The organism is Tritonibacter aquimaris (genome assembly GCF_009617595.1).
GTDB classification, from domain to species: Bacteria; Pseudomonadota; Alphaproteobacteria; order Rhodobacterales; family Rhodobacteraceae; genus Epibacterium; species Epibacterium aquimaris.
Window position 1 is genome coordinate 281977 of the sequence record NZ_WIXK01000004.1, and the last position, 114019, is coordinate 395995.

General features: G+C 56.0%; 105 protein-coding genes and 3 tRNA genes (2 of these 108 running past the window's edge). 48 read left to right on the plus strand and 60 right to left on the minus strand.

Annotated features, from left to right (window positions below):
• The 5 genes from GG681_RS09675 to GG681_RS09695 form a co-directional block, all read right to left on the minus strand.
• Positions 1-101: the 5' end (the start) of a tellurite resistance TerB family protein gene (locus tag GG681_RS09675; RefSeq protein WP_153547535.1), read on the minus strand. The gene continues 358 nt to the left of window position 1, outside the view; the window shows 101 of its 459 coding nt (coding positions 1-101); it begins with the start codon at positions 99-101; its stop codon lies off the left edge, out of view.
• On the minus strand, positions 98-559 hold the full coding sequence (locus tag GG681_RS09680; protein WP_153547798.1) for a tellurite resistance TerB family protein: 462 nt from the start codon (positions 557-559) through the stop codon (positions 98-100). The genes GG681_RS09675 and GG681_RS09680 overlap by 4 nt, the downstream gene beginning before the upstream one ends.
• 24 nt (positions 560-583) lie before the next feature.
• Positions 584-877, minus strand: coding sequence for a DUF1330 domain-containing protein (locus GG681_RS09685; protein ID WP_153547537.1), 294 nt, complete (start codon positions 875-877; stop codon positions 584-586).
• Between the two features lie 145 nt (positions 878-1022).
• Positions 1023-4124 (minus strand): valine--tRNA ligase, encoded by a 3102-nt coding sequence (locus GG681_RS09690; RefSeq protein ID WP_153547539.1) that lies wholly within the window; start codon positions 4122-4124, stop codon positions 1023-1025.
• Positions 4125-4608: 484 nt separating this feature from the next.
• Entirely contained in the window at positions 4609-5046 is a 438-nt protein-coding gene (locus tag GG681_RS09695) for an Lrp/AsnC family transcriptional regulator (RefSeq protein WP_153547542.1), read from the minus strand.
• Positions 5047-5151: 105 nt separating this feature from the next.
• On the opposite strand from GG681_RS09695, the gene GG681_RS09700 reads away from it, so the two are divergent.
• The 3 genes from GG681_RS09700 (at position 5152) to GG681_RS09710 (ending at position 8511) form a co-directional block, all read left to right on the plus strand.
• Positions 5152-6339 (plus strand): type III PLP-dependent enzyme, encoded by a 1188-nt coding sequence (locus GG681_RS09700; protein ID WP_153547544.1) that lies wholly within the window; start codon positions 5152-5154, stop codon positions 6337-6339.
• A 204-nt stretch (positions 6340-6543) separates the two neighbouring features.
• Positions 6544-7620, plus strand: coding sequence for a DUF2235 domain-containing protein (locus GG681_RS09705; protein WP_153547546.1), 1077 nt, complete (start codon positions 6544-6546; stop codon positions 7618-7620).
• Between the two features lie 54 nt (positions 7621-7674).
• Positions 7675-8511 (plus strand): isocitrate lyase/PEP mutase family protein, encoded by an 837-nt coding sequence (locus GG681_RS09710; RefSeq protein ID WP_153547547.1) that lies wholly within the window; start codon positions 7675-7677, stop codon positions 8509-8511.
• 4 nt (positions 8512-8515) lie between these two features.
• Here the strand turns inward: GG681_RS09710 and GG681_RS09715 are convergent, their stop codons facing one another.
• On the minus strand, positions 8516-9052 hold the full coding sequence (locus tag GG681_RS09715) for a hypothetical protein (RefSeq protein WP_153547549.1): 537 nt from the start codon (positions 9050-9052) through the stop codon (positions 8516-8518).
• Positions 9053-9201: 149 nt separating this feature from the next.
• Entirely contained in the window at positions 9202-10071 is an 870-nt protein-coding gene (metF, locus tag GG681_RS09720; RefSeq protein WP_153547550.1) for a methylenetetrahydrofolate reductase [NAD(P)H], read from the minus strand.
• Between the two features lie 273 nt (positions 10072-10344).
• On the opposite strand from metF, the gene GG681_RS09725 reads away from it, so the two are divergent.
• Together GG681_RS09725 and GG681_RS09730 are read left to right on the plus strand one after the other, a co-directional pair.
• Positions 10345-11247 (plus strand): LysR family transcriptional regulator, encoded by a 903-nt coding sequence (locus GG681_RS09725; protein ID WP_153547552.1) that lies wholly within the window; start codon positions 10345-10347, stop codon positions 11245-11247.
• 108 nt (positions 11248-11355) lie between these two features.
• Positions 11356-12141 carry an inositol monophosphatase family protein gene (locus GG681_RS09730; RefSeq protein WP_153547554.1) on the plus strand — a complete coding sequence of 262 codons (786 nt, stop codon included), beginning with the start codon at positions 11356-11358 and terminating at the stop codon, positions 12139-12141.
• A gap of 127 nt (positions 12142-12268) precedes the next feature.
• Here GG681_RS09730 and GG681_RS09735 read toward each other — a convergent pair whose 3' ends face one another.
• Positions 12269-13021 (minus strand): rhomboid family intramembrane serine protease, encoded by a 753-nt coding sequence (locus GG681_RS09735; RefSeq protein WP_194287171.1) that lies wholly within the window; start codon positions 13019-13021, stop codon positions 12269-12271.
• A gap of 89 nt (positions 13022-13110) precedes the next feature.
• Positions 13111-16518, minus strand: coding sequence for a bifunctional proline dehydrogenase/L-glutamate gamma-semialdehyde dehydrogenase PutA (putA, locus tag GG681_RS09740; RefSeq protein WP_153547558.1), 3408 nt, complete (start codon positions 16516-16518; stop codon positions 13111-13113).
• Between the two features lie 120 nt (positions 16519-16638).
• Here putA and GG681_RS09745 point away from each other — a divergent pair, with 120 nt between their 5' ends.
• The 3 genes from GG681_RS09745 (at position 16639) to GG681_RS09755 (ending at position 17900) form a co-directional block, all read left to right on the plus strand.
• Complete coding sequence (locus GG681_RS09745; RefSeq protein WP_153547560.1) at positions 16639-17109, plus strand: Lrp/AsnC family transcriptional regulator; 471 nt, start codon at positions 16639-16641, stop codon at positions 17107-17109.
• Positions 17110-17162: 53 nt separating this feature from the next.
• Positions 17163-17714, plus strand: coding sequence for a tetratricopeptide repeat protein (locus GG681_RS09750; RefSeq protein ID WP_153547562.1), 552 nt, complete (start codon positions 17163-17165; stop codon positions 17712-17714).
• A gap of 101 nt (positions 17715-17815) precedes the next feature.
• Positions 17816-17900: transfer RNA gene (locus GG681_RS09755), tRNA-Leu, on the plus strand.
• A gap of 132 nt (positions 17901-18032) precedes the next feature.
• Here the strand turns inward: GG681_RS09755 and GG681_RS09760 are convergent.
• Positions 18033-20270, minus strand: a complete 2238-nt coding sequence (locus GG681_RS09760; RefSeq protein ID WP_235899840.1) for a methyl-accepting chemotaxis protein — start codon at positions 20268-20270, stop codon at positions 18033-18035.
• Between the two features lie 32 nt (positions 20271-20302).
• The gene (locus GG681_RS09765) at positions 20303-20725 is read right to left on the minus strand and encodes a hypothetical protein (RefSeq protein WP_153547566.1); all 423 of its coding nucleotides are present in this window, start codon (positions 20723-20725) and stop codon (positions 20303-20305) included.
• Between the two features lie 267 nt (positions 20726-20992).
• On the opposite strand from GG681_RS09765, the gene GG681_RS09770 reads away from it, so the two are divergent.
• The 3 genes from GG681_RS09770 to GG681_RS09780 all read left to right on the plus strand — a co-directional run bounded on the left by GG681_RS09770 (position 20993) and on the right by GG681_RS09780 (position 21737).
• Positions 20993-21069, plus strand: a tRNA-Asp gene (locus GG681_RS09770).
• A 54-nt stretch (positions 21070-21123) separates the two neighbouring features.
• A tRNA-Asp gene (locus GG681_RS09775) sits at positions 21124-21200 on the plus strand.
• Between the two features lie 150 nt (positions 21201-21350).
• Positions 21351-21737, plus strand: coding sequence for an acyl-CoA thioesterase (locus tag GG681_RS09780; RefSeq protein WP_153547568.1), 387 nt, complete (start codon positions 21351-21353; stop codon positions 21735-21737).
• A gap of 48 nt (positions 21738-21785) precedes the next feature.
• Here GG681_RS09780 and GG681_RS09785 read toward each other — a convergent pair whose 3' ends face one another.
• Entirely contained in the window at positions 21786-23177 is a 1392-nt protein-coding gene (locus GG681_RS09785; protein WP_153547570.1) for a dipeptidase, read from the minus strand.
• A 317-nt stretch (positions 23178-23494) separates the two neighbouring features.
• Between GG681_RS09785 and hemA the strand changes: the two genes are divergently transcribed.
• Together hemA and GG681_RS09795 are read left to right on the plus strand one after the other, a co-directional pair.
• Positions 23495-24730 (plus strand): 5-aminolevulinate synthase, encoded by a 1236-nt coding sequence (gene hemA, locus GG681_RS09790; RefSeq protein WP_153547572.1) that lies wholly within the window; start codon positions 23495-23497, stop codon positions 24728-24730.
• 129 nt (positions 24731-24859) lie between these two features.
• A complete protein-coding gene (locus GG681_RS09795; RefSeq protein ID WP_153547574.1) occupies positions 24860-26065 on the plus strand; it encodes a helix-turn-helix domain-containing protein in 1206 nt (401 codons plus the stop codon).
• A gap of 73 nt (positions 26066-26138) precedes the next feature.
• Here the strand turns inward: GG681_RS09795 and GG681_RS09800 are convergent, their stop codons facing one another.
• Positions 26139-26903, minus strand: a complete 765-nt coding sequence (locus tag GG681_RS09800) for a DsbA family protein (RefSeq protein ID WP_153547576.1) — start codon at positions 26901-26903, stop codon at positions 26139-26141.
• Positions 26900-28255, minus strand: coding sequence for a M48 family metalloprotease (locus GG681_RS09805; protein WP_153547579.1), 1356 nt, complete (start codon positions 28253-28255; stop codon positions 26900-26902). The genes GG681_RS09800 and GG681_RS09805 overlap by 4 nt, the downstream gene beginning before the upstream one ends.
• Positions 28256-28277: 22 nt before the next feature.
• Here GG681_RS09805 and GG681_RS09810 point away from each other — a divergent pair, with 22 nt between their 5' ends.
• The 3 genes from GG681_RS09810 (at position 28278) to GG681_RS09820 (ending at position 33371) form a co-directional block, all read left to right on the plus strand.
• The gene (locus tag GG681_RS09810) at positions 28278-29423 is read left to right on the plus strand and encodes a pyridoxal phosphate-dependent aminotransferase (RefSeq protein ID WP_153547581.1); all 1146 of its coding nucleotides are present in this window, start codon (positions 28278-28280) and stop codon (positions 29421-29423) included.
• Positions 29424-29479: 56 nt separating this feature from the next.
• A complete protein-coding gene (locus tag GG681_RS09815; RefSeq protein WP_153547583.1) occupies positions 29480-30709 on the plus strand; it encodes an N-acetylmuramoyl-L-alanine amidase in 1230 nt (409 codons plus the stop codon).
• A 157-nt stretch (positions 30710-30866) separates the two neighbouring features.
• Complete coding sequence (locus GG681_RS09820; RefSeq protein ID WP_328593329.1) at positions 30867-33371, plus strand: penicillin-binding protein 1A; 2505 nt, start codon at positions 30867-30869, stop codon at positions 33369-33371.
• Here the strand turns inward: GG681_RS09820 and GG681_RS09825 are convergent.
• A complete protein-coding gene (locus GG681_RS09825) occupies positions 33272-35335 on the minus strand; it encodes a Hint domain-containing protein (RefSeq protein ID WP_153547584.1) in 2064 nt (687 codons plus the stop codon). The two genes, GG681_RS09820 and GG681_RS09825, sit on opposite strands and share 100 nt — an antisense overlap.
• A gap of 188 nt (positions 35336-35523) precedes the next feature.
• On the opposite strand from GG681_RS09825, the gene prfB reads away from it, so the two are divergent.
• On the plus strand, positions 35524-36651 hold the full coding sequence (prfB, locus tag GG681_RS09830) for a peptide chain release factor 2 (protein WP_153547802.1): 1128 nt from the start codon (positions 35524-35526) through the stop codon (positions 36649-36651).
• A 14-nt stretch (positions 36652-36665) separates the two neighbouring features.
• Here prfB and GG681_RS09835 read toward each other — a convergent pair whose 3' ends face one another.
• On the minus strand, positions 36666-37466 hold the full coding sequence (locus tag GG681_RS09835) for a helix-turn-helix domain-containing protein (protein ID WP_153547586.1): 801 nt from the start codon (positions 37464-37466) through the stop codon (positions 36666-36668).
• 240 nt (positions 37467-37706) lie between these two features.
• Between GG681_RS09835 and GG681_RS09840 the strand changes: the two genes are divergently transcribed.
• Positions 37707-38132: a hypothetical protein gene (locus GG681_RS09840; protein ID WP_153547588.1), complete on the plus strand. Its 426-nt coding sequence runs from the start codon at positions 37707-37709 to the stop codon at positions 38130-38132.
• Between the two features lie 79 nt (positions 38133-38211).
• Here the strand turns inward: GG681_RS09840 and ilvN are convergent, their stop codons facing one another.
• Together ilvN and GG681_RS09850 are read right to left on the minus strand one after the other, a co-directional pair.
• A complete protein-coding gene (ilvN, locus tag GG681_RS09845; RefSeq protein ID WP_153547590.1) occupies positions 38212-38775 on the minus strand; it encodes an acetolactate synthase small subunit in 564 nt (187 codons plus the stop codon).
• A 63-nt stretch (positions 38776-38838) separates the two neighbouring features.
• The gene (locus GG681_RS09850) at positions 38839-40590 is read right to left on the minus strand and encodes an acetolactate synthase 3 large subunit (RefSeq protein ID WP_153547592.1); all 1752 of its coding nucleotides are present in this window, start codon (positions 40588-40590) and stop codon (positions 38839-38841) included.
• A 397-nt stretch (positions 40591-40987) separates the two neighbouring features.
• On the opposite strand from GG681_RS09850, the gene GG681_RS09855 reads away from it, so the two are divergent.
• Positions 40988-41353: a bleomycin resistance protein gene (locus GG681_RS09855; RefSeq protein ID WP_235899842.1), complete on the plus strand. Its 366-nt coding sequence runs from the start codon at positions 40988-40990 to the stop codon at positions 41351-41353.
• Here GG681_RS09855 and GG681_RS09860 read toward each other — a convergent pair.
• A complete protein-coding gene (locus tag GG681_RS09860; RefSeq protein WP_153547596.1) occupies positions 41350-41994 on the minus strand; it encodes a response regulator transcription factor in 645 nt (214 codons plus the stop codon). The two genes, GG681_RS09855 and GG681_RS09860, sit on opposite strands and share 4 nt — an antisense overlap.
• Before the next feature lie 51 nt (positions 41995-42045).
• Positions 42046-43500, minus strand: coding sequence for a cache domain-containing protein (locus tag GG681_RS09865; protein WP_153547598.1), 1455 nt, complete (start codon positions 43498-43500; stop codon positions 42046-42048).
• 242 nt (positions 43501-43742) lie between these two features.
• Between GG681_RS09865 and GG681_RS09870 the strand changes: the two genes are divergently transcribed.
• The 3 genes from GG681_RS09870 (at position 43743) to GG681_RS09880 (ending at position 48240) form a co-directional block, all read left to right on the plus strand.
• Positions 43743-44828: a TRAP transporter substrate-binding protein gene (locus GG681_RS09870; RefSeq protein WP_153547600.1), complete on the plus strand. Its 1086-nt coding sequence runs from the start codon at positions 43743-43745 to the stop codon at positions 44826-44828.
• A gap of 104 nt (positions 44829-44932) precedes the next feature.
• Positions 44933-45868 carry a TRAP transporter small permease subunit gene (locus tag GG681_RS09875; RefSeq protein ID WP_153547602.1) on the plus strand — a complete coding sequence of 312 codons (936 nt, stop codon included), beginning with the start codon at positions 44933-44935 and terminating at the stop codon, positions 45866-45868.
• Between the two features lie 17 nt (positions 45869-45885).
• Positions 45886-48240, plus strand: coding sequence for a TRAP transporter large permease (locus GG681_RS09880; protein WP_153547604.1), 2355 nt, complete (start codon positions 45886-45888; stop codon positions 48238-48240).
• 50 nt (positions 48241-48290) lie between these two features.
• Here GG681_RS09880 and GG681_RS09885 read toward each other — a convergent pair whose 3' ends face one another.
• From GG681_RS09885 to GG681_RS09905, 5 genes are all read right to left on the minus strand, one after another.
• A complete protein-coding gene (locus GG681_RS09885) occupies positions 48291-48689 on the minus strand; it encodes a VOC family protein (protein WP_328593330.1) in 399 nt (132 codons plus the stop codon).
• Complete coding sequence (locus GG681_RS09890) at positions 48686-49501, minus strand: arginyltransferase (RefSeq protein WP_153547609.1); 816 nt, start codon at positions 49499-49501, stop codon at positions 48686-48688. The genes GG681_RS09885 and GG681_RS09890 overlap by 4 nt, the downstream gene beginning before the upstream one ends.
• Positions 49502-49603: 102 nt before the next feature.
• Positions 49604-50035, minus strand: a complete 432-nt coding sequence (locus GG681_RS09895; protein ID WP_153547611.1) for an RDD family protein — start codon at positions 50033-50035, stop codon at positions 49604-49606.
• Positions 50036-50103: 68 nt separating this feature from the next.
• On the minus strand, positions 50104-50541 hold the full coding sequence (locus tag GG681_RS09900; protein ID WP_153547613.1) for a DUF2852 domain-containing protein: 438 nt from the start codon (positions 50539-50541) through the stop codon (positions 50104-50106).
• 181 nt (positions 50542-50722) lie between these two features.
• On the minus strand, positions 50723-51526 hold the full coding sequence (locus tag GG681_RS09905) for an alpha/beta fold hydrolase (protein ID WP_235899844.1): 804 nt from the start codon (positions 51524-51526) through the stop codon (positions 50723-50725).
• A gap of 57 nt (positions 51527-51583) precedes the next feature.
• Here GG681_RS09905 and GG681_RS09910 point away from each other — a divergent pair, with 57 nt between their 5' ends.
• Positions 51584-51949: a hypothetical protein gene (locus GG681_RS09910; RefSeq protein WP_153547615.1), complete on the plus strand. Its 366-nt coding sequence runs from the start codon at positions 51584-51586 to the stop codon at positions 51947-51949.
• A 136-nt stretch (positions 51950-52085) separates the two neighbouring features.
• Here the strand turns inward: GG681_RS09910 and GG681_RS09915 are convergent, their stop codons facing one another.
• Together GG681_RS09915 and glyA are read right to left on the minus strand one after the other, a co-directional pair.
• On the minus strand, positions 52086-52961 hold the full coding sequence (locus GG681_RS09915) for a DUF817 domain-containing protein (protein ID WP_235899847.1): 876 nt from the start codon (positions 52959-52961) through the stop codon (positions 52086-52088).
• Positions 52962-53058: 97 nt separating this feature from the next.
• Complete coding sequence (gene glyA / locus GG681_RS09920; RefSeq protein ID WP_153547616.1) at positions 53059-54351, minus strand: serine hydroxymethyltransferase; 1293 nt, start codon at positions 54349-54351, stop codon at positions 53059-53061.
• A 188-nt stretch (positions 54352-54539) separates the two neighbouring features.
• Between glyA and GG681_RS09925 the strand changes: the two genes are divergently transcribed.
• The 4 genes from GG681_RS09925 to GG681_RS09940 all read left to right on the plus strand — a co-directional run bounded on the left by GG681_RS09925 (position 54540) and on the right by GG681_RS09940 (position 58716).
• On the plus strand, positions 54540-55295 hold the full coding sequence (locus tag GG681_RS09925) for an NAD kinase (protein WP_328593331.1): 756 nt from the start codon (positions 54540-54542) through the stop codon (positions 55293-55295).
• Positions 55296-55589: 294 nt separating this feature from the next.
• The gene (locus GG681_RS09930; RefSeq protein ID WP_214645140.1) at positions 55590-56555 is read left to right on the plus strand and encodes an ABC transporter substrate-binding protein; all 966 of its coding nucleotides are present in this window, start codon (positions 55590-55592) and stop codon (positions 56553-56555) included.
• Positions 56556-56625: 70 nt separating this feature from the next.
• The gene (locus GG681_RS09935) at positions 56626-57654 is read left to right on the plus strand and encodes an ABC transporter permease (RefSeq protein ID WP_153547618.1); all 1029 of its coding nucleotides are present in this window, start codon (positions 56626-56628) and stop codon (positions 57652-57654) included.
• Positions 57655-57666: 12 nt separating this feature from the next.
• Positions 57667-58716 (plus strand): betaine/proline/choline family ABC transporter ATP-binding protein, encoded by a 1050-nt coding sequence (locus GG681_RS09940; protein ID WP_153547619.1) that lies wholly within the window; start codon positions 57667-57669, stop codon positions 58714-58716.
• A 160-nt stretch (positions 58717-58876) separates the two neighbouring features.
• Here GG681_RS09940 and prpE read toward each other — a convergent pair whose 3' ends face one another.
• A complete protein-coding gene (prpE, locus tag GG681_RS09945; protein ID WP_153547622.1) occupies positions 58877-60769 on the minus strand; it encodes a propionate-CoA ligase PrpE in 1893 nt (630 codons plus the stop codon).
• Positions 60770-61094: 325 nt separating this feature from the next.
• Complete coding sequence (locus tag GG681_RS09950; RefSeq protein ID WP_153547624.1) at positions 61095-63365, minus strand: NADP-dependent malic enzyme; 2271 nt, start codon at positions 63363-63365, stop codon at positions 61095-61097.
• A gap of 241 nt (positions 63366-63606) precedes the next feature.
• Here GG681_RS09950 and GG681_RS09955 point away from each other — a divergent pair, with 241 nt between their 5' ends.
• The 5 genes from GG681_RS09955 to GG681_RS09975 all read left to right on the plus strand — a co-directional run bounded on the left by GG681_RS09955 (position 63607) and on the right by GG681_RS09975 (position 68631).
• Positions 63607-63999 (plus strand): cytidine deaminase, encoded by a 393-nt coding sequence (locus GG681_RS09955; RefSeq protein WP_153547625.1) that lies wholly within the window; start codon positions 63607-63609, stop codon positions 63997-63999.
• 5 nt (positions 64000-64004) lie between these two features.
• On the plus strand, positions 64005-65306 hold the full coding sequence (locus GG681_RS09960; protein WP_153547627.1) for a thymidine phosphorylase: 1302 nt from the start codon (positions 64005-64007) through the stop codon (positions 65304-65306).
• Between the two features lie 5 nt (positions 65307-65311).
• The gene (locus tag GG681_RS09965) at positions 65312-66523 is read left to right on the plus strand and encodes a phosphopentomutase (RefSeq protein ID WP_153547629.1); all 1212 of its coding nucleotides are present in this window, start codon (positions 65312-65314) and stop codon (positions 66521-66523) included.
• A gap of 62 nt (positions 66524-66585) precedes the next feature.
• Positions 66586-67218 (plus strand): uracil phosphoribosyltransferase, encoded by a 633-nt coding sequence (gene upp, locus GG681_RS09970; protein ID WP_153547631.1) that lies wholly within the window; start codon positions 66586-66588, stop codon positions 67216-67218.
• Between the two features lie 123 nt (positions 67219-67341).
• A complete protein-coding gene (locus GG681_RS09975) occupies positions 67342-68631 on the plus strand; it encodes an SPOR domain-containing protein (RefSeq protein ID WP_153547633.1) in 1290 nt (429 codons plus the stop codon).
• Positions 68632-68668: 37 nt separating this feature from the next.
• Here the strand turns inward: GG681_RS09975 and GG681_RS09980 are convergent, their stop codons facing one another.
• Complete coding sequence (locus tag GG681_RS09980) at positions 68669-69685, minus strand: hypothetical protein (protein ID WP_153547635.1); 1017 nt, start codon at positions 69683-69685, stop codon at positions 68669-68671.
• A gap of 130 nt (positions 69686-69815) precedes the next feature.
• Between GG681_RS09980 and GG681_RS09985 the strand changes: the two genes are divergently transcribed.
• Both GG681_RS09985 and GG681_RS09990 read left to right on the plus strand, forming a co-directional pair.
• Complete coding sequence (locus tag GG681_RS09985; protein WP_153547637.1) at positions 69816-70484, plus strand: sulfotransferase family 2 domain-containing protein; 669 nt, start codon at positions 69816-69818, stop codon at positions 70482-70484.
• A gap of 59 nt (positions 70485-70543) precedes the next feature.
• A complete protein-coding gene (locus GG681_RS09990; RefSeq protein WP_153547639.1) occupies positions 70544-71230 on the plus strand; it encodes a Hint domain-containing protein in 687 nt (228 codons plus the stop codon).
• Between the two features lie 142 nt (positions 71231-71372).
• On the opposite strand, the gene GG681_RS09995 is transcribed toward GG681_RS09990, so the two are convergent.
• The 8 genes from GG681_RS09995 to GG681_RS10030 form a co-directional block, all read right to left on the minus strand.
• Positions 71373-73571 carry a 3-hydroxyacyl-CoA dehydrogenase NAD-binding domain-containing protein gene (locus GG681_RS09995; RefSeq protein ID WP_153547642.1) on the minus strand — a complete coding sequence of 733 codons (2199 nt, stop codon included), beginning with the start codon at positions 73569-73571 and terminating at the stop codon, positions 71373-71375.
• Positions 73568-74053 carry a cupin domain-containing protein gene (locus tag GG681_RS10000; RefSeq protein WP_153547644.1) on the minus strand — a complete coding sequence of 162 codons (486 nt, stop codon included), beginning with the start codon at positions 74051-74053 and terminating at the stop codon, positions 73568-73570. The genes GG681_RS09995 and GG681_RS10000 overlap by 4 nt, the downstream gene beginning before the upstream one ends.
• The gene (locus tag GG681_RS10005) at positions 74053-75264 is read right to left on the minus strand and encodes an acetyl-CoA C-acetyltransferase (RefSeq protein ID WP_153547646.1); all 1212 of its coding nucleotides are present in this window, start codon (positions 75262-75264) and stop codon (positions 74053-74055) included. The genes GG681_RS10000 and GG681_RS10005 overlap by 1 nt, the downstream gene beginning before the upstream one ends.
• Before the next feature lie 10 nt (positions 75265-75274).
• A complete protein-coding gene (locus GG681_RS10010) occupies positions 75275-75907 on the minus strand; it encodes a glutathione S-transferase family protein (protein WP_153547648.1) in 633 nt (210 codons plus the stop codon).
• Between the two features lie 286 nt (positions 75908-76193).
• The gene (locus GG681_RS10015; protein ID WP_153547650.1) at positions 76194-76406 is read right to left on the minus strand and encodes a hypothetical protein; all 213 of its coding nucleotides are present in this window, start codon (positions 76404-76406) and stop codon (positions 76194-76196) included.
• Between the two features lie 45 nt (positions 76407-76451).
• Positions 76452-78233 (minus strand): acyl-CoA dehydrogenase C-terminal domain-containing protein, encoded by a 1782-nt coding sequence (locus tag GG681_RS10020; protein ID WP_153547651.1) that lies wholly within the window; start codon positions 78231-78233, stop codon positions 76452-76454.
• 27 nt (positions 78234-78260) lie between these two features.
• A complete protein-coding gene (locus GG681_RS10025; protein WP_153547653.1) occupies positions 78261-78656 on the minus strand; it encodes a MerR family transcriptional regulator in 396 nt (131 codons plus the stop codon).
• A 192-nt stretch (positions 78657-78848) separates the two neighbouring features.
• On the minus strand, positions 78849-79220 hold the full coding sequence (locus tag GG681_RS10030; RefSeq protein ID WP_153547655.1) for a MerR family transcriptional regulator: 372 nt from the start codon (positions 79218-79220) through the stop codon (positions 78849-78851).
• 110 nt (positions 79221-79330) lie between these two features.
• On the opposite strand from GG681_RS10030, the gene GG681_RS10035 reads away from it, so the two are divergent.
• Together GG681_RS10035 and GG681_RS10040 are read left to right on the plus strand one after the other, a co-directional pair.
• Positions 79331-79753, plus strand: a complete 423-nt coding sequence (locus GG681_RS10035) for a PaaI family thioesterase (RefSeq protein WP_153547657.1) — start codon at positions 79331-79333, stop codon at positions 79751-79753.
• Positions 79750-80262, plus strand: a complete 513-nt coding sequence (locus GG681_RS10040) for a PaaI family thioesterase (RefSeq protein WP_153547659.1) — start codon at positions 79750-79752, stop codon at positions 80260-80262. The genes GG681_RS10035 and GG681_RS10040 overlap by 4 nt, the downstream gene beginning before the upstream one ends.
• A gap of 16 nt (positions 80263-80278) precedes the next feature.
• On the opposite strand, the gene arsC is transcribed toward GG681_RS10040, so the two are convergent.
• Genes arsC through GG681_RS10055 form a run of 3 tightly spaced genes read right to left on the minus strand, consistent with a single transcriptional unit; the run spans position 80279 to position 82027 of the window.
• Positions 80279-80623: an arsenate reductase (glutaredoxin) gene (gene arsC, locus GG681_RS10045; protein ID WP_328593332.1), complete on the minus strand. Its 345-nt coding sequence runs from the start codon at positions 80621-80623 to the stop codon at positions 80279-80281.
• Positions 80620-81678 carry a quinone-dependent dihydroorotate dehydrogenase gene (locus tag GG681_RS10050; protein WP_153547662.1) on the minus strand — a complete coding sequence of 353 codons (1059 nt, stop codon included), beginning with the start codon at positions 81676-81678 and terminating at the stop codon, positions 80620-80622. Before GG681_RS10050 ends, arsC begins: the two co-directional genes overlap by 4 nt.
• Before the next feature lie 10 nt (positions 81679-81688).
• Complete coding sequence (locus GG681_RS10055) at positions 81689-82027, minus strand: DUF952 domain-containing protein (RefSeq protein WP_153547664.1); 339 nt, start codon at positions 82025-82027, stop codon at positions 81689-81691.
• Positions 82028-82212: 185 nt separating this feature from the next.
• Here GG681_RS10055 and GG681_RS10060 point away from each other — a divergent pair, with 185 nt between their 5' ends.
• The 3 genes from GG681_RS10060 (at position 82213) to GG681_RS10070 (ending at position 84917) form a co-directional block, all read left to right on the plus strand.
• Entirely contained in the window at positions 82213-83796 is a 1584-nt protein-coding gene (locus GG681_RS10060) for a bifunctional metallophosphatase/5'-nucleotidase (RefSeq protein ID WP_153547666.1), read from the plus strand.
• An 85-nt stretch (positions 83797-83881) separates the two neighbouring features.
• Positions 83882-84190 carry a DnaJ family domain-containing protein gene (locus GG681_RS10065; protein ID WP_153547668.1) on the plus strand — a complete coding sequence of 103 codons (309 nt, stop codon included), beginning with the start codon at positions 83882-83884 and terminating at the stop codon, positions 84188-84190.
• Positions 84191-84194: 4 nt separating this feature from the next.
• Positions 84195-84917, plus strand: a complete 723-nt coding sequence (locus tag GG681_RS10070) for an SOS response-associated peptidase (RefSeq protein ID WP_153547670.1) — start codon at positions 84195-84197, stop codon at positions 84915-84917.
• A gap of 5 nt (positions 84918-84922) precedes the next feature.
• Here GG681_RS10070 and GG681_RS10075 read toward each other — a convergent pair whose 3' ends face one another.
• Positions 84923-85417, minus strand: coding sequence for a MarR family winged helix-turn-helix transcriptional regulator (locus GG681_RS10075; RefSeq protein ID WP_153547672.1), 495 nt, complete (start codon positions 85415-85417; stop codon positions 84923-84925).
• Positions 85418-85595: 178 nt separating this feature from the next.
• On the opposite strand from GG681_RS10075, the gene mnmH reads away from it, so the two are divergent.
• Entirely contained in the window at positions 85596-86636 is a 1041-nt protein-coding gene (gene mnmH / locus GG681_RS10080) for a tRNA 2-selenouridine(34) synthase MnmH (protein ID WP_235899851.1), read from the plus strand.
• Here mnmH and selD read toward each other — a convergent pair.
• The 7 genes from selD to GG681_RS10115 are packed head-to-tail and all read right to left on the minus strand — an operon-like array spanning position 86620 to position 94657.
• Positions 86620-88770, minus strand: coding sequence for a selenide, water dikinase SelD (gene selD, locus GG681_RS10085; protein WP_153547676.1), 2151 nt, complete (start codon positions 88768-88770; stop codon positions 86620-86622). The two genes, mnmH and selD, sit on opposite strands and share 17 nt — an antisense overlap.
• Before the next feature lie 27 nt (positions 88771-88797).
• Positions 88798-89166: a Na+/H+ antiporter subunit G gene (locus tag GG681_RS10090; protein WP_153547678.1), complete on the minus strand. Its 369-nt coding sequence runs from the start codon at positions 89164-89166 to the stop codon at positions 88798-88800.
• Between the two features lie 10 nt (positions 89167-89176).
• Complete coding sequence (locus tag GG681_RS10095; protein ID WP_153547680.1) at positions 89177-89446, minus strand: K+/H+ antiporter subunit F; 270 nt, start codon at positions 89444-89446, stop codon at positions 89177-89179.
• A complete protein-coding gene (locus GG681_RS10100) occupies positions 89443-89940 on the minus strand; it encodes a Na+/H+ antiporter subunit E (RefSeq protein WP_153547682.1) in 498 nt (165 codons plus the stop codon). Before GG681_RS10100 ends, GG681_RS10095 begins: the two co-directional genes overlap by 4 nt.
• Complete coding sequence (locus GG681_RS10105; RefSeq protein WP_153547684.1) at positions 89937-91451, minus strand: monovalent cation/H+ antiporter subunit D; 1515 nt, start codon at positions 91449-91451, stop codon at positions 89937-89939. Before GG681_RS10105 ends, GG681_RS10100 begins: the two co-directional genes overlap by 4 nt.
• Positions 91448-91798: a Na+/H+ antiporter subunit C gene (locus tag GG681_RS10110; protein WP_153547686.1), complete on the minus strand. Its 351-nt coding sequence runs from the start codon at positions 91796-91798 to the stop codon at positions 91448-91450. Before GG681_RS10110 ends, GG681_RS10105 begins: the two co-directional genes overlap by 4 nt.
• Positions 91799-91801: 3 nt before the next feature.
• Positions 91802-94657, minus strand: coding sequence for a monovalent cation/H+ antiporter subunit A (locus tag GG681_RS10115; RefSeq protein ID WP_328593333.1), 2856 nt, complete (start codon positions 94655-94657; stop codon positions 91802-91804).
• 380 nt (positions 94658-95037) lie between these two features.
• On the opposite strand from GG681_RS10115, the gene GG681_RS10120 reads away from it, so the two are divergent.
• Both GG681_RS10120 and GG681_RS10125 read left to right on the plus strand, forming a co-directional pair.
• Positions 95038-95490: a rhodanese-like domain-containing protein gene (locus GG681_RS10120; protein ID WP_328593334.1), complete on the plus strand. Its 453-nt coding sequence runs from the start codon at positions 95038-95040 to the stop codon at positions 95488-95490.
• Entirely contained in the window at positions 95442-96305 is an 864-nt protein-coding gene (locus GG681_RS10125; RefSeq protein WP_235899853.1) for an alpha/beta hydrolase family esterase, read from the plus strand. Before GG681_RS10120 ends, GG681_RS10125 begins: the two co-directional genes overlap by 49 nt.
• Positions 96306-96318: 13 nt before the next feature.
• On the opposite strand, the gene mdoH is transcribed toward GG681_RS10125, so the two are convergent.
• The 7 genes from mdoH to GG681_RS10160 all read right to left on the minus strand — a co-directional run bounded on the left by mdoH (position 96319) and on the right by GG681_RS10160 (position 105991).
• Positions 96319-98184, minus strand: a complete 1866-nt coding sequence (mdoH, locus tag GG681_RS10130) for a glucans biosynthesis glucosyltransferase MdoH (protein ID WP_153547687.1) — start codon at positions 98182-98184, stop codon at positions 96319-96321.
• Complete coding sequence (locus GG681_RS10135; RefSeq protein ID WP_153547689.1) at positions 98181-99710, minus strand: glucan biosynthesis protein; 1530 nt, start codon at positions 99708-99710, stop codon at positions 98181-98183. Before GG681_RS10135 ends, mdoH begins: the two co-directional genes overlap by 4 nt.
• Positions 99707-100969 carry an OpgC family protein gene (locus GG681_RS10140; protein ID WP_153547691.1) on the minus strand — a complete coding sequence of 421 codons (1263 nt, stop codon included), beginning with the start codon at positions 100967-100969 and terminating at the stop codon, positions 99707-99709. Before GG681_RS10140 ends, GG681_RS10135 begins: the two co-directional genes overlap by 4 nt.
• A gap of 28 nt (positions 100970-100997) precedes the next feature.
• Complete coding sequence (locus GG681_RS10145; RefSeq protein WP_153547693.1) at positions 100998-102362, minus strand: tetratricopeptide repeat protein; 1365 nt, start codon at positions 102360-102362, stop codon at positions 100998-101000.
• Between the two features lie 252 nt (positions 102363-102614).
• Positions 102615-103817 (minus strand): CaiB/BaiF CoA transferase family protein, encoded by a 1203-nt coding sequence (locus GG681_RS10150; protein ID WP_235899855.1) that lies wholly within the window; start codon positions 103815-103817, stop codon positions 102615-102617.
• Positions 103804-105417 carry a thiamine pyrophosphate-binding protein gene (locus GG681_RS10155; protein ID WP_153547697.1) on the minus strand — a complete coding sequence of 538 codons (1614 nt, stop codon included), beginning with the start codon at positions 105415-105417 and terminating at the stop codon, positions 103804-103806. The genes GG681_RS10150 and GG681_RS10155 overlap by 14 nt, the downstream gene beginning before the upstream one ends.
• Positions 105418-105514: 97 nt before the next feature.
• The gene (locus tag GG681_RS10160) at positions 105515-105991 is read right to left on the minus strand and encodes a DUF302 domain-containing protein (RefSeq protein WP_153547699.1); all 477 of its coding nucleotides are present in this window, start codon (positions 105989-105991) and stop codon (positions 105515-105517) included.
• 505 nt (positions 105992-106496) lie between these two features.
• Between GG681_RS10160 and GG681_RS10165 the strand changes: the two genes are divergently transcribed.
• The 3 genes from GG681_RS10165 to GG681_RS10175 all read left to right on the plus strand — a co-directional run bounded on the left by GG681_RS10165 (position 106497) and on the right by GG681_RS10175 (position 109261).
• Positions 106497-107129 (plus strand): ATP-dependent Clp protease proteolytic subunit, encoded by a 633-nt coding sequence (locus GG681_RS10165; RefSeq protein WP_153547701.1) that lies wholly within the window; start codon positions 106497-106499, stop codon positions 107127-107129.
• Positions 107130-107284: 155 nt separating this feature from the next.
• Positions 107285-108553, plus strand: coding sequence for an ATP-dependent Clp protease ATP-binding subunit ClpX (gene clpX, locus GG681_RS10170; RefSeq protein WP_153547703.1), 1269 nt, complete (start codon positions 107285-107287; stop codon positions 108551-108553).
• 342 nt (positions 108554-108895) lie between these two features.
• On the plus strand, positions 108896-109261 hold the full coding sequence (locus GG681_RS10175) for a RidA family protein (RefSeq protein ID WP_153547705.1): 366 nt from the start codon (positions 108896-108898) through the stop codon (positions 109259-109261).
• Here GG681_RS10175 and GG681_RS10180 read toward each other — a convergent pair.
• Positions 109235-109978, minus strand: coding sequence for a DUF4760 domain-containing protein (locus tag GG681_RS10180; protein ID WP_153547707.1), 744 nt, complete (start codon positions 109976-109978; stop codon positions 109235-109237). The genes GG681_RS10175 and GG681_RS10180 overlap by 27 nt on opposite strands.
• Positions 109979-110323: 345 nt before the next feature.
• Between GG681_RS10180 and GG681_RS10185 the strand changes: the two genes are divergently transcribed.
• From GG681_RS10185 to GG681_RS10195, 3 genes are read left to right on the plus strand one after another with little or no spacing between them, the layout of a single operon-like run.
• Positions 110324-110710 carry an NADH:ubiquinone oxidoreductase subunit NDUFA12 gene (locus GG681_RS10185; protein WP_153547708.1) on the plus strand — a complete coding sequence of 129 codons (387 nt, stop codon included), beginning with the start codon at positions 110324-110326 and terminating at the stop codon, positions 110708-110710.
• 8 nt (positions 110711-110718) lie between these two features.
• Entirely contained in the window at positions 110719-111168 is a 450-nt protein-coding gene (gene mlaD / locus GG681_RS10190; protein ID WP_153547710.1) for an outer membrane lipid asymmetry maintenance protein MlaD, read from the plus strand.
• Positions 111165-111536, plus strand: a complete 372-nt coding sequence (locus GG681_RS10195; protein ID WP_408057662.1) for a DUF2155 domain-containing protein — start codon at positions 111165-111167, stop codon at positions 111534-111536. Before mlaD ends, GG681_RS10195 begins: the two co-directional genes overlap by 4 nt.
• Here GG681_RS10195 and aat read toward each other — a convergent pair.
• The 3 genes from aat to accB form a co-directional block, all read right to left on the minus strand.
• Complete coding sequence (gene aat, locus GG681_RS10200; RefSeq protein WP_153547712.1) at positions 111500-112132, minus strand: leucyl/phenylalanyl-tRNA--protein transferase; 633 nt, start codon at positions 112130-112132, stop codon at positions 111500-111502. The genes GG681_RS10195 and aat overlap by 37 nt on opposite strands.
• Positions 112133-112196: 64 nt before the next feature.
• Positions 112197-113546 (minus strand): acetyl-CoA carboxylase biotin carboxylase subunit, encoded by a 1350-nt coding sequence (accC, locus tag GG681_RS10205; RefSeq protein ID WP_153547714.1) that lies wholly within the window; start codon positions 113544-113546, stop codon positions 112197-112199.
• A 9-nt stretch (positions 113547-113555) separates the two neighbouring features.
• Positions 113556-114019, minus strand: the 3' portion of a protein-coding gene (gene accB, locus GG681_RS10210) for an acetyl-CoA carboxylase biotin carboxyl carrier protein (RefSeq protein WP_153547716.1). The gene runs 34 nt beyond the window's last position; only the last 464 of its 498 coding nucleotides appear in the window; its start codon lies off the right edge, out of view — the gene reads right to left on this strand; the stop codon is at positions 113556-113558.

A 114019-nucleotide genomic window follows, 5' to 3' on the forward strand; every position in this document is an offset into this window, starting at 1 on the left:
ATGCGCACCATCAGCGCGGTCAGCGCCATACGGGCATCTTTGTCCTCAAGCGGGGTGGGTGCTGGATCCAGAAGCATGTTCAAAAGCGCGCGGAATGTCATTGCAGATGCTCCTCGGGAAACAGTTTTGCACGGGCCTTGGCACGGGCGCGGGTATTGTCTTTGACCGACAGCCCCATGGCGAGGCAGGCGTCTTCAACAATCTCAATCTCGCCTTCGCGCTCAATTCCATCCGCCATCACCACTTCCCACAGCGCCTCAAGCGCAGAGAGCCGTTCCTCAAGCCCGGTGGTTTCGCGGATCAAACGCCCAAAAGTATCGGTGTCCGGCGCGGCGGCGTGGAGTTTTTCGCAGGTGGCGCGCACTTTGGCCGCCTCAAGCGCGTTGTGTTGATAAAGCCGGGCCAGAATACGGTCGATCAGGCTGATCTCTTCAACCTGATAGGCGCGGTCGCTTTGCGCCACCCGCACCAAAAGCGCCCCCAGTGCCAGCTCTGCATCGGGATCGGGCAGATCGGCAGAGGTGTTTGGGCGAAAGGCCTGAAACAGTTTCTTCAACATTGGCATAGGTAGAACACCCTCGGTTTAGCCATCATAGCCTTCGATGATTTCCATGTCGCCCGTAGAGACCGGATCGCGCAGTGCCTTGGCCTCTTGGTAGCTGAGCGAGTCATAGCAGGCTTTGGCGGTGTCATAGTCGTTGAATTCAATCACTACCGTGCGGCTGCGCAGGCTGCCTTCGCGCACCTCTTTTGGGCCACCGCGCACCAGAAAACGCGCGCCATATTCCGCAAAAGGGGCCGCATTGGCATCAATATAGGATTTGTAGCGCTCGGTGTCATCGACGTCGACATGTGCCACCCAATAGCCTTTTGGCATGTGGTTTCCTCCTCTTTTCATGCAGGCTGGCCCAGATCGGTGTCAAAGGCAATGATAAGAATAGGTTAAACTTTCCCCGCAGATAAATCCGTCGGTGGAAAAATAAAAAACGCCCGCCTCACGAAGAGGCAGGCGTTTGGTTTTATCAGGCGATCTCAGAAATCCGCGCAAGCGCCTCTGAGATTTTGGCCTCTTCTTCTTCGCGTGCGGCGAGGTTTTCGCGCGCTTCTGCCACCACTTCCGCCGGGGCGGATTCTGCGAACTTCGGGTTTTTCAGACGGCCGCGCAGACCGCCCAGTTCCTTGGCGAGTTTGCCGAGGTTCTTTTCAAGGCGGGCTTTTTCCTTAGCCACATCGATGATTTCCGCCAGCGGCAGACCAAAGCTTGCGCCCGGCGCGGCAATGGCGATGCAGCCTTTGGGGGCTTCATCAACCGCCGTTAGGCTGTCGATACGGGCAAAGCGTTTGATCAGCGCCTCGTTGCGATCCCAGTATTGCTGACCCTGCGCATCGATCTGGGTCACCACCATTGGCACCTTGGCACCGGCTGGTACGTTCACTTCAGCACGGGCAGAACGCACGTTGTCGATCACTGCAATCACCCAGTTCATCTCTGCCTCGGCCTCGGGATCAACCAGATCAGCGGCGGTGTAGCTGGGCCATTCCGCGTGCGCCAGCATCTGCGCTGCCTCACCGCTCTCATAGCCGCGGCCCTCAGTGACGTTCCAGATTTCCTCGGTCACAAACGGCATGATCGGGTGCATCAGGATCAACGACTGGTCAATCGCCCAGGCATAGACCGCCTGAGTTTCATCCTTGGCCGCCTGATCGTCACCGTGGAAGATCGGTTTGGTGAATTCCAGATAACGCGCGCAGAAGGTGTTCCAGAAGAACGCGTAAATCCCATTGGCCGCGTCATTAAACCGGAACGCGTCAAAGCTTGTGTCCACCTCTTCGCGCAGTTTGGCAACTTCGCCGATAATCCAGCGATTGAGCGGCAGGGTGGCTTTGGGTGGCTCGGCCCCGCGTTCGGCGCTGAAGGCATCAATGACGTTGTCGCCGTATGAGGACGCCTGCCACAGTTTGGTGACAAAGTTGCGGTAGCCCTCGATCCGCTTCATGTCGAGCTTCAGGACCCCACCAAGGGAAGCCATCGCCGCATTGGTAAAGCGCAGCGCGTCGGCGCCGTATTCGTCAATGATTTCCAGTGGGTCCACAACGTTGCCGGTGGATTTCGACATCTTCTTGCCCTTGGCGTCGCGCACCAGGCCATGCAGGTAGACGGTGTCAAACGGGATCTCATCCACGACCGCCAGCTGCATCATCATCATCCGCGCGACCCAGAAGAACAGGATGTCTTGGCCCGTTACAAGCGTGGAGGTCGGGAAGTATTTCGAGGTTTCTTCGCCCCATTCCGGCCAGCCCAGCGTGCCAATCGGCCAGAGGCCGGAGGAGAACCAAGTGTCCAGCACATCGGGGTCGCGCCAAAGGAAATAGGCTTCACCTTCTTCGTGGTCGGTTTCCATAGAGCGTTTGGCTGCGTCATTTGCATCCAGTGCTTCACCGGCCACAACTACGGGCGTTCTAGCTTCCGCATAATAAGCTTTCGCGAGTTCAGCGGCCTCTTGGTACGATGAGGCACAGAACGCCTTGCCTTCGTAACTGAACTTTTCATGCGAGAAAGAGCCGTCCTCTGCAAGAACGCTTTCAAAAGATGCGCCATACCAAACCGGGATCTGGTGTCCCCACCAGAGTTGGCGTGAAATACACCAGGGCTCGATGTTCTCCAGCCAGTGATAATAGACCTTCTCGCCGCTTTCCGGCAGGATTTTGGTGCGGCCATCGCGCACCGCATCGAGCGCCGGGCCAACAACCTTTTCGGCGTCCACAAACCACTGGTCGGTCAGCATCGGCTCAATCACAACCTTGGAGCGGTCGCCAAAGGGTTGCATGATCGGCTTGTTCTCGACCATTGGCACGGTCTCGGTGAGGGTGGTCTCTTCGCCGTCGTCGCCTTTGACGGTCTTGGTGATGGTTTGCATCACCGAAAGACCCTCAGACGTGATCTCATCCACCACAGCTTTGCGCGCCTCAAACCGATCCAGACCACGCAGGTGGTCGGGCACCAGGTTGATCGCGTCGATCTCACCTTCGGTAAATTCCGCGCCTTTGGCATGGGCTTGCGCCTTGGCGGCTTCTTCCGCGTAAGGCGCGCCATCGGCGCGCATCGCGCCTTTGGTGTCCATCAGGCGATACATCGGGATGCCGCCACGTTTGGCCACTTGATAGTCGTTGAAATCATGCGCGCCGGTGATTTTCACCGCACCGGAGCCAAAATCCATATCCGGGTATTCGTCAGTAATGATCGGGATCAGGCGGCGGTGTTCCTTGGGGCCAACCGGGATTTCAACCAGTTTGCCAACGATCGGCGCATAGCGTTCATCATCCGGGTGCACCGCAACCGCGCCGTCGCCCAGCATGGTTTCAGGCCGGGTGGTGGCGATGGAGATATAGTCGCGCTCTTCGGTGAGCGTCACGTTGCCGTCTTCGTCTTTTTCGACGTAGGTGTAAGTTGCGCCACCTGCCAGCGGGTATTTGAAGTGCCACATGTGGCCCGGAGTTTCGATGTTTTCAACCTCAAGATCCGAGATCGCGGTTTCAAAATGCGGGTCCCAGTTCACCAGACGTTTGCCTCGATAAATCAAACCCTTGTTGTACATTTCAACAAAGACCTTGATCACCGCGTCGTGGAAGTTCGGCGAATTCTCATGCCCTGTGCGGGTATCACCCTGCGCACCGGCCATGGTAAAGGCGGTGCGGTCAAAATCGCAGGACGCGCCCAGTCGTTTCAGCTGGCCAATGATGGTGCCGCCGGATTGCTCTTTCCAGGCCCAGACTTTTTTCAGGAATTCTTCGCGACCAAGTTCGGCGCGGCTTGGCTGTTGGTTTTTCGCAAGCTCACGCTCCACCACCATTTGCGTCGCGATACCTGCGTGGTCGGTGCCGGGCTGCCACAGGGTGTCAAAGCCCTGCATGCGTTTCCAGCGGATGAGAATATCCTGCAACGTGTTGTTGAACGCGTGGCCCATGTGCAAAACGCCGGTGACATTGGGCGGCGGGATCATGATGCAATATGTCGATGCTTCGGGCTTGGCGTTTGCGCCCGCCTTGAAACAGCCCGCTTGTTCCCAGGCCTCGAACAGGCGGCCTTCTGATTGGGCCGCGTTGAATGCTTTTTCCATCGCCATGCGTCTATCCTGCGTTTTTGTCTTGCGCCTAAAGCGCTGATTTGGTCCTGCGCCGTGGCGCATGTGGTTGCTACGTCCCATATCGAAAAGGGGCGTTGAGGAAAAGGTGGGATTACAACAGCAAGGCCGCTCGTGCGCCCGGCAGGCTGCGCCTAGCGCTTCTGGTCCTGTCCGGGCGGCTTTGAGAGTGGTCTTGAGGAAACTGTGCCAGCTCTTGGTTAATGGTCTGATAATGGGGCGTACGCTGTGCAACGGGGGAGAGATAAAGAGAGCGTCCATTCAATTCGTTTAGTACTTTTTCGGTAACTATAGTGCCGTCCTCGAGCAGCGGCCCCAGCAAAACTTCCGCAGTTGCGGTTTGCGCGAAGAATAGCGCTACAATAAATGGCCGAAGAATACGCAATTTGTCAGTGTCCTACTGGGGCAATAAATGTGCGACTAGTTCGCCATCGGTAGCGGATTGCAAGCGGTTCGCTCCAACGCTTCACGCCCCCATCCGATCTAGTTTAGTAGCCAGATGAATGAGGCTTTCCGATGATCGCACGCCGCGCGCGCCTGCGATGTGATCGATGGTGTTGTCGAGCTCTTCTGTGGTTTGTGCTTCGACCTGCGCCAAAAGATCAAACCGGCCCGAGGTGGTGTGCACCACCTGAACCCCCGCAAGGCTGCGCAGCCGGTCAAGCACGCCGGGGGCGGCGCGGGGTTCAACCGAGATCAGCACGGTGGCCTGTAACGGCGCGCGCATCAACGGTGACACACGCAGGGTATAGCCCGCAATTGCGCCCGATGCTTCCAGACGTTCCAGCCGCGCCTGTACCGTGGTGCGGGCCAGATCGAGCTGGCGGGCGAGTTCGGCCACCGATTGGCGGGCATTGTCGCGCAAGAGCGCCATCAATTGCTGATCAGTTGCGTCAATTTGCATTGTAACCCTGTCAATAAGACGAATCTTATCGTCACTATAGTCGATATGACGCGTGAAAACGATGGGCAGAGCGGGGATCCTGATAAAAAGAGGATGAGGACCAAGATGCAGAATATCCCCCCCCTATGGCGCGATCCCGAAACCTATCTGGCGCGGGTGGCCCCGGATCAGCCGGTGCTGTTTTTCTCTCCTGCGGTGCTGCATGCCACTGCGCATCGGTTTCTGGATGGCTTTGATGGGCTGGTGACCTATGCGGTGAAGGCCAATGCGCACCCCTCTGTGCTGTCCAATCTGGTGGCGGCGGGGGTGAACGCCTTTGATGTGGCTTCGCCTGCGGAAATGGCCGCGGTGCGCGACGCAAGCGACACGGCCGCGCTGCATTACAACAACCCGGTGCGGTCCGCGCTGGAGATTGAGGCGGGGATTGATCACGGCGTGGTGAGCTGGTCGGTGGATTGCATCAGTGAGCTGGAGAAGCTTGACGCGGTGCCGCGCTCTTGTGAAATCGCGGTGCGCTTTGCTTTGCCGGTTGCAGGCGCGGCCTATGATTTTGGTAGCAAATTTGGTGCAAACCCCGATGAGGCGGTGGCGTTGTTGCAAAAGGTTGCCGCAAAAGGCTGGACGCCTGCATTGTGTTTCCATCCTGGCACCCAGTGCGAAGATGCAGCCGCCTGGGTCGAATACATCCATGCGGCCAAGGATATTGTTGATCGCGCGGGCGTTCCGGTTGCGCGCCTGAATGTGGGTGGTGGCTTTGCGGCCCATCGTGGGGGCGCTGCGCCAGATCTGGAACATGTGTTTGCTGCAATTTCAAAAGCCAAGGCTGAGGTGTTTGGCACCGGTGTTTCAGGCACTGAGAGCCCAGAGCTGATCTGTGAGCCGGGCCGCGCCATGGTGTCAGAGGCGTTTACACTGGCGGCAGGTATCAAAGGGCTGCGCCCGGATCAGGGCACGGTGTTTTTGAACGATGGTATTTACGGTGGTCTTGTTGATATTCGCGATATGGGTCTGCCGGGGCGGGTGCATGTGGTTGCGGCCGATGGATCGCACCGTATGGGGGAGGCGCGCCCGCGTATTGTCTTTGGTCCCACCTGTGACAGTCTGGATCGTCTGCCAGATGGGCTGCCGCTTGCAGCTGATGCGGACATCGGTGATTTCGTACTGTTTCCCGGGCTTGGCGCCTATTCGCTGGCAATGACCACCGCGTTTAACGGCTATGGCGTTTCTGAGGTGGTAACAGTGCTGGCACTGCAGGCGGATGATCGCGAGGCAGCGCGCGTTACCCTATCGTAAGATTTCTGCGCGATCCTTGTGCATAGGCGCTTATTCCTCTGCCGGGGCCATGTAACGCGGTTTTGCCGCAATTGTGTGGAAATCTGATACCGACAGTAGCGATTTTGGGCTACTCTGAAGAAGAGAGGCAGCTGGGGCTGTTTCTGTAAAAACCTGCCCCCTGTCTCACGCGCCTTTTCTGGCGCAAAGTGGAAGTGGGTAAGGATGGGATTTAGACGGCTGCAAAATAAATTTCTGGCGTGGCTTGGACGGCCTTTGCTGTCTGAGCATTCTGCCGAAGTTAAGCAGCGCGGACCACAAGCCCATGTGATTATCCTGGATGGCACCATGTCAACGCTGGACGAAGGGTTTGAAACCCATGCCGGGCAGGTGTTTCGCCTGTGTCAGCAGATGGGCGGGCGCATCAATGTGTTTTACGAATCCGGCATTCAGTGGAGCGGTTGGAAAAGCGCGCCTGATGTGATGATGGGGCGGGGCATCAACCGGCAGATCCGGCGCGCCTATGGCTATCTGGCGTCGCGCTATCGCCCCGGTGATACCATCTATCTGTTTGGCTATTCGCGTGGGGCTTATGCGGTGCGATCGCTTGCGGGAGTAATTGATCAGGTGGGGTTGCTGCGCGCCGAAGAGACCACGGTGCGCAATATTCGCACCGCTTATCGCCATTATCGCAAGGATGGTCCAACCCCGTTTTCCGAAGCTTTTCGCAACGCCTATTGCCACCCGGATGTAAAAATCGAGATGGTCGGCGTCTGGGATACGGTCAAGGCGCTGGGACTGCGGCTGCCGCTGTTGTGGCGCTGGGCAGAGAACCAGCATAATTTCCACAACCACGCGCTGGGCCATCATGTCAGAAACGGTTTTCATGCGCTGGCTCTGGATGAGACCCGAGAGGTGTTTGGCCCGGTGCTTTGGGATTGTCCCGAGGGCTGGCAGGGCCATGTGGAGCAGGTTTGGTTTCGCGGAACCCACGGGGATGTGGGCGGTCATCTTGGTGGCTTTGAAGAGGCGCGGCCGTTGGCCAATATTTCGCTGGTATGGATGCTGGAGCGCGCAGAAGACTGCGGTCTGCCGCTGCCGCAGGACTGGCGCATGCGCTATCCGGTAGATCCTGCCGCCCCCTCGGTTGGCACTTGGCGCGGCTGGGGTAAGATTTTCATGCTGCGCAGCAAACGCGAGGTTGGGGCCTGCTCGGATGAGCGGCTCCACAGCAGTGTGCGCAACCGCTCTGATGAGATCGACGAAAGCTGGCGGGTGCTTGTTGGGCGCTCGGCGCGTTGATTTTTGTTCTCATTTTGTTCGTGCTTTGCTAGGCTGCCCGTAGGAGGGCGTGCCATGGAAAATCAGACAAAAGATCAGCAGCAGAAATATGAGGATTTTCTTGCGCTCCATCAGGGAAGCGCGATTTTTGTGATGGCCAATCCCTGGGATGCGGGCACCGCGCGTTTACTGGCGGCACAGGGGTTTCCGGCGCTGGCAACCACCAGTGCGGGCTATGCGTTTTCCAAGGGCAAGCGCGATTCCAATGCCACACTCAGCCGGGCAGAGATTTTGGCCAATGCTGCGGAAATTGTGGCCGCAACCGATTTGCCTGTTTCTGGTGATCTGGAGGATGGGTTTGGCGCGGAGCCTGAGTGCTGCGCCCAAAGTATTCACGCGGCGATCAGTGTCGGGCTTGTGGGCGGGTCGATTGAGGATGCAACCGGAGATCCTGATTTGCCGATCTACGCGTTTGAAGCCGCTGTTGAACGGGTGGCCGCCGCAGCAGAGGCCGCGCGGGGGCAGCCGTTTTTGCTGACGGCGCGGGCGGAAAACTATCTATGTGGAAGGCCTGATTTTGGCGACACGTTGCGCAGGCTGCAGGCCTTTTCGGAGGCGGGCGCAGATGTGTTGTTTGCCCCCGGTATGCGCGATCTCAACGATATTCGTACGCTGTGTCGTGAGCTTGATAAACCGGTGAATGTGGTGATGGGGTTGACGGATGCGGCCTTTAGCATTGATCAGCTGGCTGAAGTCGGGGTGAAGCGGATCAGCCTTGGCGGATCGCTTGCGCGCGCGGCTTTGGGCGCGGTCATGCGCGCCACCACCGAGGTGCTGGAGGAAGGGCGTTTTACCTATGCGCGCGATGCTATGCCCGGCGCAGATATCTATCGCCTGATGCGCGGTCGCTAAGCCCTTAATTCAACGTAGTGTTCTGGCGCGCCAGTGCGGCCTCAGCTGCGGCTGCAACTCTGGTGCTCGCAGCGGGGATTGCATTGTTTTTGCCGTAAAAGGATTTCAGAAATCCAAGGAACTCTTTGGCATATTTTGTGTCTTTGCCGATGCTTAGCAGGTATTCGATATCTGCTTCTGCCTTTGCAACCAGATTGAGTTTCTGGGTTGGATCCATTGGCGCAATTTCATATGCGACACCGGTCTCACGGGTCGCATCTGCCAACATGACATCCTGCTGTAGGTGCCATTGTTCCCCTTGGATCAACAGCCTGCCAATTTGCACAATGTCCTTATAGCCCGCATTCATTAGATCCTTGGCGGTTTGGTCAACTTCGCGCGCGCTGATGTTGGTCATGTCATAGCGGGCTTTGACAGCATCGATTTGGGTGAAAACGGCGGTGTGGCCGGAGCCAAAAGCATCCGTTCCGTGGGCGGCGCGTGCAGTTTTTGCAACGGCACCTGAGACGGAGATTGGCTCCGTTATGGGGGAAATGTGCATTCTGCAGTCCTTCAAGCTTGGTTTCTGGAACTTGAATATGTTTGGGCGGTGAATGCGTGGTTAAAGAGGATGTTTGAGAGCGTTGCACCAAGATAAAAAGGCGCGCTTTCGCACGCCTTTTTGAGAGGTTTTTAATGGAAACTGGCGTTTTAGGCCACGTTTTCCAATATCGTTTTGGGCTGCACGCCAAGCGCATGGCAGACGTCGCGGGTCAGCTCGGGGCGGTTCAGCGTGTAAAAATGCAGCCGCTTTACGCCACCTTCCAGCAGATCGGTGCAAAGCTCAGAGCAGATCGCGGTGGCCAGCAGATCTTCGCGTCCGTCGCGCGCCGCCTTTTCAAAAGCGTCATCCACCCAGGTCGGGATATGGGTGCCGCAGCGTTTGGCAAAGCTGCGCGCGCCTTTCCAGTTTTCGATCGGCAGAATGCCCGGCGTGATCAGGTCGCCGTCTATGCCCGCTTTCTGGCAGGCGTCGCGGAAGCGGAAGAAGGTTTCTGCCTCAAAGAAGAACTGGGTCAGCGCTTCATTTGCGCCCGCATCAATCTTGCGCTTGAGCCAATCCACATCCGCCTGCGCGTTTGGCGCTTCGGGGTGTGGATCAGGATAGGCACCAACGCGGATGTTGAATTTGCCAGTGGCTGACAGCGCTTCAATCAGTTCAACCGAATTGGCAAACCCGTCCGCATGGGGGGTAAAGCTGCCGTCGCCCTTTGGTGGATCGCCCCGCAGCGCCACCAGTTCTTTGACACCGGCTTCGGCAAATTGATCCGCAATTTCCAGGGTTTCGGCGCGCGAGGCGTTCACGCAGGTCAGATGCGCCGCCACATTCAGGCCCGAAGATTTATGTAATGTCGCTACCGCGTCGCGGGTCAGCTCACGGGTGGTGCCGCCAGCACCGTAGGTGACAGAAACAAAACGCGGTGCCATAGGCGCCAACACCTGAACCGTATCCCAAAGACGAAAAGATGCTTCCAGCGACTTTGGCGGGAAGAACTCAAAAGAGATTTCAGGTGTGCTCATTTTCATAAGTCCTTTTGGCGATTTCGTCCCTTGTTGCATGCTATTCTTTGTGAGGCAAATTCATTATATTCAAGAATAACATGAGCTGGATATGGTTTCGGTGTCGTAATTGAATACCACATGGTCGCTTGCAAATGGTTTAACGTGGCCCAAATAGCTGCTTTATATGACTGTTTCGCGGGATTTGGGCCGGTGGATGCGGCAATTGCGCTGCACTCGCATCGAAACCTTGTCTAAACTATCAAAAATTCTCATCATCTGGACCCGTCACCCATGCATATCGAATTCCGCCATCTGCGTACGATCAAGGCGATTCACGAGTCGGGAGGGCTTGCACGGGCTGCGGATCAGCTCAACATCACCCAAAGCGCGTTGTCGCATCAGATCAAGGGCCTGGAAGAGCAAACCGGGGTGGAGCTGTTTTTGCGCCGCTCCAAACCATTAAAACTGTCGGCGGCCGGGCTGCGACTATTGCGCCTTGCCAATCAGGTTCTGCCCCAGGTCGAGGCCGCGCAGGCGGAGTTTTCGGCGCTGCGCAGTGGCAAGACGGGCCGGATGCATATCGCAATTGAATGCCACGCCTGTTTTGAATGGCTGTTTCCGGTGCTTGAAGGCTTTCGCAAGAACTGGGGTGATGTAGATGTGGATATTCGCCCGGGTCTGGCCTTTGATGCGCTGCCTGCATTGCAGAAAGAAGAGGTGGATCTGGTGGTGTCATCAGACCCCGAAGACATCCCCGGCGTGACCTTCATCGAGCTGTTTGACTATAAAGCGGTGTTTGTGGCCTCTAGCCAGCACCCGCTGGCAGAAAGACCCTTTGTGGAAGCAGAGGATTTTCTTGGCCAGACGCTTATTACTTACCCGGTTGAGAAAACCCGGCTGGATGTGTTCAGCCAGCTGTTGATCCCGGCTGGGGTTGAGCCGGGCAGTGTGCGCCAGGTTGAGCTCACGGCGGTGATTTTGCTGCTGGTGGCCTCCAACCGGGGCGTTTCCGTTTTGCCCGATTGGGTGGTGCGCGAAGTGAAGTATAATTCCGACTATGTCACGCGCCCGCTGACCGAGGCTGGGATTACCCGCAGGCTTTATGCGGCGATCCGCAGTGAAGACGCTGAAAAACCCTTTGTGCAGGAGCTTATTCGCCTGGCAAAGAGTGAGGCGCGCAAATTGCAGGTCTGACCTGCAGGAAATGCAGTCTTTCTGCTCTTGTGCCCCCTTGGCAACGGGGGAAAGGGCGCGTATACGCACGCTTTGACCGACATCTCCCCGTCCAAGGATAGCCATACAATGATTGGTAGCGCAAACCTCAATGTCATGATCAAGGCCGCTCGTAAGGCGGGCCGTTCGCTGGTGAAAGATTTCCGCGAGGTCGAAAATCTGCAGGTGTCCTCCAAAGGGGCCGGGGATTTTGTCAGCCGCGCTGATATTGCAGCGGAAAAGATCCTCAAAGATGAACTGATGGGTGCGCGCCCGACCTATGGTTGGCTGGCCGAAGAGGGCGGCGAGGATGAGGGGCAAGACCCGACCCGTCGCTGGATTGTCGATCCGCTGGATGGCACCACCAATTTCCTGCACGGCCTGCCCCATTGGGCGATTTCCATCGCGCTAGAGCATAAGGGCAAGGTGGTGGCCGGTGTCATCTATGACGCTGCCAAGGATGAGATGTTCTTTGCCGAAAAAGGCGAGGGTGCCTGGATGAATGACACCCGTATTCGTGTGTCGGCGCGCCACCGGATGATTGAATCGATCTTTGCCACTGGCATCCCGTTTGGTGGCCGGGCGGACCTGCCCGAAACCATTCAGGACATGGCCCAGATTGCACCTGCCTGTGCAGGTGTACGCCGCTGGGGCGCAGCTGCGCTTGATATGGCTTATGTGGCGGCTGGCCGCTATGAGGGCTATTGGGAGCGTCGCCTGAACGCTTGGGATCTGGCCGCTGGCATCATCATCGTGAAAGAAGCTGGTGGTTTTGCCCAGGCACTGGACGCGGAAGAGAAGATCCTTGAGAGCGGCACAGTGATCTGCGGCAATGAAGTGATCTTTGAAAGTTTCGCCAAGACGATCCGCGGCTGAGTGAGCTGCAACTGAGTTTTCAGAACGCGTCTGCCGCAAGGTGGGCGCGTTTTTTTACGCCTGGTCTAGGCTTGAGTGCGGGAGCCTCCGGCGGGAGTATTTGAAAAAAGGTGAAAGCTTGGGGGCGCTATTTTCCCCAGGGTCCAGATTTTCCCGATGTGGCAGGTTTTTTTTGCGCGCGCGCATCTCCCCGGGGTCCAGAGCGGGTTTTGTTCCGGGGGCGCCCTTGGTTTGAGGCAGGTTTCGGTGGTGCGGTGGGGGCGCTGCGCCAGAAGGCTGTTGCCCCCAGCGCGAGCCAAAGGGGCAAGCATAGGATCAGACCCGCAGCAAACCCGCCGATATGGGCCCAATGCGCCACTTGTGAGAGGTTCGTATCTGCCTGAAGTACCCAAAAAACATCCAAGGCCAGCCGCCCGCCCAGCAGCCAGAGTGCGGAGATTGTAAAGATGCGTGGGATTATGATGAGGATCACCAGAATATCGATTTTTGCGCGCGGGTAGAGCAGGAAATACGCGCCCATTACGCCAAAGATCGCACCAGAGGCCCCGATGAGGGGCTGTTCGGAATGTGGCAGGGCAATGGCGTGAACCACGGCTGCAACCACGCCGCAGCTGAGGTAGAATACCAGATACCAAAATGGGCCCATCTGATGTTCGAGATTGTCGCCAAAGACCCAGAGGAACATCATATTGCCCACAAGGTGCAGAAAACCCGCATGCATGAACATATAGGTGAAAAGCGTGTTGAAATTTCCGTCTTCGGGCCAGGCTGCTGGCAAAACACCAAAGCGCAGAAGCAGCGTCTGAAACTCCGCCAGGTCTATGATCTGCAGCGTATAGATATAGATGACACTGTTCAGCACGATCAAAGAAATGGTCACAAAGGGTACGTTCTGTGATGGGGTATGATCGCGCAAAGGAAACATAGGGTGACGCTGGACCTGCGATGGTCCAGCGTCAAGGTTCTGTCTTAGGTTTTTCCACCCAGGAGTGCGGCGTTGCCGCCTGCGGCTGTGGTGTCAACGCAGACGTGGCGCTCTGCCATCACGCGGGCGCGGTCAGGCAGGCCGGGGATCAGCGGGATAATGGCACCGTTGCGGCGGGCCAGTGCCTGCTCAATTTTGCGGGCGCTGGCATCATCGCCCCACCAGAGCACGCCGGAAATTTCTTGATCACCTGTGAGCAGGGATTCAGTTGGCTGACCATTGGCCTCAAGGGCAATGCCCCCCATTGCACGTACGGCTTCGGCCTGGGCGCGAGCGGCCTCAGCGCCGGGGCCTGCGCATAGCAGCGGTGGGCGCGGTGCAGTGGTCAGACGGTTTGATTCACCGGTGGGACCGGGGAGAGACTGCGTTTCTGGCGCGGCACCTGAGTCTGTGGTTTTGGGCAGCGCGGCCATGGGCATATCCCAATTTGCTGCGCTGTTCTGGCGGTCTGGTGCGCAGAAGCGGCTGAGGTAGAGCGGGCCACCTGCCTTGGGGCCGGTGCCAGACAGACCTTCGCCGCCAAAGGGCTGGCTGCCCACGATGGCTCCGATCTGGTTGCGGTTCACATAGATATTGCCCGCATGCACCCGATCACAAACGTGCTGCACCCGATCATCAATCCGTGTGTGCAGACCAAAGGTCAGCCCGTAGCCGGTTGCATTGATGGCATCAATCACCGCGTCGATCTGGCCAGATTTGAACCGGGCCACATGCAGCACCGGGCCGAAGATCTCTTCTTTGAGATCGGCAATACCGGTGATTTCAATCAAGGTGGGCGCGATGAAGGTGCCCTCGGTGGGGGCGGTGAGTTCCTTCAGCACACGGCCCTCGGTGCGGGCAGTGTTGATATGGGCCGCGATGCCATCGCGCGCGCCCTTGTCGATCACCGGGCCGCAATCGGTCGAAAGATGCCAGGGGTTGCCCATATTCAGGCAGTCCATTGCGCCTTTCAGCATGTTCAGAAGGTCATCGGCGATGTCTTCTTGCACATAGAGGCAGCGCAGCGCGGAGCAGCGTTGGCCCGCAGATTGGAATGCGCTTTCGACGATGGATTGCACGGCTTGTTCGGGCAGGGCGGTGGAATCCACGATCATTGCGTTCAGACCGCCTGTCTCTGCGATCAGCGGCGCGCCCGGTTTGCAGCCATCGGCCATTGCGGCGCGGATGCGCATGGCGGTGCCGGTGGAGCCGGTGAAGGCCACGCCACCAATACGGCTGTCGCCGGTGATGGCACCGCCGATTTTGCGACCGGAGCCTGGCAGATATTGCAGTGCTGCGCGTGGCACGCCTGCTTCGTGCAGCATTTCAACCGCGCGGTAGGCAACAATTGGGGTTTGCTCGGCTGGTTTTGCAATCACCGCATTGCCAGCAGCCAGCGCGGCAGCAACCTGGCCGGTGAAAATCGCCAGTGGGAAGTTCCAAGGCGAAATACAGGTGAAAATGCCCGCGGGTTTGGCAGCGGGGATATTGGCTGCGTAATAGCGCAGGAAATCAACCGCTTCGCGCAGCTCTGCCACCGCATCTGGCTGGCTTTTGCCTGCTTCGCGGGCGAGAATGGCAAAGAGTTCGCCGAAGTTCTCTTCATAAAGGTCGGCGGCGCGATTGAGGATGGCTGCGCGCTCATCCGCAGGAGCGTCCCAAGGGGTAGCACTGGCCAGCGCGCCTTCCACATCATCGCTGCTGGCCGTTGAAAGCGTGCCAATTGCGGAAAGATCCGATGGGTTGGTGACGTCGTTTGTGGCGTCAGGCGCTGCTTTCATCGCCAAAAGCGGGGCGGCGTCCCAGGTTTTCGCTGCAAACGGCGCGCGTGCGTCCTCAATGCGGGCAAGTGTTGGCGCGTGGCCAAGGTCAAAACCTTTGGAGTTTGGGCGTTCCGGTGCAAAAAGCTCTGGTCCGGTTGGGATCGGGCTGCTCAGATCTGTGATCTGTTCAAACGGGTCGGCAGCCACCACCGCAGACGGCACGTTTTCATCCACGATCTGATTCACAAAGGATGAGTTTGCACCGTTTTCCAGCAGACGCCGTACCAGATAGGCCAGCAGATCGCGGTGTGCGCCAACCGGGGCGTAGATGCGACAGTTGGTTTTGTTTTGCTCCAACACCATCTTGTGCAGGGTCTCGCCCATGCCATGCAGGCGCTGGAATTCAAACGGCTGGCCTTTGTCGGCCATGTGAAGGATCGCAGAAACCGTATGGGCGTTGTGGGTGGCAAACTGCGGATAAATCCGATCTGTCAGCCCCAGAAGTTTGCGCGCATTGGCGATATAGGACACATCGGTCAGCGCCTTTGAGGTGTAAACCGGGAAGCCATCGATGCCTTCGACCTGGGCGCGCTTGACCTCAGTATCCCAATAGGCGCCTTTCACCAGACGCAGGGTGAATTTGCGGTCGTATTTGACGGCCATGTCATAAAAGGCATCAATCGCCACGCTGGTGCGCGGGCCATAGGCCTGGATGACCATGCCAAAGCCGTCCCAGCCAGCCAGTGCCGGATCAGAGGCCACTGCATCCACCACTTCCAGTGACAGCGACAGGCGGTCGACCTCTTCGGCGTCCACATTCAGGCCCATATTGGCGGCTTTGGCCAGAAGCGCCAGCGCCTTGAGGCGGGGCACCAGCTGTTCCATTACCGATTTTTCCTGCGCGAGCTCATAACGTGGGTGCAGCGCAGAGAGTTTTACCGAGATGCCCGGGTTTTCGATAATGTCGCTGGATTTGCAGGCGGCCGCGATGGAGGAGATCGCCTTGGAATAAGACAGGTGATAGCGGGCGGCGTCTTCTTCGGTGCGGGCGGCTTCGCCAAGCATGTCGTAAGAGTAGGTGTAGCCTTTCTCTTCCATGCCGTTTGCGCGTTTCATCGCGCTCTCGATGCTTTCGCCCAGCACGAACTGACGGCCCATTTCCTTCATCGCGCGTCCAACGGCGGTGCGGATGACCGGCTCACCCAGACGTTTGATGGCCGCGCGCAGCGCGCCCACCGGCCCACGCTCTTCGTCGAGCACCTTACCTGTCAGCATCAAGGCCCAAGTTGATGCATTCACCAGCGAAGATGACGAATGACCCAGATGTTTGCCCCAGTCAGATGGCGCGATCTTGTCTTCGATCAGCGCATCAATGGTATCGGCATCCGGCACCCGCAGCAGCGCTTCGGCCAGACACATCAGCGCAATGCCTTCGTCGGTCGAAAGGCCGTATTCCGCCAGGAAAACCTCCATCAGGCCTGGTGCGGAATGGCCGCGGATGTCAGAAACAAGCGCTGCCGCACGCGCAGAGATTTTTTCACGGTCTTCTTTTGACAGGGCGGCCAGTTCCACCAGAGCATCGCGTTTTGCGCTCTGGTCCACATAGGTTTCCTGATCAATCAAATCGCGCAGACGCGGGTATGTGGTCATGAGTGATCCCCAACTGTTATAGGTGTTTTAAACAGTATGCCCGTTTTTATCTGGTCTGTTCGGCTGAAATATTGGATATTAAGGTCTACTAGACCAAAATTAAGGATATTGGTGGTTTAAATGAACTTATTGAGCTTAGACCGCTATGATCGTCAGATCCTGACTGTTTTGGGGGAAGATGGGCGGATTTCTGTGGCGGATCTGGCGCGCCGGATTGGTCTGACCAAAACCCCCACGCAGGCGCGGCTGAAACGGCTGGAGGCCGAAGGTATCATCACAGGTTATCGGGTGATGCTTGATCCTATCCGGCTTGGGCTTGATCACGTGGCCTTTGTGGAGGTGAAGCTGAGCGACACGCGGGAGGCGGCGCTAAAGGCTTTTAATGCAGCAATTTCAAAGATACCGGAGATCGAGCAGGCGCATCTGATGGCGTCGCATTTTGATTATCTGTTGAAGGTGCGCACCCATTCAATGAAGGAATATCGCGAGGTTCTGGGCGAGAAAATATCAGCTCTGCCGCATGTGGCGTCCACTTCCACCTATGTGGCGATGCAAGCGGTAAAAGAACAGACCGGGTCACAGACGCTTTAGCCCCCACAAAAAAGACATTTTGCGAATCTTAAGTTCTGCGCCAGCATGTCAGTATGCGTATATTGGCTTTTATTGGACTACTCCCGGTGTCTGCCTGGGCTGCATGCCCCGCAGCGCCGGATCATCAGGCGGCACTTGATGCGTTGATTGGCAAGGTTCAGTCCGCCCCGAATGAAGGCGCGGCACAGCAGCTCTCCAATGAGATGTGGCAGTATTGGGCGGATGCCCCGGATGAGGTTTCACAAGAGATCCTTGATCGCGGCATGCGTCGGCGTCGGGGCTATGATTTTCTTGGCGCGTTGGAGGATTTCTCGACGCTGATTGATTACTGCCCCGATTATGCCGAGGGCTATAATCAGCGCGCCTTTGTTTATTTCCTGCAACAGGACTATCAGGCGGCGCTGCCGGATCTTGAGCGCGCGCTGGAGCTGTCACCGCGTCATGTGGCGGCGATGAGCGGTCAGGCGCTGGTGCTTTTGGGGCTCGAACGCTTTGCTGAGGCGCGCCGCGTGTTGCACAAAGCGATGCGGCTGAACCCCTGGTTGCCGGAACGTGGCCTGATCGCACCCGGCGGCCCTTTGGCCACAGGTGAACAGGAGCTGTAACAGCCCGTTTCAAGCAAGTTTTTGGTTGTCGCCGCCGCGCGTGGCAGGTAGATCAATCCCTGACGCTGTGGTTGCATTGAGCTTGGGCTCTGAACCCGCAGGCGGGCGTGGTGGAATGGTAGACACAAGGGACTTAAAATCCCTCGGCCTTAGGCCATGCGGGTTCGAGTCCCGCCGCCCGTACCAATTAAGCTTTTGAAATGATTGCTGCATCTTCGCGCGGGACTAGGGAGAACCTATTCTTGCGTTAAAGTGCGCATGCCTATAGGCGCGCGATGGCGTGGCCACCCCTGAAGGGGCAGCCACGGCCTGTTGCATTTAGAAGTCCTGCCATATCTTATTGGAGCCGTTGGCGGCCATTGGCGCAGGCGCTGTTTCTTCTAGGCCCCAGTCGTCGTCACCATGTGCGCTGGGGGCGCTGCTTGGCTGTGATGGCGGAGCGAGCGGCATCGCAGATGCGCCGGACACCTTAAAGCGGCCAACAATTTCAGCCAGCTTGCCCGCATCCGTGTTGAGCAGATGGCCCGCTGCGGTGGCTTCTTCCACCATAGCGGCGTTTTGCTGGGTGACCTGATCGAGCTGGGTGACGCCGGTGTTGATTTCGTGCAGCCCAGTGGATTGTTCTGCCGCACCTTCAGCAATGCCGGACACCTGTTCGGAAATCTTGGCAATTTGCTGCACGATGCTTTGCAGGGCTTCACCAGCCTTGCCAACCAGGGTCACACCGCGATCAACCTGCTGCGAGCTTTCCTGCACCAAGGACTTGATCTCCATCGCTGCATCGGAAGAACGTTGCGCCAAGGCGCGCACTTCGCTTGCAACCACCGCAAAACCGCGGCCAGCTTCGCCCGCACGGGCGGCTTCGACCCCTGCATTCAGTGCAAGCAAATTGGTCTGGAAGGCAATATCATCAATGACGGAAATGATCTGCCCGATATGATTGGACGATTGTTCAATCTCAGTCATCGCAGAAACCGCATTTTGAACCACGGTGCGATTGTTTTCCGCTTCGTGGCGTGCCTCTGTCATTGTTGCCTCAACCTCGCGGGCCCCGTCGGCTGCGGATTTTACCGATGCGGTCAGCTCATCCAGTGCGGCCGCCGTCTCTTCGAGCGTTGCAGCCTGGCTTTCGGTGCGATGGGACAGATCGTCAGAGGCTTGGCTGATCTCAGCCGCGCCGCTTCGGATGCTTTGTGCGCTGTCCACAACTTGTGAAACCATACCACCCAGCGTGTCGACAGTGGCGTTAAAGTCCTGACGCAGCTGTTCATAATGCTCTGGGAAAGCTTCATTGAGCTTGGATGTCAGATCACCGCTGGCAAGTTTTTGCATCCCATCGGCCAGAGACTGCACAATCTTTTTCTGGTTTTCCTGTGCTTCAAGCTGCCCTTGTTCGATGTTTTGTTTTTCAACAAGGCCCTGACGCAGCTTTTCAAGCGCCGCGGCAGTGATGCCAATCTCGTCTTTGCCTTTAGGCAGATCATTGTCCTGGTTGACCCGACCTTCAGACAGGGCGTTGATCGAGATCAGCATTTTCGACAGCGGCCGTTGCACCATTTTGCGGGTGGCAAAGAAGATGGTGATCAGGGTGAAGGCCAGCAGCAACCCGTTGACGATCAGCTCTTCCTTGATGCTTTCCCGCACGGGGGTAACAAAGACATCACGGGGGACATCCATTACCACAACCCAGGTTTTGTTCATGCTAAAGGCTGTGAACGGGTAAAAGAGCCGGGTTGTGCCATCGGAAAGATCAGAGACAATCTGCAAAGCGCCGGTTTCAACCGCGGTGGTGATCGCATCGGCACCGGGGCCTTCATAGGCTTTGGTCAGCAGGTCAGTGTCCGGGTTTGCAAGCCAGTTGCCGCTCTGTCCAAGCAGCATCACAGAGCCACCTTCAAAGACAGACAGCCCGGCGACCAGTTCTGTGAGGTTGTCGAGCACGATGTCAACGCCCGCAACTGCAGCCACTTTGCCATTCAAGAAAACCGGCACTGCAACCGACGTTAGCAGGCGTTCCTCCTGTGACAGGTAAGGTTCGGTGATCAAGACTTCGCCAGTGACGATTGGATCGCGATACCATTCTGCATCAGTGTCAGGTTTGAACGTAAAGGTTTCAAACGTCAGTGCGCCGCTGTCAGATTTGGTCCAATAGGGGGTAAACACCCCGTCAGCGTTCCGACCTTCGTCGCCGATGATCCGCGTATCTGCGATGCCACCGGGAATGGCGGCCATCCAGGTGAAAAAGCCAGAGCCATGCTGTTCTGATACGCCTTTCAGCAGATTAGACACATCATTGGCCGCCACGGGCTCTTTTTGCAGAAAACCGCTCAAGGCACCACTCATCGCCAGAGCGGTGGCGGTGGCCCCGGTCAGTTCTGACGCAAGAGTGTTGGAAATGTCAGAGGCTGACAGGGTGGCGTGCTCAAGCGTTTGTTGATGCACGGCGTTTGAAACACGCCACACCTTTACGACTGAGAAACTCACCGCCAGCAAGGTAATAGCTAGGGTGATCGTTATCAGGAGTTTTCCTGAGATAGTATTCAATGCTGAACGCATGCACCGTGGTCCCATTTACAAGCAGATAGCGTTCAGTCGTGGCAGGTCTTTCTAAACAACAGATTACCGGTAGATTTGCGGAAAACGACTTTCTGCTTTTGGATCCAAAAATTTTTATCTTTCTGAGGTGGGGTATTCGGTCGAAGCGGGTATTTCTCTGAAAGATAAGAGGAAAACAGCATCTGTTTTTGGGTAAATGTATCATGGGATACTGTTATTTCTGGCCTTTGAGTGATGATCATATGTGTGAATTTGGAAAACACCGTGCCGTGGGTGGCCTCTGACAGGGCGATTTTATTAACAAGAAGTTTTGCGGATTTGGTCAGCCGGTCCGGGAACGGCGCAGTGTCCCGCCATATTCTAGCGCGTGTTGGCAGGCCGGACTTCAAAGCGGGCAATTGCCTGCGCCATGCTGTTTTTCCAGTTTTGAAGGAACCTGCATTCAAAATGCGCATAGCCGATGATGTAGAGATTCCTAAAGGGGGGGGGCAGGTCCGCAGCCTTCTGCAACACGGCTACTGAACATGGCTACTGTATCTGTGCTTGCGATCCTTACCGTTATGTATTTGCAGAAGGGCATTGCGGGATTACCCCTGTGCAATCAAAGCTATCCACAGAAAAAATATAGAAATATGAGAAAAACGAAAAACACCGCTTGACGGCCTAGGGGGCTGAGAATATTACACCCCAACATTCAGCGGCGACGTTGATTGTAGCAGCAAGCGGTTGTAGCTCAGTTGGTTAGAGTACCGGCCTGTCACGCCGGGGGTCGCGGGTTCGAGCCCCGTCAACCGCGCCACTGCTCCCTCCCCAGGGTAAGGGGCCGTCCCGGATGGGAGCGAAAGTAAGATGCGCGGTTGTAGCTCAGCTGGTTAGAGTACCGGCCTGTCACGCCGGGGGTCGCGGGTTCGAGCCCCGTCAACCGCGCCATTTTCTCTCTTTGCTTAAATACTTAGCGGATCTTGCTTTTCTAGTGATGATCGCTGTGCGCGCGTGTTGGCGTCGACGTCTGTGGGTGACATAGGATAGAAGATATGTCCTTTGGGAATCATTTTTAACGTCCAAATCAGGGAGATCGCCATGACCGATGTGGTTCAGCCGCCCGAAACCCAGCCCACCATCCGCGTAATTGCCATGCCAACAGATACCAACCCAGCTGGTGATATCTTTGGTGGCTGGTTGATGAGCCAGATGGATTTGGCTGCAGGCACCATCGCCGCGCGGGTCTCGAAAGGGCGGGCTTCGACCGTGTTTGTCGATGGGATCCAGTTTCACCAGCCGGTGACTGTGGGCGATGAGGTTTCGCTCTATGCAGAGCTGGAACAGATCGGCCGTACCTCGATGAAAATCAAAGTGCGGGTCTGGAGCCGGGCGCGCCATCAGGAACAAAGCAAGCCGGTGACAGAAGGCACATTTACCTTTGTGGCCCTGGATGAAGAGGGGCGCCCGCGTCCGGTGAACGCATAAAAAAGCCCCCAGATGGGGGCTTTTCTTTATCTATCTGATCCCGCAGCGTTATTTGGTGAGCGCATCCAGAATGCGCACCCAGCTGCGGATGCCTTTGTGAAAGCTCTGGACGTCATATTTTTCATTCGGGGAATGAATGGCGTCATCTTCATTGGCAAAGCCAACCAGCATCGAATCCAGCCCAAGCACGGTTTTGAAATACCCAACCACCGGGATGGAGCCGCCCATGCCGGCAAATACCGCTTCGCGATTCCATTCATCTGACAGCGCGCCGCGAGCTTTTTCAAATTCGGGGCGTTCGAGGTTCATAACCGAGGCCGGGGAGCCCTCCATGTCATTGTCCCAGACCACTTTGGCATCTTTGTTCAGGCGCGCTTCGACATGTTTGCGGATTTTGCTGCGCAGGGCCGTTGGATCCATATCGCCCACCAGACGGCAGGTGATTTTGCAATGGGCTTCTGATGGGATCACGGTTTTGGAGCCAGCACCATTGTAACCACCCCAAAGCCCGTTCACTTCTAGGGTTGGTCGCGCCCATTGCTGTTCCAGCGCGGAATAGCCCGTTTCACCATGGGGTTTGGAATAGCCTACGCTGCCCAGATATTCACCTTCGTCAAAGCCGCAGTTCTGCCATTGGCGCAGCTGGTCTTCGGGCACCTCATGTACGCCGTCATAAAACCCATCGACTGCAACTTTTCCGGTGTCTTCATCATAGAATGACGCCACAATTTTGGAGAGCTCACGCAGCGGATTAAGGCCGGGGCCACCGTAGTGGCCTGAGTGCAGGTCGATACGGGGGCCAATAATGGTGAATTCATCCTTCAGCATGCCGCGCAGCTGCGATGAAATCGACGGCACGCCGCGCGCAACCATCGAGGTGTCGCAGACCAGGGCCAGATCTGCCTTTAGCTCGTCGGCGTGCTCTTTCAGGAAGGGCACAAGGGACGGGGAGCCTGATTCCTCTTCGCCTTCAAAGAAAAACGTGATGCGGCAGGGCAGGGAGCCATGCACAGATTTCCAGGCCCGACAGGCTTCTACAAAGGTCATCAGCTGGCCTTTGTCATCCGATGCGCCGCGCCCGCGGATCACCTGACCGTTTGGCGTGTCCTGCAGCTCGGGTTCAAACGGCGGGGTGTTCCACAGTTCCAGTGGATCAACCGGCTGCACGTCATAATGGCCGTAAAACAGCACATGGGGCACATCCGCATCGAGGTCTTCACCAATCTGGCCCGTAACCATCGGATGGCCGGGGGTTGCGCGTTTCTCGGCCGGGATGCCGATGCTTTGCAAATCATCGACCAGCCAATCTGCGGCGGCGTCAACATCTGCCTTAAAAGCGGGATCGGTTGAAATCGATGGAATGCGCAGAAACGTCATTAACCTTTCGAGTGCTGCGTTCAAATCGGCGTCAACGCGCTCCAATACCGGGGTCGCAGACATGGCATTCTCCTGATGGTGGCTTATCTCATGACAACGCTATCAGTGCTGATCAGCCGGTGCCAGATCTGTTGTGTGGGGGCTTAGCACGCGGGAATGAAACGCCCGGCCATTTGAAGATACTACCAAAATGTCGGTTTTGTGACGTTTGACCGCATGGCAGATTAGAATCATTATTGATTTAAGCATGTGTGAATGCTTATTTGACTTGCATCAAGGCAGCGGGACTGTCGCGTTGTAAACCATTTTGCGGATCGGTTACGGGCCGCAAGGCGTCTGACAGCAAAGACGTGGTTGCACGGGGAAACCGCAACTTAGGTATGGAGACTATCGTGGACTACACCGCGCAACTCGACGCTGCACTAAATCGCCTTCATGAAGAGGGGCGCTACCGCACGTTCATCGATATCGAACGTCGCAACGGCCAGTTTCCCCATGCGATGCGCACCCGTGAAGATGGATCCCAGCAAGAGATCACTGTCTGGTGTGGTAACGATTATCTGGGCATGGGGCAGCATCCGGTTGTTCTGAAAGCAATGCATGAAGCGATTGATGCAACTGGCGCAGGTTCCGGCGGAACCCGCAATATCTCTGGCACCACCGTATATCACAAAGAGCTCGAAGCTGAGCTGGCCGATCTGCACCAGAAAGAAGCGGCGCTGCTGTTCACCTCGGCCTATATTGCCAATGACGCATCGCTTTCGACCCTGCCCAAACTGTTTCCCGGTCTCATTATCTATTCTGATGAGCTGAACCACGCGTCGATGATCGAAGGGGTGCGCCGCAACGGTGGCGCAAAACGTATCTTCCGCCACAATGACGTTGCGCATCTGCGTGAATTGCTCGAAGCCGACGATCCCAAAACGCCCAAGCTGATCGCCTTTGAATCTGTCTATTCCATGGATGGCGATTTTGGCCCGATCAAAGAGATCTGCGATCTGGCAGATGAATTTGGAGCGCTGACCTATCTGGATGAGGTGCACGCGGTGGGCCTGTATGGTCCGCGCGGTGGCGGTGTCAGCGAGCGTGACAATCTTGTGGATCGTCTCGACATTATCAATGGCACGCTGGGTAAGGCGTTTGGGGTGATGGGCGGCTATATCGCAGCCTCTGCAAAGATGTGTGATGCCATTCGCTCTTATGCGCCGGGCTTTATCTTTACCACCTCGCTGGCACCTGCGGTTGCTGCGGGTGCGGCGGCCTCGATCGCCTATCTGAAAGAGGCACAGCATCTGCGCGACAAGCATCAGGAACATGCAAATGTTCTGAAGCTGCGCCTAAAGGGACTGGGCATGCCGATCATTGATCACGGTTCGCACATCGTGCCGGTGATTGTTGGAAATCCTGTGCACACCAAAAAGCTCAGCGATATGCTTTTGGATAACCACGGTATCTATGTGCAGCCAATCAATTACCCAACTGTGCCGCGCGGAACCGAGCGTCTACGCTTTACCCCGTCACCTGTTCACGGATTTGGCGATATTGATAAGCTCGTTCGCGCTATGGACGAACTTTGGTCTCATTGTGCGCTTAATCGTGCCGAACTTACCGGTTAACGTAGACTTCTGTGTAAAAAAATTCTGAGTGTGTTATCTTTCCATCAACGAAAGAGTTTAGTTGAGTCGAAATATCGACAAACAAAAGACTCACGTTGATTGCGGCAGGTTAAAGATGGGACAGCAAGGATGATTGGGCGCCTCACAAAGCGCGGGTCCAAGGCGGGTGCAGATGTGTCTGCGCCCAAGAGCTTCGACGACTTCGAGTTGAAGCTGGGTGATGTCATGCGTGGCGAACGGGCCACCATGGGCAAGTCACTTCTGGACGTGCAGCGAGAGCTCAGGATCAAGGCCTCCTATATTGCTGCAATTGAAAACACCGACCCTTCTGTTTTTGACACCCCCGGTTTTATTGCAGGCTATGTGCGCTCTTACGCGCGTTACCTGAATATGGATCCAGACCGTGCTTTCAGCGCCTTCTGCGAAGAGAGCGGGTTTGAGGTAGCGCACGGCATGTCTGCGGATGCCTCAAGTCGCAAGCCTAACATGGCTGGCGCGCCGGCGCTGGGTGGCCTTGGCAGCGATGCCTTTACCTCTCCCAATACCCCATTTGCGCCCGTCAGCGGCAGCGTGTTGAGCCAGATTGATCCGCGTGCAATCGGATCGCTTGTGGTGCTGCTCGCACTGATTGGTGGCATCGGCTATGGTGCGATGGCCGTGCTCAAAGAGGTGCAGCAGGTACAGTTTGCACCGGTTGAACAGGTGCCTGTGGTGCAGGCTGAGCTTGATCCGCTGCAAAACGTGCTGAGCGCTGATCCCGAAACCAGCGCAGATCTTGCTGCGCAGGCCTTGGATCGTTTGTATCGCCCGCCTGCATTGGATGTGCCGGTGCTGGTGTCGCGCGATGCACCGATTTCCACACTGGATCCCAATCAATTTGGCAATTTTGTCACCCAGGAACGCCCAAGCCTGAGCTTTGCCGAAGCTGGCATTTCTGCGCCCGAGGAAGAAACCATTGCAGCCACCACGCCCCAGGTTGTGGCCGACGCTGCGCCTTCTTTGACGATGGTTGCTGTGCGCCCGTCCTGGGTTCAGGTGACGGCGGCGGACGGCCATGTTCTGTTTGAAGCGATCATGGAAACCGGACAAAGCTATGAGGTGCCTTTGACGGAAAACGCACCAAAACTGCGCACCGGTGAAAGCAGCGCGATTTATTTTGCCACGAACGAAGGCCAATATGGCCCGGTTGGCGGCCGGGGGCAGGTCAGCAAAAATGTTGAACTGTCGGTCGTGTCGGTTGCGGAACAGTTCGCATCGGTTGATATCGAAGACGAGCAACATCAGCTGCTGGCCAAAGTGGTTGCTGAGCTTCAGGGCGCTGAGACGATCGAGTAAGCTAGATCTTCGTTTCTCGCATTAAAAAGGGCACCCGATCGGGTGCCCGTTGTTTTTCAGACATCTGAATTGATCAGCCGCGCTCTGCGCGTTGCTCATCGATCATTGCTTTCATCTGATCCATTGGCAGGTAACCGCGCACCATCTCATCCCCCAAAATAAAGGTAGGAGTGCCAGAAATTGCCATGTTTTGCGCCAACGCACGGGTGCGGCGCAGCTCTTGGGTGACTTTTTTATCCGACATCTTGGCTAAGATGGCCGCTGAATCGTAGCCCAGTCCATCGGCGAGGCGCGACAGCACAACATCGCTTGGCTCACCGGGCAAATCGATCAACGCATCATGGATCGCCTTATAGGCTTCGAGCCCCTCGACGTGTTTGGCCGCAATCGCAAAACGGGATGCGGTTACGGAAGATTCACCCAGAATTGGGAACTCTTTGATCACCAGACGGATGTTGCCATCTTGTGCCATCAGCTGCTCAACCTCGGGTTTGGCGCGGCGGCAGAAACCACAGCGGTAGTCCATAAATTCTACCACGGTGATATCACCTTCGGGGTTGCCGCCGACCCAGGAATAGCCGTCATCGACCAGTTCAGCGAGGTTATGCTGCACCAGCGCTTTGTCACGTTCGCCTTCTGCAACGGCGTTTCTCTGTTCCAAAATGTCGATGGCTTCTAAAATAACCTGCGGGTTTTCCAACAGATATGCACGCACCTGCGCGCCAAACTCTGCGCGTTCTTCCGTGCTCATGCTGTTGATGTCAAAGGCTTGCGCGGGCAGGGCTACGCCTAGAGCCAGTGCAGCCGCGCCTGCGGTTTTTTTCAAATGAGAAATCATCGTCTTCTCTTCCTTTTTTCAGCTTGCTCTGCCGCAACCAGCACATCCTGTGCCCGGCGCCATGCCGCAGAACCCGTAGGGAGCAGGCCAGTGGCCCGTTTTGCGTGAATACCTGCATCTGCCAGTCGCCCGCGCAAGGCATAACGTTCTGCGGTCACCAATGAGGCGAGCCCGTTTTGCCCGGTCTGTGCGTAGGCCTGCGCCATGGCACGCAGCAAGATATTATTTCTGAAATCAATAGATCGTGCTTTTTCCAATGTTTTCAAGGCGGCACGTGGATTTCCTGCCGCAAGCTGCGCCCGACCCAAGCTTGCGAGTATCAGCGGATCACGCGGCAGCGATTTTGCAGCGCGCTGATAGGTCGCAACCGCTTCGCCCCAGCGGCGGTTTTCCATCAGGAACTGCCCTTTGAGTTCCAGATAAAACCCATCATTGGGGCGCACACGCAACGCGCTATCAATGGAGTGCAGCGCTTTGTTCAGTTTGTTGGTGCGGTGATAGGCCACCGCTTCGCGCATCAGGCGCACGTCTTTATAAGGTTCCGCCGTGGCGCGCCGCATGGTCCATTTGGGCGCGCGCAGAAATGCCGAAAGCTTGCCCTGAACCCGTGCCAGCCAATAGGCCGCTTTGGGATCTGCTTTACCCTTGTCGCCATAGGTCGCCACAAATGCCTTGGTGGCGCGGATCCGATCACGGCTCAGCGGGTGGGACCTGGCATAGGGATCTTGCGTTCCGGCGTTCAAAAATTCCTGTCCGGCAAAGAGTTCTTGCACTTGCTGCATGCCGCGAATGGGAATGCCCGCCTGATGCATCACGGATGCGGCGGTACGGTCGGCGGCGCTTTCTTCGGCGCGGGTATGTGACAGAAAACTGCGCTGCGCCGAATTTTGTGTTCCCAGCGCAATGCCCACTGCGGCCTCGCTTGAGCCAGCCGCGGCAGCCAGTGCCGCCAGCGCCACACCAAGCCCCGCGGCAGTGCTGGTAGAACGCAGGTTTTGCAAACGCCGCGCCAGGTGACCATTGGTGATATGGGCCGCCTCATGGGCGATCACGGCCTGCAACATTTCTGGCGTTTTAACCCGCTGGATAAGCCCGTGATGGATAAAAATGGTTTTATGATCAATCACAAAGGCGTTGAGCGACGAATCGTTTACCACCAGAACCCGCACCCGTTTGGGGTTCAGCCCCGAGGCGCGCAGCACCGGTGCCGCCAGTTGCGATAGCCCATATTCTATGTCTGCATCGCGCAACAACGAGATAGATTGCGCCTGTACCGCTGACGCAAAAAACAGAAAAAAACCGATCATCAATGCTGGGATTGACGTCAGTCGATATACACGATCAAAGGTCATGGGTGCACCTTGGGAGATTGCTATGCGAAACTCAACCCGATCCAATGTGGATCCCTTCATTGTGATGGATGTGATGGAAGCTGCGCGCCGCGCCGAAGAGGGCGGACGCCATATTATCCACATGGAAGTGGGACAGCCGTCCACCGGCGCGCCCAAGGCCGCCCGTCGCGCATTGGCGGATGCGCTGGATCAGGACGCGCTTGGCTATACCGTTGCGCTGGGGATCCCTGAACTACGTCAACGTATCGCGCGTCTTTACGGGGAGTGGTATAATGTGGATCTCAACCCAGAGCGCGTGGTGGTGACGCCGGGGTCGTCGGGTGCATTCACACTGGCGTTTACCTCGCTGTTTGACAGCGGTGACCGGGTTGGCATTGGTGCGCCGGGTTATCCGTCTTATCGTCAGATCCTGCATGCGCTTGGTTATACTCCGGTTGATATTGAAACCGCGCCGGAAAACCGCCTGCAGCCAGTGCCCGCCGATTTTGGTGATCTCAATCTTGCGGGGCTGATGGTTGCATCCCCTGCAAATCCAACCGGCACAATGCTGGGCCATGATGCGCTGAAATCGCTGATTGATGCCACCCATGCGCAGAACGCGGCGTTTATCTCGGATGAGATTTATCACGGGCTTGAATATGAGGCCAAAGCCGTCACCGCGCTTGAAATCACCGATGACTGTTATGTGATCAATTCATTCTCCAAGTTTTTCTCGATGACGGGCTGGCGCGTGGGCTGGATGGTTGTGCCCGAAGATCACGTGCGTGTGGTGGAACGCATCGCGCAGAACATGTTTATCTGTGCGCCACATGCCAGCCAGGTCGCTGCATTGGCTGCGCTCGACTGCGAAGATGAATTGCGTGAAAATATCGCCGTTTACGCGGCGAACCGAAAGTTGATGCTCGACGGGTTGCCACAGGCGGGGTTCACCAAGATCGCGCCACCGGATGGAGCATTCTACATTTATGCGGATGTGTCTGAACTGACCCAGGACAGCCGCGCCTTTGCGCAAGAGATCCTCGACAAGGCAGGCGTTGCGGTGACGCCGGGGCTTGATTTTGATCCCAAGCGCGGGGCAACAACATTGCGGTTTTCTTATGCGCGTTCAACTGCGGATATCGAGGAAGGGCTTGCGCGGCTCAAAACCTTTATGGCGGCGCGCGGCTGATCAGGGTTTATTGAAACACGCCTTATCAAGGCAGATCAACGAGGCAGGTAACACATATGCGGCGTCTACTATCATGGGTGTTGAGCGCGGTTTTGCTGGCTGGGGTTGCTGGGGCACAGGAATTCAGCGGGCTTGCGCGTATTGATGCGCCTGCCAGCGGGATCGAACTCAGTCGTGGCGGTGCAGACCTTACCTTGCAGCTAAGCCAGGGGGTGCCCTATCGGGTGTTCACATTGGATGCGCCCCGGCGCCTGGTGCTCGATTTCCAAGAAGTGGACTGGACTGGGCTGCAGCCTGAGCAATTGCTGGCAGACAGGCATGTGGTATCTGCGCAATTTGGCACCTATGTGCCGGGCTGGTCGCGGCTTGTGCTCGAGCTGGCGCAGCCGATGCAGGTGAAAACCGCTGATCTTTCGGTTGATACGGTGACCGCTGCAGCGCAGTTGAAAATTGCGCTGACACCGGTGGATGAGGCGACCTTTGCAGCACGCGCAGGTGCACCTGTTGATCCGCGCTGGGATTTGCCCGCAGCTGAGCCGTTGCCGGTGCCAAATACCCGCCCCAGTGATGCGCCGCTGATGGTGGTTCTTGATCCCGGACACGGCGGTATTGATCCCGGCGCGCAGGTGAAAAATGACCGTTTCGAGATCGATGAAAAAGAGCTGGCTCTGCAATTCGCGTTAGAGCTTGGGGAAATCCTGCTGCGCTCCGGCCAGTTTGATGTGCGCCTGACGCGCAACGATGACTACTTTGTGTCGCTTGAACGCCGCATAACGCTCGCGCATCAGGCCAAGGCGGATGTGTTTATCTCGATCCATGCGGATTCGTTGTCAGCTGGTTATGCCCATGGCACCACAATTTACACTTTGTCGGACGAAGCATCTGATGTGGCCTCCGCCAAACTTGCAGAGCGCCAACAGCGCAGCCAGCTTTTGGCGGGCACAGATCTGAGCGATACCGATGATCAGGTCGCGGATGTTTTGCTGGATCTTGCGCGGGTTGAAACCCATCCGCGGTCGCTGCATCTGGCGCAGTCGGTGGCGGATGGCATGGCAGAGAAGGGCGGGCCAATGAATCGCAGGCCTTTGCGCTCAGCCGGGTTTTCCGTGCTGAAATCAGCTGATATTCCATCAGTTCTGATTGAGATCGGCTTTTTGTCGAGCCCGCGGGATCTGGAAAACCTGATGGATCCTGACTGGCGGCGGCGTTCAGCCTTTGGCATTTTGAACGGGCTATTGGCCTGGCAGGAACAAGACGCTGCACAAAAGACGCTTGTGCGCCAATAATGCGCAAAACCGCCGATGCAGGTGGGCGGGCTCACGGATCATTTGAATATATGATAAGATAATAACGCAGATTTGCGGCGGCTTTTGCAAACTTCCCGTTTTGACGCTGCCGATTGGGACGCCTATATAGGCGCAATGCTGCAAGCGAGGCTTTAACGTGCTCAGGTTCTTTTTGTCCTTTTGGGGCGCCATCTTTTCCACATTGACCATGGGGATCGCGGCGATTGCGATCACTGTGGGGGGTATCTTCTGGTTTTATGGCCGTGATCTGCCAAGCCACGAATCCTTGGCGCGCTATCAGCCACCCACCATCAGCCGGATTTATTCCGGTGAAGGCGAGCTGATCGACGAATTTGCCAAAGAGCGCCGCCTGTTCACAGCCTCAGAGGATGTGCCAGATCTGGTCAAACAGGCGTTTATCTCAGCGGAAGATAAAAACTTCTACGTGCACCAAGGCTACGACATGCGCGGCATCGCTGCCGCGGCCTATGAGGCGGTACGTTCGCGCGGCAGCAATGTGCGCGGGGCCTCGACCATTACCCAGCAGGTGATGAAAAACTTCCTGCTTGATGGCAGCCGACGCGCCGAACGTAAAATCAAAGAGATCATTCTGGCCTCCCGTCTGGAAGATACGCTCGATAAGGAAGCGATCCTTGAGCTTTATCTCAACGAAATCTTCCTGGGGCAGAACTCTTATGGGGTGACTGCGGCGGCGCAGACCTATTTCAACAAAACCCTGGGCGAGCTGGAGCCGCATGAGGCGGCGACATTGGCTTCGATGCCCAAAGCCCCGTCTGATTACCATCCGGTGCGGCGCAAAGAGCGGCTGCTGAAGCGGCGTAACTTTGTTCTGAAAGAGATGTATGAAAACGGCTACCTGTCTGAGGCCGTGTATGAAGTGGAACGCGCCCAGCCGCTGCGTTCGGTGCAAAATGGCGATTTCGAAAGCTTCCGCACCGCATTGCCACCGCGCGATTATTTCACCGATGAGATCCGCCGCCAGCTGTCTGACGATTTTGGCGAGGGTGAGTTCTTTACCGGTGGCTTTACTGTGCGTGCAACCATTGATGCGGAAATGCAGGCAGAAGCCGCTTTGGCCATGCGCACCGGTCTTGAAAAATTCGACCGTCAGCGCGGGATCTGGCACGGCACCGATGTAACGCTGCCAGAAAGCGCGCTCGCGGATGAGGATAGCTGGCGCGCCGCGCTTTCTGACGCCAAAGTGCCACGCGACATCACCCTTGGAGGCAGCTGGTATCCGGCGGTGGTGCTTGAGGTGGCTGACCAAAGTCTGAGCGTGGGTGTTGAAGGTCATTCCGAAATCGGATCTGTCCCGCGTTCAGATATCAAATGGCTCAAAGGCAACTTCTTTGACAATTTCACCCGCGGTGATGTGGTGCTTGTACGGGGGGTAACCCGCGACGACGGCAGCGTTGAACGCTGGTCGCTGCGTCAGGTGCCCGAGGTGCAGGGTGGCTTTGTTGCGATGGATGTGAACACTGGCCGCGTGATTGCGATGCAGGGTGGGTTCTCGTACCAGCATTCGGTGTTTAACCGCGCAACCCAGGCGCAGCGTCAGCCAGGATCGAGCTTTAAGCCGTTTGTTTATGCTGCCGCGCTTGACAGTGGCTACAGCCCTGCAACCATCGTTGTGGATGCGCCGATTGAAATCAACACGCCGCAGGGCCTGTGGCGGCCGAAAAACTCCTCCAACAAATTCTATGGCCCAACACCGCTGCGTACCGGGATTGAACAGTCTCGTAACCTGATGACCATCCGATTGGCACAAGAGGTCAGCATGGAAGTGGTTGCGGGCTATGCAGAACGTTTTGGCGTTTATGATCGGATGGGGGCGTTTTTGGCGAACTCTTTGGGAGCCGAAGAAACCACGCTTTATAAAATGGTGGCGGCCTATGCGATGTTTGCCAACGGTGGTGAGCGGGTCGAACCAACGCTGGTTGACCGAATTCAGGACCGTTCTGGACGCACGATTTACCGCCACGACGGCCGCGACTGTGTAGATTGCGCCGCTGCGACATTGGGTGAGGGGCGTTTGCCGCGCATTGAAACCCACCGTGAGCAGGTGATGGATCCCATTACGGCCTATCAGCTGACCTCGATGATGAAAGGTGTGGTTGATCGCGGTACTGCAAGTTCGGTCATCAACCTGCCGGTGCCTGCGGCGGGTAAAACAGGGACCACCAATGATTCCCGCGATGCATGGTTTGTGGGCTTTACCTCAAACATCGTGGCAGGGTGTTACATCGGCTATGACCAGCCGCGTCCGATGGGGCGGGGTGCTTATGGCGGCACGCTCTGCGGGCCGGTGTTTCAGCAGTTCATGACCAAAGCGACCGAAAAATTCGGCGGCGGCCGGTTCCGGGTGCCTGAGGGCGGTCACTTCATCAAGATTGACCGTTTCACCGGCGCGCGCCTGGCGGATGATGCGTCAGGTGAATATGTGGTTGCGGAATATTTCCGTGACGGCGACGAGCCGATCTTTGGCGTGACCTTTGATGGTGGCTTTGCCATGGGGTCCAACCTGCCGCTGTTTGAAGAGGCTCAGCAAACCGGACGCCGGGTAAAGACATCCAGCGGTGGCACCGCGGTTTTGGGGCCAAAGGCCAATTTTGGCACTGTGAGCTCGGGCGGTTTGTACTGACGTAGCAATTTCGCTTCACGTGTGGTGAGGCAGAGACGGGCGGTTTCCATGTATTCCGCCCGTTTCATTTTATGGCGCGTCAGTGCCTGCTCCAGATCCAGATCCTGTTCCGCTGTCAGCGTCTCGATCGCGGTTTTTCCCGGAAAGAAACTTTCTGCTGCGATGCCATTGGCATAAAGAATATCGTGCTGCGGTGTGAGCAGATGGACATAGGTGATTGCGGCGCAGGGCACGCGGTAGATATGGCGGTGATCCACCAACGCCTGAGCGGGGATCAGAACCTCGTCTTCGCCAAACAGCAGCTCAGCTGAGGCGCTTTTGTGCAGGATACGGTGTTGCGGGGAGACCAGCAGCGATGCGCCATCGCTGTGGTGGTTGTCGATGCAGATGGGCGCGGCAGAGCCGGTCGCCTCAACCGTGACCGAGCTGATCCAGACCAGCGGCTGGTCGCCATTGTCACGGGTTGAAATAAGGTCGCCTGCCTGTAGCGTTTCAACAGCGCGCGGGCCCGTTGGGGTCTCGATCTTTGTGCCGGCGGCGAAACAGATAATGTTTTCGATGCCTGAGAAAGTCACCACGGTGCCATCCAGCAGTGTTGCCGTGCCGGATAGGCTGCCGTCGGGAGTTGTGTTGGTGATATTCAGGCTGCCCGGCTGAAGTTGCCCATTGAAATCAAGCGTGTCGCCCACATCCTGTTCTGTATCGCCGCCTGTAATAGTGAGGGTGCCTGCAGTAGGCTCTCCGGCGTCAACCACTTCGAAGTAGTCATCCCCGGCGTCGCCCTGTGCGCTGTCGCCTTCGGCGACGATGAGGCGATCGTCACCATCGCCCCCGACCAAAGAGTCGTCCCCCGTGCCGCCCGAAATATAGTCATCGCCGCCTTGGCCATAGATTGTATCATCGCCCGCACCGCCAAACAGCGTGTCATTATAGGGATCCGGCGTTTGTGCAGGCATGGTAAACGTAATGTTGCCAACGGTGTAGTCAGAGCCGTCGGTTCCATCCGTCTGCATGTTGGCGCTGAGCACGAGCTGGTCAAAGGACCCAACATCGCTGATGGACACTATGCCAGAGTCGCCGCCGCTGCTGGCTGAAAAATCCCCTTCGGCGACCAGAACCCCATCATTGTAGACCTGCCAGTGACCTTCTTCGTTGTGGCTGTCGAACAGGTGTTCAAATTGAAAGGAGGCGGAGGTGACATCATTGTCAAAGTCGACGAACAGCTTTTCCGTTTGCCCGCTGGCCATATCGTAGCCGATTTGTTCCGGCACATAGCTGTCGGAGTCTGAGATGCTTCCTGCGACGCCAAAGTTGCCGCCATAGAAAGAAATGTCGCTTGCGTTGGGGGTGCCGCCAATGAGTTGCGCCGTGACCGTAAAGCCTGAACCCGTGTCTGACACATTGCTGGCGGTGATTGTGTCGGTCACGCCGTTGAGATCTGCTTCGGAGCTGCTGTCGCCATAAATAACATCATTGCCGGCACTGCCGCTAATGCTGTCTGCGCCGCCACCCCCAAACACGGTGTCGTTGCCAGCGCCCGCATCAACCGTATCATCGCCACCACCGGCAAGAACAAGATCATCATTGCCGCTTCCAGCGCCAAGCCCATTGTCGATCTGGTCGCCATCATTGTCGACATAGCTTGCATCAATAACTTCGCCACTGTCGGTGCCATCAATTGCGCCATCCAGCAGCGAATAATTCGGTGCGTTGCCCACGCTTGCACTGCTGAGGGTATCTACCGGCCCCGCATGTGGGATAAAGTAGAGATTGCCATCAGTGCCCAGCGTATAATCGCCTGCTTCTTCGAAATTGCTGTAGATATTGGCGTTATCGGTCCCGCTCCAGAACCATGTTCCGGTGCCGATGTATTCATCAGTGTTGAAAGTTGTGTAGGCACCACTGATCGTATCACCGGTATCCAGGTTGCTATCCCCTAGAGTGACCAAATATCCCTGTGCCATTGACGCCTACCTCGCTAACGAATGTCTCTCAAACAGTGACTGAAGATATTAAGCGCAGATGGTTTATGATTTCTTTCGCCAGCGGGTTTCTTGGCGGCAGTACCGGATTGCTGTGTATGCACATGCTTGCCCGTTGTGGCGCAGTGGTTTATCACGCCAGCCTGAACACTGTGACAGGAATTTCCACCATGCGCGCCGAAACCCAGACGACTGTGACCGAGATCGAAAAATCGCTTGAACTGCTGGCCCAGCGTCTGAACTGGGAAACGGCTGAATACCGGTTGGAAGAATTTAATGCGCGGGTCGAAGATCCCAACCTTTGGGACAATCCTGAAGCAGCGCAAAAATTGATGCGCGAACGTCAGTTGCTGGTGGATTCCATTGATACCTACAAAGGGATCAAACAGGATTTGGCGGACAATATCGAACTGATTGAGCTTGGCGAGATGGAAGATGACAATGAAGTCATCGCAGACGCCGAGGCAGCACTGAAAAACCTGCGTGAAACTGCGGCTGAAAAAGAGCTTGAGGCACTGCTTGATGGTGAGGCCGACAGCAATGACACTTTCCTTGAGATCAACTCAGGCGCGGGTGGCACAGAGAGCTGCGACTGGGCGTCGATGCTGGCGCGTATGTATGTGCGGTGGGCCGAAAAGAAAGGCTATACCGTTGAGCTGCAGTCTGAGACCCCGGGCGAAGAAGCGGGCATTAAATCGGTGGCCTATAAAATCACCGGTCATAATGCCTACGGCTGGCTGAAGTCTGAATCTGGCGTGCATCGTCTGGTGCGGATTTCGCCCTATGACTCGGCGGCCAAGCGGCACACATCGTTCAGCTCGGTCTGGGTTTATCCGGTGGTGGATGACAATATCGAAATCGACGTGAACCCCAGCGACATCCGCGTCGATACCTATCGCTCTTCTGGTGCCGGTGGTCAGCACGTGAACACCACCGACTCGGCTGTACGGATCACCCACGTGCCCACAGGTATCGTTGTGACCTCATCCGAGAAGTCCCAGCACCAAAACCGCGACATCGCCATGAAGGCCCTGAAATCGCGCCTGTATCAACAGGAGCTGGACCGCCGCAACGCTGAGATCAACGCAGCCCACGAGGCCAAAGGCGATGCGGGCTGGGGCAACCAGATCCGGTCATACGTTCTGCAGCCCTATCAGATGGTCAAGGACCTGCGTACATCGCACGAGACCTCAGACACCAAAGGGGTGCTGGATGGCGATCTGGATGGGTTCATGGCGGCAACGCTTGCACTGAATGTGTCTGGCAAAAGCCGAGCGGACGCGCAGGCGGAAGACTAAGCGCGTTCATGCGCTCAGCGAAAGACCTCACCGGCGCGCAATAGGTGGCGGTGAAATGGCGGGATCTTATCCACGGTTTTAAATCCTGATTTGCGCGCACATTTCAGGATCCGGTGGGTGTCAGTGCCCAGGTGTTCGTAGATCATTCGCGTTACCCGTTCAGCATGTTCGGTTGCGCGGGTGGAACGGGCAACATAGCCGGACCAGAAATTGCTTTCCATTGACGAGGCGCGGGCAAGATAGTTGAACGAAAAGGTCAATGAATTCTTGCGCGCGATCAACAACGACACGCCGTCCTCATGGGGCAGGGCAAAGCCGCGAAACTCTCTTGTGCTTGTGGTGGTGGGGAGGCCCTGGAACTGTAGGGCTTCTTTGGCCTCAAATCCTTTGACAAAGGTCACCCCGTGCTCGTCGCGGAAAATATAGACGAGGCCTTCCACATATTGATCGGGGGTCACGAAACTGCGGCGGGTAAAATTGTAAAAGCCTGAGGGGAAGATGTCTTCGGGAACGCGTTGCGCGCTGGCACCAAAATAGTCAGCCAAGAACGGCCCGTTCATGATTTTGCCGCCCGGCGACAGCGTCTCGACCGGCTCCAGCAGGATACGTGCGTCCACGCTGAAGTACTGACAAATGCGATCCAGCACATCCGGGCGCGGAAAGCTTTCACCAGCAAGGTAGCGGTTGAATTGAGTTCTGTTGATCCCCAGTTGGCGCGACAGCTCTGAAACAGAGGCGTGACCCTCTGCCAGGCGTCGCAGATTTTCACCAAACACACTGCGCAATTCAACCGGAGATCGTGCTTGACTATTCATTTACACTTGCCCTTTTTAAAAGGGAAGATGCCACAATTATTTGGGTTGTGCGACTATTCTAATCGAATTTTTGCCGTAGTGGCTCTATTTAGCATCACAGTGACGCTCATCAGGGTTAACCTGTTCGTTTTCTGTCACAAAAACTCGGTATAAAAGGCGGAATTGCAAGTACAGTTATCACCCTTCTTATTGGAATATATGATTAATTGATCGTAGGCAGATAGTATGACGAGGGTCAGCATGATTGGTATTGTCTTGTGGTGTGACAGTTCAAAAAATCGGGCTGTGATCTGGTGTGAAGATCACGGTGATCTTGCGTTCTATCGATCTTTGTCTTCTGATGATGCCTGTCTGCACAAAGGCGATTGCGTGACGTTTACGTTGGAGCAGTCAGGTGATTTGCGTCGGGCAACTGATCTGGTTGTACTGGAGCAGGAAAGTCACTCTGCCCTGGCTGCATGCCTCGCAGAAACCGGCCTGACTGACGCAAAAGCGGATCAGTTTGGTGTGCGTTTTGGACGGTTTGCACCGTTGAAAGAGGCGCTGGCTCAGAAATCGGATCCAGAGCAGATGGGACAGATCATACCGTTTCCAGCACAGCGTAGTGAGCCCCGCCGCGCGACATCTTCCGCAGGTGAACAGGCCGGGAAAGTGGTCTTCTTCTGAGGCCTGATTTAAACGCATAGGTATAAAAAAACACGCGCCGATATCGACGCGTGTTTTTTCTTGGTTGGGGTGGCGGTGATTAGGAATCGCCGCGCAACAATGCGGCGACGCCGGTGCGGGCCACCTCCGCCAGGCCCAATGGGCGCATCAGGTCGGCAAAAGCGTCGATCTTGTCAGGAGAGCCGGTGATCTCAAACACAAAGCTGCTCAGCGTGCTATCAACCACGTTGGCGCGGAAAATATCCGCAAGCCGCAGCGCTTCGACACGTTTGTCACCTTCACCAACAACTTTGAAGATCGCAAGCTCACGCTCAACCGGTTTGCCTTCAACGGTGAGATCATGCACCTCACGCACTGGCACAATACGGCCAAGCTGGGTTTTGATCTGTTCGATCACCTGCGGCGTACCTGTGGTGACAATGGTGATACGGCTGAGGTGGTCCGCCTGATCAACCTCGGCCACGGTGAGGCTTTCGATATTGTAGCCACGGCCGGAAAACAGGCCAATCACGCGCGCCAATACGCCGGGCTCGTTCTCCACCACCAGCGCCAGAGTGTGACGCTCCTGCAGGTCAGAGAACGTTGGACGCAGGTTGTAGGCGGAGTGCTTATTTGAACCTTTTTTAATATTTAGAGCAGACATTTAAGTCCCTTTCTTCAAATCGGGGCAGGGTGCGCACACCCTGCAAAACCTGTTTGTCTCAGCTTAAACCAGAACCGCGCCGCCGGCCTGGATCACACCCTGCGTATCCGCTTCGCCCAGGAGCATATCATTATGCGCCTTGCCCGATGGGATCATTGGGAAGCAGTTCTCATGTTTCTCGACGAGGCAGTCAAAAATAACCGGACCATCGTAGTTGATCATTTCCATGATCGCATCATCGAGATCCTTAGGATCAGATACACAGATACCTTTGGCACCAAAGGCTTCGGCGAGCTTTACAAAGTCAGGCAGCGATTCTGACCAGGAGTGGCTGTAGCGTTCGCCGTGCAGAAGCTCTTGCCACTGGCGCACCATGCCGAGCCGTTCGTTGTTCAAGATGAACTGTTTCACCGGCAGGCGATACTGGGCGGCGGTGCCCATCTCCTGCATGTTCATCAGCCAGGACGCTTCGCCGGCCACGTTGATCACCAGCGAGTCCGGGTGGGCAACCTGCACGCCAATGGTGGCCGGGAAGCCATAGCCCATGGTGCCAAGGCCACCAGATGTCATCCAGCGGTTTGGATCTTCAAAGCCGAGGAACTGTGCCGCCCACATCTGGTGCTGGCCCACTTCTGTGGCAACATAACGATCCATACCCTTGGTCAGCGCTTCCAGGCGTTCCAGCGCATATTGCGGCTTGATGGTCTTTTCAGAGGGTGTGTAGCTCAGGCATTTGACCGTGCGCCATTCATCAATCTGGGACTGCCAGTTGGCGATTGCTTCGCGGTTTACCTTGCGGCCACGTGATTTCCACACGGTCAGGATATCTTCGAGCACATGGCCCACGTCGCCAACAATCGGAATATCAACGCGGATCACCTTGTTGATCGAGGATGGGTCGATGTCGATATGTGCTTTTTTCGAGTTCGGGCTGAAAGCATCAATGCGGCCGGTGATCCGGTCGTCAAAACGCGCACCAATGTTGATCATCAGATCACAGCCGTGCATCGCCATGTTGGCTTCATACAGACCATGCATGCCAAGCATACCAAGCCAATTCTTGCCAGATGCAGGATAGGCACCAAGCCCCATCAGCGTGGAGGTGATCGGAATGCCGGTTGCATCCACCAGTTCACGTAAAAGCTGGCTTGCCGCAGGGCCCGAATTGATCACACCACCGCCGGTGTAAAACACTGGGCGCTCGGCCTGCTCGATTGCAGCTACCAGTTCGGTGATCTCTTCCAGGTCACCTTTTACGGCGGGCTGGTAGTGCGATGCGTTTGGCTTTGGCGGCTGATAGGTGCCGGTGGCGAATTGAACATCTTTTGGGATGTCGATCAGAACCGGGCCCGGGCGACCGGATACAGCAACATGGAAAGCCTCATGCAGCGTTCCTGCAAGGCTGTTGGTCTCTTTGACCAGCCAGTTGTGTTTGGTGCAGGGGCGGGTGATGCCAACGGTATCCGCTTCCTGAAAGGCGTCAGAGCCAATCATAAAGGTTGGAACCTGGCCGGTCAGAACCACCAGCGGGATCGAATCCAGCAGCGCATCCGTGAGGCCGGTAACAGCATTGGTCGCGCCAGGGCCCGAGGTCACCAAAACAACGCCGGGTTTCCCAGTAGAGCGCGCATAGCCTTCGGCGGCATGCACGGCAGCCTGTTCGTGACGCACCAGGATGTGGCGGATCTCGTTTTGCTGAAAGATTTCATCGTAAATCGGTAGAACGGCGCCGCCCGGGTATCCGAATACTGTGTCCACACCCTGGTCGATCAGGGCTTGGATAACCATTTTTGCGCCGGTCATTTCACGTGTCATGTGTTTGCTCCAATTAGCGACATCGTTTTACGCGTAGCGTATCTAGCAATAAAAAAGCCCCCGATTTTGTCGGAGGCGCATGGGATCGATTATGGTAAACCGTTACCGGTCCATGCGCATGGTTCCTATAATCACGACTAGGGTCAACATTAGGTGGCTCCGTACTGCGTTGCAGCGACATTATGTGCACCCATTCAGAGCGTCAACCGGCAAAAGGGGTGAAAATGCCGGTTTTGGGAAATTTTATTTCATCTAGGGATTTGTTGGCGACATAAATGGCAAAGTTGGGCAGTGATTGTGACCTGTTTTCACCGTATTTTTGCGTATTCAGCGCAGATTTGCGCGAAACCGTGATAGTTACACGCTGAAAGCCACCTTGAGGTCCATGATGTCTGAGATGAAACAGATTACACCCTTTGTGCTGTGTTCTGATCTAGAACGTCAGATTGGATTTTATACTCTGCTTGGGTTTGTGCTTGGCTTTCAGGCGGACAACTATGCGTTTTTGCGCCGCGACAGCGTGGCGATCCGACTGCTGGAATGCCCGGCCAGAGAGGATGGGCTGGCGCTTGGGCACGATCACTCATTCTATATAGATGTTAAAGATCTGGACGCGCTGTATCGCGAATTGGCTCCGGCGCTTGAAACGCTGCCCACAGAACGTCTGCGTGCGCCATTTGATCAGCCCTACGGGCAACGCGAATTTCATGTGTTGGATGAAGATGGCGCTTTGATCCTGTTTGGAGCGCCCATCGCGGTTTAAAACCCGGCGCTGCCCTGCAACACACCATGTTCAAGCGCATAACGGGTCAGCCCCGCGGTGGAAGAAATCCCTAGTTTACGTTTGATGTTTTTGCGGTGGGTTTCCACTGTGCGCACAGAGATATCCAGCTCGCGCGCCACTTCCTTGTTGGATTTGCCCTGGGCAAGCTGCAGCAAAATGGTCTGCTCACGGCCGGTCAGGGCCTCGCGGTCACTGGTGGTTTTGGGTTTCAGACTGCCCTCGGCACCGGTGCAGAGATAGGTTTTGCCCGCCATCACCGCATCAATGGCCATTTTGATTTCTTCGGTGGGCACATCTTTGAGCACATATCCAACCGCCCCATGGCTGAGCGCGGTAGAGATGTATTCCGGGCTATCATGCATGCTGAGGATCAGAATGCGTGTCTTGGGGGCTTGCTCCAGAATGATTTCTGTTGCGCTTAGTCCGCCAAGGCGCGGCATGTTGAGATCCATCAGAACCACATCAGGGGCGAGGCCGGAAATCTGTTCCACGGCCTCTTGTCCGTCAGTCAGGCAGCCAACAACATCAATATCCTCGTAGCTTTCCAGAATGGATTGGATTCCTTCGGCGACCATTGGATGGTCGTCAACAATTAGAACCCGAACGAGGGCATTGGTCATGGGCAGTCCTCCTTGCACGCTGTCTTATCAGCTAAGATCTGTTTCGGCCACCTACGAGCTGTCCCGAGTTGAAGATGGGCTCTGATCGTTTTCAGAAAGCCATTGCTTGCCCGGGCGCAGCATGCGGCTGAGCGGCAGTCTGACCTGAATTTCCGTGCCGCTTTGTGGACCAGAGGAGGTCAATATTCTAAAGGTTCCATCCAGCTGTTCGACCCGTTCTTGAATATTGCGCAGGCCAATGCCGTTGCTGGATTGGTTTTTGCCAGAGGGTAAACCGCGGCCATTGTCACGAATGGACATGATCACCCCTTTGGCGTGGCCGCGCAGTTTCATATCAACGCGGGTTGCCGCTGAATGGCGCTCAATATTGGTGAGCGCTTCTTGCGCGATGCGATAGAGCGCGATTTTGCTTTCCTGTTCCAGACGGTTGCGAAACGGCACTGTGTGAAATTCGGTTTCAATTCCCGAGCGCGCGGCAAAATCATCGGTCAGGGCTTTCAGCGCAGGTCCAAGCCCAAGATCATCCAAGACGCCTGGACGCAGATCACGACTGATGCGGCGCACTTCGCTGATGGCTGTGGCCAGATGGGAAATGCCTTTATCGAGCGGTTGCGTCGCCTCCTCAAAGCGTTCCCGTGCGAGGCGTCGCTTGGTGGTGTCGAGCGCATAGCGCACCCCAACGAGCATCTGGCTGATGCCATCATGCAGTTCCCGCGCGACCCGGCCGCGCTCGTCTTCTTGTGCGTCCAATACCCGTTGGGTCAGATCTTTTAGCTTGGCGTCAGCCAGACGACGTTCGCGGAAATTCAGCAACATGCCTGTGGCGAACACCAAAAACAGCGCCACAAAGGTAATGCCGCCAATGTAATAGAAGGTGCGGTGCACACGCTGTTCTACTTCGGCCCGTGCCGTGGCAACAGTTTGCAGAACATCATCGATGAACACACCGGTGCCCACCGCCCATTGCCAGCTCTGAAAACCGGTCACATAGGCGATCATCTGCGCCTCTTCGCCGGTGGAAGGTTTGGGCCACATAAAGGTATGCCAACCCGCCCCCTGGCGCGCCACGCGAATGAATTCATCCACCACCGGCGTGCCCATACTGTCGGTGAGGCCCCGCCAGTTTTTGCCAATAAGCTTGGTCTGGCGCGGGCTCACAATATTGTTGCCGTCGTAGTCATAGACAAAAAAGAAACCCTCTTCGCCATAGATCATCGCCGAAAGGATCTGGGCGACCTGTTGTTTGGCCACTTCATCTTCGATCCGGGCAGAGCCATAAATGTAATAAAACCCGTTGCGCGCCTGCGTGACGTAGTTGCGCAGTTCTGCTTTTTTGGCGGCAAGCAGCTGATGCTCAAGCTCGGCAATTTCATGTTCTGCCAATTGCCGCGATTGAAATGACACCAGCACGGAAATGGCTGCGGCGGCCAATATCAGCGGCATCGCAGCAACCAAAGACAACTTCTGCCCATAAGAAAGATGGAAAAGGGAAAGGGCCTTGCGCATGAATAGAATCGATAAGCGATTGCGGTTCAGATTCAAAGTCTTCCGTTTAAGAAACATGCGTTCGGATTATGGCGGCGGTGCAAATGTTCTATAATTTTACCGTTAAATACAAAATGATGTTAAATATTTGCCTGCCTCTACCGAGTACTTGGTATTCACATTGATTTTTCTCTCGATAGGCTGTGCGAGCTAGAATTGCTCCGCCTTGGGGACGGGGCGGAAATACATTGGGAGGAAATCAAATGGATCGTCGTTCTTTTCTGAAGACATCTGCGCTGGGTGGTTCGGCCGCTGCAGCAACTACACTCGCGGCACCAGCCTATGCGCAGGGCAAACGCAAGCTGACCATGGTGACTTCATGGCCGCGCGGCTTTGCTGTTCTGGATGATGCAGCCAGCTATCTTGAGCAGATGGTCGGTGAGCTCTCCGGTGGTGATCTGACCATCGAGAAGAAAGCACCAGGTGAACTGGTTGGCGCGCTGGAAGTGTTTGACGCTGTGACCTCTGGTCAGGCGGATATGTATCACTCTGCAGACTACTACTTTATCGGTCAGCACCCAGGTTATGCTTATTTCACCGCTGTGCCGTTTGGTGGCACCGCGCAGGAAGTTTCCAACTGGTACTACCACGGTGGCGGCGAAGAGCTGCACGATGAGCTGGGCCAGATCTTCAACCTCAAAGGTCTGATCTCGGGTAACTCCGGTTCGCAGTCTGGTGGTTGGTTCGCAAAAGAGATCAGCTCTGCCGCTGACTTCAACGGTCTGAAATTCCGTATGCCTGGTCTGGGCGGTAAGGTTCTGGGTAAACTGGGCGCCTCCGTTCAAAACATTCCGGGTGGTGAACTGTATCAGGCGCTGTCTTCTGGTGCTCTGGATGGTCTGGAGTGGGTTGGTCCGATGGCGGATGAACGCGCGGGCTTCCAGGAAGTTGCAAAAGTCTACTACACTGCGGGCTTCCATGAGCCAGGTTCGGCCCTGTCGTCTTCGATCAACCTCGACGTCTGGAACGAACTGTCGGATCAGCACAAAGCGATCCTGCGTTATGCCTCTATGGCTGTGACACAGTTCCAGCTGGCAGAAACCCTGTCCAACAACGGCGCAGCACTGGCACGTCTGCAGGCGCAAGGTGTGCGCACTCTGCAGTTCCCGGATGATGTTTGGGATGCGTTCGGCAAAGCCTCTGCTGAGGTTATGGACGAAAACATGGGCGATGAACTCTTCGCCAAGATCCGCAACTCCTTTGAGGCCTCGCTGGCCACTTCGGCAGACTGGATCAACAAATCGGACGGCTACTACGTTCAGCAGCGTATCCGCGTGCAAGGCAGCTAAGCCAGCCGTTGCACAGAAGAAAGCCCCTGAGGGGGCTTTCTTTCTGTTTCTGCTGATCAAAACCAAATTGAGCGGCTCCAGGCGGGGCGCAAAGGGGAGGCAACATGCAGGACGTATCCACTGCAGGGTTTGCAAGCGCGGCGCAGGCGCTTTTGAACGGCGCATGGTGGGTTCTAAGGAACCTGGGCGAGGCCTATTACAACATCGGATATGCGATTACACATCCATCCCTGTGGTTGGATTGGTCCGATAAACAAGCGATTATGCGCTTTGTCTATTACGGTGGTTCGGTGGAGTTTTTCTTCGCCGTTTTTGCAGTTATTGTCGCCATCACCGCAGCTGGTGTATATCACCGTCCCTTGATGTGGGGCTATGTGCGGGTGCTGGAAGGTTTTGCCAATACCATTGGCCGCTTTTTTGCCTGGGCCGGTCTATTGCTGGTCATTCAGCAGATCGTCATTGTATTTATGCAGCGTATCTTTACCCGGCCAGACATCGTGTTTGGTGTGGGTGTTCCGCTGCAGTTCGATATCAGCTGGTACGCCGAAGAATTGAAGTTTTACAATGCTTTGGTGGTCGCTCTTTGTGTGTCTTACACCTTTGTGCAGGGCGGGCATGTTCGGGTTGATTTGATCTATTCCGCGGTAAGTTTTCGCGCCAAACGCGTGATCGACATGATCGGCTCGATCATCTTTATGCTGCCAATCGCGACGATTGTCTGGATGTATGGTTGGTTCTTCATGTGGCGTCACCTGATCGTGCCAAAACCATCGGCCTCGGACACGTTGGAGCGTCTGTTGCTGAAATCCCGTGCCTTGCGTTGGAATGTGGAAACCATCGGTTTCAGTCCCAACGGCTTTAGCGGGTATTTCCTGTTCAAGATCCTTTTGGTGTCCTTTGCCGGGATCGTGTTTATCCATGCCATCGCGTTCTTCTACCGGTCGCTGCTCGAATTCATCGAGGGCCCCGAAAGTGAGAACAAATACCTCGACAAGGATAGTCTTGGCGAAGGTGAAGAAGCCTATGAAGGCGCACACTAATCTGAGGGACTACGGATATGCTATTCGGTCTTGATGGCGTCGAAATCGGCCTCATTATCGTATTTTTCTGCCTTTTCGGAGGCATTCTATCAGGCTTTCCGGTGGCGTTTGCCATCGGCGGGGCAGGGATCATTTCATTTGGTATCATTGCCGCGCTTGATAGCGCGGGCCTGTTAATACACCAGGCGATCGATACCTCGAGCGATGTTTATCGCGAGCTGGTCAACACGGGCGTAAAGCCTGATGTGATATCAGTGTTTAGATACCCGGACTTGCCGCGTATTGCTGAACCTGTGTTTGTGCAAGGTTGGGAAGTTGCGCTTGATCGCAATGTTTCCTTCATTGTGAACCGCATCAACGAGCGTGTGCTTGCGGGTGCATCGATCGAAACCCTGCTTGCAGTTTTGATGTTTGTTCTGATGGGCATCACGCTGGAGCGGTCCAAGATCGCAAACGATCTGCTGACCACAATGGCGCGTGTCTTTGGCCCGCTGCCTGGTGGTCTGGCGGTATCGATCGTGGTTGTTGGGGCGTTTCTTGCGGCGTCTACCGGTATTGTGGGCGCAACCGTTGTGACCATGGGTCTGCTGGCGCTGCCAACCATGCTGCGCAACAACTACAGCCCCGAGCTCTCGACTGGTGTGATTGCGGCCTCTGGTACCTTGGGTCAGATCATTCCACCCTCAATCGTGATTGTTCTGCTCGGCACATTGGCGGGCGACCTTTACTCTACCGCGCAGGAATCCCGTGCGCGGGATGCGGGCTGTACCGATGCGCTGACATATCTAGGTGAACCTGCTGTTGTATCCGTGGGCACGTTGTTCCAGGCCGCATTGCTGCCGGGTATCATGCTTGCGCTGCTTTATGCGGGCTACGCCTTTGTGTATGCGTTGCTCAACCCCGAAAAAGCACCTGCTGTCAGCCTTGATGGTGGCACCAATGAACCTGTGACCCGTGGTGAAGCTTTCACCTGGTATTTGGGTGTGCCAATTGCGCTGATCGTGGGCGTTGTTCTGCTGAGCTCGTTTGATATTGTCGGCAGCCAAAGCATTGTTGTCTCGAGCTTCTCTGAAGCAGGTGAGGGCGCATCACTGCGCACCAATGTTGCTGCGGAATGTAAGGCAGCGATGATCGAACTCCACGGTCAGGTGGCGTGGGATGCTGCGCTTGCAGAGCAGGCGGCACTGGATGCTGCGGGTGGCGTACAAGAAGCACGCCAACTGACAGTTGATGAAATCGCCGCAGCACGTGAGGCAAAAATTGCAAATGCGGCGCCGATTGGCTCGGGCATGGCTATCTTGATTGTGCTGTTGGGGCTTACACTGGCGATTGGTCGTGGTGTTGCGCCTTCGCGTGATACCAAGCCGTTGATCGTTGGTGCCATTGGCCTGCTGTTGCTGGCGCTGGTGGATATCCTGCTGATCAAACCGACAACCTCGGCAAGTGGGACTGTGGCATTGATGGCGATCCCTTCGGCGCTGGCAATCTATGGCGCGCGTGAGGCGGCAATTCGGTGTACCCATAACGATCTCATCCGTGTGGTGTTCCCACCGCTGGTTCTGATCATTGCGGTTCTGGGTTCAATCCTTGGCGGTATCACCAACCCAACCCCTGCTGCGGCACTGGGGGCAGGTGGCGCGCTTATGCTCGCGGCCTACCGTCGTCTGCGCGAGGATGGGCAATCGGGTGCGATTATCCTTTGGGGCACACTGGCGATTGTCGTGTCGGTTCTGATCGGTGTGAACTTTGACCTACGTATCAACCAGGACAAGGTCAGTGCCGAGAGCTGGGCTGCGTTCTTTGTTGCCTATGCGTGCTACATGTATGCGCTGTTCAGCCTGCTTTATGGATGCTGGGTGCTGTTCAAAGGTGGCGTTCTGACGCCGGTAGTGCGTGAAACGGCCAAGGTGACCTCAATGGTGTTTACCATTTTGATCGGTTCGCAGCTGCTCAATCTGGTGGTGATCTCCTTTGGTGGGGAGCACTATATCCAGCAGTTCCTCAAGAGCTTTGACAATGAGCTGACGGTCTTCCTCATCGTGATGATCGTGTTGTTTGTGCTGGGCTTTGTGCTGGATTTCCTGGAGATCATCTACATCGTGATCCCGATCGTGGGGCCGGTGATCTACGGTGGATCGTTTGATCCCAAATGGGTCACCATCATGATTGCGGTGAACCTGCAGACTTCCTTCCTGACGCCACCCTTTGGATTTGCGCTGTTCTATCTGCGCGGGGTTGCACCAAAAGAAGTCACCACAGGCCATATCTACCGCGGGATCTTGCCCTTTGTGCTGATCCAGGTTGCGGGTCTGGGGATCCTCTGGCTGTTCCCGGCGATTGTGACCATTGTTCCGGCACTGATCCCGAATTGATGGATCACCCATTTAAATCAACAGAAAAAGGGGCCTGCTGGGCCCCTTTTTTACTGCGCTGATTTCAGTTCCAGTAGATCCCAGCGGTTGCCAAATGGATCGCGCCAGACAGCAACGGTGCCATAGGGTTCCTGTCGCGGCTGTTCTTCGAAGATGATCCCTTGCGAAAGCATCTCTTCATAATCGCGCTGAAAATCATCGGTTGTCAGAAACAAGCCAACACGGCCACCAAATTGCGCACCAATTGCGGCACGTTGCTGCGGTGTTGTGGCTCTCGCAAGGATCAAACCCCCAACGCTAGAACCCGGAGGCAGGATGCGGACCCAGCGTTTGTGGCCCTGATCTACATCTTCAGCCAGGCTCCAGCCGAGCTTGCCGCAATAAAACGCTATGGCTTGATCGTAGTCCGGGACAATCAACGCCACCGCATGCAGCGTTTGGCGCGTCACTTCTCTGTCGAGGCAGGCAGCTGAATGTTGGCAACCTGTTCCGAGATCGGATCGCGCGTGTAGGGCTGATCCGTTGCCTGAACGTCTTCGGGATTGTCCAGCGGCCGCCATTCGCCCTGATTGTAAATCTCGAGCCCAGAGAATTTGGCCTTATATCCCATTTTCTCACTGCCGGGCACCCAATAGCCAAGATAGATATAGGGCAGGCCTGCATCGCGGGCGATGTCGACGTGATCCAGGATCATAAATGTCCCAAGTGAATCGGACATGAGGCTGGGTTCATAAAAGGAATAGACCATGCTCAGCCCATCCTCGAGCACATCCGTCAGGGATACAGCCGTCAGTGCATTGGTCTGTTCATTGAGATATTCGATGACCCGGCTGCGCACCGGGGTCTCTTCGATCATGGCGGCGTATTCAAACACATCCATATCGGCCATGCCGCCATCGGCGTGACGCCCATCCAGATAGCGGCGGAACAGATCAAATTGATCCTCGGTGGCCCAAGGAGAAGTTGCGCGCCGGATCAGATGTGAGTTGCGTTTCAGCGTGCGTTTCTGGCTGCGCGACGGTTTGAACTTTGCCACATTGATCCGCGCCGACATGCAGGCCGAACAATCCGAGCACGATGGGCGATAGAGCACATTCTGCGATCGTCGGAAGCCTTGAAGCGACAATGAGTTGTTGAGCTGTTCAACCCCGTCACCCTGCAATGCGGTAAAAAGCTTCCGCTCCATGCGCCCGTTCAGATAGGGGCAGGGCTGCGGAGCCGTGACATAGAATTGCGGAGCAATTGGAAGAGAATGACGCATACAGTTAGTTTTACATCCAAAGCGGCGAGACGATAGTCAAAATGATAGCAAGGCAATCACATTCCGCCAAGCTGCCGCGCGTAATAATGGTTTACGGCCGTTTCACGCTCTTCGGTTGAGCATTACGGTGCCGGTAAACATATCTGCGATCCCCTGACCCTGCGCGTTGGTCAACATCAACACAATCGAGATGCACTGGATTGGGAAAAACGCAAAGGAAACGGAATAGGCCAGCGTGTGTAAAACCGCCTGCGGCAGCGTGAGGCGCGCCCCAGAAAAGTCGCGCAGCTCAATCCCGGCAAACCGCATACCCCAGGTCGCAGACCCATTGGCAAGGGTCACGATCCGGTAACAAAACCCAATGATCAAGAACAGAAAACCAATAAAGAACAGTCCTATAAAGGCCGTAAATACCACTACGGCAGCACAGAGCGCGCAGATCACCAGCCCGTCAACAATCCAGGCAAACAGGCGTTTGGCCGGGACCGAGGTGTAAAACTCGGGCGCATAATCGGGGTTGGGCAGCTGGTTCATAATGGGGTGGTCTCATCTATGGAATTCGGGTGCAATGGCCCCCGACGGATGTGCCGGAGGCTTGAAGGTTATACCGAGGTTTCGGGCTCTGCGTCAGCTGTTTCTTTGGCTGCACGTTTGGAACGATCATCCATGAATTGGTCGAACTCGGCCTTGTCTTTTGCATCGCGCAGACGCTGCAAGAAGGCTTCAAAATCGTCTTGTTCTTGCTCCAGACGGTTCAGAGTCTCTGTTTTGTAAGCGTCAAAAGCGCTGTTGCCACTGCTGCGAGCGCCAAAACGGGCGTGGGAATGGCTGCGCTTGCTGCGACGGCAGGATGATGTGAACATGCGTTTGCTCCAGATCATGTAAAACAGAAGGGCCAGGCCAATCGGCCAGAAGAAGACAAAGCCCAGGACCATAGCGGCGATCCAAGCGCCCTTGCCTTTGTGGTCGAGCCAGGCTTCGCAGCGGCTAAACCACCCTTGGCCGGTCGCATAGGGGGCAGAGGTGGAAACGGTGGTCATCATGTTCTCCAGGTTAGAGGGAATGTAAATTTCATTCACATTACGTGATAGTGATATCGGGAGCGGGAGAACTGCTTTCAAGAGGGAATGTGAAAAGTTTTTACATTGGGCCGCCGCATGGCCAAACGAAAAGAACGGCCCACGCGGCGGGGCCGTTCTTTAAACGCGTCTATTCAGTTGGTTAAGCAGAGAGGAATGCGCGCGCAGCTGCTTCAAATTCGCGCGGCTTCTCCGCATGGAGCCAATGGCCTGCGCCGGGAATTTTGGCAAACTTAGCTTGTGGGAACAGGGATTTGATCTGTGGTCGGTACTCAGGCTTCACATAGTCTGAATTAGCGCCTGACAGAAACAGCGCGGGGCCTTCGAATGTGGCATCCACCCCGTCGGGAAAGGCCAAAACATTTGGCATCTGATGTTCCAGCGCGTCGAGATTGAGCCGCCACCGCTTGCTTTTGATATCAAGCGACTGGGTGAAAAAGCTTTGCAGCGCCGCATCTACCCCGGCTGCCCCCAGCTGTTCTTCGGCCTGTGAGCGGCGCTCTAGAGTGTCCAGATCAACCGTGCGCATGGCTTTGATGAATTGGTTCTGGTCATGGCCGTAGCTTACGGGCGCAATGTCGGCAACCAGCAGGCGGCGCACTGTGCCGGGATGGTTCAGGGCCAGCATCATCGCGGCCTTGCCACCCATAGAATGGCCGATCACATCCATCTGCCCACCATGGGCCTGAACCACTTCATCCAGGTCTTCGGCCATTGCCGGGTAGGTGTGAATGTCGTGCCAGGGGCTTTGGCCGTGGTTGCGCAGATCGACCGCAATGACCTGACGGCTGTCAGACAGGCGTTTGGCGATAACGCCCCAATTGCGCGCCGAGCCATAAAGCCCATGCACAATCATCAGCGGTGGTAGGTCGGTGGCGGTGCCATGAAGGATCGTGTTCAACATGTCTGTTTGATAGCGCTGCGGGCGCAGGTATGCCAGAGCCATTGAGCGTTGCGCCGCGCTTTGCTAAGACTATCTGTGATTGCAGCTGGAGGTAGGGGAATGGCGCAGGATCTTGTTGCGGACATCGAAGAGCTACATGCGCTGCTGCGTTCCCGCGAAGGGGGGCGTGGAGATTTTGCCACTGTGCTGCACAAACGCCGCCGCCAATTGCCACGCCGCGTGTTTCGTCAGGGTCTGAAACTCGCTGCGGCCTTGCCGATGCTGCAGCATCCCAAACTGCATGTTTTGGTGGATGAACGTCCTTTGCGCCGTGCAGCAGATGATATGCGCCGTCATTTGAAAAGCATCAATGTGGTGGATCGCCGGGTTGGGCGTGTGCTCAATGTTCTTGGAACGGTCGCCTTTTCGCTGCTTGTGGTGCTGGTGATGCTGGTGACCGTATTGAAACTGCGCGGTTTTCTCTAAGCCAGAGGCGAAGCGCTCCCGCGCCTTTTGGATTGGTCCAAAAGCCTTGGGCCCGGCAGCGCGCCTGCGGCGCGCTGATGCGCGTGCTGCGATCGTCGTGATGATGTCTGCACCGGGTGAAGGCTTTTCAGCCGGGTCAGCGCATCGCGGCTTTTGCATTGGTTGTGTGCATTTCTGGGGCACTTAGAGCTTCGCGGAACACCAAGGTGACAGTTGCAAAGCTCACATAGAGCAGGAGGTACCAGGACCCCATTTTGGCAAGGCTGACCCAGGTTTCAACGGATTGCCCGGTATAGAGCCAGGTTTTGGTGCCGGTTCCAATGTTTTCCGCGACCCAGAGAAAAAAGCTCGACAGAAAAGCTGCCAAAGGCAGTGGCATCCAATAGGTTTGGGTTCCGATGCTGAACCAGATGCGGGTGCGCAGAAAAAGCAGCACAGTGGCGGCAAATAGGAACAGGCGCAGATCTGGCAGGAAGTGATGGGCAAAGAAATTACCATAGATCGCCAGGGCCAGCACAAGGGTCAGCCAATAGGGCGGGTAGGGGGCAAAGCGCATGTCAAACAGCCGGATCACCCGTGCCATGAAGGAGCCAACCGAAGCATACATAAAGCCGGAAAACAGTGGCACCGCCCAGAGTTTGATCACCCCAGCGCCCGGATAGCTCCAGGAGCCCATGTGGACCTTAAAGATCTCCATTGCGGTGCCGGTGAGATGAAACAGGAAGATTACCCGCACTTCGCGCCAGCTCTCCATACCAGTCAAAAGCAGAAACACCTGCAACAAAAGCGCATAGATCAAAAGCGCATCATAACGTGCAATTGCCCAGCTATCCTGCCAGATGAGATCGGTGACAATAAGGCCAGCCAAAAGCAATATGCCAAATATCGCGGCCCAACCCTGTTTCAGCACAAACATCACAAATTCAGCGACATAGAAAGGAAGCTGTGCACGCATCCAATCGCCAAGCCTGCGTTCAAGACGCTGGGTGCGGTTTCGGTTTTGAAGTGTCATTTCAAAGCTCAAAATTCATAAAACTATTGCCGTAGCATAGAAAAACCGCCGCCCTTGAAAAGGGCGACGGCGTCAAAAGATCAAAAGACCTGGTGTTTTAGTGGTTCGGGTACAGCGGGAAACGACCGCAAAGGTCGGCCACTTTGCCGCGCACGGCTTCTTCGACCTCGGCGTTGCCATCTTCGCCGTTGGCAGCAAGGCCATCAACAACTTCAACGATCAGGCGCGCGATTTCGCGGAACTCTTCTTCACCAAAGCCACGGGTTGTGCCCGCAGGTGTGCCCAGACGGATGCCCGAGGTTACGGTGGGCTTTTCCGGGTCAAACGGGATGCCGTTTTTGTTGGTGGTGATATGGGCGCGACCCAGTGCTTTGTCGACGATATTGCCGGTCACTTTCTTCGGGCGCAGGTCCACGAGCATCACGTGGGTGTCGGTGCCGCCGGTGACGATGTCGAGGCCACCTTTCATCAGCTCATCTGACAGAGCAACAGCGTTTGCACGCACTTGCTTTTGGTAGGATTTGAACTCAGGCTTCAGCGCTTCGCCAAAGGCTGCCGCTTTGCCAGCGATCACATGCATCAGCGGACCACCCTGAATACCTGGGAAGATCGCAGAGTTGATCTTTTTCGCCAGATCCGGGTTGTTGGTCAGGATCATGCCGCCGCGTGGGCCACGCAGGGTCTTGTGGGTGGTGGTGGTGGCAACATCCGCATAGGGGAACGGCGAGGGGTGCTCACCCGCGGCAACCAGACCGGCAAAGTGTGCCATGTCGACCATCAGGAACGCGCCAACGCTGTCTGCGATTTTGCGGAACTTGGCAAAATCGATCTGACGCGGGATCGCGGAGCCACCTGCGATGATCAGTTTTGGCTGATGCTCGGTCGCCAGTGCCTGAACTTCATCATAGTCGATCAGGTTGTCTTGCTTGCGTACACCGTATTGAACAGCGTTGAACCATTTGCCGGATTGGTTCGGCGCGGCACCGTGGGTCAGGTGACCACCGGACGCGAGGTTCATGCCGAGGATGGTGTCGCCGGGCTGGATCATCGCCTGGAACGCACCTTGGTTGGCCTGCGAGCCGGAGTTCGGCTGAACGTTGGCAAATTCACAGCCGAACAGTTCTTTTGCGCGGTCAATTGCAAGGTTTTCTGCAACATCTACGTGCTGGCAACCACCATAGTAACGACGGCCAGGATAGCCTTCGGCGTATTTGTTGGTAAGCACAGAACCCTGCGCTTCCATTACGGCGGCAGAGACGATGTTCTCGGATGCAATCAGTTCGATCTCATCACGCTGGCGGCCCAGCTCATCTGTGATGGCACCAAAAAGTTCGGGATCGCGCTCGGAGAGGGCTTGGGTGAAGAAACCGGGATCACGGGTGGTGGTCATGTTTGCTCCGTCTGGCTGGAGAAGTGAATATGACATGTTTCCTATCGGAAACTTGCCTGTAATGGAAGAATGTAAAGCGACATTTTGGTATTTCCCAGCGGCATCCCGGTGCAATGGCTGGTGTTTGTTGAAAAGCTGTGATTGTTTTGGAACCAAACGTAACATACCGGAAACAGAGGTCTGCCCCCGTGAAAATTGCCTTTTTGGCCAGTCGTGCTCCCGTTGCGCAGACCGCTCGTGCCGCTCTTATTGGTCGTTATGGTGATTCTCGCCCAGAAGATGCAGATGTGATTGTCTCACTTGGCGGTGATGGTTTTATGCTGGAAACGCTGCAAGAGGTGCTTGATCTTGATGCACCGGTTTATGGCATGAATCGCGGCACCATTGGCTTTTTGATGAATGAGTATAGTGAAAGCGGTCTCATTGAACGTCTGGAGGCCGCCGAGCAGGAGATTGTGCATCCGCTATCAATGCGCGCCGTCTGCCGTTCGGGCGAAGAACATCACGCATTGGCCATCAATGAAGTATCGTTGCTGCGGTCCGGGGCGCAGGCCGCAAAGCTGAAGATCCTGGTCGACGGGCGGCAGCGCCTGGAAGAGCTGGTATGTGATGGCGCCTTGGTGTCCACGCCAGCGGGCTCTACCGCATATAATTACTCAGCGCATGGTCCAATCTTGCCGATTGGGGCGGATGTATTGGCATTGACACCAATCGCCGCATTTCGCCCGCGCCGCTGGCGTGGAGCGCTATTGCCGAGCGAGGCCTGCGTGCGCTTTGAGGTGATGGAAGCGGACAAACGCCCGGTGATGGCTCATGCCGATTCTGAGGCATTTGGCGATGTAGCTTGGGTTGAAATCCGCACCGAACGAAATGTCACGCACCGCATACTGTTTGATCACGGTCATGGGCTCGAAGAACGGCTCATTTCTGAGCAATTTGCGTGATCCTGCACAGCTTATTTCTGAGTAAAGTGGCCACTATGTTGCGGACTTCATTTGCAAAAGCTCCGCAAAATGGTATTTAGTTGTTCAAAAGCGACATAGCTTGCACGTTTGCGTCACGATGTCTTTGATTCCTGAGTGCAGCCCGTCATGCTAAGCGCGTAACAACGAAGATGGGGACATTCTGATCAGGGCCTTCAGTAGCCACCACCTACTGCCCTTGTATTGCAGCTTGCATCAAGCAGGCTGCGTTTGTTGCTATCTCAGCCCAAACATCAGAAAATTAGGGAGAAACACATGAAACACCGTTTTGCAGCAACAGCTTGCGCCATGTTCTTGCCAGGCTTCGCTATGGCCAGCGACTGTGGTGAAGTCTCGATCACCGATATGAACTGGGCCTCTTCGGCCATTGTCACCGAGATCTCAACGTTCCTGCTGACCCATGGTTATGGCTGCGACGTAACCCGCGTGCCATCTGATACCGTTCCTGCTGTGACGTCGCTGTCAGAAAACGGCGAGCCGGATATTGTCACCGAGATGTGGACCAATGGCGGCGGTGAAGCCTATGTCAAACTGCGTGAAGCAGGCCGCGTGAAAGAGCTGACCGAAGTTCTGCGCCCCGGTGGCGTAGAAGGTTGGTGGATCCCTACCTATCTGGCCGAGGCACATCCTGAGCTGAAAACCATCGAAGGCGTTCTTGCCAATCCTGAACTGGTTGGTGGTCGTTTCAACAACTGCCCGGATGGTTGGGGTTGCCGCATTCTGAATGACAACCTGACCCGTGCGGTTGGGGTGCAAGACGCAGGGATCGAGGTTTTCAACCACGGCTCTGGCGAAACCCTTGCAGCGTCTATCGCGGCTGCTTACGAAGAACAGCAGCCCTGGTTTGGCTACTACTGGGCACCAACCAAAGTCATGGGTAAATTTGACATGACCAAGGTTGAGATCGGAGCGGTAGATGCGGAGGCACACCACCGCAATCAGACCGCAGGTCGTGATGCACCGGAAGTTTCCGATTTCCCGCCGTCCCCTGTTTATACTGTTGTAACAGCTGAGTTCGAACAGTCTCATCCAGAGGTCGCGAAGCTGATGTCACATGTGAGCTTCACTGCTGATGAAATGTCTGGAATCTTGGCCTGGCAGGACGAAAACAACGCCTCTGCCGAAGAAGCGGCTGTGAACTTCCTGATCAACAATAAATCGGTTTGGGCCGATTGGTTGAACGAAGACGCTAAGGCAAACCTGTCTAAAATTCTGAAATAAACAAAAGACTTTATGCAGACGCCCGCCAATTGTGCGGGCGTCTGTTTGCGTCATACGCAAAGGATACCAAATGGCGAGCTATGATTTCGTTTTCGACACGCTAAGCCTAAGAGAGTGGTGTGATGCAGGAAGCAGTGCCGCGCCGCTTTCTATGGCCGATCTGCTAGCACAGGGAGGTTCTGAAAAAGAAACCTCCGTTTGGGAATTGCCCTTTCCATCGATGGATGCACTGAATGAGGCTTGTTCCAATTTTCCCAAATCGCGCGAGCTTACAAAGGGCCTTGAAGAAGGGTTCCTTTCGATCAAAGACGCACTGCGATTTGTGCTTGATCCGATCACACAACCGCTCAGCTGGATGCTGGATGGCGCTTTGTTTGCTGCGCAATCCGTGCCGTGGTGGATCATCATGCCGCTGTTGTTCCTGCTGACATACACCGTGACCAAATCTATGAAATTGGTGGGGTTTGTTGCGGTCTCGTTGATGGCGCTCGCCTTTATTGATCACTACAGCTACGCGGTTGAAACGCTGGCGATTATTTTTGTCTGTGCCGCGATATGTGTGCTGTTGGGCGTGCCTATTGGTATTGCCATGTCGCGCTCTGACCAGTTGCAGCGGCTGATGCTGCCTGTGCTTGATATGCTGCAGACCTTGCCGACATTTGTGTATCTTATTCCGCTGATCTTCCTGTTCAGCGTCACGGAAAGCAAACTCTACGGTATCGCCATTATCCTTTACGCGATTGTGCCGGTGGTGCGTTTGACCGACCTTGGCATCCGTCTTGTCGATAAAGAAGTGATGGAGGCGGCCCAGGCCTTTGGTATGACGCCGCGCCAGAAACTGTTTCAGGTGCAGATCCCGCTGGCGCTGCCCAATATCATGGCCGGTATCAACCAGACCATTATGATGAGCCTTGCGATGGTTGTGATTGCATCGCTGGTCTCTGCGCCGGGTCTTGGCGTGCTGGTGCTGCGTGGTATCCGCAACCTTGAGCTGGGCGTGGGTCTTGTTGCAGGTCTTGGTATTGTTCTTCTTGCGGTTATGCTTGATCGCGTCACCAAAACTGCTGTTGCCCGCGTCAATGCGGCCCAGAACCACTAAGGAGGGCCGGATATGAGCAAGAATGTGATGATCTCGATCCGCAAGCTTTATAAAATCTTTGGCCCCGATGCGGACATGATGATGGATCATGTGCGCAATGGCATGGGCAAGGATGATCTGCTGGAAACCCATAGCCATGTGCTTGGCCTGGAAGACATCAATGTGGACATGAATGAAGGTGAAATCACCGTCATCATGGGGCTTTCGGGTTCGGGTAAATCCACGTTGATCCGCCATGTGAACCGTCTGATTGATCCCACCGCAGGCGAAGTGCTCATTCAGGGCGACAACGTGCTGGATCTGAATGAGACCGCGCTGCGCGAAATGCGGCGTACGCAGATGTCGATGGTGTTTCAGCATTTTGCGCTGCTGCCGCATCGCACCGTGTTGGAAAATGTGGCGCTGGCCCCGATTGTTCGTGGTGAAGATGCAAAATCCTATGAAGGGGAAGCGGCCAAGTGGCTGGAGCGTGTTGGGCTTGCAGGTTTTGAAGACCGCTACCCGCACCAACTGTCTGGCGGGATGCAGCAGCGGGTGGGGATTGCCCGCGCGCTGACCTCAAACGCGCCGATCATGTTGATGGATGAGGCGTTTTCAGCGCTTGATCCGCTTATTCGCACCGATATGCAAAACCTTCTGCTTGAGCTTCAACAAGAGCTGGCTAAGACCATTGTATTTATCAGTCACGACCTGGATGAGGCGCTGAAACTGGCGGATCATCTGGTGATCCTGAAGGATGGCAAGGTTGTTCAGCAAGGTGAGCCACAACACATTCTGCTGCATCCTGAAGATGACTACATCGTCGACTTTATCTCTGACATCAACCGCGCGCGGGTTCTGCGGGTGCGTTCGATCATGGAGCCGGTCTCTGAGGTTGCGACGCGGGGGGAAGTTGATCAGGAGGCAACGCTTGAGGATGTGATCGCGCTGAGCCGCGGGCAGACAGATGCCTCTTACCGTGTGACCAATGGTTCTGGTGCGCCGGTGGGTGTGGTTCATATGAGCCAGTTGGTTCAGGCGCTGGTGCCCACAAGCGCATCTGAGGGCCAGCGCGCGCTTTAAACGCTCACGCGATGTTACGATAAAAATAACGGCCCTTCGGGGCCGTTATTTTTTTTGTCTCTTACAGGCAACCAGCAACAAGCAACCACCAAAAAAAACGCCCCGGAGGGGAACCGGGGCGAGGGAAAGAGGTCACTCGTTACTTGGGGATCTGTGTGACCTAATTTTTGGCATACCCGATGGTCTGCAGTGCCACTTTGATTTCATCGAGGATCGCAGGATCATCGATTGTTGCGGGCATCTTATATTCTGTGCTGTCAGCGATATTGACCATGGTGCCGCGCAGGATCTTGCCCGAACGGGTCTTGGGGAGGCGATCAACCACAATTGCCAGTTTGAATGCAGCAACCGGGCCAATCTTTTCGCGCACCAGCTTCACCACCTCTTTGATGATGTCGCCGTGGTCGCGGTCGCAACCAGCGTTCAGGCAAAGGAAGCCGACAGGCAGCTGACCCTTGAGCGTGTCGGTGACGCCAATCACCGCACATTCTGCAACATCTGGATGGGCCGCAAGAACCTCTTCCATGCCGCCAGTCGACAGACGGTGACCCGCCACGTTGATCACATCGTCGGTGCGCGCCATGATGTAGACATAGCCGTCTTCATCCACCATGCCCGCATCACCGGTTTCATAATAACCCGGGAAGTTATTGAGGTAGCTTTTCTTAAAGCGGTCTTCGGCATTCCACAGGGTCGGCAGGGTGCCCGGAGGCAGCGGCAGTTTGATTGCAATTGCGCCCAATGTGCCTGCTTCAACCGGATGGCCCGCTTCATCGAGGATTTCGATCTGATAGCCTGGCATCGGCACAGCTGGAGAGCCGAGCTTGATTGGCAGTTCTTCAATGCCGATGGGATTGGCGGCAATGGCCCAGCCAGTTTCGGTCTGCCACCAGTGGTCCACAACTGGAACCTTGAGGTGTTCTTGTGCCCAGGTGATGGTGTCGGGGTCTGCGCGTTCACCGGCCAGATAGACCTGTTTCAGTGAGGAGAGGTCATATTTGGTGATGTATTCGCCCTGCGGGTCTTCGCGCTTTACCGCACGGAATGCAGTTGGTGCTGTGAAGAAGCTGGTGACTTTATGCTCTTCGATCACGCGCCAGAAGGTTCCCGCATCGGGAGTTCCAACGGGTTTGCCTTCAAACACAATGGTGGTGTTGCCGTTGATCAGGGGACCGTAGCAGATATACGAGTGACCCACGACCCAACCCACATCGGATGCAGCCCAGAACACGTCTCCGGGCTCAACATTGTAGATGGATTTCATGGTCCAATTCAGTGCCACCAGCTGGCCCGCTGTGTGGCGGATCACACCTTTGGGGGCGCCTGTGGTGCCGGACGTATACAGGATATAGGCAGGGTGGTTGCCTTCCACCGGCACACATTCCGCAGGCTCAACACCATACTGGAAGCCATGCCAGTTGTAGTCACGGCCTTCAATCAGCTGCGCAACTTCTTGTTCGCGCTGGAGGATGACGCAGAAATCAGGTTTGTGCTCTGCCAGGTCAATCGCGTTATCCAGCAGCGGCTTGTAATGTACTACGCGACCGGGCTCCATGCCGCAGGATGCAGCAATGATTGCCTTTGGCGTGGCGTCATCAATACGTACTGCCAGCTCATTTGCAGCAAAGCCACCAAATACCACGGAATGCACCGCACCCAGACGGGCACAGGCCAGCATAGCTTCAAGCGCTTCGGGGATCATCGGCATATAGATGATAACGCGATCACCTTTTTCAACGCCTTTGGCGCGCAGGGCACCAGCCAGATTGGCGACGCGGTTGCGCAGCTCAACGTAAGAGATCTCACGTTTGGTATGCGTAATCGGGCTGTCGTAGATGATCGCGGTCTGTTCGCCACGGCCAGCTTCAACATGGCGGTCCACTGCGTTCCAGCAGGTGTTTACCTTGCTGTCCGCGAACCATTCATACAGGCCATCGCCCTTGTCGGTGAGTGCCTTTTTTGGGGCTTCCACCCAATCAATGGCCTCAGCGGCCTTCATCCAAAACGCCTCAGGATTTTCCTGCCAGTTGGCGTATACGTCACGATAACCCATAGTCATGTCCTCCCTGATACATGCCTAGGCGAGGACTTTGCAAACAGGCAAGCTTTGCGACGTCGCAGTATCAAGTTTTGTAAATGAATTTACGGTCTTTCGTGGCGTGAAATGGATAATTTTTCTGAATTTACACATTTTTTGTGAACCAATTTGCAAACTGCGAAGGTCTGCAAACTCTGTTGGAAATTGATGCGACCTTTGCAAAAGCATCGGTTGTCCGCACTCAATGCTGGTAAGTCTACAGTATATTCTATTTTTAGGGGAGTTTGCACCCGCACGTCGGGTGATGTGGGCTGCGGGCGATGTGCCCGCAGCTATGTGCTTAGCCGTAGTGGGCGACCGGGGTGCCTGCAATGGCGGCCATGTTCAAAAGGCCCCGTGCGGTGACCGATGGGGTCACGATATGGGCGCGGTTGCCCATGCCCATGAGGATCGGGCCAACGGCCAGGCCGTTGCCTTTGGTTTGGAGGATGTTGCGCACGCCAGAGGCTGCATCCGCGTGACCAAAGATCAGCACATTGGCTTCGCCACTCAGGCGGTTGCCCGGCAGAAGGCGCTCACGCAGCTCCGCATTAAGTGCGGCGTCGATGTTCATCTCGCCTTCATACTCGAAATCGGTGTCCATACTGTCGAGCAGGGCAATCGCCTCGCGCAGCCGTTTGCCGGAGCCTTCGCTTTGTGTGCCAAACTGTGACTGTGAGCAGAAGGCAACCTTGGGCTCAACGCCAAAACGGCGGGCGTGGCGCGCCGCGCCAACGGCGACACGGGCCAGCTGTTCAGGAGAGGGCAGGGACCAGACGTGTGTATCAGCAAGAAACAGCGGCCCATCTTCCAGGATCATCAGCGACAGCGCGCCATCCGGTTGGAGGGTCTCATCACCCAGCACCTGAGTCACATAGTTCAGATGCCAGCGGTATTCACCAAAGGTGCCACAGATCAGACTATCTGCCTCGCCACGCTGCACCATGACTGCGCCAATTGCGGTGGTGTTGGTGCGCATAATGGCACGGGCCAGATCTGGTGTGACACCTTTACGTGCCATGATCTCATGGTAGCTGCCCCAATAGTCACGATAGCGCGGGTCATTTTCCGGGTTGACCAGTTTGAAATCCCGCTCTGGCCGGATTGTCAGGCCCAGGCGTTCACAACGATTGTTGATCACATCGGGGCGGCCAATAAGGATGGGGCGCTCGGTTGTTTCTTCCAATATGGCCTGTGCGGCCCGCAATACCCGCTCATCTTCGCCTTCGGCAAAAACAATGCGACGGCTGGCGGTTGAGGCTGCCTGAAACACCGGTCGCATCAGCATGGCGGATTTGAACACGCCAGCATTCAGCTGATCGCGGTAGCGTTCAAGATCAACCGAGCGAGTGGCAACACCGGTTTCCATCGCAGCCTTTGCCACAGCTTTTGCCACCACTTCGGACAGGCGCGGGTCAAAGGGTTTGGGGATAAGGTAGTCAGCACCAAAGGTCAGCTGCTCACCTTTGTATGCGGCGGCTGCTTCGGCGCTGGTGGTGATGCGCGCCAGTTCGGCGATGCCTTCGACGCAGGCCACCTTCATTTGATCATTGATCTCGGTTGCGCCCACATCCAGCGCGCCCCGGAAAATGAACGGGAAGCAGAGCACGTTGTTGACCTGATTGGGGAAATCGCTGCGCCCGGTGGCAATAATCGCATCCGGTTTTGCCGCACGGGCCTCATCAGGCATGATTTCGGGCGTTGGGTTCGCCAGCGCAAAGATGATCGGCGCATCCGACATCTTTGCAACCATTTCGGGTTTTAGAACCCCGGGGCCGGACAGGCCCAGGAACAGGTCTGCGCCTTCGATGACCTCGCTCAGCGTGCGCTTGTCGCTGTCTTGCGCGTATTCCGCCTTTTGCGGCGTCATATCGCTTTCGCGGCCTTTGTAAACCAGCCCTTCAATGTCACAGAGCCATACGTTTTCACGCTTCACGCCAAGCGTCAGTAGCATATTGAGGCAGGCAATGCCCGCCGCACCACCACCGGTGGAGACCACTTTGATGTCTTCAAAGGATTTCCCAGCCACTTTCAGCGCATTGGTAGCGGCTGCGCCCACAACAATTGCGGTGCCATGCTGATCATCGTGAAAAACGGGAATGTTCATCCGCTCGCGGCAGAGTTTTTCTACAATAAAACAATCCGGTGCTTTGATATCTTCAAGGTTGATTGCGCCAAAGGTCGGCTCAAGCGCGCAGACGATATCAGCAAGCTTTTCGGGATCGTTTTCATTCACCTCGATGTCGAAACAGTCGATGCCTGCAAATTTCTTAAAGAGAACCGCCTTGCCTTCCATCACCGGCTTGGAAGCAAGCGCGCCAATATTGCCAAGGCCAAGAACGGCAGAACCGTTTGACACAACCGCCACCAGATTGCCTCGCGCGGTATAGCGCGTGGCCTGACTGGGGTCTTTGCTGATCTCAACGCAGGCTTCTGCAACGCCGGGAGAATAAGCGCGCGCCAGATCGCGCCCGTTTTCCATTGGTTTGGTGGCGCGGATTTCCAGTTTTCCAGGGTTGGGAAACTCATGGTAGTGCAACGCATCTTCGCGCAGACTTTTGGTGTCAGTCATCGAATTCTCCCTCTCAATAGTTTAATATTAAACTATAGCTGTTCTGGGGGAAACTCCCTTTTGCGGCGCGCCAATCAATTTACGCTGACTTTCCGTTAGATGTGCACGAGCGTGCCGCCCCTGTGAACTGCTCAGCCTCTGTCTTGCGCGTCCTTGCGTTCTCGGCCAGAGTGATGCCAAATATTTTCACCACAATTACAACGATTAAATCCGGCAGACGCCATTGGAGCAAGACACAACAATGAGCTTGAAAGATGCAGCCACCCAGGTGCGTGAGAACGCTTACGCACCTTATTCAAAATTCAAAGTTGGTGCCGCGGTGCGTTCAGCGTCGGGTAAAGTCTATGTTGGCTGCAATGTAGAAAACGCCGCCTACCCAGAAGGGACCTGCGCCGAAGCTGGTGCCATTGCTGCCATGGTTGCAGCGGGTGAGACAAAGCTTGTCGAGGCCTATGTCATCGCCGACTGCCCCGAGCCGATCACCCCATGTGGTGGCTGCCGTCAGAAGCTCGCAGAGTTTGGCGCGGCAGAGGCAAAGGTGACAATGGCAACCGTTTCCGGCACCGAGAAAACCACAACTGTGGGCACATTGCTGCCGGGCAGTTTTGGTGCTGATTTTCTTGATATGGAGTGATCAGAATGGACGCGCGTCAAATCATTGCGGATCTACGCCGAGGGGCGCGCCTGTCGGACGAGGCGCTGCAATGGTTTGCTGCAGGGCTGGCGGACGGGCGTGTAAGTGATGCGCAGGCCGGGGCCTTTGCGATGGCAGTATGCTGGCGTGGCCTAGATAGGGATGGGCGTGGTGCATTTACGCGCGCGATGCGCGACAGCGGTGATGTGATGCAATGGGATCTGCCCGGACCGGTGGTGGACAAACATTCCACTGGCGGCGTTGGTGATTGTGTCTCTCTGTTGCTTGCTCCGGCTTTGGCGGCCTGCGGCACCTATGTGCCGATGATTTCGGGGCGCGGTCTGGGTCATACCGGCGGCACCTTGGACAAACTAGAGGCCATTCCAGGTGTTACCACATCGGTTTCAGGTGAAAAGCTACAGCAGATCGTGGCGGATGTTGGCTGCGCAATCGTGGGGGCCACCGGCAATATCGCCCCGGCTGACAAGCGGCTCTATGCGATCCGTGATGTGACCAGCACGGTAGAGAGCCTGGATCTGATTACCGCGTCAATTCTTTCGAAAAAGCTGGCTGCTTCGCCCGATGTGTTGGTGCTGGATGTCAAACTTGGCAGTGGCGCGTTTATGAAATCGCTGGATGAGGCGCGCCAGCTGGCCCGCAGCCTGACAGAAACCGCAACGGCGGCGGGTTGCAGCTGTCGTGCCTTGATCACCGATATGGATCAACCGCTGGTCCCCGCGCTTGGTAATGGGCTTGAGATTGCGATCATAATGGAAGCGCTGCAAGAGGGTAAACACCGGCGGTTGCAACAGCTTACTGCAAGGCTTGGTGGTGAATTGCTCGAAGGCGTGGGGTGTGCGCCGACGGCCGAAGCAGGCAGCCAAAAAATTGTAGATGCGCTTGCAGATGGAAGTGCCGCGGATCGTTTTGGCCAGATGGTCTACCAGCTGGGCGGGCCTGCGGATTTTAACGATCAGTGGCGGGCTTACCTGCCCAATGCGCCGATCACCCGCAATGTGCGTGCACGCAAGGCGGGCTATATCGCTGCCATCAATGGCGAAGAGTTGGGGCATGCAGTGGTGCATCTTGGCGGCGGGCGACTGCAGGCGCAAGATCAGATCGATCCTTCGGTCGGGGTGGGGGAATTACTTAGCCTGGGGACATGGTGTGAGGCCGGTGATGTGATCGCGGTGGTACATGCAGCCAGCGCGTCTGCGGCAGATCAGGCCGAATATGCAATCTTGCGCTCTGTACAGATTGGCCCGGAAAAACCCAGCTGCGGTCCTTTGGTTCTGGAAAGGCATTAAGCGCAATGGCACGTGCATTTTTGGTTGTAATGGATTCCGTGGGCATTGGCGGCGCGCTGGATGCTGGCGCTTTTTTTAATGGTGATTTGCCCGATCTTGGCACCAATACGGTTGCACATATTGCCCAGGCCTGTGCGAAAGGGCACGCAAATGAGGGGCGCAGTGGGCCGTTAAAACTGCCAAACTTGGTTGGTTTGGGCCTTGGTGCTGCACTACGTGCCGCCTCATCCATTCCCGCGCCGGGGCTCGATGGGGGGGCGCATGGTCTTTGGGGGTGTGGCAATGAAGAAAGCGCAGGCAAGGATACCCCAACAGGGCATTGGGAGTTGGCCGGTGTACGGGTTCCGTGGCGCTGGCATGTGTTTCCAGATCAAACACCGGCTTTCGATATCGATCTGATGCAGGCGGTTGCGGATCTGGCTGCAACCAATGGCACATTGGCGAACTGTCACGGCTCTGGCACGGATATGCTTGATCGCTTTGGCGAGGAGCATATGAAAACGGGCTGGCCGATTTGTTATACCTCTGCTGACAGCGTATTTCAGATTGCCGCGCATGAGGAGCGATTTGGCCTGAAACGATTGCTAGACCTCTGTACCGCGATCGCGCCGCGTTTACATGATCTGCGTGTAGGCCGGGTGATTGCACGCCCCTTTGTAGGCAGTGTAGAGGCGGGATTTCAGCGCACCAACAATCGTCGCGATTATGCGGTTAAGCCGCCCGCGCCAACATTGTTGGATTGGGTGCAAAGCGCGGGTGGTACTGTGCATGCCATTGGCAAAATTGGTGACATCTTTAGCCAGCAAGGCATTGATACCGTTGATAAAGGCAGTGATGCCGAACTGATGCAGCATTTGCTGCAACGGGTGGAAACGGCCGCGCCGGGCAGTCTGACCTTTGCCAATTTTGTTGAATTTGACAGTCTTTATGGCCATCGACGCGACATAGCCGGATATGCCCGTGCGCTTGAATGGATTGACAACGCGCTTGGTCGACTGCTCAGCGCGTTACAGCCTGATGATATTCTGATTGTCACCGCAGATCATGGCAATGATCCAAGCTGGCCCGGAACTGATCACACCCGTGAGCGGGTGCCAATCCTGGTCGCAGGTGCGGGCACAGGCCCTATTGGACAGCGGCGTTTTGTGGATGTCGCGGCCAGCATCGCACAGCATCTTAGGGTTGACGCGCCCACAATCGGCAAGAGCTTTTTGTAAAGACAGACATCATATGCGCCGCATCAAACCTGCGCCATAAACACGAACCGGAGCTGAAACCCATGGAAAACCATCTGACCGTTGTTGATCACCCATTGGTGCAGCACAAGCTGACTTTGATGCGCGACAAAGCCACATCCACCTCGGAATTTCGTCGCCTGCTGCGCGAAATCACCTTGCTGTTGGCCTATGAAGTGACGCGCGGGCTGCCGCTGGAAACGCGCGTCACCGAAACCCCAATGGAAAGGATGGACGCGCCCATTCTTGCAGGTAAAAAACTGGCACTGGTTTCGATCTTGCGCGCAGGCAACGGGATGCTTGATGGGGTGCTGGAGCTGGTACCATCTGCACGGGTGGGGTTTGTTGGGCTTTACCGTGATGAAGAGACGTTGGAGCCCGTTCAATATTACTTCAAAGCACCAGAGGAACTGCAGGATCGAATGGTTATCGCAGTAGATCCCATGCTTGCCACGGGTAATTCGTCGGTCGCGGCGATTGATCTTCTGAAACAGGCGGGGGCACGTGATATTCGCTTTCTCTGCCTGTTGGCTGCGCCCGAAGGTGTTGCGCGCATGAAAGAGGCCCATCCGGATGTGTCAATTGTGACCGCATCGCTGGATCGTCAGCTCAATGAGAAGGGTTATATTCTGCCCGGGCTCGGCGATGCTGGGGATCGGATGTTTGGCACCCAGTAGGGCGTGTCAGACGATTGCTAGCCTGCGGTTAAATGGCCATAATCTCGCCATAAAGCGGTTAACCACGCTTTACTCAGATTCGCTTTTCAGGCATTCTGTGCCCATATTTAGTGGGGCACAGGCATGAAACTAACAAGAATTATTGCTCTCGCCATAATTGCAGGCTCCCTGAGCAGTCAGAGCGGATTTGCACAATCCTCGCGCGGCGCGAGCGCACCGGCCGAGGTGCCGCCCGCGTCCTTTAAGGGGCGGCAATATGTTGACAGTCGTGGTTGTGTTTACATCCGCGCAGGTATTGATGGCGCGGTAAACTGGGTGCCACGGGTTGAACGCAACCGCCGCCAGATCTGCGGGTTTGAGCCAACAAATATTGCAGGCTCTGCTGCGCCTGTTCGACGCGCCACTGCAAGCGCGGGGCCTGAATTGATTACCTTGCCGAGTGCGGATCAGCCTTCTGCGCAAACAGCGGCCCAACCTGCTGCTCAAACCCCTGTTAAAACGCCGGTGAATACACAGGCTGCTGTTGTCAGCCGCCAAAAACCACGACGTGTTGCGCCTGCACCGGTGGTGAGAACCACCGCAAAACCTGCGCCTGTACGTGTGGAACGCCAGCCGGTGCGGCGCGCAGTGCCTGTGGTTGTCACGCCTGATCCGCAGCCAGCCCCGATTGGGCCGGGCGGATGCCGCGGGCTTTCTGACATCAGCCGACAGTATACCAATCAGACCGATGTGCGCTGCGGCCCTCAGGTGGAATCGCCAGTGACCTATGGTCAGCGCTCTTCGTTGCAATTGGCGCCGAACACGCGGGTTCTGCCTGCGCATCTTCATACCGCGCGCCAGCAGGCCGCTGATGTGGAAGTGCCCGAAGGCTATCGCGTGGTTTGGCAAGATGGGCGGCTTAATCCGCGCCGCGCAGAACAGGCGCTGTATCCCGGTGGGTTTGCCTCAGACGGGCAGCCACCCGTTGGCTATGTTGCAACGCCAGATTCGATTGAACGCCATAACCCCCAACGTGCTGTGGGCACTGCAACCGGAGCAAGCACGATGGCCCAAGTCTGGAATAGCGATCTGCCGCGCAGCTTAAAACCTGTTGTGGCCGAACCCGTCATCACCGTGAAAAACCGGTATCAAACCCAGCCGCAACATTTGGGTTTCCTCTCTGCTGAGGCAAGCGCGGCGTTGGATCAACCGAGCCGCTACATTCGCGCGGGTGTTTTTGAAACCGATGCGGCGGCGGCCTCTGCCAAAGCCAGGCTGCAGGCACGCGGACTGAAGGTGCGGATGGGGCGCGTCACACGCAAAGGCCAGGCCTATCCGGTGGTTCTTGTGGGGCCATTTGCCGGAAATGACGCAGATAAAGCACTGCAGCACGTGCGCGCGGCTGGTTTTTCCCGCGCCCGTCTGAGCAAATGATTGTTCTACGCCGCTCTGAAATTGGGGCGGCGTAGCTTCAGCTGCAGATGTTTTGCAGCTGCACCCATTGCTGATCGTTTAACAAAGGCTCCACTTCCCGGTTCGCCAGCGGATCTGCCTCAATCAGCCCCAATGTTGTTTCCCCAGTAATATCAAGCGCATAGGCATAGGGTGACGATGGCAATGCGGATTGCGTGAATTCGGCCAGTATAGCCGCTTCGCTCAGCTCAGGGCGTGGTTCCGTCAGGGCGTATTCGGCGTAGGCATCCAGCGTTTCGCGGCGCAGCTCGCCAGTGGTCAGCAGGTGAAATGCGGCAGGCAGCCCGCCAACAGACAGCAATGACATCAAAGGATCTTCAGCCTTTGCACGGCCGCGTTCTACCAAAATCGCCCCGGCCGCAATTGCGGGATCCTCATAATCTTCAAAAAAGCTGCTGTTTAACAGATAGATGCCGCCGGGCAGGGCAAGGCTGGTGGCAACGCCTTCGCGCAGGACAATGATCTTGCGTACATCGGTGCGGTGCGCGAGGCGATCCAGCAACGGCAATGTCGCGGGTGAAATACAGGCCTGACCAGACAGGCGCTCGATCCGGCCCAAAAGCGCCTGCCCAATGGCTTTGCGGTTGATGTCAGACACAACAGAAAGCGCGTGGCGCTGCAGCGCATTGGGCAGCCATGTCACCGCGAGTGTACCAAGCACGGCAATCACACCCAGCCCACCAAACAGGCGCAACCGGCCGGGGCGTGGGCGGGCGCGTTCAATCGCTGCGTGCACCTTTTCGATCGCCTCAAGCATGGTGGTTTCACCGGCGTCGATTTCAAGCGTCTCGTCTGCATCGCTTGCGGGGCTGAACAGGGCAGGGAGCTGGCCCGGGTTCTGACGCACAAGCGCAGCCAAAGACCAATGTGCCAACGGGCGGTCCTGTAGATCGGTGATGGTCAGCGTTGCCTCACCAACGGATACAATCACATCGCGGCGTTGCGCATCGGCAGTGGCACGCCAGACCCCGGCAGCTTCGAGCCGCTGAAATTTTTTGAGTGCTGTTAAGGCCATGCTGCGCTGCTCAAGGATTATAGTTGTTTGACAAAACCCTAACACAGCTGCAAATGCCGCCGCAAATGGCTTTGCACTGCAGGATGGGTTGTAACTGGTGTTTATCGCGCCTGTGGCATAGCGTGCCCCCATGATCTTGTCGCGCGGCCGCTCATATCTGTTTATCCATATTCCCAAGACGGGTGGCACGGCATTGGCGCTGGCGCTTGAAGCGCGGGCAATGGCAGATGACATGATGCTGGGCGACACGCCCAAGGCGATGAAGCGCCGTCGCAGATTGCGTGATGTGAAAACACGCGGACGGCTGTGGAAACATTCAACCCTTGCGGATCTGGAAGGGCTGCTGCCAGCAGATGAAATGCGCGCCTTGTTTACCTTTACATTGGTGCGCAACCCCTGGGATCGGATGGTCAGCTATTACAATTGGCTTCAATCGCAAAGCTTTGATCATCCCGCGGTCGGGCTCGCGCAGCGGCACAGTTTCGCCAGTTTCCTACAGCAGCCGCTGGTGCAGGCATCCTTTCGCGCCTCCCCAGCGCCGAGCTATGTGACAGCGTCAGATGGCGAAGAACGCTGTGATCTTTTTATTCGACTGGAACATTTCAAGCAGGACGCAGCACCGCTGTTTTCACATCTTGGCTTTGACCTAAAATTACCGCGTGCAAATCAAAGCGACAGGGCGCGCGACTGGCGGCCGTATTATACGGATGACGCCGCCGAATGTGTTCAAAACCTTTGCCGGGTAGAAATTGAACGATTTGAATACTCTTTTAACGATTTGCCCTTAACACAGTTGTAGGACTTTTGGCGCGCACCCGATGTGCAGGCCAAAACACCCGCAAGATTGATGAGGGCAAGATGCTGGATTGGTTGTTCAAACGAATGGATGGCGCGCTGGGAGACCGGCTTTCAGGCAACGCGCGTCTGGTCAATACAGGCACGGGTGGGTTGCTGGCTGGCACGCATGTGGCGTCAAACCTTGGCTGGCGCCCCGTCGAAGCACTGGCGGTCGGCGATCAGGTCCTTACTTTTGATCATGGTATGCAGGTGATCACCGGGCTGCAGCGTGACACGCTGGTTGCGGGTTCGGGCGCGGTGACAGCATTGCGCGCGCCTGTCTATATTCCTGCGGATGCGCTTTTTAATCGTGCGCCCATGTGGGTGATGCCGGATCAGGGTGTCTTGATCGAAAGTGATCTGCTTGAACAGCAATTTGGTGATCCGTTTGCGATTGTTCCAGCCTGCACGCTTGATGGCTATCGTGGTATTGAACGTGTGCGCCCCGGCGCACGAATGGAGCTGATCCGGCCACAGTTTTCCGGCGATGAAGTAATCTATGCCGAGGCAGGCGCAATGGCGTATTGCCCGGCTGAAATTGATCTTTTGGATTATTGCGAAGCAGCGCAACAAGGGCTGTATCGGGTGCTTTCGGCGTCAGACGCACGCACCGTGATCGTTGATATGATCTCCCAAGAAGAAAACCCGCACGCAGATCTGCCCTTTATGACGCCGGACGCGCCGGGCACACACCCGGATCTGCGATGATGTAATTTCAAGTCGGCGGCACAGCCGACATTAGGCAAGACCGAGCAGTCTTTGGCCCAATATGCAGCAGCCTAGCGGTAGAAAAACCAACGCTAAGCTGCTGCTTTTATGCGTAGATATGGCGCGCAGTTGCCGCAGTTGCTCAGGCAGATTTCTTTTCCGGGTCAAAACGGCGATAGAAACTCTGCCCCTTCGCGGCCATATCGCGCAAAAGATCCGGGCAGCTAAACCGCTCGCCATAGGTTTCAGACAGCTGATCGCAGCGCGCCGCCGCATAAGGCGTGCCGATGATATCAAGCCAGGAAAGCGGCCCGCCCGACCAAGGGGCAAAACCCCAGCCAAGGATTGCGCCTACGTCGCCTTCGCGAATGTCCATCAGCACATTTTCCTCAAGCGCCCGCACAGCTTCGAGCACTTGTGCAAACATCAGCCGCTCTTGCACTTCGATCAGATCGGGTTGTGCGGTTGCTGGTGGGTATTGATCAGAAAGCCCTTTCCAATACTCCACGCGCTTGCCTTTGGCGTCATAGTCAAAGAAACCCTTGCCCGCTTTGCGCCCCAGACGTCCCTGTTCTTCCATCCAGAAGATCAGATCATCCGCTGGGCTGTCTGGGTAGGCGTCGCCCATCGCAGCCTTGGTTGCGCGGGCGATCTTTGCACCCAGATCAATGGATGTCTCATCCGTCAGTTGCAGCGGACCCACCGGAAAGCCAAGCTGGCGCGCCGCATTGTCGATCAGCGCCGGGGATACCCCTTCGGTGATCATCCGCAGCCCTTCGTTGAGGTAAGGCAGGATACAGCGGTTTGCGTAGAAAAACCGCGCATCATTCACCACAATCGGTGTCTTGCGGATCTGGCGCACATAATCCAGCGCCTTCGCCACCGCGCGTGCACCGGTGTCTTTGCCTTTGATGATCTCCACCAAAAGCATTTTTTCAACCGGCGAGAAGAAGTGAATGCCAATGAACTGATCTGCGCGCGCCGAGGCTTTTGCAAGTTCAGAGATTGGCAGGGTTGAAGTGTTGGAGGCAAAAATGCAGTCCTCCGGGATGATCGCCTCAACCTTTTGGGTCATCTCTGCCTTGACCTTGGGGTCTTCAAACACTGCCTCAATGATCAGATCGCAGCCTTTAAGTGCGTTCAGATCCGCTGTTGCGCTGATCTGCGCAAGCATAGCCTCTTTTTGTTCCGGCGTGGTTTTGCCGCGTTTGATGCCTTTGTCAGCGTAATCCGCTGCATAAGATTTGCCCCGGTCGGCAGCGTCCTGATCTCGGTCGATCAACACGACCTCAATACCCGCCTGGGCCGAGACCAACGCAATGCCCGCTCCCATCATGCCCGCGCCCAGAACGCCAATTTTCTTGACGTTTTGATCGGCAATATCGCTGGGGCGTACTGCACCTTTTTCCAGCGCCTGTTTGTTCAAAAACAGCGAACGGATCATCGCCGAAGAAGATGGGTTCATCAAAATATGGGTGAACCAGCGTGCCTCAATCTTGAGGGCGGTGTCGAAATCAACCAGGGCACCCTCATAGATGGCTGACAGCAGCGCTTTGGCGGCGGGGAATGCTCCTTGCGTCTGCGCGTTCACCATGGCTGAGGCGCCAACAAAATTCATGAAGCCTGCCGGTTGATACGGCGCGCCACCGGGCAATTTGAACCCTTTGGCATCCCAGGGTTTTACGATGTCGGCGGCGCTGGCATTCAGCACCCAGTCTTTTGCGGCGGCCAGCGGATCATCAGCGAGCGCATCCACAAGGCTTGCACCTTTGGCTTTCTTTGGCTCCATCATCTTGCCTTCAAGCAAGACTGGCGCCGAGGCCACGGCCCCAACCATCCGCACATAACGCGTGGTGCCGCCACAGCCCGGGAAGAGACCAACCATGATTTCCGGCAGACCGATTTTGGCCTTTGGGTTTGTGGTCATCACCCGGTGATGACAGGCGAGCGCGATTTCCGTGCCAATGCCCGCACAGGTGCCATTGATCGCCACTGCGACCGGCTTGCCACCTTTGTTGGTTTTCGGCTCCATCCCGGCGCGTTCCAATTTGCGCAGGATACGGTGGCCTTCCATGGTGAAATCAAACAGGCCTTGTGCTGGGGTGTCACCAGACTCTTCGCGGATCGAGGCCAAAACATTCAGATCCATGCCCCCGGCAAAGTCTTTTTTTCCAGATGTAAGCACGAGGCCTTTGACCGCGTCATCCGAAAGGGCCTGATCAATAAATCCCTCAACCAGCTCCAGCGCTTCGCGGGTGAGCACGTTCATTGATTTTCCGGGTGCATCCCAAGTGATAACCGCAACACCATCACCATCGATGTCATAGGTAAAATCGCTCATGTGTCCTCTCCGGTTTGTTCTGTTGTCAGCGCGCTGCCGTCTTTGCGGGTGAATTCAAAATCGCCACCGGCAAATTTCACCATCAGATCCAGATCTGAATAAAAAGCCGTTTCCGTCTCGGTCCGAGTGCCGATTACAAGAAAGCTCGCGGTGTCATTGGTATTGTTGATAAAGTGATGTCCGTTTTCTTCGCCCGCTGGGAAAGTGGCGCAATCGCCGGGGGCCATGTCATGCGCGCCGTCATCATCGACCAGGGTACAAATACCAGCAGTGACCATGACAAATTCATCTTGGTTCATGTGGTAATGACGCAAGGAAGAGGCGGTACCAGGGGCCAAATGGACCAGATTGGCTCCAAATTGGCTGAGCCCACCAGCATCACCCAGACGCTGGGTGCTGCGCCCCTCGCAAGGGGCTGAGAGTTTGCCGGGATAGGTCGCACCGTGCCGGGTTGGGATTTTGGAAAGATCAAGCTTTGGCATCAGACCCTCTCAATCACAGTGGCTGCGCCCATACCCGAGGCGATGCAAAGCGTGGCTAGGCCACATTCTTTGTCCTGACGTTCCAGCTCATCCAGCAGGGTGCCGATGATGATCGCGCCGGTGGCCCCCAGCGGATGCCCCATGGCAATGGAGCCGCCGTTTACATTGACAATCGCGGGATCGACCTGAAACGCCTGTTGGAAGCGCAGGACAACAGATGCAAAAGCTTCGTTGACCTCAAAAAGATCAATGTCGCTGATGCTCATGCCGGTATCGGCAAGGATTTTTTCAGTCACTGGAACCGGCCCGGTCAGCATAATGGTTGGATCAGAGCCGATCTTGGCTGAGGCTTTGATGCGGGCGCGCGGTTTCAGCCCATGGGCTTCACCAAATGCCTTATCGCCAACCAAAAGCGCGGCAGCGCCATCCACAATGCCCGACGAATTGCCAGCATGGTGGATATGGTTGATCTTCTCCAGATGCGGGTATTTCAGCATGGCCACCTTATCAAAACCCGGCATCTGTTCGCCGATCATCTGGAAGGCTGGGTTCAGTTTTGCAAGCGCGTCCATATCGGTTCCGGGGCGCATGTATTCATCCCGTTCCAGAATGGTGAGCCCGTTTTGATCCATCACGGGGATGATCGATCTTTCAAACCGATTGTCAGCCCAGGCCGCGGCAGCGCGGCGTTGGGATTCAACCGCAAATGCATCAGCCTCATCGCGGCTGAAGCCATACTCAGTCGCGATAATATCAGCAGAAATCCCCTGTGGGACAAAATAGCTTTCCATTGCAAGGCTTGGATCAACCGCAATGGCGGCACCGTCCGATCCCATCGGAACCCGGCCCATCATTTCGACACCACCCGCAATATAGGCCTGACCTGCACCCCCTTTGATCTGGTTTGCGGCAAGGTTTACCGCTTCAAGGCCCGAGGCGCAGAAACGGTTGATGGAGAGGCCGGGAATGGCCTCATCCAGATCAGATGCAAGCACCGCCGAGCGGGCAAGACAGCCACCTTGCTCCATGACCTGGGTGACATTGCCCCAGATCACATCCTCTACCACATGCCCCTCAAGCCCGTTGCGCGATTTCAACGCATTCAGCGTCAGCGCAGACAGGCGCAGCGCTGAAACCTCATGGAGCGCACCATCTTTGCGGCCCTTGCCGCGCGGGGTGCGAACTGCGTCATAGATAAAGGCGTCTGTCATCATCTTTTCCTTATGCGCGATCTGACGGGTTGCCGGGCATCAGATCATAGGGGTGTTTCCAGCCGGGCAGGTCGCTGACGCGGGTAAGCCAGGCATCGATATGGGGCCAATCTGCCCGATCAAATCCAAAAGGTTCCGGGTAAAACAGGTAGCTGCAGCAGCTAAGATCCGCATTGGTGATACTGTCGCCTACCATCCACTCGCGCCCCTCAAGATGCGCGTTGAGGGTGGTGAATGCAGCCTTTAGGCGGCCTTGCATAAAGGTGATGACATCTGCGGGGCGTTTGTCTTCCGGCAGGAAATTCATCAAAAATCGGGTCATGCCAACCTGGCTGGAAAGCTTGTGATTGTCCCACAGGACCCAACGCAGCACCTCGTATTTTTCTTCAGCGGTACCGCCAAACTTGCCAGTTTTATCGGTAATGTATTGTTGAATGACGCCGGATTGGCTTAGGGTCAGATCCCCGTCCACCATTGTTGGCGCTTCACCCTGTGCGTTGATTTTGCGGAAAGCCTCGCCGCGCGTTTCGCCGTTGAAGAAATCGACATAGACAGGCGCCCAATCCAGCCCTGAGAGTTCAAGCGCAAGTGCTGCCTTATACGCGTTGCCGCTTTCGCCAAAGCAGTAGAGTTTGATGGTCATTGTGCAGTCCTTTGCAAGCCGTGAATCGGGGGTTTCACACCCCCGCACCCCCGTGGAGTATTTATAAAAAGGTGAAGCTGTTGAGAGGAATTTAACCAAAGTGGCAATATTGTGATCTTGCAGAACAGGCTGGAGAGCTGATGGCTGCAAAAGGTGACGGCGCGCTCTTTCATTTGGCGAAGGCTTGGGATCGGGCGCGCCGCTTTTTCACCTTTTCTTAAATACTCCCGCCGGAGGCTCCTGCGCGTGCGAAAAGCGGTGAGCCATAGAGGACAGCACAAGCGGTTCATCTTTTTCGATCCTCAAGTTCCGCATTAAAGATCCGCAAACGATGGGTGAGGTTGTCGTGGTTTGTCACACTGTCAAAGTTCTCAAACAGAAAGGACAATGCCTCGCCCTCATCTAGCCCTGCTTCCTGTGAAAAACGGCGCAAGCGACGATAACCATCTTCGGTCATCGAGATCGGGATACGGCGGGTAAGGCGGAAACGTTTGGGCATTGTGTCTTTCTAACGTCTGAACGAAGTGTTGCGACGAACCTGGCCTCAGAATGCCTCCGCGTCTAGGGCCATTACCGGGTTAGCGCCGGATTGTATGCGTGCGAGGTGAAGCTTAGTGGCGGGAAGCTGTCTCGCCATATAGTAGCGCGCGGTTGCCAGTTTGGTCTCATAAAACGCTGCGTCGCCTTGGCCTGTATTCAGCGCCGTTTGCGCAGCCTGTGCCATACGGGCCCACATCAGTCCAAGGCAGACATGGCCAAAGAGATGCATAAAGTCATAAGAGCCTGCGAGTGCGTGATTGGGGTTTTTCATCCCGTTCTGCATGAAATACATCCCCGCCGCCTGTAGATCCTTGGAGGCGGATTTCAGCGGTTCAATGAAGGTGGTTTTGAATTCATCTGATGTTGCACCAGCCGTGGCGCAGAAATCTTTTACCAGTTCAAAAAACGCCATGACGTGTTTGCCGCCATCCTGGCCGAGTTTACGACCAACCAGATCCAGCGCCTGTACGCCGTTTGCGCCTTCATAGATCATGGTGATGCGGGCATCGCGGCTGAACTGGGACATGCCCCATTCCTCGATATAGCCATGACCACCGTAGACCTGCTGCGCCTGGACGCACATGTCATAGCCTTTGTCAGTGAGAAACCCCTTTAGAACGGGGGTCATCAATGAGATCAGCCCCTCGGCGGCCGCATCGCCCGACCGGTGGGATTGATCTATGAGCATTGCGCCCCACAGCAAGAAGGCCCGCGCGCCTTCGGTGAAGCTTTTCTGATCCATCAGGTTGCGGCGGATGTCCGGGTGTACAATCAGCGGGTCCGCAGGCCCATCGGGGTTCTTAACGTCGGTTACATCGCGCCCCTGCAGCCGGTCTTTGGCGTAATCCACTGCGTTCTGATAGGCGGCTTCTGCCTGGGCGAGGCCTTGCATTGCAACACCAAGGCGCGCTTCGTTCATCATGGTGAACATGGCGCGCATGCCCTTGTGTTCCTGACCAAGCAGATACCCCGTCGCACCGTCATAGTTCATCACACAGGTGGAATTACCGTGGATGCCCATCTTCTCTTCGATTTTGCCAACCGAGACCGCGTTTCGATCCCCCAATGTGCCATCTTCTGCCGCATGGATCTTGGGAACAATAAACAGCGACACGCCTTTGATCCCATCGGGGCCGCCTGGGATCTTGGCCAGAACCAGATGGATGACATTTTCCGCCAGATCGTGATCCCCAGCTGAGATAAAGATCTTCTGCCCGGTGATCTTATAGCTGCCATCTGTCTGTGGTTCCGCCTTGGTGCGCATCAGACCAAGATCAGTGCCGCAGTGGGGCTCTGTCAGGTTCATGGTGCCGGTCCAGTCGCAATTCACCATCTTGGGCAGATAGGTGTTTTTCTGCGCGTCTGTACCATGGGCAAGAATAGCAGAAGCCGCACCATGGGTGAGACCCTGATACATAGTGAAGGCCTGATTGGCGCCAGAGAAGAATTCACCCACCGCTGTGCCGATAAGGTAGGGCATAGCCTGGCCACCATAGGCCTCGGGCAGATCAATACCCGGCCAGCCGCCGTCTTTCATCTGCTCGAACGCGGCTTTGAACCCGGTGGGGGTTGTCACAACACCATTTTCAAAGCGGCAACCTTCGAGATCCCCAACCCTATTTAATGGCTGCAGCACATCAGAGGCGATTTTGCCCGCTTCGTTCAAAATGGCAGAGGTGAAGTCAGCCTCCAGATCCGCATAGCCGTGTATGTCAGTACCTGTGATCTGCAACACCTCATGCAGCAGAAATTGAACGTCCTGTATTGGGGCAGTGTAACGGGGCATGGCAAATCTCCGTCTGTTGAATACCGGTTAAGGGGTCGCTGCGGATTTGAGAGAGGAGATCATCTTTTCTCCCCAGCGCAGCTGTTCTTTTAAATCGTCTATAGCGAGGGTCAGCTCATCGCGTTGCTGTTCCATCTCTGTCAGCCGCTCACAGGCGGCCTTATAGGTGCGGCTCAGCTGGGTTAGTTGCAGATCGTCTGCGTGATACAGATCCAGCAGTTGACCGATCTCTTCGAGACTGAAGCCAAACCGCTTGCCGCGTTTGATCAGTTTCAATCGCGCCCGGTCCTGTTTGGTAAACAATCTGCGTTGCCCATCCCGGATCGGGGACAGCAGCGCCTTGGATTCATAAAAGCGCAAAGTACGGGGGGTGACGTCAAAGGCGTCACACATCTCGCGTATTGTCAGTGTCTCTTCGCTCATGATGGTCTGCACCTGCGTCGGTTCACCTCGGGAGACAGCCAAACGAGGCAGTCTCTTCTATACATATAGGGATGAACCTTGACGTTTACGTAACTCGTACGTCACGTCACTTTGGAAGGGACGCAGCGGCGCAATCAAAAATACCCGGCGTCGCGTGGACACCGGGTGTAAGACATTTCCAAGATGGGGCGCTTATTCTTTCACCAGCTCTTCGGTTGTGGCGCGCAACTCAGTGAGTTCATCAAGCGCCTGTGCAATCTGCACCTTTTGTTGGCTCAGCTCTTTGATCTGGCGATCTGCCATTTCCAAAAACGCCTTCAGCTGCGCCTGCGTGCCCTGATCTTCGTAGATCATCAGCCACTGGCGCATCTCTTCCAGCTGAAAGCCAAAACGACGTCCGCGTAGGATCAAGGTCATTCGTGCCCGCTCACGCGCACCGTAAAACCGGCTGCGCCCTTCGCGCCGCGGCTCGATCAGTTCGATGTACTCGTAATAGCGAAGCGTTCGCGGGGTGACTTCAAACTCCGCGCACATCTCCTTGAATGACAATTCATTTGTGGTCATTCTAATTCTCCCTTGCGCGTAACCTAGGCTTGGTTTTTTCCGAGTGCAATAACACATGGGCTTCTTTAAAACAGTAAGTCACATCAAACGTGATAAATTTGGAGACAGCTATGGATGCATTACTCGAAGAGGCGCGTGCGCTGGTCTTGCAGCTGCCGCATTCCAAGGCGCTGGGCATGCATCTGATCTCCTGTGGTGGCGGAGAGGCGGCGATAGAGATGCCGTATGATGAAAAACTCATCGGTGATCCCGTCTCACGGGTTATTCATGGTGGTGCGGTCTCGGCGCTGATGGACACCTGTTGCGGCGCGGCGGTTCTGTTTCATCCCAGTCGGCCGATCAGCACTGCAACCATTGATCTGCGCATCGACTATATGCGCAGTGCAACGCCGGGGCAGACGATTGTGGCCGAAGCCACCTGCCATCAGGTGACGCGTTCTGTTGCCTTTGTGCGCGCTGTTGCCATGGATGACGATCGCGCCAACCCGGTGGCCACCGCAACCGGAGCCTTTACCGTGGAGACAAACGCATGAGCCGCCCCCAGCCTGAACCTGTACAGCAGGTCAAAAACCGGCGCGATGCAGCGCTGGGCGCATTGGTGGCCTCGGTGCCTTATATTCAGTTTCTGGGGATCACCTTTGATCGGCGCGGCAATGAACTGACGGCGCAGTTGAATTTTGATGATAAGCTGATCGGGAACCCCCGTCTTCCGGCGCTGCACGGCGGGGCAACCGCCGCGTTTCTGGAAGTAACCGCGATGATCACATTGCATTGGACGGTTCTTTGGGAGCAGATCGAAAGCGGCGCGCTTGATCCAGAAGAAATGGCGCGTGGTCTCATCCCACGTCACCCCAAGACCATTGATTTCAGTGTGGATTATCTGCGCTCAGGACTGCCACGAGATGCCTATGCGCGGGCTCGGGTGTGGCGCTCTGGTCGTCGCTTTGCCTCTGTTCATGTTGAGGCCTGGCAGGACAACAAAGAAAAACTTTTGGCCCAGGCCACAGGTCATTTCCTGATGTCAGAAGGAGAGGCCGCCTAAAGCGGCCTCAACCCTGTTAATCCAGCAGTGCTGCAAGCGCCTCGGTTGGGCGGCCAATGCTGGCTTTGTCGCGCGTAAACGCAATAGGGCGTTCAATCAGGGCAGGGTGGTCCGCCATTGCTTGCAACAATACGTCTTCGCTGTTTTCTGCGCTTAGCCCCAGTTCTTTGAACAGGGCGTCTTTGTTGCGCATCATATCAATCGCTTTTACGCCCAGCATGTCGCGCACGCGGGTCAGCTCTTCGCGTGTGGGGCCATCTTTTTGATAAAGGCGCACGTCGATTTCAGCGCCTTTTTCTTCAAAAAACGCAAGCCCTGCGCGCGATTTCGAACAGCGTGGATTATGCCAATAGGTGATCACAGCCAGTCTCCCTGTTTGCTGCCCACTGCATCTGCAACGGTTGCAAACCCATCGCGCGCCAGCAGCTGGTCCAGACCGGTGGCAATCTCAGACGCCAGGCTAATGCCGCCATAGACCATCGCAGTGTAAAACTGCACTGTTGAAGCCCCGGCGCAGATCTTGGCATAGGCCTGTTCAGCGGTGCTGATGCCGCCCACGCCCATCAGCGGTACATCCCCATTTAGACGGGACGAAAGCTGCGCCAGAATGCGAGTGGATTTTTCAAAAAGCGGCGCACCAGAAAGCCCGCCCGCCTCATCACGATGTGCACTTTGCAATCCATCGCGCGACAAGGTTGTATTGGTGGTGATCACCGCATCAATACCAGTTTCGCGCGCCACTGCTGCGATGTCATCCAGCTCGTCCAGTGTCAGATCCGGGGCGATTTTTAAAAACACGGGTACGCGCCGCGCAAGACCTTCGCGTACATCAATCACACCGTTCAAAAGCGCGCTCAACGCGTCTTTGCCTTGCAGGTCGCGCAGCTTTTCGGTGTTGGGCGATGAAACATTCACCGTGGCAAAATCCAGATGTGCACCACAATGAGCCAGCACTTTGGCAAAATCTGCGGCGCGGTCGTCGCTGTCTTTGTTGGCCCCAAGGTTCAGGCCAATCACCGCGTCTTTTGGGCGTTTGGCCAAACGTGCGCCGATCACCTCCATGCCCTCGTTGTTAAAACCAAAGCGGTTGATCGCGGCGCGGTCTTCGCTCAGGCGAAACAGGCGTGGTTTTGGGTTGCCGGGCTGCGGACGTGGAGTGGCGGCACCCACCTCAATAAAGCCAAACCCCGCCTGGCTGAGCGGCGCAAGTGCTTCGGCGTTTTTGTCAAACCCCGCCGCAAGGCCCACCGGGTTTGGCAGATCAATGCCTGCAAATCGGGTTTTCAGTCGCGCGGATGTGACCGGGCCAGGCGTGGGCGCGAGGCCGGATTTCAAAGCTGAGATCGACAGCCCATGCGCGGCCTCTGGATCCATCTTATGCAGCGCCTTGAGGGCGAGTTTTTCGGTAAGTTTCATCACGCCACCTTTATTTGGTATCAGCCGGGAAAACATGTGCACCGTCCACAAACGGCAAGGGTTTGCTCCACAGGATGTCATCCATGCGCAGCACGCGATAGAGATGCGGGAACAATGCGCCACCACGTGATACTTCCCATTTCAGCGCATCACCCAAGCTGTCGGCGTCGACGGCCAACAGAAACAGTCCTTCTTCACCTGCAAAATGCTTGGCGGCGGTTTCAGCGGCCTGTGCAGCGGTGGAAAAATGTACAAACCCATCGGCAAGATCCACGGGAGCGCCCTGTGTTTCACCCTTGGTCTGCAACGCAGCCCATTCGTCCTGGCGGAAAATCTTATATATCAGCATGCGGCTCTGATGCACCTAGGGCTCGCGTGGGTCAAGAGGTAGGCGCTTTTGCGCCATCGATATCTTGCGCTTGATGTCTTTGCAGATTTTTTGACCATTTGGTTTGAAAAATGTCGCGCTTTGGCCCAGAGTTTTGGTGAATTGGACCTCTGGCTGAGGCCCTTTCCAAGACAGGGAGTTTACGCATGGTATTTTCACGTTTTCTGGCAAGCACCGCAGCGCTGGGTCTGACCGCTGGTATGGCGGCAGCAGAATTCAAGCTAACCGTATTGCACACAAACGACATTCACAGCCGGATCGAATCCATCAATAAGTATGATTCCACCTGTGGCGCGGAAGATGAGGCCGAGGGCAAATGCTTTGGTGGTGTTGCACGGATCAAAAGCCTGATTGATGCCAAGCGGACCGCGCTGGCTGGGCAGAACTTTGTTGTGCTTGATGCGGGTGACCCGTTTCAGGGGTCGCTGTTTTACACCACTTACAAAGGTGCAGCCGAGGCTGAGTTCATGGAGGCCATCGGCTATGATGTGATGGCAGTGGGCAACCATGAGTTTGATGATGGTCCCGAAGGGCTTGCAAAATTCACCGATGCGGTTTCATTCCCGGTGATTTCCGGCAATCTTGACCTCTCTTCTGAGGCCAGCCTGAAAGGTAAGGTCAAAAATCACGTGGTGCTTGAGGTTGGCGGTGAAAAGGTTGCTGTGATCTCGGTGTTGGCCACGGATACGGTTGAGACCTCTTCGCCGGGGCCAAATGTGGTGTTTCAGGATGAAATTGAAAGCCTGAAAGCAGATGTTGCCGCCCTGGAGGCAGAAGGTATCAATAAAATCATCGCCCTGACCCACGTAGGTCTGGCAAAAGATCTTGAGATTGCCGCCGCTGTTCCGGGGCTTGATCTGGTTGTCGGCGGCCATTCCCACACGCTGCTGTCCAATACCAACGAGCGCGCCGAAGGAGCCTATCCAACCATGGTGGGGGATGTGCCGGTGGTGCAGGCCTATGCCTATTCCAAATATGTGGGTGAGCTGAACGTCACCTTTGACGATGCGGGTAATGTGGTCGCCGCGCAGGGTGAACCGATCCTGCTTGATGCGTCGATCACCCCGGATGCTGCGATTGCCGCGCGTGTGGCTGAGATGGGCGCACCGATCGAAGAGGTGAAACAGCGCGTAGTAGCCGATGCGGCCGATGCGATCGAAGGCGCGCGCGATGTCTGTCGAACCGGTGAATGCGCAATGGGCAATCTGGTGGCCGATGCGATGCTGGACCGCGTCCGGGATCAGGGGATTCAGATCGCCATCCAAAACGGTGGCGGGCTGCGCGCATCTATTGATGCTGGTGAGATCACCATGGGTGAGGTTCTGACCGTTCTGCCGTTCCAGAACACGCTTTCAACCTTTGAGGTGTCGGGCCAGACCGTAATTGACGCGCTGGAAAACGGTGTGAGCCAGGTGGAAGAGGTCAAAGGCCGCTTTGCCCAGGTTGCAGGGATCAAATACACATGGGATCAATCCGTTGCCCCCGGTGAGGGCCGCATCACCGAGGTGATGGTTGATGAAGGTGGCGCCTGGCTGCCGATCGATCCCGCCAAAATCTACGGCGTTGTGTCCAACAACTATGTCCGCAGCGGTGGTGATGGCTACAAAATGTTCATTGATGCACAAAACGCCTATGACTTTGGCCCAGATCTGGCGGATGTCACAGCAGAGTTTCTCGCAAAATCAACTGGCTACAAACCTTATACTGACGGGCGGATCACCCAGAAGTAAACACTGACGTTTTAACTATGATGCCCCGTCACGGATCTCTGCGACGGGGCTTTTTCTTTGTCGCGTGATCTGGCATTTTAACGTTATGGACCATCCTTTGATCGATCTTATCAATCAGAAAATCGCCGCAGCTGAGGCTGAGGGCGAATTTGACAACCTCGATGGGGCTGGCAAACCCTTGCCTGAGTGCGATGATCCAGAGAACGCATTGGTCAATCGCCTGATCAAGGAAAGCGGTGGCGTGCCCGAATTTGTCTCGCTCTCGCGAGAGCTGGAACGGTTGCGTGCTGAGCTGCGCGAAACCGGCGATCGCAGCAAGCGGCGTGAGATCTTGCAAGATATGTCGATGATGGAAGCGCGCATTGATATCGCGCGCAAATCCCACAGTCGCTGATCCTATGTGTGGGCGGATCGCGGTTACCTTACCCCATGATGCAATGACGCAGATCTTTGCCGCGCGTCCAAGCAACCGGCTGCCGAACCTGCCAAATTACAACATTTGCCCCACCAACCAATTGGCTGTGGTGCGCTCTGGCGCGTTGGGGCGGGAACTTGTTTCGATGCGGTGGGGGTTTTTGCCAAGCTGGTACAAAAGCGAAACAGACGGGCCCTTGTTGATCAATGCGCGTGCTGAAACGCTTGCAGAGAAACCTGCCTTTGCAGATGCAGCCAGATCCCGGCGCTGTCTGATCCCGGTTTCGGGGTTTTATGAATGGAGTAAGGATGCAGATGGCCAGCGGCTCCCTTGGTACAGCAGTCGCAGTGATGGGGACGTTATGGCCCTGGCTGGCATCTGGCAAAACTGGGGGGCTGATCCGCAAAACACCTGCGCGGTGGTAACAACTGCGGCGAATTCCGATATGCAGGCGATCCACCACCGCATGCCTTTGATACTTGGGTCGCAGGATTGGGGGCTATGGCTGGGGGAGGCGGGCCACGGCGCTGCACGGCTGTTGAAACCGTTGCAAACGGGGATTTTACGAACGCACCGCGTTGGGCAGGCGGTTAATTCCAATCGCGCTGAAGGCGAGGCATTGATTGAACCGTTTGAGGTGATCGAAGAAAGCAGTGACGCGCCCCCGTTGCATGACAAACGGGGCGCGCAAGGCCGTCTATTCTAGCTGAGTTAGTCGGCAGCTTGTTGGGTGTTCAACGGTGCCAGAATTGGTGCTGTGGTTTCAGTGTTTGCAGCCGCAGCGACCCGCGCCAACAGTTCAACAAGCTGTGCCCGCTCTTCGTCAGAAACACCCGGAAGCATTTTATCCTGACAGGCCAGCACAACAGGATGTGCCTGCAAGAGCAGGTCTTTGCCCGCTTCGCTCAGATAGATTTCACGGGCACGGCGATCTGTTTTGCTCACCACTCGCGACACAAAACCCTTGAGTTCCAGTCTGTCGACGACCTTGCCCAATGTTGCGCGATCATACCCAACTTGTTTTGCAACGCTCGCCTGGTCAACGCCGGGGAATTCTTCTACCGCCCATAAAACACTGTACTGAACCGGTGTTAACGGCAGATCTGCCTCGGACATCGCCGTGGTGAATTGTGCAACGCAGATCTGGTTCAGACGGCGAATAAGATGGGAGGGTAGCGAATACATCTCCGATTGAGGAGAAGTCATGTAGTTCTTTCCTGTTCCAACTGGTGACGGCACATTTAGATATGTGTTAATCTGTTTTAGGTATTACCGATACTTTTTATTTAAAAGCTTAGGCAAGATTGAATTTAAATTTGAGTTGAAATTTAGCTGATTTATGCCGGTTTGAATGTGGATCAACGAAATAATGGTGACCAACGACATGAAATTGGCTGAAATTCTGAATCTTAGTCACGATATGGTGATAGATGTGCGCAGCCCGGCGGAATTTGCACTAGACCATGTGCCAGGTGCAGTGAATCTTCCGGTTTTGAACAATGAAGAGCGCGCACGTGTTGGCACGATCTATGTTCAAGACAGCCCGTTCAAGGCGCGCAAGCTGGGCGCAGCTTTGGTTTTTCGAAATGCCGCCAGACACATAGAAGAGCAGCTGTCCCACTTGGACGGCGGTTGGCGTCCGCTGGTTTACTGCTGGCGTGGTGGTCAGCGTTCGGGCAGTTTTACCTGGATGTTGCAGCAAATTGGCTGGCGGGCAGAGGTGCTGCCGGGTGGTTATCAAAGCTACCGACGTCAGGTTTGTACCGCGCTTTATGAAGACAAGCTGCCCTTTCGTATTTTTGCGCTCGATGGCTATACCGGCACGGCCAAAACCGCGATCTTGAATGCATTTGCAGACCTTGGCGGCCAGGTGCTTGATCTCGAAGCTTTGGCCAGACATCGCGGATCGCTCCTTGGCGGCTGTGCAGAGCCACAGCCAAGTCAGAAGGCTTTTGAGAGTGCGATCATTGCGCAGCTCATGCAATTTGATCCGGAAAAGCCAGTTCTGGTTGAGGCAGAAGCCAGCAAAATCGGCGCGCGCTCATTGCCACCTGCGCTTTGGACTGCGCTGTGTGCTGCGCCGCGTATTGATGTGGTTGTGCCGGTTGCGGCACGGGTCAAATATCTTTGCGCGACCTATGATGATATTTTGTCAGATCATCCGCGGCTTGAGGACAAACTTGGAGTTTTGCGCGCCCATCGGTCCAATGCGGTGGTGGACAACTGGCTTGGGCTCAGCTTGGCGGGCGATAAATGCGCGTTGACCCAGGCGCTTGTGCAAGAGCACTACGATCCGACCTATCAAAAAGCACGCGACCGACACGCACATACACCGCTTGCGCAGATCTCACTTGGGGCGCTGGAAGCTGCGGATATCGAAGCGGCTGCGCAACAGCTTATGGCTATTGTTATGGCGCAAGGGTGATCTGCCCCGGCTGATCTGTGAGCCTGCCGATAATGGCCGCATGTTCGCCCTGATTGAGCAGTTCCTGCAGCAATGCGGGGGCAGAATCTGGATCAACCGCTGCCAGCAGGCCACCGGATGTCTGCGGGTCAAATAGGACTTCTGGCGCGGCGCATAACTCTGGTAGCAACGCACGGTTTTCAGGATAAAGCGATGAGCGCACTCCTTTCGCAGACAGCGCGGCCACACCAGCAAGCAGGCGCAGTTTTTGTGGCGCAATCTCTGCACCACATTGTGAGGCGTCACAGATCCCTTTCAGATGTCCCAAAAGGCCAAAGCCTGTGACATCGGTCATCGCATGGGCCTGTTCTAGTGTTTTCGCCGCCTGCGCCTGTGGACGGCTCATCTGTTTGAGCGCCGCGGCAATGTGATCACCTGCGGCCAGGCCAGCCATTTCTGCCGCCATAAGAATGCCGGTGCCCAAAGGTTTGGTCAGGATCAAAGCGTCGCCTGCCTTGCCGCCAGCGAGCGTGATTGGCGCGCGTTCGCAGAGGCCCGTTATCGTAAAGCCGATCGTCAGCTCTGAGCCCATTGCGCTGTGGCCACCAACAATATCAGCCCCAGCGCCCGAAACGATCTCACCAGCAGCCTGCATGATTTCCGCCAAAGTGCGCCGCTGCAGCTCTGTATTCATTTGTGGCAGTGTAATGCTGGCGGTTGCCGCCTGCGGTGTGGCGCCCATAGCCCAGATGTCACCCAATGCGTGAACTGCCGCAATGCGCGCCATGGTGATCGGGTCTTGTACAAAGGCGCGCAGATGGTCGGTTGTGATCACCTGCTGCGCCCCGCCGATTGTGATAACTGCGGCGTCATCTCCGGGTAGATGTGTGATGTCTGAGCGGGTGCCTGAGGGGGGGAGCGCATCCATCAGTGCTGTGCGTGCAACTTTTGCACCGCAGCCGCCGCACATGGGTTTGCCTGCAAAGACATCTGGCAGATCCTGGGTGTGTTCGGCCGGTAGATCCGGTGTCTTTTCTGCCATCAAATCGCGAAAACTGCCCATGAAGCTCTGGTCGATGCTATGTTTCCAACGCCAGATTTGCCGTCCATGAAAAGGCAGGCCGAACTTTTCACCCAGCGCCTGTTTGGCCCCCAGGGAGATCAGTTTCAGATAGTCTTTTTGCGGCTTATACCGTTTTAGTGGGTCCCCCGTGAGGCAGGCACGAAGATTGGCAAACAGAACCGGGGCCTGACGTACCGCATAAACGCCCGCCTTCGGGCGCGGGTCTGCACTGAAATGGGCGCAGTCACCTGTGGCAAAAACCTGCGGGTCCGAGCTTTGCAGATGGGGGTCAACATCAACGAAGCCATGCGTCAGCGAGAGTCCGGTGTTTTCTATCCAATCATAAGGGCGCGCGCCCGCGGCACCGGTTGTGAAATCTGACAGGATCTCGCGCCCATCGCTGAGCGTGATCAAGCCCGATGTAATTGCAGCAATCTCAGCATGTTCAACAAGGCTCACCTGCTGAATGGTGAGATGGCGTCGCATGATCTTTTGCGCGTTTTCGGGCAAGGCCGTCAGGGCGGTGTCATTGTCGATCAATGTGGCTGACGCCAATCTGCCGCGTTGGCGCAGCGCATGTGCCATGGCGAGGATCAGTTCAACCCCCGCGACGCCGCCGCCGATCACCGCGACATGCGCGGGGTCGTTGCCTTGGCGAAACGCATCCCAGCGTGCTGCAAACGGGCCAAGGGGTTTTGCAGGAACCGCGTGCTCGGAAAAGCCCGGCATCTGCGGCATCGATGAGGTGATACCGATGTCGATGGAGGCCACATCATAGGCAATCGGCGGCTGCCCCGGAACATGGATCAGCTGCGCTGCCCGGTCGATATGTTCAGCATGTCCAAGGATCAGGCGGGCATTGGCAAAGCGGCCAAGCTGTACCAGATCAATATCAAGATCTTCGCGCGCGTAATGGCCTGCAACAAAACCGGGCAACATGCCGGAATAGGGGGCGGTTGGTCCGGGATTGATAACGGTGAGCCGGGCCCCGGCCAGTGGTTTCATACCCCAGGATTTCAGCACCAGCGCATGTGTATGCCCGCCCCCGATCAGAACAACATCCTTGGTGATCGGATAGGTGGGGGCGTGCATCGTTTGTTTAACCTCTTATCGGCTGGGTCACTCTGTTGGAGCTTTGTCCGTATAGTGGGTGGCCCAGACTTGATCACCTTCTGCCTTTGGCAGTGTTTCAGGTGTTTCATGCCGATGCATATGTACCTTGGCAATGAAATTCGCCGTGATGGGCGCCGTGATAAAGAGGAAAATAATAATCATGATTTCATGAATGGAACCATGATGTTCGGTCAGGTAGGCGTGCAGGATCGAGGCGATAAGAACCCCTCCCATGCCAACGGTTGTGGCTTTGGTTGGGGCATGCAGCCGCGACATCGCATCATTGAGCTTTAGCATCCCGAATGAGCCAACAAGACCAAAGATGCCGCCAATAATGAGGAAAACCGAGATGATGATTTCCAAGATCAGTTCCATGGGTCAACCCTCACTCAATAATATTGCCGCGCAGGATAAAGCGCGCATAAGCCACGGTTGAGACAAAGCCGAGCATGGCAATGATCATCGCGGCCTCGAAATAGATCTCTGTCCCATTGGCGAGCCCATAAAGCACCATCACAGCAATGGCATTGATGAACATCGTATCCAGCGCGAGGATGCGATCGGTGATGCGATCCGCAAAGACCACTTTCCACAGGTTCATTAAAACAGCTGCGCCAAAACAGGCAAAGGCGAAATAGGTGGCATAGATCATCATTCGAAAATCTCCTTCAGCCGGGCCTCATAACGGCTCTTGATTTCATCACGGACTTCATCGGGGTTTTCTGCGTCAAGGCAATGCACCAGCAGCGCATGCCCGTGATCAGAAAGATCTGCGGATACGGTGCCGGGTGTCAGCGTGATGGTGCCCGCAAGCGCAGTGATGGCCTCTGGGGTGCGCAGATCCAGCGGGATTGTGACCCAGGCGGGTTTGCGTTCAGAATTGGGTTTAAACAGAACGATCTTGGCCACCACCACATTGGCAACAATAATGTCCCAGATCACAATGCCGATATAGGCAAGGATCTTGAGCGGCGCCCGCATGGTTGGTTGATTGGGCCAGTAGCTTGCTGTGACAAAAGGAATGAGCCAGCCAAGCAAAAAGCCAAACACCAGTGAATTCAGCGACCAGCCGTTGACCAGAAGCAACCAGGTGATGGTCAGCATCAGCGTCAAGAGCGGGTGGGGGAGTACTTTGCGAAACAAGCTCATTTGTTATCTCCCAACACGGTTTCGAGATAGGCGGTTGGCGCAAAGAGCTGCGCGGCGGTCGCCTCTGCGTATTTGCTCATCGGGCCGGAGAACACGGTCAGCGCAACCAAAGCTGCCACCAGTGAGAATACGGCGACAAAAGGCAATGGGCGTGCAGGCGCAACTTCGCGCCCTTCGGTGCCTTCGGTCGAGGCATCATAGGATTTCCAGAAGATCAGCGTGCCAGCACGGGCAAGGCCCAATATTGTCACCAATGAGGAAATCAGGATCACCGCCCAGATGGTCCAGACCATCTCATGGTTGCGTGCCGCATCCAAGACCAGCAGTTTCCCGATAAAGCCCGACAGTGGTGGCATACCAGCAAGTGCAATGGCGGCGACAAAGAACAGCGCAGCAATCAACCCGTTTTGTGGCATCGGTGCGCGCGGGGCGATTTCAGCTCCACGGCGTTCAATCACCAGATCTGAGATCAGGAACAACAGCGCTGCAGCGAAGGTGGAATGCACCATGTAATAGATCCCAGCCGCGGCGGCTTCGGGGGTGAACAGCGAGATAGATGTCAGCAGCGTGCCCATAGACGCGATCGCCCCAAAGGCAATCATGCGCCCAATATCACGCGAACCAAGAACACCAATTGCACCAATCGCCAGTGTCGCCAGCGCCGCAGGCAGCATCCAGTCGCCGCTCAAGCCTTCGGTGGCAGCAACCTCGGGGCCAAAGATCAGCGTGAAGAAACGCAAGATCGCATAGGCTCCCACTTTGGTCATGATGGCAAAAAGCGCAGCCACTGGGGCAGGGGCCTCAGCATAGGATGCAGGCAGCCAGAAGTGCAGCGGCAGCAGCGCCGCTTTGATACAGAACACAAGCAGAAGCAGGATCGCCCCCACACGCAGCAACGCGGTGTCATCTGCCGGGATTTCGGCTACTTTTACGGCCAGATCCGCCATGTTCAATGTACCGGTCACCGAATAGATGGTGCCCAGTGCAAAGAGGAACAGGCTGGAGCCCAGCAGGTTAAAGACCACATATTGCAGCCCCGCCCGGAACCGGCGCGCGCCGCCGGAGTGGATGCACAGCCCGTAGGATGCAATCAGCAGAACTTCAAAGAACACAAAGAGGTTAAAGGCGTCGCCAGTCAGGAACGCCCCCTGAATACCCATCAGCTGAAACAGGAACAATGAGTGGAAGTTGCGCCCACGCGCGTCCCAGCCTGAACCCACCGCATAGAGGTTCACCACCAGTGCCAAAACCGCGGTGAGGATACACATCATGGCAGACAGGCGATCCAGCACCAGCACAATGCCAAAAGGCGCGTTCCAATCACCCAGCTCATAAACTTGTACGCTGCCATCCGCGACCTGCAGGCCCAGCACCAGAGTAAGGGCAACAAGTGCGGCAGATGTCGCCAGTGAGAAGATCCGGGACAGGTCCATATGGTGACGGGTCACCATTGCGATCAACGGGGCAACCACCGCAGGCAATATAATCGGCGCAATCATCAAATGGTTCATGCGTCTTCTCCCGCCTCGGAGGCGTCAGTCATATTGATATCGTCCGTTCTGGAGGAGAGATACGCACCCAGCGCGATCATCACCACCACCGCTGTCATGCCAAAGGAAATCACAATGGCAGTGAGAACCAGCGCCTGGGGCAGCGGATCGGAATAGGCGACCTCTTTGTATTTGTTGAGGATCGGAGGGGCGTGGACCATCAGACGTCCGGTGGCAAACAAAAAGACGTTTACCGCATAAGACAGCAGCGACAGCCCTAGGATTACCGGGAAGGTGCGACGGCGCAGGATCAGATAAATACCCGCAGCTGTCAGCACGCCAACAGCAGATGCTACAAGCAATTCCATCGATTAAACCTCACTCTCGATCTTGGGCTCGTCATCGCGAGCGGGGTTGATGTCCATAGCGTGCTCGCTGACCATGCCGGGCTGCCAGGCAAAGCGCGACAGGCTTTCCAGCGCCAAAAGCACAGCGCCAACAACCGCAAGGAAAACGCCGAGGTCAAACAGGGCAGCAGTGGCCCATTCAAACTCGTGCAGCGGCTCCCAATGGATGTAGCCAAACGCAGAGGTCAGGAAGGGCAGATCATTGAACCACGCACCCATGCCAGTGGCCGCCGCGATCAGCACACCTGCACCAATGATGCCGTGGTAATAGATCTTCTGGCGTTCCTGCGCCCAGCCAAAGCCCGAGGCCATATATTGCATGATAATCGCAATTGCCGCGATCAGACCGGCGATAAAACCACCTCCCGGCAGGTTGTGGCCGCGGAAGAAGATATAGGCCGCGACCAGCAACGCCAGCGGCATCATCACGCGGGTGGCAACCACCATCATCAGCGGGTGCGGATCTCCGTCTTGCGGCAGGTCCGGTTTGCGGTTGAGCAGATAGGCACGCACTTTGGTGCCCAGCACCGCCTCGGTCAGCGCATAGATCACCATAGCTGCAATGCCGAGCACGATAATCTCACCAAAGGTGTCAAAGCCACGGAAATCAACGAGGATCACGTTCACCACATTGGTGCCACCGCCGCCTTTGTAAGAATTGGCGAGATGGAAACCAGAGATGGTTTCAGCCGCAAAATCACGTGTCATCAGCGCGTAGATCAGACCACCAATCCCAAGGCCAGCCACGCTTGCGATCAGCCCGTCACGCGCATGGGTGCTGATGGGGTCTTCGCGCGGGGTTTCCTTGGGCAGGAAGTTCAGCGCCAGAAGCATCAAGATGATGGTGACCACTTCCACCGAGATCTGCGTCAGGGCAAGGTCTGGTGCGGACAGGTAGTTGAACGACATCGACACAACCAGACCAACAACGCCGATCAAAATGAGCGCCAGCAGCCGGTTGCGGTGATGGATCAGGATCATGCCGGTTGCAAGGATTAGCGCAAACCATGCCAATAGTGGCAGCGCCCCAGTTGATTGCAGCTCGCGGGTTGGCGCACCAAGCGATCCGGTCTTGAACGCCACAAAACCAACACCGGTGCTGAAGAGGATCATCACCAGGCCGTAGCGCGTGATAGATCCGTTGTGCAGACCATGGGTCATACGATCGGCAACACCGTTGAATGCTGCGATCAGCGTGTCAAAAATGACCTTTGCTTCGGGACGGGGCAGGGCGTTCCAGATCGCTTCGAGCTTTTTATGCGCCATGAGCAGGATCAGACCACCAAATACAGCAACTGCTGACATATAGAGGGCGGGTGTGACACCGTGCCAGAGTTTCAGATGTACATGTGGATGTCCCTGGGTAACGGCATCGGCCACAACCTGTACCAGCGGCTCGGCCACCTGGCCGGAAAACAGACCGATGATGATCACCAGTACAACCAGCAGCGCAGGTGCGGCCCAAAGACCAAAGCCCGGATCATGCGGATGGCCGGGATAGTCATCACGTTTTGGCCCGAGGAAAACATGCCCGATATAGCGGAAGGAATAGGCGGCGGAGAACAGCGCCGCAACAACCGCAAGCGCGGGAACAATATAGTGATTGCCAAGCCAATAGGTATGCGCAGCCTCTTCCAGCATCATTTCTTTGGAAATAAAGCCGTTCAGCGGTGGAATACCCGCCATCGACAGCGACGCGACCAGAACAATGGTAAAGGTCACAGGCATCAGATGGCGCAGACCTCCCAATCGTTTGATGTCGCGGGTGTGGGCTTCGTGGTCGACAATACCAGCCGACATAAAGAGCGCCGCCTTAAAGGTCGCATGGTTGATAATGTGGAAGATCGCCGCAATCGCTGCGGCTTTGGTGCCAAAGCCCAACAACATTGTGATCAACCCAAGGTGTGACACGGTGGAAAACGCCAACAGCGCTTTGAGATCATCTTTAAACAGTGCGATCACCGCACCAACCACCATGGTCACAAGACCTGCGGTTGAAACGATATAGAACCATTCCGGCGTACCAGACAGCACCGGCCACATGCGCGCCATCAGGAAGATACCCGCTTTGACCATTGTTGCAGAGTGCAGATAGGCTGAAACCGGTGTTGGTGCCGCCATCGCATGCGGCAGCCAGAAGTGGAACGGGAACTGTGCGGATTTGGTGAAACAGCCTGCAAGGATCAGCAACAGCGCCGGGAAATAGAGCGGCGAGGCCTGGATCGCCTCTTTGTGTTGCAAGATGACCGTCAGATCATAAGAACCTGCAATATTGCCAAGGATCAGCATGCCACCAATCATCGCCAACCCGCCTGCGCCGGTAACTGTCAGCGCCATTCGCGCGCCCTGACGCCCTTCGGGGAGATGCTTCCAATAGCCGATCAGCAAGAATGAGCTGAGCGATGTAAGTTCCCAGAAAATAAGTAAAAGGAGGATGTTGTTTGAGGTGACAATCCCCACCATCGCGCCCTGAAACAGCAGCAGATAGGTGTAGAACTGCCCCATTGGATCCTGGCGCGACAGGTAAAAGCGCGCATAAAGGATGATCAGCAGGCCGATGCCCAGAATGAGGCTTGCAAACAGGAAGCCAAGACCATCCAGGAAGAAGTTAACATTGAGGCCAAGCCCGGGCATCCATTCCATTGAGGCGGTGATTGTTTCACCACGCAGAATGGCCGGAAGGTGCAGCATCAGCCCGACAAAGGCGAGCAGTGTTGTTAGCCCAGCTGCAGATGCTGCAGAGTTGCGTCCAGCTCGGATCAGTAGTGCGGGGAACACAGCCCCCAGAAAGGGCAGAGCCGCAATCAGAAACAGTGACACGTAGAATTTCTCCTGTTTGGGCTAACGTAATAAAACTTCAGGTTTGATTAAGCGTTTTTTCCTTGCGGTTCCAGTCTTGCGGGTTCACTCGTGGTATACGTGCGGTCGCAAATGTCTTGGCATCAAACCCCGTTGGCATGGATGGTGTTTTGTTTGTTATTATGAGGATGGCGTATACAACGTCAGATGTAGCATGACGCGCTGACGTTTGGAGGCTGTCTTGTTCGCTGTTCGCGTTGACGAGAACTTGAATGAAAACAGCTCGTTTTTAAAGGCCTAATTGCTGAATCTCCCCGGTAAAAGTGGTAGCTATGTCGCATCTTTTACGATCTCGCGACCCAAACTGGGTTGATATGGGAAAAGGGGCTGCTGTGGGCAGGGTGACGCGAAGAAATATTGTGCTGGCGGGTGGGGTTTTTACCTTGGCGTCGGCGCTGGGGGTACAGCAATATTTCACCCCACCTGCGCATGATCGCGCGCGTCTCACTGTTCAACAGGCCTATGACGGTGCGCGCACTGGCCAGATCCTGCTTGTGGATATTCGAACTCCGCGGGAATGGCGCGCATCTGGGGTGCCTGAAGGCGCGATTTTGCTCGATATGCGGCGCGAAGATTTTGTGGCGGCGCTTAGCCAGCATGTGCAGGGGCAAACAGACCGCCCCATTGCGCTGATTTGCGCGCGGGGCGTGCGCTCGGCGCGGATGACGCTCAGGCTGGTGGACGCGGGGTTCACCCAAATTATTGATGTGCCAGAAGGCATGCTTGGATCAAAGGCAGGACCAGGATGGATCAGATCAAAGCTACCGGTATTAAAATGGAATGGCACTGCCTAGGCGCGGTTGCAGTGGCGACAGGGCTGGCTGCATCCTCTGCGCATGCAGCCTGTGTTGATACCACCGAACCCTGCCAGTTTGAGCAAGGCAACTATGAAATTGTCGTGCCCGAAGGTGACAGCACAAATCGCCCCGCAGTGATCTACCTGCATGGCTACGGCGGCAGCGGCAATGGGGTTTTGAAAAACCGTTCCATGGTGCAGGCATTGATTGAACGGGGCTATGTGGTTGTTGCGCCAAACGGTGAACGGCGCGCGCCCAATCGTGGTGCATCCTGGAATTTCTACCCGGGCTGGGACGGGCGGGATGAGCTGGCTTATTTCCGAGAGCTGCTCCGGGATGTTGAAACTCGTTTCAATGTGGACCCTGAGCTGACAATCATGGCGGGGTTTTCTGCGGGCGCTTTTATGGTGAACTATCTTGCCTGCGCTGAGCCGGATCTTTTTGCAGCCTACGCGCCAATTGCTGGTGGTTTTTGGCGGCCGCAGCCGACCCGCTGCGAAGGGCCCGTGCGTCTGCATCACACCCATGGCTGGGCTGACACGGTGGTGCCGCTTGAAGGGCGCTATTTGCGGAACCGAACCTGGCAACAGGGCGACATCTATGCGGGGTTGGAGCTGTGGCGCGAAACCTTGGGCTGTGACACCCACGCACCGGGAAGATCCTGGCGTAGGGACCGCGATCTTTTGCGCCAATGGGACTGCGGCGAAGGCGCCGAGATCACGTTTTCGCTCCATCCAGGTGGACATACTGTGCCAAAGGGCTGGGCGGCGGCGGTGACAGACTGGTTTGAAAAAGCAAACCCCAGCCAATAGGCCGGGGTTTTGTTTATTCAGCTGGGGAGGTTTGGTGCGCATTTTCCAGATAATTGCGCAGCTGCAGCCGATAGTGGCGCGCGGCCTGGGTGATCTGGGGTTCCTTGAAATGATCATGGGTCCCCATCCAGCGCCAGATCCGTTCCCGAATAGGCATGCCGGAAAGCGCCGACAGCGGGATAGCCAAAACCAGTGACAGCGCAATCGGCACCAGCCAGATTGAGACCAGCCCCCCAAGAATACCAGCCCAAAGCGCAATGCCGCTCAGGGTTTCAAGCGCGTGGCACATGGCAATGGTACGCAAAGAATACTGCCCGCCATCACGCGCCTGAGGTGCCCAGCCGCGCTGGATACCCAAAACAGTGCGAAACACCGCGATCATCTGCTGCACCATCAAAATTGGCGCATACAGAATGGCCAGGATCATTTCAGACAGCACCGATAGGGCAAACTGTGCACCACCACCATAATCAGCAAAGCGTTTCCCGCTAAGCGGCAGGGCAAGCGACGCCAGCAGTTTTGGCATCAGCAGCATGGCATAGATCAGCAAGATCACCAGCACATGGCGCGGCTCGCTCATATCGGGCCACGACGGCATGGTGGGGTTGTTTTCGGAGAAATAGGTCAGCACCGAAGCTTCTTCACTGCGGCCAATGACGGCCCAGATCACCAAAAGCGCAAACCAGATAGGGGCCATCAGATAGCCCACGGCGCCATGAAACAGGTGAAAACGTGAAATCGCACGAAAGCCACGGGCGTTCAGCAGGTTGATGTGCTGCAGATTGCCCTGACACCAGCGGCGGTCCCGCTGGATATGATCGATCAGGGTTTGCGGCGTCTCTTCATAGGAGCCTTTGATGCGGGGCAGGAACCGTACATTCCAGCCAGCGCGACGCAACAGACCTGCCTCTACAAAATCATGGCTCATGATCAGGCTTTCCTTGCCCGTCAATCCACGCAGGGCAGGAAGGCCAGCGCAGGCGGCAAAGGCGCGGGTGCGCATGATCGCATTATGGCCCCAATAGTTGCCTTCGCTCCCGGCCCAACGGGCGAGACCCTCGGCCAGTGCCAGACCATAAACTGTGTTGGCAAACTGCTGCATGCGGCCAAAAACAGATTGCGCACCAATCAGTTGCGGGAAACTTTGAATGAGGCCGGCGCTTGGATCACGCGCCAGCGCGGCAGTGAGCTGTGCAATGGCACGGCCTGTCATCAGGCTATCGGCATCCAGCACCAGCATTGCATCATATGCACCACCCCAGCGGCGCAGCCAGTCGCTGATATTGCCCACTTTGCGGCCAACGTTATCGTCGCGGCGGCGGTAATACAGCTCCATCCCGTGCGGCAGCATTGCGCGTAGCGCTTCAACGCTTTGGAGTTCCTGCGCAGCAATTGCATCATCGCGGGTATCCGAGAGGATAAACATCGCATAGTGGTGGCGACCGCCTTGGGCGTGCAGCTCTTCCAGCATGGATTGTGCATTGCCCATCACATACCAGGGCGTTTCATTATATACCGGCACCAGCAGCGCGACTTTTTGTGCTGTCACTGGCCCACGACGGCGGGTGATCCCGCGCTGCGCCAATGAATAAAGCCCGAGCAGAACGGTGGTGACCGAGAAGCTGATCCAGAAAAAGTTAAACACGATCAACGTCAAAAGGATGCCTTCGAGCACCGTGACGCCATCATCCACAAACCAGCCCTGCATGACCCAGCCCAGCACCGCAGTCAGCACAATCGCCGGTGCAAAACTTAACCAGCGCCAAAGCGTTGCCTGCCCTTCAGGGGCGATGTCCGGCGCTGCGTCATCGTGAAACGGAGTGGAAAAATCCTGCTCCGGCATTTCGAGCGGGTTTTCGGGTGGCATCAATTGGGTCATGCGCTCCACCTGTAAAGCCAGACTTCAGATGCAGGCGCGCCGTCTTTGCGCAGCTGCGCGCGCAGCTCCACATGATCGCGACTGCCAGGATCAAAGGAAAACGCCAGCCGCAGGCCACCGGTTTCCGGATTGCGCTGCAACACGCCTTCTGAAAGTTCAATATGCGGCGATGAGACAAAAACATCGAAATCATCCGGATCGCCCTCAAGCAGGGGATGCGCCTCATAGTCGATGGTAAAGATCCGTCCGGGATCACCAAATATCTTTGCGCCTGACGCTGTGTTTTTCACCAGGGCCAGACCCATGTCCGGTTCATGCCCCCAGGTAAGGCGATAGTTCAGGTCGATCTCATCACCCGCCGTATAGGGCGTATGTGGACGCCAGTAGGCGACGATATTGTCGTAGATTTCCTTATCGGCGGGGATCTCAACCAAGGTTACAGAACCTTTGCCCCAATTGTCCTTAGGTTCCACCCAAAGCGACGGACGCAGGTGATAATTTGCTTCGAGATCCGCGTAGTTCGAAAGCTTGCGCGCGCGCTGCATCAGTCCAAAGCCCTGCGGGCCGTTGTCGACAAAAGATGACACTTGCAGATGTACGGGGTTTGCCAGCGGACGCCACAGTACTTCACCGTTGCCGTTCTTGATCAACAGACCTTCGCTGTCATGCACGGCTGGGCGGAAATCATCAAAACGGGCGCGGTTGGTTTCATCATATAGGAACATCGACGTCAGCGGCGCGATCCCCACATGGGTAAGCTCTTCGCGGGCAAACAAGGCGGCGGTGATCTCCATCACGCAGTTCTCGCCCGGCGTAATGTCAAAGCGATAGGCACCCGTTACCGATGGGCTGTCCATCAGCGCATGTACGATCATGTTTTTTTGGCCTTCGGCGGGGGCCTCAAGCCAAAACTCGATGAATTCGGGGAATTCCTCGCCCTCAACATCGCCTGTTTTTAAGGCAAGCCCGCGCGCCGAAAGCCCATAGGCGCTCCAATCCGCGATTGCGCGAAAATAGCTCGCACCCTGAAAAACGCAGAACTCCGTTTTTTCGAGCTTCTGTTTAACCGGTGCGCCGGGGTGTTCGGTGCGCAATCTGAAACCGGAATAGCCCAAATGCCCCTCGGTGCTGAGCTCAGGCGCAATATCACCGCGTTTGAACAGCGAAAGATCAAACGGCACTGGCGCTGCCATGCCATCGACCACCTCGTTGATCTGGATTGCATGAGGGAAATACAGGCCGGGAAGGAAGAAATCGACATTATAGCTGCGATTGCTGTCAGCCCAGAGCGCCTTTTCCACTTTGAACCAGCGATTGCGATACTCATCATAGCTGAGGTCAAGCCAGTCTTGCGGCACTTTTGCGCGGGCACGGTAGGCCGTAGATGCCATTTCACGCGCACGGGTTTTGAGGCCCTCAAACGAAAACGGTGAGGTGGCATGCGCCAATGTCGCTTTGGGGAGCGCCAATACAGACGTGGACGCAAGCGCAGACAGCAGGAAGGAGCGACGTTTGAGGCGGCTCATTTCTTCGATCTCCAAGGTTGAGACTTAAACCATGCCGCGCCATATGCGCAGCCGATGATTAATAGGAAACCCACAAGATTGGCAAAAGCGACGGTGGAAATCGCGCGATCGGTCTGGTCAAGTGCCACACCAATCAGACGGGCCAAGGCCATGGAAAACACAAATACGGCAAGGGATTGCTGGCCGACCTTGGTGATAATGCCAAGGATGAAAGACCATGTACGTGCCGCGCCGGAATGGCCTTTGGCAATCAGGTTTTTACCGTTTTCGCCCGCAATCACCCAGCCCAGATAGGCAAGCGCCAGGAAGTGCATATACCGAAGCAGGCCAAAGTCGGTTTTTTCGCGCCATTGTGCAGTCCAGTCCCAGGTTGGGCGAATGGCTGCTGCCAGATCTTCGTTGGCGGCCTGCACCCACAGGAACACCTTCCAGGAGCCGAAGGGCATGGAGAAAATCACAAAAACTGCTGAAACCGCGATCAACCACGTAGCAACAGGTGGTTTTGGCAACCAGCCCCGCATAAAGGCAAAACCTGTGAAAAACAGCAGCTGCCAGCCCAGCGGGTTAAAAAACCATTCGCGTTCAGACCAGGGCTCGGCACTCAGCTCAAGCCCGTCGGGGCCTAGGCCGATCATATAGGGGTTGGCGCTGAGCCAGACCAAAACCGAGAAGGTGACCACAGCCCAGAAACCGATTTTTTCCAGCCCCATGATCACAGGCATCAGCGCCAGCACCACAAGATACATCGGCAAAATGTCAAAGTAGTTCGGCACATATGACAGGGTGAACAGCCCAACCAGCTGCGGTGCGGGATCATTAAAGAAGCGCGCAAGGTTGAGCGAGTTAATGTAGCTTTTGTCAAAGGCTCCGCTCAGATCCAGCGCGGCCATGGTCATAGCAATAAAGAAGAACAGCCCAATATGAGCCCAGAACACCTGCCAGCAGCGAAACGCCACACGGGCCGTGCCAAGCCACCAGCCTTTGCGCGCAAATGATCCGCCAAACGCAATGGCCGAGGCCATGCCAGAGCAGAACACAAAGATCTCGGTTGCATCAGAAAAGCCAAAGCGGGCTGGGATCCAACCGGTCCAGCGGTTGTTTGGCACATGGGCGACCAGGATGATGAACATCGCGATGCCCCGGTAGAAATCCAGTCGCGGATCACGTTGACGCGGCGCGCTTTTGTTTTGCGGCGCATTGAAACTGTTTGCGACATCCGGAACTGGATGTGCCTTGGGCATGGGCGTAATTGTGGCCATTGTCTCGCAGCAATCTTAATCGTTAACGTTATTCAGCGGGAACGCTGTGTTCACCCTTGGCGTCGCGTGCGTCGGAGATCATTGCACGGCGTACCAGAGCGTAGTTGTCCTCTCCGCCAGCTCGTTTGGCGCGGCGATCGTCCAGCAGTGCTTCAACCGCGTCAAAATTCCCAGAGCGTAGGCCGGAGTCGATTGTCATCCGTTCGAAAATATCCCGTTGTGCATGGCTGCCGCCGGCCAGCTGCATGGTGTCACGCGCGGCCGTCAGGTGATTGAAAGCCTTGCCATAATCGGCTTCGCCAAAGGCTTCAAGACCTAGCGCGGCCTGAAAACCGGGATCCCCCATGCGCTGCTGTGCCTCGGTGGCGCGTTTCTGCCCATCCGAATGAATTCGGGCAATCATCCGCTTGGTCTCGCGGGCGCGGTCATGGCCTGCCAGCGCCAGCAAGTAGTGAAGGTCAGCAAAAATCAAACAGCCATCATCGGTGCGATTGGCGCAAAGTTCCGACAGCTCATCCCAGCGATTGCCGACTTGAATACCTTCCAGCTCAAGGCGCATCAGCAATGAGGTTGCGTTGGAGATGTCGCGGTAGTCATCGGTTTTATCCTTGCGCACCTCGGTGTCATACAGCTCGATCGCTTCGTCGACCTGACCTTGATCCAGATGCATCAACGCTTTGTGCCACCAGACGTGATAGCGGAAGTTGTTGCAATGGGCCCAAGCTTCTTCACGACCAGTGAGCCACTCCAGCCCCTGTTTTGCATTGCCGGTCATTTCATGCACATGCGCCACAGAATGCAGCCCCCACGCATCATCGGGAGCCATCCACAGCGCCTGACGGCCTGCGTTTTCTGCGCGTTCATAGGCACCGGTTTCTTCGAGCGCAAAGGAGTGACAGCCCAGAAGATAGCCGCGCCCTGCGTGATCTGGCGCATAGGCAGGCATGACACGTTCAACGGATGTGCGCATGCCGTGGTTGTCGCCCTGGATAAAGCGAATACCGTGGCTGAGCTTCATTGCCAGCGAATCGCAGGGGTGCTGGTCGAGAATGGTTTCAACGATCTGGATCGACTGGGTTGGGCGGCCCAGCATCCAGGCTTCCAGCGCGTCGACATATTTACGTTCGCGGGGCAGGGCACCTTCATAAAAAGATTTGGCATCTTTCAATGCGTCCTGCGCCATCGGCATCAGTTCGGCGCGCCCCAGCATCAAAAGCGACAGCCCTTTGAGCGCATGGGCCAGCGCAAATTCTGGAGCTTTTTGAAACACCACACCCAGATGATCGGCTGTGTCTGCAGCATGGGCCAGTACACCCAGTTGCGCCGCATTCCACGCCTCCAGCGCGTTCTCATCGGTCAGGCTGGTATCTTGTCCGAAGATGTCTTGCGTCATGAGCTTGTTATCCTTGCAATCTGGAACGGCGTCTTTGTTAATTTGAAGATTAGAGGAAGCCTGACCATCGAGCGATCTATGCTCGCGCTTTGGTGAAGGCCTGTGTGTAAATTCTGACGAAACCTGCCGATACCGGGGGGGATGCGGCAGGAATCCGCAAAAAACTGAAGCTTATGCTACAAAGTTTGCCAATGCTGAGCAGGGCTTGGCTGGTTTTTGTAACACTTGGCAAAATACAACTCATTATCTAGGTCATTTTCCGGCTAAGAAACCGCCGTCGGGGGAGAGCACATCATCTGTGTCTTCGCCAAAAACGGGTGGAGCCTTGCGATAGGTGACTGGTGTGCGGGAAAATTTGAGCGGGTTGCCGATCAGATCCACGTCGCCCGCAGCACTTTCCATGCTGATCTGCATCTCACGTGCGGCCACCTGATCTGAGGTGAAAACCTGATCCAATGTCTGTACAGGGCCTGCGGGCACTTTTAGTGCTTCGAGCCCTTGGATGATTTCAGCCGTGGTTTTTGATTTCACTGCCGGTATCAGGGCCTCATCCAGCGCCTCGCGATGTTTGAGTCGCGCGGGATTGGTTGCAAACAATGGATCCTTTGGCAGATCTGCGAGGCCAAAGAAGGTCGCGCAACGTTCAAACTGGCTGTCATTGCCCACCGCCAGAATGACATGCCCATCTGCCGTTTCGTAGGTGCCGTAGGGTTTGATATTGGGGTGGCCATTGCCGCGCCGGGTGGGGAGCTGGCCTGATGTTAGGTAATTCACACCTTCGTTGATCAGCCAGGCGATCTGACTGTCCACCAGTGCAAGTTCGACCCACTGGCCTTCGCCGCTTTGCTCTTTGTGGCGCAGGGCTGCGAGAATGCCGATGCAGGCGTACATGCCACACATGACATCCGCGATGCCCACGCCCACTTTCATTGGTGCACCATCAGGTTCACCAGTGAGAGACATGATGCCGCCGTAGCCTTGTGCCATCAGATCATAGCCGGGCTTTGCCGCATTGGGGCCGGTTTGTCCGTAGCCCGAAATCGAACAATAGATCAGGCCGGGCAGTTCGGATTTGAGGCTGTCGTAATCCAAACCGTATTTGGCCAAGCCGCCGGGTTTGAAGTTCTCGATCAAAATATCCGCATCTTGGGCGAGGGCGCGGATCTGTGCCTGACCTTCGGGGGTGGCAATATCAATTGAAACCGAGCGTTTGTTGCGGTTTGCGCACATATAGTAGGCAGATAGGTCGGTGTCATTGCCGTCTGCATCTGTCACATAGGGCGGGCCCCACTGGCGGGTGTCATCGCCGCCGGTCTTGGGGTTTTCCACCTTGATCACATCTGCGCCGAGATCGCCCAGCAGCTGGGTACAGGTTGGACCTGCCAAAATGCGTGACAGATCCAGTACTTTGACGCCTTTAAGCGCGCCATGGGGCAGTAATTCAGATCCGACCATCATATCCTCCACGTTCGATGACGGCGGCTATCACCGAAAACTTATCAGAGGCTTGCGCCTCAGTAAGTGCAGCGCGCAATTCCGCACGGTTGGTTGCAGTAAAACCATTGCCGCCAAAGGCGCGGCCCATCGCGGCAAAGTCGTGCTCGGCAAAATCAACACCCGCATTTGTGAGCTGGCGTTGGCGTTGCTTCAGCTCAATCAGGGCGAGGGAGGCATCCACAAACACAAGGAAAATAGGAGCAACCGCAAATTCCACAGCGCTAGCAAGCTCACCTGCGACCATCAGGAAACCGGCGTCGCCAGAAAAGCTGATCACGGGGCGATCCGGCTGCGCAAGCTTGCGACCAATGGCCATCGGCACCGCACATCCCATGGTACAAAGGCCGGATGATTGGATCAGCGCGCGTGGCTCATGGCAGCTCCACATCTGGCTAAGCAGGATCCGATGCGCGCCACTGTCTGCACTGGCCAGCGTGTTTGGCGGCAAAACATCGCGCGCTTCGGCGATCACGGCTGCGGGTCCCCATGTATCCTCGGTGGGAAAGGCATCCGTCAGCCCCTGTTTGGCGGTCTGAAACGCGCCATCTGTCCAGGTGTCGCTGCGGCTTTGCCCTTCGGACAGGGCTGAAAGCGTTGGCTGAAGGGGGGCAATAATCGAAATGCCGGATTGGTGCATATAATGTGTGTTGGCTTCTGCGCCGATTTCGAGCACGCGGGTTGTGTTGACATCCCATGCATCACGCCAGCCTGTGCGCATTTCGATCGGATCATAGCCAAGTGATAGGATCAGATCCGCGTTCTCAATCAAGGGCATCAGGTGTTTGTCTGCAAGCGGTGACAGGCCCGCACCACCAAGGCAAAGCGGGTGGTTTTCATCGATCACCCCTTTGGCCTTATAGGTGGTGACAAAGGGGATATTATGCGCCTCAACAAAGGCTTGCAGCGCAGCCCCCGCATTTTCCTGCATTGCGTCGAGGCCAATAATGGCCAGCGGGCGCGTGGTCTCAGAGAGCCAGGAACGCGCCTGCGCAAGTGCGTCGCCCGTGGCCGCGGTTGCAGCTGCAGGCGCGCGGCGAATTCCGCGCTCTGTTGCGGGGGTGTCGGCAACTGTAATGGGCACATCAATATGGACGGGTCCCTGACGGGGCTCCATCGCAATGGCAACGGCCTTGTCTGCGATCACTTCTGCCGCATCAGCATCCAAACGGAAGCTGGCTTTGGTGATCGGGCGATAGACAGATTGCTGATCAAGCACCTGATGGGTGTAGGTCTGCTCTTCGGCAGCATCAACACAGCCCGCCAGCACCAGCATTGGCACCCGGTCTTGATGGGCGTTTGCAACCACATTGATCCCATTGAGCGCGCCAGGGCCAAGCGTTGCCACCAGAATGGCTGGCGCCCCATCTGCGTGATGCACCGCTTCGCCCATAAAGCCTGCGCAGTTTTCATGTTTCGCAAGATGAAACCGAATGCCCGCCTTTTCCAGCGCATCCACAAGGGTCAGCACTTCGCCGCCAGGCATGCCAAACGCATGGCGGCATCCAGCAGCATAGAGGCGGCGTGCAAGCACATCTGCCGCGCGTAAGGGTGTGGTCATTGAATTTCCTGACGTATTTTAATTTGCGACCAGATTGCGCCCTGCGCCGGTTGGCGCAAGGGGGCTCACACCAAGGTGAGAAGCGTTACAATCTGCGCTAATCTATTGCTATTTCGGCAATCTTGCCAAATTTCACCGTGAGTTCATCGGCGATTTTTTGCAAGCTTTCCCCGCCTTCGTCGAGATAGGGCGCAAAAACATAGCCAGGGGTTTTGTATGAGAGCGTGGCACTGCCATCCGCGTTTTCGGTCACATAGAACCGGATCGGGGCTTCGATCATTGCGGCAGTTGAAAGTGCGAGGACTTTTACCGCGTAGTCATTGTTGAACACGCCCATGATGCGGTTGCCGGGAATGGTTATGCCACGCGCTGCCGCTGCGCCGGTGGGCCCTGCCTGGGTGACAACAATGAGCCCCTGATCTTTGACCGCCGTGCCAAGATCTTTGATCAGTGTTTTGTAGGGTTTTGTGCTGTTGTAGACCTCCCATCCCGTCCGGGGTTCGAGATCTGAGGCGGTAGCTGCCAAAGGGGCAGCAAGGAGAGCGAGCACAAGCGAAGCGCGGGAAAACAACATCTGATTTATCCTATGAGGTCAGAACTCAGCGATACCTATCTGAATTGTTGTGTAAGGTTTCTCACATTGCCGTGGGGGCAGCCTGCAGGCGATACTCCGCTGCCGAGCATTTTTTGCAATTCAGATAGATCGCTAAAATGTGAGATAAATCCCTGTGTCGGCCTGAGGCGTACGGCGCCGAAGTTAACGAAGAAAAAGGCAGCAACAGCGCGTGATCACCCCAAAGAGCGCGGCTGTTTGATCGCGGTGAAAAGCCAGATGAGTTGAGACTTTGCGACGTCTATCTGCCTATTTCTTAGGTGCTTTACGATAACTTTATCGCATGGCTCTTGTCTTTATGGGGAAGAGGCGCACCCTTTGCAGGGGAGCGCGTTAACGCTCTTCATGACATTTCTACAATTAAAAACAAACCTCGCCCCTTGCAGCATAATTGGGCGGATACTAAGACTCAGGTAACCAGCGTGCGTTTAGAATGGCGCTTACAAGTGAAACAAGGCAGGTCCAAATGATTGATCCCCGCGAAACATATATGAATACCCTGGTACCAATGGTTGTTGAACAAACCAGCCGGGGCGAACGGGCCTATGATATTTTCTCCCGCCTGCTCAAAGAGCGCATCATTTTCCTGAATGGCCCTGTTCATGATGGGATGAGCTCGCTGGTGGTGGCACAGCTGCTGCACCTTGAGGCGGAAAACCCGTCCAAAGAGATTTCGATGTATATCAACAGCCCCGGTGGCGTTGTGACATCTGGCCTGTCGATCTATGACACCATGCAATACATCAAGCCGAAGGTTTCGACACTTGTGATTGGCCAAGCGGCGTCTATGGGATCGCTGCTGTTGACTGCTGGTGCCGAAGGGATGCGTTTTTCGCTGCCAAATTCACGTGTGATGGTTCACCAGCCCTCTGGTGGTTTCCAGGGTCAGGCGACCGACATCATGATCCACGCAGAAGAGACGCTGAAGCTGAAAAAGCGCCTCAACGAGATCTATGTCAAACACACTGGCCGCGACTATCAGACCATTGTTGATGCGCTGGAGCGTGATAATTTCATGTCGCCAGAAGAAGCCAAAGAGTTCGGCCTGATTGACGAGATCGTCGAAAATCGCGCCAAAGGTGACGAAGAAGAGAACTAAACGCGCCGAAAGGCGTGTTCGCGCCTCTCTTTGTGAGAGGCGCACATTATTTGGATTGTGGCCGCTTGGGACCTCCCCTAAGCTGTCCAAACGGCAAAGGCCATCCCGGCAGGCGGCTGGTGTGGCAGAAGGCCGAGCGTACTGAAAGGTAGAACATGGCAACGAACTCAGGCGGTGACAGCAAGAACACCCTTTACTGCAGTTTCTGTGGCAAAAGTCAGCATGAGGTGCGCAAACTGATTGCTGGTCCCACGGTGTTCATCTGTGATGAATGTGTTGAGTTGTGCATGGATATCATCCGTGAAGAGACCAAAGCCTCGGGGCTGAAGGCAACCGATGGTGTGCCCACTCCGCAGGATATCTGCAACGTGCTCGACGATTATGTAATTGGTCAGGCTACGGCAAAACGTGTTCTGTCTGTGGCGGTGCATAACCACTACAAACGTCTGAACCACGCGCAGAAGGCGGGCAATGATATTGAGCTGGCGAAATCCAACATCTTGCTCATTGGCCCAACCGGTTGCGGTAAAACGTTGCTGGCGCAGACTCTTGCGCGCATTCTGGATGTGCCCTTCACCATGGCGGATGCCACCACATTGACCGAAGCGGGTTACGTGGGTGAAGACGTTGAAAACATCATCCTGAAGCTGCTGCAGGCATCAGAATATAACGTAGAACGCGCACAGCGCGGCATCGTTTATATCGATGAGGTCGATAAGATCACCCGTAAATCGGAAAACCCATCGATCACCCGCGACGTCTCTGGCGAGGGTGTGCAGCAGGCGCTGCTGAAACTGATGGAAGGCACGGTTGCCTCGGTTCCGCCGCAGGGCGGGCGCAAGCATCCGCAGCAGGAATTCCTGCAGGTCGACACCACCAACATCCTGTTTATCTGCGGCGGTGCGTTTGCAGGTCTGGATAAGATCATTGCACAGCGCGGCAAGGGCTCGGCGATGGGCTTTGGCGCGGATGTCCGCAACAATGATGACCGCGGTGTGGGTGAATTGTTCAAAGAGCTTGAGCCGGAAGATCTGCTGAAGTTTGGCCTGATCCCGGAATTTGTTGGTCGTCTGCCGGTTCTGGCAACGCTGGAAGATCTGGATGAGGACGCGCTTGTCACCATCCTGACCAAGCCAAAGAACGCTTTGGTCAAACAGTACCAGCGCCTGTTCGAACTGGAAGAGACTGAGCTTGATTTCACCGATGATGCGCTGAAAGCCATCGCCCGCAAGGCGATTGAGCGTAAAACCGGTGCCCGTGGTCTGCGCTCCATTATGGAAGACATCTTGCTCGACACTATGTTCGACCTGCCCGGCATGGACAGTGTTGAAAAAGTTGTGGTGAATGATGAGGCGGTGAATTCTGACAAACAGCCGCTGATGATCCACGCAGAAGGCGACAAGGAGCCAGCTACCGCTGGCTAAGGCAGATTTCTGCCACAGTTGATGTAAATAAAAGGCCAATGTCTTGATGACGTTGGCCTTTTTCTTTTTCCAGGATAGGTCGGCGAGATCCGTGCATGAGTTCTATACGAGACCGCGATGTAGCGCGGTTTTTCAATTTGAGCGAGCGCTGACAAAGGTTACCGTCAGCTTATCGCCCCAAGCCTCTGAAGTTTGCGCAAAGTTTCTACCGCCAACATGGGCCTCAGGACACTGGAGCGCAGACCGGTTCGGGGGTGAGCTTTTTTTGTATGCGCCGGAACAAAGGCTTGCGGCGCAGATCTGCTTTGGCGATTAATGTTTCCAACACAAAGGAGACAGTTCATGACCATCAAACGCATTTCATCCGGTGGCGAGTTTGAAGCAAAAGTCGGCTATTGCCGTGCCGTTGTTGCGGGCGGTTTTGTCCATGTTGCGGGCACCGTTGGGGCAGGGGATACCGTCGAAGAGCAATGTAAGGCAGCGCTTGAAACCATTGGTGCTGCACTGGAAAAAGCTGGTGCAAGCTTTGCCGATGCGGTGCGGGTGAATTACTACCTGCCGGATGCGGCGGAATTTGAACCCTGTTTCCCCATTCTGGCCGCCACTTTTGGGGCAAACCCACCCGCTGCAACCATGATCGAGTGCAATCTGATTGACCCCAAATTCCGCATCGAGATTGAGCTAACGGCCCTCGCGCCGCAGCAATAAGGCGGCTGCAACTTCCGCAGAAGAGGGAATGGCGCGTTCAGATAAGACGCCTGCGTAGTTCAGTTTTTCGGCGCGCCATTCTTCATAAAGCTGGGCGAGATGTTCCAATGTAGTGGGATCATTTTCGCGCAGCTCGGCAATCATGAAACGCGCGTCATCAACCAGATTACACATGATGCCACGGATTGATTTGCGCAACAGATCCTTGTCCAGATCACCCTGTTCGATGCCAACGGCCAGAAATTCATAGTAGTTCAACAGCTGCTGCAAGGCCTCGGCACCTTCACGCGGTTTGCCGTTTTGCGCGCGGGCTGCCTTCCAGTCGTCTAGGTAGATATCTTGATCGGTTGGAAAGATCTCTTTGCGCAGGCTGTTGGTGGTTTGGAAATACTCCGACAGGCGGCTTTGAAACAGGATATTGATCGTATGCTGTTTGCGTTGTGCCCGTGCATTTGCGGCGGCTGTGTTACGATAGGTGCGATAGGCTGCAAACAGGCCAATTGCGGTTGTGACCAATGCAGTCACGGTTGCTGTGGCAATCCCAAGGAGGCTGACAAGGATTCGGTGTTCACCTGTGGGGTTGTCGGGGATCAGATTCAGAAGGTCGCGGTATTCGCCTGCAAATAAAAACGCAGCAAAACCGCCAGTGACGAGAATCACCAGGCACAGAACCCCCACAGCTCCAAACATCAGAAGCCCAATAAGGAAACGGTCCATAGACGAGGTAATCTCTTGAAAAAAGGCGTAATTAAAAAGAAGAGCGGCGTTTAGCCGTTGCCAAAACCTTCATGGGTCACTGTGTATCTCCTTCATTGTCCTTACAACCATACAGGATCTGCAGTTCAAACAGAAGTCCTTGCGCAAAACACAGATAAGACATCGGGGACTGATCACCCTCAATCGGTCTCTGGGAAACTTTATGCCTGTGCTTTTAATATGGGATTAAGGGCGTGCGCTGCAAGATCACGCCGGAATGAGCGCAATATCAGTATGATATCTTCTGCGATCTGGACCTTGGCGCGAATATAGGCCATATCAGATCTGAAATCGTCGGAGGAACTTATGGGAATCCTGAATTCTTTGTTGAAAGCCGTTACTTGGTGGAATGGTTCCACCTTGAACACTGCCATCTACACTCGCCGCAATGGCACCAAAGTGGGTGAAGATGATCAGGGCAACACTTTTTACCGCAACGCAGATGACAGCAAGCGCTGGGTGATCTTCAATGGTGAGGCTGAAGCCTCCCGGGTAAGCGCCGATTGGCATGGCTGGCTGCATCGTACCTTTGACGAGGTGCCGAGCGAAAAACCATTGAAACATAAATCCTGGGAACAGCCGCATCAGGAAAACCTGACCGGCACTGCATTGGCCTATGCTCCTGCGGGATCGATCCGCACCACCGGGGAGCCCAAGCCACGCAGCGATTATGATGCCTGGGTTCCAGAATAAGGGCAGACATGTCTCAAAATACAACAGAAGTTGTGGTTGGCGGCGCGGTATTGGCCGTCGCCATCGGGTTTGCCGTGTTTGCAAGCCAGGCAGCGGGCTTGTCGCAAGGCGGCGCGGATTATCCGCTGACCGCCTCGTTCCGCTCGATTGAGGGGATCAATGTTGGCACCGATGTGCGTCTTGCTGGTGTCAAGGTTGGCACTGTTACCGAGGTGGGGCTGAACGCTGAAACCTACCGCGCGGATACTGTGATCAACGTCAAACATGGCATTGAGATCCCGGATGACAGCGCGGCAGTGATTGCCTCAGAAGGGCTTTTGGGCGGCAACTTTGTTGAAATCGTACCGGGCGGATCACCTTTCGCGTTGGAAGCGGGCGATGAGATCCTGGATACCCAAGGTTCTGTCAGCCTGATCTCGCTTTTGTTGAAATTTGTCTCTGGTGGAGATGACAAGTGATCAAAACGCTTGTTGCAAGTGCGGCCGCTGTTTTGGCGCTGATGTCCCCCCTGCAAGCGCAGGAAACCCGTGCTGCAAAAGGCACGGGGGTTGTGCTGCGCAGCCTTGATAAGGTGAATGGCCGGGTTGAAGACAGAGAGCTGGCAATCGGCTCAAGCGCGCAGCTACAGGGCCTGTTGGTGACGGTGTCTGATTGTCGCTACCCGGCTGATAACCCGACGGGTGATGCATATGCTTATCTGCGTGTACGCAGCCCGCTTGATGGTGTGAACTATTTTCAGGGCTGGATGGTTGCTTCTAGCCCTGCACTGAATGCGCTGGATCACAACCGTTACGATGTCTGGGTCTTGCGCTGCAAAACGTCCTGAGCCGCGGGCAGGGGCTGTGCGGTGAACTCAGCGTCAACGTAGAGCGCCTCTTTGAGCAGGCTCTGATATTTGGCACGCGAGATTTCTACCGCGCCCAATGAGGCCAGATGTGGCGTCAGGAACTGGGTGTCACAAAGCGTGAAGCCGCAGTTTTGCAGATGGCACATGAGATACGCGAGCGCGACTTTGCTTGCGTCTGTACGGCGCGAGAACATGCTTTCGCCAAAAAACGCCCCACCAAGTGACACGCCATAAACACCGCCAACCAATTCCTGGTCCTGCCAGATCTCGATTGAATGGGCGTGGCCGCGGCCGTGTAGCTCATTGTAGCGGGAAAAAATCTCATCATTGATCCAGGTCTGGGGCCGATCGGCGCAGCCTTCCACCACATTTGCAAAATCACGATTGTGGGTCACATCGAAGGTCTGGCGGCGAATGGTGCGTGCAAGCGAGCGCGACATGTGGAACTGGTTCAGTGGGAAAACGCCACGCCGTTTGGGATCCACCCAGAACACTTCTGGATCGTCACGATCATCAGCCATGGGGAAAATGCCGATCGAATAGGCATGCAACAGAAGGTCGGCAGACAATTCCATGAAATCACGTATCCAGAAACAAAAAAGGCGCGCCGAAGCGCGCCTCGCTTGAGGTCTGATAATATCAGCCCTGTAGGTTGTTTTCCAGCCAGCGTTCCAGCCAGTGGATGTTATACTCGCCTGAATGAATGGCAGGCTCCTGCAGCAGCGCATCAAACAGCGGCAGCGTGGTGTCGACGCCATCCACAATCAGCTCTCCCAAGGCGCGGTGCAGGCGCGAAAGCGCTTCCTGACGGTCGCGGCCATGTACGATCAGCTTACCAATGAGGCTGTCGTAATAAGGCGGGATCGAATAGCCATCATAAAGCGCCGAATCCATGCGTACACCCAGACCACCCGGCGCGTGAAACGCAGAGATCTTACCGGGGCAGGGCGCAAAGTTTGGCAGGCGCTCAGCGTTGATACGCACCTCAATCGAGTGGCCGTTGATCTCAAGGTCGTCTTGATCGAACGACAGCGGCAGCCCTTCGGCAACGCGGATCTGTTCGCGCACAAGGTCCACACCAAAGATCGCCTCGGTCACCGGGTGTTCCACCTGAAGGCGGGTGTTCATCTCGATGAAGTAGAATTCACCATCTTCATAGAGGAACTCAACGGTGCCGGCACCGGAATAGCCCATTTTGCCAATAGCATCGGCACAGATTTTGCCGATCTTGGCACGCTCTTCTGGGGTGATGCAGGGGCCGGGGGCCTCTTCAAACACCTTTTGGTGACGACGCTGCAAGGAGCAGTCACGTTCACCGAGGTGCACACCTTTGCCCTTGCCGTCGCCAAAGACCTGGATCTCAATGTGGCGCGGCTTCTGGAGGTATTTCTCCATATAGACTTCGTCGTTGCCAAAGGCGGCTTTGGCCTCAGAACGCGCGGTTGAAAACGCCATCTCCAGATCGGCTTCGGTTGCGGCCACTTTCATGCCACGACCACCGCCACCTGCTGTTGCCTTGATGATCACGGGATAGCCCATATCAGCGGCAACTTTACGCGCGGTCGCCACATCGGGAACGCCACCATCAGAGCCGGGAACACAGGGGATACCCAGCGCCTTTGCGGTGTCTTTTGCGGTGATCTTATCACCCATCTGGCTGATGTGTTTGGCGGAAGGGCCAATGAAGGTCAGCCCGTGATCTTCCACGATCTGCACAAAATTGGCGTTTTCCGACAGGAAGCCATAGCCCGGATGGATCGCCTGCGCGCCGGTGATTTCACAGGCGGAAATGATCGCGGGGATCGACAGGTAGCTTTGCGCTCCAGAAGGCGGGCCGATGCAAACGGATTCATCGGCCATACGCACATGCATCGCGTCTGAATCAGCGGTGGAATGCACCGCGACAGACTTGATGCCCATTTCCCGGCAGGCACGGATCACGCGCAGCGCGATCTCCCCCCGGTTGGCAATCAGGATTTTATCAAACATGGGCCGCCCTTACTCGACGATGACCAGCGGAGATCCGAATTCAACGGCTGCGCCATCTTCGACCAGGATGCGTTTTACGGTGCCGCCTTTGGGCGCCGGAATGTGGTTCATGGTCTTCATCGCTTCGACGATCAGCAATGTGTCGCCTTCGCTGACCTTGTCACCCACTTTGATAAAGGAAGGCGCGCCAGGCTCTGCCTGTAGGTAAACGGTGCCAACCATAGGAGAGGTCACAGCGCCCGGATGGCTGGCTGGGTCCTCATTGGCCTCAGCAGCCGGAGTGGCGGCCGGTGCAGGCGCTGCCGCTGCTGCAACAGGTGCTGCCGCTGCGGGCACTTGCATCTGCACAGGTGCAGCAACCGCCATCTGGCGAGAGACGCGTACGTTCAGGCTGTCATCTTCACCATAATCCCGTTTCACTTGCAGTTCAGTCAGATCGTTGTCCCGAAGCAGTTCAGCCAGTGCTTTGATGA

Coding starts and splice junctions, on each gene's coding strand:
- GG681_RS09680 (WP_153547798.1), bottom strand. CDS start 559: ATGTTGAAGAAACTGTTTCAGGCCTTTCGCCCAAACACCTCTGCCGAT.
- GG681_RS09685 (WP_153547537.1), bottom strand. CDS start 877: ATGCCAAAAGGCTATTGGGTGGCACATGTCGACGTCGATGACACCGAG.
- GG681_RS09690 (WP_153547539.1), bottom strand. CDS start 4,124: ATGGCGATGGAAAAAGCATTCAACGCGGCCCAATCAGAAGGCCGCCTG.
- GG681_RS09695 (WP_153547542.1), bottom strand. CDS start 5,046: ATGCAAATTGACGCAACTGATCAGCAATTGATGGCGCTCTTGCGCGAC.
- GG681_RS09700 (WP_153547544.1), top strand. CDS start 5,152: ATGCAGAATATCCCCCCCCTATGGCGCGATCCCGAAACCTATCTGGCG.
- GG681_RS09705 (WP_153547546.1), top strand. CDS start 6,544: ATGGGATTTAGACGGCTGCAAAATAAATTTCTGGCGTGGCTTGGACGG.
- GG681_RS09710 (WP_153547547.1), top strand. CDS start 7,675: ATGGAAAATCAGACAAAAGATCAGCAGCAGAAATATGAGGATTTTCTT.
- GG681_RS09715 (WP_153547549.1), bottom strand. CDS start 9,052: ATGCACATTTCCCCCATAACGGAGCCAATCTCCGTCTCAGGTGCCGTT.
- metF (WP_153547550.1), bottom strand. CDS start 10,071: ATGAGCACACCTGAAATCTCTTTTGAGTTCTTCCCGCCAAAGTCGCTG.
- GG681_RS09725 (WP_153547552.1), top strand. CDS start 10,345: ATGCATATCGAATTCCGCCATCTGCGTACGATCAAGGCGATTCACGAG.
- GG681_RS09730 (WP_153547554.1), top strand. CDS start 11,356: ATGATTGGTAGCGCAAACCTCAATGTCATGATCAAGGCCGCTCGTAAG.
- putA (WP_153547558.1), bottom strand. CDS start 16,518: ATGACCACATACCCGCGTCTGCGCGATTTGATTGATCAGGAAACCTAT.
- GG681_RS09745 (WP_153547560.1), top strand. CDS start 16,639: ATGAACTTATTGAGCTTAGACCGCTATGATCGTCAGATCCTGACTGTT.
- GG681_RS09750 (WP_153547562.1), top strand. CDS start 17,163: ATGCGTATATTGGCTTTTATTGGACTACTCCCGGTGTCTGCCTGGGCT.
- GG681_RS09760 (WP_235899840.1), bottom strand. CDS start 20,270: ATGCGTTCAGCATTGAATACTATCTCAGGAAAACTCCTGATAACGATC.
- GG681_RS09765 (WP_153547566.1), bottom strand. CDS start 20,725: ATGCGCATTTTGAATGCAGGTTCCTTCAAAACTGGAAAAACAGCATGG.
- GG681_RS09780 (WP_153547568.1), top strand. CDS start 21,351: ATGACCGATGTGGTTCAGCCGCCCGAAACCCAGCCCACCATCCGCGTA.
- GG681_RS09785 (WP_153547570.1), bottom strand. CDS start 23,177: ATGTCTGCGACCCCGGTATTGGAGCGCGTTGACGCCGATTTGAACGCA.
- hemA (WP_153547572.1), top strand. CDS start 23,495: ATGGAGACTATCGTGGACTACACCGCGCAACTCGACGCTGCACTAAAT.
- GG681_RS09795 (WP_153547574.1), top strand. CDS start 24,860: ATGATTGGGCGCCTCACAAAGCGCGGGTCCAAGGCGGGTGCAGATGTG.
- GG681_RS09800 (WP_153547576.1), bottom strand. CDS start 26,903: ATGATTTCTCATTTGAAAAAAACCGCAGGCGCGGCTGCACTGGCTCTA.
- GG681_RS09805 (WP_153547579.1), bottom strand. CDS start 28,255: ATGACCTTTGATCGTGTATATCGACTGACGTCAATCCCAGCATTGATG.
- GG681_RS09810 (WP_153547581.1), top strand. CDS start 28,278: ATGCGAAACTCAACCCGATCCAATGTGGATCCCTTCATTGTGATGGAT.
- GG681_RS09815 (WP_153547583.1), top strand. CDS start 29,480: ATGCGGCGTCTACTATCATGGGTGTTGAGCGCGGTTTTGCTGGCTGGG.
- GG681_RS09825 (WP_153547584.1), bottom strand. CDS start 35,335: ATGGCACAGGGATATTTGGTCACTCTAGGGGATAGCAACCTGGATACC.
- prfB (WP_153547802.1), top strand. CDS start 35,524: ATGCGCGCCGAAACCCAGACGACTGTGACCGAGATCGAAAAATCGCTT.
- GG681_RS09835 (WP_153547586.1), bottom strand. CDS start 37,466: ATGAATAGTCAAGCACGATCTCCGGTTGAATTGCGCAGTGTGTTTGGT.
- GG681_RS09840 (WP_153547588.1), top strand. CDS start 37,707: ATGATTGGTATTGTCTTGTGGTGTGACAGTTCAAAAAATCGGGCTGTG.
- ilvN (WP_153547590.1), bottom strand. CDS start 38,775: ATGTCTGCTCTAAATATTAAAAAAGGTTCAAATAAGCACTCCGCCTAC.
- GG681_RS09850 (WP_153547592.1), bottom strand. CDS start 40,590: ATGACACGTGAAATGACCGGCGCAAAAATGGTTATCCAAGCCCTGATC.
- GG681_RS09855 (WP_235899842.1), top strand. CDS start 40,988: ATGAAACAGATTACACCCTTTGTGCTGTGTTCTGATCTAGAACGTCAG.
- GG681_RS09860 (WP_153547596.1), bottom strand. CDS start 41,994: ATGACCAATGCCCTCGTTCGGGTTCTAATTGTTGACGACCATCCAATG.
- GG681_RS09865 (WP_153547598.1), bottom strand. CDS start 43,500: ATGCGCAAGGCCCTTTCCCTTTTCCATCTTTCTTATGGGCAGAAGTTG.
- GG681_RS09870 (WP_153547600.1), top strand. CDS start 43,743: ATGGATCGTCGTTCTTTTCTGAAGACATCTGCGCTGGGTGGTTCGGCC.
- GG681_RS09875 (WP_153547602.1), top strand. CDS start 44,933: ATGCAGGACGTATCCACTGCAGGGTTTGCAAGCGCGGCGCAGGCGCTT.
- GG681_RS09880 (WP_153547604.1), top strand. CDS start 45,886: ATGCTATTCGGTCTTGATGGCGTCGAAATCGGCCTCATTATCGTATTT.
- GG681_RS09890 (WP_153547609.1), bottom strand. CDS start 49,501: ATGCGTCATTCTCTTCCAATTGCTCCGCAATTCTATGTCACGGCTCCG.
- GG681_RS09895 (WP_153547611.1), bottom strand. CDS start 50,035: ATGAACCAGCTGCCCAACCCCGATTATGCGCCCGAGTTTTACACCTCG.
- GG681_RS09900 (WP_153547613.1), bottom strand. CDS start 50,541: ATGACCACCGTTTCCACCTCTGCCCCCTATGCGACCGGCCAAGGGTGG.
- GG681_RS09905 (WP_235899844.1), bottom strand. CDS start 51,526: ATGGCTCTGGCATACCTGCGCCCGCAGCGCTATCAAACAGACATGTTG.
- GG681_RS09910 (WP_153547615.1), top strand. CDS start 51,584: ATGGCGCAGGATCTTGTTGCGGACATCGAAGAGCTACATGCGCTGCTG.
- GG681_RS09915 (WP_235899847.1), bottom strand. CDS start 52,961: ATGACACTTCAAAACCGAAACCGCACCCAGCGTCTTGAACGCAGGCTT.
- glyA (WP_153547616.1), bottom strand. CDS start 54,351: ATGACCACCACCCGTGATCCCGGTTTCTTCACCCAAGCCCTCTCCGAG.
- GG681_RS09930 (WP_214645140.1), top strand. CDS start 55,590: ATGAAACACCGTTTTGCAGCAACAGCTTGCGCCATGTTCTTGCCAGGC.
- GG681_RS09935 (WP_153547618.1), top strand. CDS start 56,626: ATGGCGAGCTATGATTTCGTTTTCGACACGCTAAGCCTAAGAGAGTGG.
- GG681_RS09940 (WP_153547619.1), top strand. CDS start 57,667: ATGAGCAAGAATGTGATGATCTCGATCCGCAAGCTTTATAAAATCTTT.
- prpE (WP_153547622.1), bottom strand. CDS start 60,769: ATGGGTTATCGTGACGTATACGCCAACTGGCAGGAAAATCCTGAGGCG.
- GG681_RS09950 (WP_153547624.1), bottom strand. CDS start 63,365: ATGACTGACACCAAAAGTCTGCGCGAAGATGCGTTGCACTACCATGAG.
- GG681_RS09955 (WP_153547625.1), top strand. CDS start 63,607: ATGAGCTTGAAAGATGCAGCCACCCAGGTGCGTGAGAACGCTTACGCA.
- GG681_RS09960 (WP_153547627.1), top strand. CDS start 64,005: ATGGACGCGCGTCAAATCATTGCGGATCTACGCCGAGGGGCGCGCCTG.
- GG681_RS09965 (WP_153547629.1), top strand. CDS start 65,312: ATGGCACGTGCATTTTTGGTTGTAATGGATTCCGTGGGCATTGGCGGC.
- upp (WP_153547631.1), top strand. CDS start 66,586: ATGGAAAACCATCTGACCGTTGTTGATCACCCATTGGTGCAGCACAAG.
- GG681_RS09975 (WP_153547633.1), top strand. CDS start 67,342: ATGAAACTAACAAGAATTATTGCTCTCGCCATAATTGCAGGCTCCCTG.
- GG681_RS09980 (WP_153547635.1), bottom strand. CDS start 69,685: ATGGCCTTAACAGCACTCAAAAAATTTCAGCGGCTCGAAGCTGCCGGG.
- GG681_RS09985 (WP_153547637.1), top strand. CDS start 69,816: ATGATCTTGTCGCGCGGCCGCTCATATCTGTTTATCCATATTCCCAAG.
- GG681_RS09990 (WP_153547639.1), top strand. CDS start 70,544: ATGCTGGATTGGTTGTTCAAACGAATGGATGGCGCGCTGGGAGACCGG.
- GG681_RS09995 (WP_153547642.1), bottom strand. CDS start 73,571: ATGAGCGATTTTACCTATGACATCGATGGTGATGGTGTTGCGGTTATC.
- GG681_RS10000 (WP_153547644.1), bottom strand. CDS start 74,053: ATGCCAAAGCTTGATCTTTCCAAAATCCCAACCCGGCACGGTGCGACC.
- GG681_RS10005 (WP_153547646.1), bottom strand. CDS start 75,264: ATGACAGACGCCTTTATCTATGACGCAGTTCGCACCCCGCGCGGCAAG.
- GG681_RS10010 (WP_153547648.1), bottom strand. CDS start 75,907: ATGACCATCAAACTCTACTGCTTTGGCGAAAGCGGCAACGCGTATAAG.
- GG681_RS10015 (WP_153547650.1), bottom strand. CDS start 76,406: ATGCCCAAACGTTTCCGCCTTACCCGCCGTATCCCGATCTCGATGACC.
- GG681_RS10020 (WP_153547651.1), bottom strand. CDS start 78,233: ATGCCCCGTTACACTGCCCCAATACAGGACGTTCAATTTCTGCTGCAT.
- GG681_RS10025 (WP_153547653.1), bottom strand. CDS start 78,656: ATGAGCGAAGAGACACTGACAATACGCGAGATGTGTGACGCCTTTGAC.
- GG681_RS10030 (WP_153547655.1), bottom strand. CDS start 79,220: ATGACCACAAATGAATTGTCATTCAAGGAGATGTGCGCGGAGTTTGAA.
- GG681_RS10035 (WP_153547657.1), top strand. CDS start 79,331: ATGGATGCATTACTCGAAGAGGCGCGTGCGCTGGTCTTGCAGCTGCCG.
- GG681_RS10040 (WP_153547659.1), top strand. CDS start 79,750: ATGAGCCGCCCCCAGCCTGAACCTGTACAGCAGGTCAAAAACCGGCGC.
- GG681_RS10050 (WP_153547662.1), bottom strand. CDS start 81,678: ATGAAACTTACCGAAAAACTCGCCCTCAAGGCGCTGCATAAGATGGAT.
- GG681_RS10055 (WP_153547664.1), bottom strand. CDS start 82,027: ATGCTGATATATAAGATTTTCCGCCAGGACGAATGGGCTGCGTTGCAG.
- GG681_RS10060 (WP_153547666.1), top strand. CDS start 82,213: ATGGTATTTTCACGTTTTCTGGCAAGCACCGCAGCGCTGGGTCTGACC.
- GG681_RS10065 (WP_153547668.1), top strand. CDS start 83,882: ATGGACCATCCTTTGATCGATCTTATCAATCAGAAAATCGCCGCAGCT.
- GG681_RS10070 (WP_153547670.1), top strand. CDS start 84,195: ATGTGTGGGCGGATCGCGGTTACCTTACCCCATGATGCAATGACGCAG.
- GG681_RS10075 (WP_153547672.1), bottom strand. CDS start 85,417: ATGACTTCTCCTCAATCGGAGATGTATTCGCTACCCTCCCATCTTATT.
- mnmH (WP_235899851.1), top strand. CDS start 85,596: ATGAAATTGGCTGAAATTCTGAATCTTAGTCACGATATGGTGATAGAT.
- selD (WP_153547676.1), bottom strand. CDS start 88,770: ATGCACGCCCCCACCTATCCGATCACCAAGGATGTTGTTCTGATCGGG.
- GG681_RS10090 (WP_153547678.1), bottom strand. CDS start 89,166: ATGGAACTGATCTTGGAAATCATCATCTCGGTTTTCCTCATTATTGGC.
- GG681_RS10095 (WP_153547680.1), bottom strand. CDS start 89,446: ATGATGATCTATGCCACCTATTTCGCCTTTGCCTGTTTTGGCGCAGCT.
- GG681_RS10100 (WP_153547682.1), bottom strand. CDS start 89,940: ATGAGCTTGTTTCGCAAAGTACTCCCCCACCCGCTCTTGACGCTGATG.
- GG681_RS10105 (WP_153547684.1), bottom strand. CDS start 91,451: ATGAACCATTTGATGATTGCGCCGATTATATTGCCTGCGGTGGTTGCC.
- GG681_RS10110 (WP_153547686.1), bottom strand. CDS start 91,798: ATGGAATTGCTTGTAGCATCTGCTGTTGGCGTGCTGACAGCTGCGGGT.
- GG681_RS10125 (WP_235899853.1), top strand. CDS start 95,442: ATGGATCAGATCAAAGCTACCGGTATTAAAATGGAATGGCACTGCCTA.
- mdoH (WP_153547687.1), bottom strand. CDS start 98,184: ATGACCCAATTGATGCCACCCGAAAACCCGCTCGAAATGCCGGAGCAG.
- GG681_RS10135 (WP_153547689.1), bottom strand. CDS start 99,710: ATGAGCCGCCTCAAACGTCGCTCCTTCCTGCTGTCTGCGCTTGCGTCC.
- GG681_RS10140 (WP_153547691.1), bottom strand. CDS start 100,969: ATGGCCACAATTACGCCCATGCCCAAGGCACATCCAGTTCCGGATGTC.
- GG681_RS10145 (WP_153547693.1), bottom strand. CDS start 102,362: ATGACGCAAGACATCTTCGGACAAGATACCAGCCTGACCGATGAGAAC.
- GG681_RS10150 (WP_235899855.1), bottom strand. CDS start 103,817: ATGGTCGGATCTGAATTACTGCCCCATGGCGCGCTTAAAGGCGTCAAA.
- GG681_RS10155 (WP_153547697.1), bottom strand. CDS start 105,417: ATGACCACACCCTTACGCGCGGCAGATGTGCTTGCACGCCGCCTCTAT.
- GG681_RS10160 (WP_153547699.1), bottom strand. CDS start 105,991: ATGTTGTTTTCCCGCGCTTCGCTTGTGCTCGCTCTCCTTGCTGCCCCT.
- GG681_RS10165 (WP_153547701.1), top strand. CDS start 106,497: ATGATTGATCCCCGCGAAACATATATGAATACCCTGGTACCAATGGTT.
- clpX (WP_153547703.1), top strand. CDS start 107,285: ATGGCAACGAACTCAGGCGGTGACAGCAAGAACACCCTTTACTGCAGT.
- GG681_RS10175 (WP_153547705.1), top strand. CDS start 108,896: ATGACCATCAAACGCATTTCATCCGGTGGCGAGTTTGAAGCAAAAGTC.
- GG681_RS10180 (WP_153547707.1), bottom strand. CDS start 109,978: ATGGACCGTTTCCTTATTGGGCTTCTGATGTTTGGAGCTGTGGGGGTT.
- GG681_RS10185 (WP_153547708.1), top strand. CDS start 110,324: ATGGGAATCCTGAATTCTTTGTTGAAAGCCGTTACTTGGTGGAATGGT.
- mlaD (WP_153547710.1), top strand. CDS start 110,719: ATGTCTCAAAATACAACAGAAGTTGTGGTTGGCGGCGCGGTATTGGCC.
- aat (WP_153547712.1), bottom strand. CDS start 112,132: ATGGAATTGTCTGCCGACCTTCTGTTGCATGCCTATTCGATCGGCATT.
- accC (WP_153547714.1), bottom strand. CDS start 113,546: ATGTTTGATAAAATCCTGATTGCCAACCGGGGGGAGATCGCGCTGCGC.